Raw genomic sequence first — 115,343 nt, 5'->3', positions numbered from 1 at the left:
CGGGACGTCGAGGAAGCGGGGCGCGGCGGACGGGACGGCGGCGAGGAAGGCCTCGGCGAGGTCGGCGTCGGCGGCCGGGGCGCCGGGCGGGGCATCGGCGGCCAGGGCATCGGCGGGCGTGAGGATGCGCTGCTCCGGGCCGTCCGGGCCGTACGGCAGGACGGTCCGCAGGGCCTCGTGCCGGGCCACCAGGTCGCCGAGGGCGGCCCGCAGCGCGGCGGGGTCGAGCCCGCCGGTGAGGTCGAGGGCCAGGGTGGTGAGGTAGTCCGGGCGGTGCTCGCCCAGGTAGTTGGCCGTCCACAGGCGTAGTTGGGCGGGGGCGAGCGGCAGCCGGTCGGGCCGGGTCGTCCGGTCGCCGAGCGCCGGGGCGGTGCCGCCGGTACCGTCGGTGTCATCGGTACGGGCGGCGGCGCGGTCGAGCCGGTGGTCCAGCCCGGCCACGGTGGGCGCGTCGAACAGCTCGCCGAGCGGCACGTCGACCCCCAGGGTGGACCGGATCCGCCCGGCCAGCCGCATCGCGGCGATCGAGTTGCCGCCGAGCGCGAAGAAGTCGTCCTCCGGCGCGACCGCCGGCACCCGCAGCACCTCCGCGAACAGCGCCGCCAGGACCTCCCGGCGGGGCGAGCGGGTCGGCCCCGGGGCCGACCGCTGCGGCGGGGCCAGGGCGGTCGTGTCGACTTTGCCGTTGGCGTCCAGCGGCAGGGCGTCGACCGGGACGAGCACGGCGGGCACCAGGTGGCGCGGCAGCCGCCCGGCGAGCCGGCGGCGCAGTTCGCCGGCGGCCACCGGCCGGTCGGCGACCACGTACCCGACCAGCGAGCGGCCCGCCGGGCCCGCCCCGTGCGGCACCACCCGGGCGGCGGTGACCTCCGGTTCGGCGCACAGCGCGGCCTCGATCTCGCCCGGCTCGATCCGGAACCCGTTGATCTTCACCTGCCGGTCCGCGCGCCCCAGGAAGTGCAGCCGGCCCTCGGTGTCCCACCGGCCCAGGTCGCCGGTGCGGTACAGCCGGCCGCCCGGCGGGCCGTACGGGTCGGCGACGAAGCGTTCGGCCGTCCGGGCCGGGGCGCCGTGGTAGCCCGCGGCCAGGCCCTCGCCGCCCAGGTGGATCTCGCCGGGGACGCCCGGCGGCACCGGGCGCAGCGCGGCGTCCAGCAGCAGCACCCTCGTCCCCGCGAGCGGGCGGCCGATCGGGACGGCCTCGCCCTCGCGGACCGGGCCCGCCGGGACTTCGTGGCCCAGGGCGAAGGTCGTGCTCTCCACCGGCCCGTACAGGTCCAGCAGCCGCTGGCCGGGCGCGGCCCGCCGGGCCCGGGCGAGCGCCGCCGGGGGGACGACGTCGCCGCCGGTGCAGATCAGGCGCAGCCGGGCCAGGGCCGCCGGGATCTGCTCGGTCAGCAGGTCGAACAGGCCCGCCGTCAGCCAGGCCGCGGTGGCGCCGCCGTGCTCGACGGCCCGGGCGTAGTCCGCCGGGGTCAGCTCTCCCGGCGGGGCCACCACCACCTGGCGGCCGGTCAGCAGCGGCATCAGCAGCTCGTACACCATGGCGTCCCAGGCGTGCGGCGAGTGGAACAGCACCCGGTCGTGGTCGGGGCCGTGCCACAGCGGGTCGTCGGCCAGGGCGAGGATGTTGCGGTGGGTCACCGCCACGCCCTTGGGGCGGCCGGTCGAGCCCGAGGTGTACAGCAACTGGGCGACCTGCCCGGGCGGCACCTCCGCGCCGGGGTCGTCCGTGCTCCCGCCCGCCCGCCGGGCCGCCGCCAACAGGTCGGCGTCCACCAGTAGTTCGGTGCCCGCCTCGGCGGCGAGCGCACGCAGCCGCTCGGCCGGGAACCCCGGGTGCAGCGGGACGCAGACGGCGCCGAGCTTGGCCAGCGCCAGCATCGCCACCGGCACCTCCGGGCAGCGCGGCAGCCGTACGGCGACCCGGGTGCCGGGGCTCACCCCGAGGCCGGCCAGGTGGTGGGCCAGCCGGTTGGCGTCGGCGTTGAGCGCGCCGTACGTGGTGGTGCCGGCGGTACCGGCGCCGTCGACGTGGTGCAGCGCGATCCGGTCCGGGTGGTCGGCCGCCAGCCGCTCGAACCGCGCGCCCACCGACACCGGTTCGGCGTCGGCCGCCGGGCCGGTGCCCCAGGCCCGCAGCCCCGCCCGCTGGACGGGCGGCAGCAGGTCGATCCGGCCGGTGGTCAGCGCGTCCGCGCCCGGACCGGCCAGGGTGGCGCAGGCGGCCGTCAGCAGGGTGCGCAGCCGGTCCGCGTCGAGGTACCGGTCCAGTTCGGCGGGGCGCAGCTGGAGCCGTACGTCCAGGCCGCCCTGACGCGGCAGCACCACCAGCGAGAGCGGGTAGTGGGTGCCGTCGAACGGTTCGACGGCGCCGATCCGCAGGCCCGGCGCGGGCTCGACGAACCCGGCCTCGTCCAGCGGGTAGTTCTCGAACACCAGTGAGCTGTCGAAGAGCCGCCCGGCGCCGGCGGCCTCCTCCACCGCGGTGAGGCCCAGGTGCTCGTGGTCCAGCAACGCGGTGCGCTCCCGCTGGAGCCGGGCGGCGAGCTCGCGCAGCGGCTCGCCCGGGTGCAGCCGGGCCCGGACCGGAACGGTGTTGATCAGCAGGCCCACGAGCCGGTCCGCCTCCGGCAGTTCGGCCGGGCGCTGGGCGACGGTGGTGCCGAACAGGACGTCGTCGCGGCCGGTGAGGTGGGAGAGCACCAGCGCCCATGCCGTCGCCACCAGGGAGCCGAGGGTCACCTCCCACTGCGCGGCGCGCGCCCGCAGCCCGGCGGTGAGCCCGGCGGGCAGGGTGAAGACGCTCGTCGACGGGCCGTCGTCGGCGCCCTCGCCGCCCTCGCCGCCGGCCGGCGCGGGCCGGCCGACCCGGGTGGGCTCGGCCCCGGCGAGGGCGGTGCGCCAGGCGCCGCGCGCGGCCGCGTCGTCGCGCCCGGCCAGCCAGTCGAGGTAGCGGCGGTAGGACGGCGCCGGGGGCAGCTCGACGCCCTGGTGCAGTGCGAGCAGCTCGCGCAGCACGATCGGCACGGACCAGCCGTCCAGCAGCAGGTGGTGGTGGGTGAAGACGAGCCGCCACCGGTCGGCGGCCAGCCGCAGCAGGGTGAAGCGGATCAGCGGCGGGGTGTCGACGGCGAACGGCCGGCGGTCCTCCGCCACGAGCCGCCGGGCGTCGGCGGACTGCTCCCGCTCCGCCCGTCCGGTGAGGTCCACGGTGCGCCAGGGCAGCGTCACCTCGACCGGCACGACCTGCCGCGGCGGGCCGGACTCGCCGCTGGTGAAGGCCCCGGCGAGCTGCGGATGGCGCGCGAGCAGCCGCCGGGCGGCGTCCTCGAGCCGCTCCGGGTCGATCGCGCCGGTGAGGTCCAGGACGAGCTGCACGAGGTACGGGTCGCGGCGGCCGTCGTGGGCGGCGTAGCGGGAGTGGAACAGCAGGCCGGCCTGGAGCGGCGTGGCGGGCAGCAGGACGGCGGCCTCGGCGGGCGCTTCGGCGCAGGCTTCGGCGGGCGCCTCGGGCCGGGCGTCGGCTGCGGTCCCCTCGGCCCGGGGCGGGCCGGCGGACGCCAGGGTGGTGAGGGCCTGCTCCCAGCTGGCGGCGAGGTCGGCCACCGCGTCGGCGGCCAGCACGCCGGCCGGCCAGGCCCATTCGACCCGCAGCCGCGGGCCGTCCGGGCCGGTCTCCACGAAGGCGTCGACCGAGAGGGTGTGGGCGAGCGGCAGGGTGGGGTCGGCCTCGCCCCGCAGGGTGCCGGGGACGGGCTGCCAGGGGCCGCGGCGGGTGGTGTCGAAGCGGCCCAGGTAGTTGAAGGCGATCGGGGCCGGGCGGTCGGGCAGCGTGCCGGACCGCTGGAGCAGCCCGTACGTCAGGCCCCGGTGGGGGGTGGCGCGCAGGCACTGCCGGGCGGCCGCGACGGCGCGCGCCAGGTCGTCGGCGCGGGCCGGGTCGTCGGCGCGGGCCGGGTCGTCGGCGGGGGCCGCTCCCCCGGTGTCGGGTCCGGCCGGGCCGGTGTCCAGCAGGACGGGGTGGATGACCGTGAACCAGCCCAGCGTCCGGGAGAGGTCGAGGCCGTCGAGGGAGGCGAGTTCCGGGTCGCGGCCGTGGCCCTCGACGTCCACCAGGAGCGGGCCGTCGGCGCTGCGGCCGCGCCAGCCGTGCAGGGCGGCGGCGAGCGCGCCGAGGAGGATCTCCGGTACGGCGGCGCCGAGTCGGTCGGGCAGGTCGGTCAGCAGGGCGGCGGTCGGGCCGCCGCCCAGAGTGGTGCGCAGGGTCGCGGCCCCGGCCACGGTGTCCCGGGTGCGGTCCAGCGGCCGGGTGCCGATGGTCCCCGTACCGGCCGTCAGCAGGCCGTGCCAGTGGTCCCGGTCGGCGGCGACCGCCGGGTCGGCCTCGGCGGCCCGCAGCGCGCGGGCCCAGTCGGCGGCCGTGACGGGGACGGCGGCGAGCTCGGCCGGGTGGCCGTCGGCGGCGGCCCGGTGGGCCCGGGCGAGGTCGTCGAGCAGGATCCGCCAGGAGACGCCGTCGACGGCGAGGTGGTGGATCACCATCAGCAGCAGGCCGCCCTGGCCGCCGTCGAACCAGACCGCCCGCAGCAGGTCGCCCCGGTAGGGGTCGAGGCGGCGGCGGGCGTCGTGCCGCTGTTCCGCGACGAGTTCCAGCAGGGCGGGCGCCGGGTCGCGGCCGGGGGCGGTGGCCAGGCCCTCGCGGGCGAGGTCGATCCGGTGCAGCAGCGGGGCCACCGGGACCGTCCCGGCGGGCCGGATCTCGAAGGCGAGCGGCTCGCCCGGGGCCCCGGTCAGCCGGGTCCGCAGCGCGTCGTGGTGGTCGACGAGCTGCTGGAGGGCGGCGCTCAGGGTGTGTTCGGTGGCGCCGGGCGGCACCTCGCACAGCAGGGACTGGGCGTAGCCGTGGACCGGTCCGCCGCGGGCCGCCAGCCAGTCCGCGATCGGGGTGGGCGGCAGCACCCCGCCCGGAGGCGCGGGCACCGCCGGGCGGGCGGCCGGGGCGCGGCCACCGTCCGGGACGGCGGCCGCGGCGGCCGCGAGGGCGCGCGGGGTCTGGTGGGTGAACACGTCCTTCGGCGTGATCAGCACGCCCGCCGACCGGGCCCGGGTGGCGAGTTGGATCGCCAGGATGCTGTCCCCGCCGAGCCGGAAGAACCCCTCCGACGGCCCGGGCCGCGCCCGGCCGAGGACGCTGCCGAACAGGGTCCGCAGCTGCTCCTCGGCGGGCGAGCCGCCCTCCGGGCCTGCGGCGGGCTGCGGGCGGGCGGCGGCGGGCGCCGGGAGCGGGCGGGCGGCCGGGCCGGGGGTGTCGGACAGGTCGAGGGTGTCGAGAGTGCCGAGGGCTTCGAGGGTGTCGACGGGTGCCGCCGGGTCGGCCAGGGCGGCCGCCAGCAGGCGGCCGAGGCCCTGCGCCAGTCGGTCGGCGGTCTCGGGGCGGAAGTGGCCGGTGCTGTACTCCAGGACGCCGCGCACCGTGCCGTCCGGCTGTTCGGCGAACTCGAAGAGCAGCGGGAACTTGGCCATCACCCGCTCGAACCGGTGCGGTGCGCCGGACAGTCCGGGCAGGGTGAGCGCGGGCCCGCGTCCGCCGTGCAGGGTGATCATCACCTGGAACAGCGGGTGGCGGCCGAGTTCCCGGTCGGGTGCGAGGGCGTCCACCACCCGGTCGAAGGGCGCCCGGTCGTGGGCGAAGGCGGTGAGGTCGGCGTGCCGGACGCGGTCGACGAGCTCCGCGAAGCCCGGGCGGCCCGAGAGGTCGGTGCGCAGGGCGAGCGGCTGGGCGAAGTAGCCGACCAGGTCGTCCAGGGCGGGGTCGGCGCGGCCGGCGGTGACCGTGCCGAGGACGAGGTCGGTGCCCGCTCCGGAGCGGGCCAGCAGGCAGGCGACGGCCGCGTGCAGCACCATGAACAGGGTGGCTCCCCGGCCGGCCGCCAGTTCGGCTGCCGCGGCGACCAGTTCGGCGTCCCAGTGGAACTCGGCGGCGGCCCCGCGCAGGGCCGCGCCGGGCGGCGGCTCGTGGTCCACCGGCAGCGCGGTGCGCTCCGGCGCGCCGTGCAAGGCCTCGCGCCAGTGCTTCAGTTCGATGGCCAGCGGGCTGTCCGGATCGCCGGCCGGGCCGAGCTCCCGGCCCTGCCAGAGCGTGAAGTCGGCGTACTGGAGCGGCAGTCGGGGCCACTCGGGGGCCCGGCCGCGGGCCCGGGCGGCGTATCCGGCGGCGAGGTCGCGGGTCAGCGGGCCCAGCGACTGCTCGTCGGCGGTGATGTGGTGCAGGACGATCAGCAGCAGGTGGGTGCCGGGCCCGGCGGTGAACACCACCAGCCGCCAGGGCAGGCCCTGTTCGAGGTCGAAGGGCCGGTGGACCTCCTCGTGCACCGCCGCGTCCAGGTCGGCGGGGCCGGGGTGCCGGACGGTCAGCGGGAGGGGCGGGTCGTCGAGGATCCGCTGGTACGGCTGCCCGTCGGTGGCCGGGAACACGGTGCGCAGGCTCTCGTGCCGCTGCTGGACGTCGCCGGCGGCGGCCCGTAGCGCGGCCAGGTCGAGCGGCCCGGTCAGCCGGGCGGCGAGCGGGATGTGGTAGGTCGACGCCTGTTCGCCGAGCCGGTGCAGGAACCACAGGCCGCGCTGGGCGTGGGAGAGCGGGACGCGCTCCGGGCGGGGGCCGGCCTGCGGGCGCTGCGGGAGTGCCCGGCCGGCCGCCGCCGCTCCCCGGCGGGCGGCACCACGGGCACCGGTCCGGGCGGCCAGGCCGGCCACGGTGGGGGCCGCGAAGACGTCCCGGATGGTCAGTCCGGCGGTCAGCTCGGCGGGCAGTTCGGCGCGGGCGCGGACCACCAGCCGGTTCGCCGAGAGGGAGTCGCCGCCGAGGGCGAAGAAGCTCTCGTCCGCGCCGAAGCCCTCGGCCCCGAGGATTTCGCCGAACAGCCGGTGCAGCCGGGTCTCGTGCTCGCCGCTGGGCGCCCGGCCCCGGCCGTCCGCCGCCCCGGCCTCCAGGGACCGCAGCCGGTGCTCGTCGAGCTTGCCGTTGGCGGTCAGCGGGAAGGCCTCGACGGCGACGAAGGCCGCGGGCACCAGGTGGCCCGGGAGCGACGCGTGGGCGTGGTCGGCGGCCGCGCGGACGGCCTCCCCGGTGCCGAGCAGGTAGGCGGTCAGCGCCTTGTGCCCGGGCTCCCGTTCGGTGGCGAGGACGGCGGCGCCGGAGATGCCGGGCAGCGCGGCGAGCGCGGCCTCGATCTCCCCCGGCTCGATGCGGTAGCCGCGGATCTTCACCTGCCGGTCGGTGCGGCCGAGGTGTTCGAGTTCGCCGTCGGGGCGGCGGCGGGCGCGGTCCCCGCTGCGGTACATCCGGCTGCCGGGCGGGCCGTACGGGTCGGCGGTGAAGCGGGCGGCGGTCAGCGCGGGGCGGCCGAGGTAGCCGCGGGCGAGACCGGGGCCGGCCACGTACAGCTCGCCGGGCAGGCCGTCGGGCACCGGCCGCAGGGCGGCGTCCAGCAGGTACGCCCGCAGGTCGGGCAGCGGGCGGCCGATGGTGGCGGTGCCCGAGGCCACGGCGGCGGCGTCGAGGTCGCCGGCCGTGACGTGCACGGTGGTCTCGGTGATGCCGTACATGTTGACCAGGCGCGGCGTGTCCTGCGGGTGCCGCAGGTACCAGTCCGCGAGCCGCCAGGGTTCGAGCTGCTCACCGCCGAAGATGACGTACCGCAGGGCGAGCCGGGCGCTCGGGCCGGGGTGGGCGGCGTCGGCGGCGGCCAGCTGGGTGAACGCCGAGGGCGTCTGGTTGAGCACCGTGACGCGCTCGTCGGCGAGCAGGCGCAGGAACTCCTCGGGCGAGCGGGCGGTGTCCCGGGGGACGACGACCAGGCGGCCGCCGTGCAGCAGGGCTCCCCACAGCTCCCAGACCGAGAAGTCGAAGGCGTAGGAGTGGAACAGGGTCCAGGTGTCGTCCGGTCCGAAGCCGAACCGCTCGGCGGTGGTGGCGAGCAGCCGGGTGACGTTGCGGTGGGTGACCAGGACGCCCTTGGGGCGGCCGGTGGAGCCGGAGGTGTGGATGACGTAGGCGACGCCGTCCGGGCCGGGGCGCTGGGGCTGCGCCCGGTCGGCGGGCTCGTCCGCGCCGTCGACGGGCAGGGTCTCGACGCCGTCGGGCAGCGCCGCCCGGGCGGAGTCGTCCGTCACCACGAGCCGGGGCGCGGCGTCCTCGATGGTCGCGCGCAGCCGCTCGACCGGGTAGTCCGGATCCAGCGGCAGGTAGCCGGCGCCGGCCTTCTGGACGCCGAGCAGCGCGACCACCAGGTCCGGCGAGCGGGGCAGGGCGACGCCCACCAGGTCGCCGCGGCGCACGCCCCGGGCGGCGAGCCGGCGGGCCAACCGGTCGGCGGCCAGGTCGAGTTCGCGGTAGGTGAGGACGGTTTCCCCCAGCACCACGGCCGGTGCCTGCGGGCGGGCGGCGGCCTGCCGTTCGAACAGCGAGACCAGGGTGTCGCCGTCCTGGCCGGTCCGGTCCGGCGCCGACGCGGGGGCCGAACCGGGCGCGGGCGCGGGCAGGGCGACGGCGCTGCCGGTGCGCAGCCGGCCGACCGGGAGCCCCTCGGGGGCCTCGGCCAGCGCCGTCACGAGGTCGAGCACCCGGTCCAGGTGGGCCCGGACGGTGTCCTCGGGGTAGTCGCCGACCGCGTCGGCGAACACCGGCAGGGCGGCGCGGCCGTTGTCGTAGACGCCGAGCGCGAAGTCCTCGGGCAGGCCCGGCGAGACCTCGTGCACGGTGGCCGGGATCCCGCCGAACCGCAGGTCCAGGTCGAGCGGCAGCAGGTTCAGGGTGGGGCCGATCAGCGGCCGGTCGCCCCGGGCGGCGGCGGTGTCGCGGAGCAGGTCCTCGAAGCGGTACCGCTGGCGGCGCAGCGCGGCCCGGACCCGGTCCGCCGTGGCCGCCACCAGGCCGCCGACGGTGGCCGCCGGGTCGACGGCGAGCCGCAGCGGGACGACGTTCGCCGTCATGCCGAGGGCCCGCCGGGCCAGTGCGGCGTCCCGGCCGCGGACGCCGAGGCCGATCACGGCCGTGCGCTCGCCGGTGTCGGCGTGCAGCGCGACGGCGAGCGCGGCCGGGAACAGCGCCGTCCAGCCCGCGCCGACGCGCTCGCGGACGGCGGCCCAGCGTTCGGCGGACAGCTCCGTCCGGACGGCGACCGGCGGGCGCGGGCCCGAGCCGGTCGGGGCGCTGCGCCCGCCCGCGAGGCGGGGCGGGTCGCCGAGGCCGGCCAACTCCTCGGCCCAGAAGGCGGCGTCGGTGCGGAACCGGGCGGAGGCGCGGTAGGCGGCGTCGTCGTCCAGCAGGGCCTGGAGCGGGTCGTGCACGCCGGTGGAGGGCGGCTCGCCCGCGTGCAGCGCCGTGTACTCGGCCGCCACCCGGCGCATCAGCCCGGCCCCGCCCACGCCGTCGCACAGGATGTGGTGGATCCGGAGGTACCAGAGGTACTCCGCCTCGCCGGTCCGCAGCAGGAAGTGGTCGAAGGGCGGGCGGGCGGTCAGGTCGTAGGGGTGGGCGAGTTCGGCGGCGAGGAACGCGCGGGCGGCGGCGGCCGGGTCCTCGTGGTGGCGCAGGTCCTGCCGGTGCAGCGGCCAGTCGGCGGCGTCCTCGACGATCTGGACGGCGCCGTCGGCGGTCGGCTCGAAGCGCACCCGCAGGCTCTCGCTGCCGGCCACCACGCCCCGCAGCGCGCGTTCGAACAGCTCCTCGTCGATCGCGCCGTGGAACCGGACGTACTGGCCGGCGGTGAACCGCCGCCGGGTGGGGTCGGCCTCGTGGCCGAACCAGATTCCCGCCTGCGGGGCCGTGAGCGGCCGTCGTCGGTCGGGCGTGGCGGGCGTGGCGGACATCCGGTCAGCTCCTCTCCGGCTCGTGCGGCTGGTGCGGACCCTGCGGACCCTGTGACCCGGACGGGTCGCCGAGCCGGTCGAGCAGCGCCGGGGCGAGGTCGACGAGGGCGGCCGGGCCGCCGAGGTCCTGGTGGCCGTGGTCGGTCCGGTGCCGCAGCACCCGGCCGCCGGCCAGGTGGGGCAGCCAGCTCTCCGGGTCCTGGACGGGCCCGCTGGTCTCGGGGACGGCCTCGATGAGGAGCAGGTCGCCGCGGTACCCGGTGGGGCGGAAGGCCCGGCCGAGCCGGACGTTGTTGTCGTAGACCTCGGCCAGCGCGGTCAGGTGGTGTTCGGAGAAGACGGAGAACGGCGAGTCGGAGTCCTTGGCGAGGGCGAGGAACTCCTCGGCGGTCGGCGCGGGCGCGTCGGCGGGGCGGTCGACCCCGGTCAGCCGCAGCAGCGCGTTGCGGACGTGGCCCTGCTCGGCGAGCACCTCGGCCTCCGTGCGGGCGGGCAGGTCGGCGAGCACGAAGCTGTCGAGCATCGCGAGCAGGCCGACCTCGGCGCCCTGCTCCTGCAACCGGGCGGCCACGGCGTAGGCGACCAGGCCGCCGAACGACCAGCCGAGCAGGTGGTAGGGCCCGTCGGGCTGGACGGCGCGGATCTCCCGCACGCAGTCCTCGGCCACCTCCTCCAGGCTGGTCGGCAGCGGCCCCCGGCCGTCGAGGCCGCGGGACTGCAGGACGTAGAGCGGCCGGTCGCCGAGCGGCCCCAGCAGCGCCGCGTACGTCCAGCCGATCCCGGCGGCCGGGTGCACGCAGAACAGCGGCGCGCCGGTGCCGGTCGAGCGCAGCGGCAGCAGGGTGGCCAGCATGGGCTCCAGGCCGTCGGCGGGCGGGGCGGGCTCGGCGTCGGCGGAGGTGTCGGCGGAGGTGTCGGCGGTGGTGTCGGCGGTGGTGTCGGCGGGGAGCGGGGTGCGGGCGGGCCCGGCCGTCGCGGGCCAGGAGGCGAGCAGGCCGAGGGCGCCGACGGTGGTGTCCGGCTCGGCGACGAGGGTGTCGAGCAGCCCCAGCAGCCGGGCGAGCAGGGCGTCGGCGGCCTCGGCGTCGACGGCGTCCTCCCGGTGCAGGATGTCGAGTTCCAGTCCGTCGCCCCTCGGGATGGCCATCAGCGACAGCGGGTAGTGCGCGGCCGTCTCGCTGCCCGAACCGGTGATCCGCACCCCCGGGAGCGCGTCGCCCTGGTCGCCGGACTGCGGGAAGTTCTCGTACACCATGACGGTGTCGAAGAGTTCGCCGAGGCCGGTCGCCCGCTGGATCGCGGGGATTCCCAGGTGCTGGTGGGCGATCATCCGGACCTGCTCGCGCTGGACCCGGGTCAGCAGCCCGGCCAGCGACTCCTCCGGCCGCAGGGTGATCCGCAGCGGCAGGGTGTTGATCAGGAAGCCCATGACGGACTCGGAGCCCGGCAGCTCCGGCGAGCGGCCGTTGACGATGATCCCGAACACGGTGTCGGGGCGGCCGGTCCGCTCGGCCAGCAGCAGCGCCCAGGTGGCCTGGAGCACGGTGTTGAGCGTGATGCCCAGCCCGGCGGCGAGGGCGCCGAGCCGTTCGGTGCGCTCCTCCCCCAGCGGCCGGTAGCGGCGGCCCGGCCACCCGGCGGCGGGCGGCAGCCCGGGCGGCGTCACCAGGGTGGGTTCGATCGGCGCGGCCAGGGCCTCGCGCCACGCCCGGCGGGCGGCCTCGTGGTCGCGGCCGGCCAGCCACTCCAGGTGGGCGCGCAGCGGCACCGGCTCGGGCAGCCCGGCCGGGTCGCGGTACAGGGCGAACAGTTCCGGTAGGAGGAGCTGGTTGGACCAGCCGTCGATCAGGGTGTGGTGGGCGACCACCTCCAGCCGGTACCGCTGCGCTCCCACGCCCTCTCCGGGGCCCAGCCGCAGCAGGGTGAAGCGGATCAGCGGCGGGTCGGCCGGGTCGAACCGGGTGGTCCTGGCCTCGGCGGCCAACCGCTCGGTCTCCGCCTCCTGTTCGGCCGCCGTGAGGCCGCTGAGGTCCAGCTCCGTGAACGGCGGCAGGCGGTCCGGGACGACCTGGACGGGCCGGCCGTCGGGGAGGCGGACGAACCCGGCCGCCAGGTTCGGGTGGCGGCGGCAGAGCGCCTCGACGGCGCGGCGCAGCGCCACCGGGTCGAGCCGCCCGTCGAAGAGCATCCACAGGCGCATCACGTAGGCCCCGCCGCCGCCCTGGCTGTGCTGGGTGGGGAAGAGCAGCCGCTCCTGGAGCGGTGTCAGCGGCAGCACGTCCCGGTGGCCCGGGAACCGGTCCTGCAACCAGGCACGTGCGGCGGCGTCCAGTGGGAGCAGTTCGCCGCCGGCGGGCCGGCCGGCGCCCTGGTCGGCGGGGTCGAGCGCGGTGGCGACGGCCGCGAGTCCGGCCGGGGTCGGGTGCGCGAACACGTCCTCCGGGGCGAGCGCCAGCCCGGCCCGGCGGGCCCGGCGGAGCAGCTTGATGGAGCGGATGCTGTCGCCGCCGAGGGCGAAGAAGCTGTCGTCCGGGCCGACTTCGGGCAGGCAGAGGACGCCGGCGAAGAGCTCGCGCAGCACCTCGACGGGGCCGACGGCCGGGGCGGCGGCGGGCTCGGGCGTGGTCCCCGGCGCGGTTCCGGCGGCCAGGGCGGCGAGCGCGCCGCGGTCGGTCTTGCCGTTGGCGTTGGTCGGGAGGTCGTCGAGGAAGACCAGGGCGGCCGGGACGACGGGCGCGGGCAGCACCTCGCGCAGCGCCGCCCGGACGGCCTCCGGGTCGGCCGGGCGGCCCTCGGCGGCGACCAGGAAGGCCGTCGTGCGGCGGTCGCCCTCGCCGTCGTCGGTGGCGACCACCACGGCCCGCCGGACGCCGTCCAGCTCCGTCAACCGGGCCTCGATCTCGCCGAGTTCGATCCGGTGGCCGCGGATCTTCACCTGGTGGTCGGTGCGGCCGGCGTACTCCAGCTCCCCGGCGGCGGTCCAGCGGGCGAGGTCCCCGGTGCGGTACATCCGGGCGCCGGGCGGGCCGAACGGGTCGGGCAGGAAGCGCTCGGCGGTGGCCCCCGGCCGGTGGGCGTAGCCCCGGGCCAGGTAGTCGCCGGCCAGGTAGAGCTCGCCGGTGACGCCGACCGGCGCGGGCCGCAGGGCCGGGTCGAGGACGTGGGCGCGCACGTTGCCGATCGGCACGCCGATCGACGGCTCGCCGTCCGCGCCGGGCGGGCACGCCCCGGCCGTGGCGTACACGATGGCCTCGGTGGGGCCGTAGAGGTTGAGCACCCGGGCGTCCGGGTTGCGGGCGTGCACCTGGCGGACCAGGGCGGCGGGCAGCGGCTCGCCGCAGAACACGTAGGTCGTCGCCCGCTCGCGCACCCACTCGGCCCGGGCGACCTGCTGGTACACCGACGGGACGGTGTTGACCAGGCTGCCGGACCAGTCCGGACGTTCCAGCAGCGTGAGCAGGTTGTCCACCAGGTCGACGCTGCCGCCGACGAACAGCGGCACCAGGAGCTCGAAGACCGACAGGTCGAAGGAGAGCGAGGTGGATCCGAGCACCCGGGAGAGGGCTTCGGGGCCGAGCTCGGCCGCCGCCCAGGCGGCCAGGTTGGCCACGGCCCGGTGGGTGACCACCACGCCCTTCGGCGCCCCGGTGGAGCCGGAGGTGTGGATGACGTACGCCGCGTTGCCGGGCAGCGGGCCGGTGGGCTCCGCCTCGGCGGGCGCGGGGCCGGCGGGCTCGACGGGAGCGGGCTCGACGGCGGCGGGCTCGTCCAGCAGGACGACGGACGGTCCGTCGGCGGCCGGCTCCGGCAGCACGGCGGCGGCCAGCTGCGCCGTGGTCAGGACCACCCGGGGGCGGGCGTCCGCGAGCACGAACTCCACCCGGCCGCGCGGGTGGCCCGGGTCGACCGGGAGGTAGGCGGCGCCGGCCTTCAGCACGCCCAGCACGGCCGCGACCAGGGCGGGGGTGCGGGGCAGCAGCACCGCGACGACGTCCTCGCGGCCGACGCCGAGGCCGGCGAGCAGCCGGGCGATCCGCTCGGAGCGCCCGTCCAGTTCGGCGTAGTCCAGCACCTCGCCCGCGCCGCGCACCGCGACGGCGGACGGGGTCCGCGCCAGTTGGGCGGCGAACGCGGCGGGCACGGTGGTCTCGGGCACCGCGTGTTCGGTGGCATTGGCCTTCCCCAGCAGGGCCAACTCGTCCTCGCCGGCGAGGTCGAAGGAGTGGATCGGCTCGTCGGGCCGGGCCGCCAGCCGCGCCAGCAGCCGGACCAGCCGGCGGTGGGCCGCCGGATCGGCGCCGTGGCCGCCCGCGGCGACCCGCCACGCCCCGTCCGGGTCCGCCGGGCCGGGGGTGGGGTCGGCGCGCAGGAACAGGCCGGGCAGCGGCTCGCCCCAGGCGCGGGCCAGGACGGCGACCGTCCCGGGGCCGTACGCCACCCGCTCGGCGCTGTCGGCGATCCCGGTGACCAGGCCGTACCCGGAGGACGGGCCCCAGGGCAGGTCGAGGTCCGGCCGGTGGCCGTGGCGGCGGGCCGCGCGCAGGGCGCGGCCCGCCTGCCGGAGGACGGCGGTGAAGCTGAGCCCGGGGGCCGGGGCGAGGCGCACCGGGACGACCAGGCCGCGGCCGCCCGGGCCGGGCGCCGGGCTCCAATGTCCGAGCAGCAGCTCCCGGGCGCCGGTCAGCCGGTGCGCGTGGACGGCGGCGGCGGCGAGCAGCACCGCGGCGGGGCCCGCGCCGCCGGCCCGGGCGACCCGGGCCAGTGCGGCCGGGTCGGCCACCGGCAGCCAGGGCAGTTCGGCCGGCGGCGCGACGGCCCCGGCCGGGCGGGCGGCGGCGGGCTCGGGGCCGGCGGCCCCCAGGACCTCCCGCCAGTACGCCCGATCGGCGGGCCGGTCGGCGTCCGGGTCCGGGGCGAGGGCGGGGGTGCCGAGGGAGGCGGGGGCCGTCTCGCCGTCCTCGGCGTACAGCTCGCCGGCCCGGCGGACGAGCGCGGCCAGCCCGGCGTCGTCGTCGACCAGCCGGTGGTGGCGCAGGAACCAGCTGAGCCCGCCGTCGGATCGGCGGATCAGCACATGGCGCAGCAGCGGCCCGCCGAGCAGGTCGAGCGGGCGGACGAGCTCGGCGGCGAGCCAGCCGTCCAATTCCTCCGGGTCGAGGTCGATCACCGCGACGGCGGGCGGCTGGGCCGGATCGGCCGGGCGGAGCAGGCCGGGGCCGCCACCGGCGGCGGCGCGGTAGCCGGCGTGCAGGTCCGGGCGCTCGGCCAGGGCCCGGGCCACGGCGCGGCGCAGCCGGTCCAGCCCGACCGGGCCCTCGAAGCGGACCAGGCGCGCCACGCAGTCGGCGGGCAGCGACGGGGTGTCCCGCAGGACGGCACGCCGGGCGGCGTCGAGCGGGGTGGCGGTGGAACTGCTCACAGGGCCCTCACGGTGTCGTCGTCGGAGTGCGGGGTCACGGTCTCGGGCGCGTCGGTGTGGTCGGCGTGGTCGGCGTGCTCCGCACCCTCGGCCCGGTCCGCGTAGTCGGCGTAGTCGGCCGCCACGTCGTGGACCGGGCGGTCGGGCTCGGCGAGCAGGCCGCGCAGCAGCTCGCGCAGGCCGGTGGCGAAGCCGGTGGCGGTCGGCGGGTCGAAGAGTTCGGGGGCGTAGTGGACGGTCAGCGCCGTGGGGGCGGCGCCGCTCTCCGCCCGCCACCCCAGGTCGAGTTCGGCCCCACGCGGGCCGACTCCGTGGCCGCCGCCGTCGCCCCCGTCGCCCCGGGAGCGGACCGGGGGCTCGGCTCCGGGGCCGGCCGTCCCGTCGGGGCTGGTGCGCCCGAGCAGGTCGGTGAAGGCGGGTTCGTCGGCGAGGTCGGCCCGCAGCAGGGCGCCGCCGGGCAGGCCGACCGCCACCTCGTCCTGGCCGGAGATCCACGAGAGCAGCACCAGCCAGCCGGCCCGCAGCACCCGGTCGGGGTGCGGGCCGGACCGGGCGATGGCGCCGCGCAGCGACTCGTCGACCGGGACGGTGACGCTGCGCTCGGTGTAGTCGGGGCGGCCCGGGCGGGGGCGGTCGGTGGGGATGTCGAGCCGGACGGGCCCGGGCGGGCCGGCCGTCGGCACCTCGGCGGGGGCGGCCGGGACCACGTCGGCGGAGACGGCCGCCGACGCCCCGGCCCACAGCCGGGAGATCGGCAACTCACCATCGGCAGCCGCGAGTTCACGGAGCAGTTCGGTGTACTCCGCGACGAACGCGGCCGCCGTCTCGCTCGTGAACAACTGGGTGCTGAACTCCAGGCAGGCGGTCATGGCGTCGTCGCCGACCCGGTCGGAGGTGATCAGGGTGAGGTCGAACTTGGCGGTGCCCGCCGGCAGGCCGCCGAACAGGTTGCCGGCGCTGTGGCCGATGTCGAAGTACCCGGTCGAGGTGCCCTCGATCTGCTGGATCGGCGGCAGCTCCTGGTGCACGTAGAACACGTCGAACAGCGGGCTCCGGCCCGGATCGCGCTCGTCCGTCAGCGCCTGGACGACCCGGTCGAAGGGGATCTCCTGGTGCTCCAGGGCCTCCAGCACCACGGCGCGCACCCGGTGCAGGAAGGCGGTCACCGACGGGGCGCCGGACAGGTCGGCGCGCAGCGCCACGGTGCTGTTGAAGAAGCCGATCAGGCCTTCGAGTTCGGGCCGGTTGCGCCCGGTGGTCGGGATGCCGACGACCAGGTCGTCCTGCTCGCTGCGGCGGGCCAGCAGCAGGTAGAGGCCGGCGAGCAGGACCACGAAGAGGGTGACGGAGCGGTCGGCCGCGAGCCGCCGCAGCTCCCGCATCAGGGCGGCGTCCACGGTGAACACCGTGAGGTCGCCGGCGTGGTCCTTGCGGGCCGGGCGCGGGTGGTCGGTGGGCAGCCGCAGCACCGGCGCGTCCCGCAGGGTCTCGCACCAGTAGGCGAGTTCGCCGTCCAGGGCCGAGCCGGCCACCAGTTCGCGCTGCCAGGCCGCGTAGTCGGCGAACTGGACCGGCAGCGGTGCGAGCCGGTGCGGGCGGCCCTCGCGGCGGGCGGCGAACAGCTCGGGCAGCTCGCGTTCGAAGATCCGCGGTGAGGCGCCGTCGTTGACGGCGTGGTGCATGGTCACCTGGAGCACGTGCTGCTCGGGCGCCGTGCGGACCACGAGCACCCGCACCAGGGGGTCGTGGGCGAGGTCGAAGCGGTGCTCGGCGGCCTGCCGGACGAGTTCGCGGGCGGCGGCGAGCGGGTCCGGATCCGCGGAGACGTCGTGGAAGGTGAAGAAGTCGCCGGGCTCCGGGCGGATGCGCAGCACCGGCTCGTCGTCCTCCTCGGCGAAGTTGGAGCGCAGCACCTCGTGGCGCAGCATCAGGTCGTGCCACATGCCGCGGACGGCGTCGACATCGAGCGGGCCGCTGATCAGGCTGACCATCGGGAGGTTGTAGAGCGTGGTGTCGGGGTCGAGCTGGTGGTGGAACCAGATCCGGTCCTGGCCGAAGGAGGTGACCGGGGGTGTGTCGCGCGGGGTGATCGGCGGCAGGGCGGGGGCCGCGGGGGCGCCGGCCCGGCGGCGGATGAGGTCGGCGAACGCGCCGACGGCGGGGTGTTCGTAGACGTCGAGCAGCCGGGGGCGGAAACCGAAGCGGGTCTGGATCCGGTCGGCGAGCTGGAGGGCGATGATCGAGTTGCCGCCGAGTTCGAAGTAGTCGGCCTCCGGGCCGGGCGGCTGCTCGCTGTGCAGGAGCTCTCCCAGGACTTCGGCGAGCCAGCGTTCGGGGTCCTCGTCGGGGCCGGTCCCCGTGCTCTCGACGGTGGGCGGCGCGGACGCGACGGGCGCAGCAGGCACGACGGGCAGGGCGGTGGCCGCCGGTGCGGGCCGGATCCAGCAGGGGGTGGCGGCCAGCGGGTGTCCGGGCAGGCGCAGCCGGCGGGCGGTGCCGGGCTCGGGGCCGAGCGCCGTCCAGTCCAGGTCCAGGCCGCATTCGTACAGCCGGCCGAGCAGCGCGGCGAACCCGTCGTCGGCGGCCGTGACCAGCCGGGCGCCGTCCTGCCCCTCCGGGCCGAACCGCTCGGCGAGCAGCCGGCCGAGGACGCCACCGGGGCCGGGGTCGAGGAACACCACCGGTCCGGCGGCGGCGAGCCGTTCGGCCGCCGCGACGAGCCGGTCCCGGTCGGGCGGCGCGGCCTCGGTACCGGTGGCGGTGGCGAGTTCGCGGGTGTCCTCGGCGGTGAGGGTGCCGAGCAGATATCGGGCGGCGTACCGGGAGACGCCGCTGCTCAGCACGGTCTCCACGGGCACGCCGCAGCGCGACAGCTCGCGGTGGAGGGCGAGTTGGCCCGCGAGCAGCCGGGCCGCCGGGCCGGTGGCGGGCAGCGCGTCGGGCAGTTCCGCCGGGCCGGGGGCGTCGGGCGCGGCGTCCGGGGAGAGCAGCAGGCAGACGGCGGGAGGCCTGGTCCGGGCGCCGCGCGGGGCGCCGCCGACCGGCGGCGAGGCGTCGAGCCGGGCCGCCCGTTCGAGCAGGGCCCGGCCGAGCCCGGCGGTGTCGCGGGCCCACACCGCCACCCGGTGTCCGTAGTGGGTGCGCCCGGAGTTGAGGGTGAGGGCGACGTCGTCGAGGTCGGTGTCGCGGGCGGCCGGACCGGTCAGCGCGGTGCCGAGGTCGGCGCAGAGCCGGGCGAGCGCGGTGCGGCTGCGCGCGGAGACGGCGACGAGCCGGGGGGTGCCCGGCCGGTCGGCGCGCGGGGGCACGGGCGGCCGCTGGACCACGCAGTGGGCGTTGATGCCGCCGAGGCTGTACGAGCTGACGCCGGCGATCCGCTCCTCGCCCTCCCAGGGGCGCAGCGCGGTGACCACCTCGACGGGTTCGAGGGCGGCCTCGTCGACGGGCCGGCGGAAGTGCAGGGACGGGTACAGCTCGCCGTGGCCGACCGCGAGGACGGCCTTGACCAGGCCGGCGATCCCGGCCGCGTGGTCGAGGTGGCCGACGTTGGTCTTCACCGAGCCGATCGGCAGCCGGCGGCCCCGCGCCCCGAACCCGCGCGGCCCGAACACCTGGGCCAGGCCCTCCAGTTCGACGGCGTCGCCGAGCCGGGTACCGGAGCCGTGCGCCTCCAGGTAGCCGGCCAGGGCGGGGTCGAGCCCGGCGGCGCGCCAGGCCGCGCCGATCACCGCCGCGTGCGCGGGTGCGCTCGGGGTGCTGATGGTGGCGGCCGCGCGGCCGTTGTGCCGGACGGCGCTGCCGCGGATCACGGCGTGGACGGGCGTGCCGTCGGCGCGGGCCCGGCCGAGGGTGGTGAGCAGCAGGACGGCGCCGCCCTCGCCGCTGGCGGTGCCGTCGGCGTCGGCGTCGAAGGCCCGGCAGCGGCCGCTCGGGGAGACGAGTTCGGTCATGCCTTCGGTCTGCCGGGCGGGCAGGCCGCCGGGGCGCAGGCTGAAGCCGCCGGCGAGCGCGTACTCGGCCTCGCCGTCGCGCAGTTCGCGGCAGGCCTGGTGGACGGCGACGAGCGAGCCGTTGCAGCCGGTGTCGACGGCGTAGCAGGGGCCTTCGAAGCCGAGCACGTGGGCGATCCGGGCGGGCAGCGCGAAGGGCACGTTGCCGAGGGCGCTGAGCGGGCCGGGCTCGGTGGCGGCGCCGAGGTAGCCGGAGGCGGCGGCGCTGAGCACCACGGCGACCTGGCGTCCGCGCAGGGCGCTCGCGGCGTGGCCGGCGTCCTCGACGGCCTGGTGGGCGAGGACCAGCGCGATCCGCTGCTGGGGGTCCATCAGGGCGGCCTCGCGCCGGGAGAGGCCGAAGAAGGCGTGGTCGAAGGTGTGGACGTCGGCGAGGTGGCCCATCGGCAGGTAGCCCGCGTCCGGGTCGAGTCCGGTGGCAGCGGCCCGGGCGGCGGGCATGTCCCCGACGGAGTCCCGGCCGGCGGCGAGGTTGGCCCGGAAGGCCGCCAGGTCGTCGGCGTCGGGGAAGCGGGCGCCGATGCCGATGACGGCGATGTCGGTGTCGGCGGGGGCCGTCGCTGAGGTCCTGGTCACTGCTGCTCTCTCCCGTTCGTCAGACTTCGTACGCGGCGTCGGGCCGGGCGCCGCCCGTGGGCGCTCCGGCCGCCCGGGCGACGGGCTCCGGGGTGCCGGACTCCGGGGTGCCGGGCTCCCCGGCGACGGCCGCGGCCTGCTCGGCGACGGTGCGCAGGTCGAAGAGCCGGCCGACGCGGACGGCGCCGGGCCAGCGGCCTTCGAGGCGCAGGTGGAGTTCGACGATCCGGTGCGAGTTGCCGCCGACGGCGAAGAAGTCGTCGTCCGGTCCGAAGTCGCCGTGCCCGAGGACCTCGGTCCAGTAGCGCGTCACGAGCCGCGGGGCGCCGTCCGCCTCGGCGGGCTCGTCGCGTCCGCCGAAGCCGTCCGGCCCACCGGTCCCGCCGGGGTCGCCGGGCTCGTCGGGCTCGCCGGCGAGCAGGGCGTGCAGCGCCTGGAGGTCGGTCTTGCCGGACGGCGCGAGCGGGAAGCCGGCCACCCGGACGAAGCGCTCCGGCCGGGCCTGGCCGCCGAGCAGGGCGGTGCAGTGCGCCAGCAGTTCGGCGGTGTCCGGCGCGGGGGCGGCGGGGTCGGCGGGGAGCCAGCACGCGGCCAGCGCGGTGGCGCCGTCGGGGCCGGTCACGGTGAGGACGGCGGCCTGCCGGACGGCGGGGTGGCGTTCCAGCGCCGCTTCGACGGCCTCGCGTTCGACCCGGACGCCGCGCACCTTGAGCTGCCCGTCGGCCCGGCCGCGGAACACCAGCGCCCCGGTGGGGTCGGCGGAGGCGAGGTCCCCGGTGCGGTACATCCGGGCGCCGGGGGTGGTGGCGAAGGGGTCGGGGAGGAAGCGCAGCGCGGTCTCGGCCGGGCGCCCGGCGTAGCCCTCGGCGACCTGCGGCCCGGCCACGTACAGCTCGCCGGTCCGCCCGGGCCCGACCGGGGCGAGCCGCTCGTCCAGCAGGTGGATCCGGTTGCCGGAGGTGGAGCGCCCGATCGGGACGGGGTCGGACGGCGCGGACGCGACCGGCTGGGCGAGCACGGTGACGGTGGTCTCGGTGGCGCCGTACTCGTTGACCAGCCGGGTGCCGGGCAGGACGGCCCGGTGCCGCTCGGCCTGCGCGGCCGACAGCGCCTCCCCGCCGACGATCCACTGCCGCAGGTGGGCGTCGGCGCCGGCCAGGTGGGGCAGCACCAGCACGTGGAACGAGGGCGGGCCGACCGCCACCTCGACCCGGTGGCGGCGGATCAGCGCGGCGGCGGCCTCCGGGTCGGGCAGGGCCCGTTCGTCGGGCAGCACCGCCGTGCCGCCGCCGCAGAGCGTGTGGAACAGCATCAGCAGCGGCGCGTCCCAGGAGAGCCGGGAGGCGGTGAAGGTGGTCGCGGCGGGGTCCTCGGCGCGGGAGGCGACCAGGTGGGCGAGCGCGCCGCGGGAGACCAGGACGGCCTTGGGCTCCCCGGTGGTCCCGGAGGTGGTGACGGCGTAGGCCGGTGCGGTCGGGGGCACCACGGCGTCCGACCGGCCGACGGCCGGAGACACGGCCGGAGCCGGTCCGCTCTCGGCCACCGCCGTGACGGGCTGTCCGCAGCCGGCCGCCAGCTCCCGCACGGCGGCGGGCGGGGTGGCCGGGTCGCCGTCGTCGTACACCAGGACGGCGCAGCCGCTGTCGCGCAGCAGGGCGCGCACCATCGCGGCGGGGCGCTCGGGTTCCAGGACGCACCAGGCGGCGCCCAGCCGCAGCGCGGCCAGCATGCCGACGACGGTGCGCACGCCCTGGCGGCGGTGGATCAGGACGAGCCGGCCGGGGGCGGCCCCGGCGGCGGCCAGCCGGTCGGCCAACGCACTGGTCTCGATGTCGAGTTGACGATACGTCAGGCTCTGTTCGCCGACCGCCACGGCGGTCCGGTCGGGCACCGTGCGGAACCGTTCGCGGATCAGGTCGAGCACGTCGGGGGCCGGGCGGCCGGCGGTCACGGGCGGGTCCCGTAGGCGTAGAAGCCCAGCCCGGTCTTGCGGCCGAAGTGTCCGCGCCGCACCAGGTCGAGCAGCAGGTCGCAGGGCCGGAACCGCTCGTCGCCGGTGGTCTCCAGCAGGACGTCGAGGGTGTCGACGATGGTGTCGAGCCCGATCAGGTCCGCCGTGCGCAGCGGGCCCATGGCGTGGCCGAAGCACTCCTGGAAGATCAGGTCGACGGTCTCCGCGTCGGCCACGCCCTCCTGCACCCGGGCGGCCGCGTCGTTGACCATCGGCATCAGCACCCGGTTGGAGACGAAACCCGGCGAGTCGCGGACGACGTGGGCGCGGCGGCCGACCCCGGCGAGCAGGGCGAGGGTGATCTCCAGCGTCCGGGCGGTGGTGGCCGGGCCGCGCACCACCTCGACGGTCTCCTTGAGGTACGCGGGGTTCATGAAGTGCGTGGCGAGCACCCGGTCGGCCCGGTCGGTGTAGGAGGCGAGCCGCTCGACCGGGATCGCCGAGGTGCAGGAGGCGAACACCGCGGCGGGGGCGCAGACCCGGTCGAGCTCCCGGAGCACCTGCTCCTTGACGGCCAGCCGCTCGGAGGCGCACTCCACCACGAAGCCGGCCACCGCGAGCCGCCCGAACTCGTCCGTCCAGTCGACCAGTTCGACGGTCTCCGCCGCCGAGGGGCGGGCCTCGCCGGGGGCCCCGGCACGAGCCTCCCCGGGGGCCGGGCGGCGGCCGAGCAGCCGCGCGGCGCGCAGGCCGTCCCGCAGCCGGCCGGGGCCGGCGTCGAGGGCGGCCCGCTGCCGGTCGACCACCACCACGGGGTGCCCGGCCGCGGCGAAGACCTGGGCGACGGCGGTGCCCATCGTGCCGGCGCCGACGATCCCGACCGGGATCCGGTCGGTGCGGGCCGCCCGGGCCTCGTCTGCCTCGCGGTTCTGGGTGTCTTGCGGGTGCACGGTGTCCTTCCTGGTCACGACGGATTCCGGCCCGGTCACGGCCGGTTCCGGGCGTCGGGGGCCTCGGGGGCTGCGGGGGTGTTGGGCGTCTCGGGGGCCTCGGGGGTGATCAGCCGCAGGTGGCCCGGCAGCGGGGGCGGCGGGGCGGCGGGCGGGTAGCCGAGCAGCAGCCGCCCCTCCCCCTCCTGGCCCACCACGGTGAACCCGGCGAACCGGAGGTTCACCAGCATCACCCGGTTGACGTCGGTGGGCACGAACTCGGCCAGCGGGCGGCGCCCTTCGGCGAGCGCCGCGCGCACGACGTGCCCGATCAGCGCCGGCCCGATGCCCCGGGACATCACCCGGCAGGACAGCAGCAGCAGCCGCAGCACCTCGGCCGGCCCGGCCGGGCCGTCGCCCTCCCGGTGCCCGGTCCGCTCGCTCAGCGCGAGGCCGATGGTGCCGTAGTCGCCGAACCGGTCGGTCAGTTCGGCGACCAGCACCCGGTGGTCGGGCGAGTCGCACAGCGCGCGCAGCTCCGGCAGGCCGTAGGTCCGGCCGGTGGTGTTGAGCTGGTGGGTGCGGACGGTGAGTTCGTGGGCGCGGGCGAGGTCGTCCGGACCGGCCTGACGGATCGTCAGTTCCAGCCCCAGTGAGGCGAGGAACTCCTCGGGGGTGCCCTGGTGATCCTCCCGGGCCTGGGTGCGGAGCGCCTCGCCGCGGTAGCGCAGCCGGCGTTCGCGGGCGTCGGCGGTGACGAACTCGGGCCGGAACTCCGGCAGTTCGGCCAGTTCGGCGACCTGCTCGGCCGGGTAGCAGCGCACCACGGGGTAGGCGGCGGCCACCTCGGCGCGCTCGACCGGGTCGTTGTCGACGAAGGCCACGGTGTCCAGCCCGATGCCGATGGTCTCGGCGATCCGGCGCACCGCGCCCGACTTGGGGCCCCAGCCGATCTCCAGCACGGTGAACAGCTCGTGCAGTCCGAGCCGTTCCAGGTGCGCGGTGGCGACGGCCCGGTCGCTCCGGCTGGCGACGGCGTGCAGGACGCCGCGCTCGTCCAGCGCCCGCAGGGCGGCGGTCGCGGCGGGGAACGGCGCCGGGTCGTCGCCCTCCAGCACGGTGCCGTCCCAGAGGGTGTCGTCGAGGTCCCAGACCAGGACCTTGACGGTCGGCCCCGCCCCGCCCTGCTCCGCCCCGCCCTGCCCCGCCCCGCTCTCCTGCGGCCCGGTCATCGGCGCACCCCCTGACGCAACAGGCGGTCGGCGATGTGCAGTTCGGCGACCTGCGGGCTGCCCTCGATGATCTCCATCACCTTGGCGTCCCGGTAGAACCGGCCGGCCCGGACGCCGGGCTCGCAGCCCGCCGAGCCGAGGATCTGGACGGCCCGGTCGGCGACCGCCTTCGCCGCCCCGGCCGCCGCGTACTTGGCGACCACGGTCTCGGTGGCGGCGCCCAGCGGCGAGCCGGCCCGGGCCTCGGCGGCCCGCTCGGCCAGCGCCCGGGCGGCCGCCGTGTCGACGGCGGAGCGGGCGAGCAGCGAGCGCACCAGCTGGTGCCCGGCCAGCGGCACGCCGCCCTGGACCCGGCCCGCGGCGTGCTCGGCGGCGTCGGCCAGGCAGGCCTCCGCCATGCCGACGCAGCCCCAGGCCACCGTGAACCGGCCGTGGTCCAGCGCCACGGCGGCGGTGTGGGTCAGGCCCAGCCCGGGCGGCGCCACCAGGTTCTCCCGGGGCACCCGCACCCGGTCGAAGGTGAGGTGGGCGATCCGCGCGGCGCGCAAACCGAGTTGGCCGCTGACGGGCTCGCGGACGATCCCGGGCCGGTCGGCCTCCACCAGGACGGCCGTCGGGCCGGCGTCGGTGCGCCCCAGCACCAGGAACACGTCGGCGCTCTGCCCGAAGGTCACCCAGCGCTTGGCGCCGGTGACGACCAGCCGTTCGCCGTCGTCCTCGATCCGCGTCCCGACCTCGGCGAGCGCGCTGCCGGCCTCCCGTTCGGTGGCGGCGAAGCCGGCCAGGCGTTCGCCGGAGGCCAGTGCGGGCAGCCACCGCGCGCGCTGCTCCTGGCCGCCCCAACGCAGCAGCGCCGCGGCCGTCATGCCCTGGACGGTGAGCAGCGCGCGCAGGGCGCCGCAGACGCCGCCCAGGTGCGCGACGGCCTCGCCCAGCTGGGCCGGGGTGGCGCCGGCGCCGCCGTGGCGGGCGGGCAGGTCGAGGCCGAGCAGTCCGGCGGCGGCCACCGCGCGGACGGCCTCGTCGGGCAGCGCGCCCTGCTCGTCCCAGCGGGCGGCATCGTCGCGGACGGCCGCGGCCAGCTCGGCGGCGGCCTCGACCGCCGAAGCCCCCGAAGCCCCCGAAGCGGACGGGCCGGACGGAGCGGACGGGTCGGACGGACGGGTCTCGCTAGCCGTGGGCGGCACTGCCGGCCCCCGTCTCCTCGCCCGTGCCCAGCCCGGCCCGCTTGCGCTCGACCAGCGCGGCGATCCGCTCGGCGGTGCGGAAGGAGTCCAGGTCGAGGTCGTCCACCTCGATCCGGATGTCGAACCGCTCCTCGACGAAGACCACCAGCTCCAGCGCGAACAGCGAGTCCGCGAGCCCCAGCGCGAAGTAGTCCTCGTCCGGCGCCACCGGCCGGCGCAGTGCGACGGCCAGGAACTCCCGTATCTCGATTGCCGTGTCGGTCACGCGGTGCTCTCCCAGGGTCCGATTTCCACCAGCAGCAGGTTCCAGGCCGCCACCGGGCTGACGTTGACCAGGACGACCCGATCGCCCTCGGCCAGCCGCCCGTTCGCCAGCGCCGTCCAGAGGTTGAGGAAGACGTCGTTCGGCCCCAGGTGGCCGTACCGGGCCAGGTTCTCCCGGCACTCCGGCAGGAGTTCGACGCCCAGCGACTCCGCCAGGAAGCGCAGTCCGCCCGCCGAGAGGTTCTGGCTGGCGTAGCCGGCGACGTCGGCGCGGTCGAGGCCGTGCCGCTTGAGCAGCCGCTCCAGGAGCGCGGTGAGCCGGTTCCTGGTCTCCACCGCGAGCCGGAAGGAGTAGCCGGGCAGGTCCCGGCACTCCTCCTGCCAGCTCTCCCAGGGGCGGTCCCGGTAGTCCACCCGGAAGAGGTCCCAGTAGGCGCCGTTGGTCTCCTGGACCAGGTCGAGCACCCGCACCGGGCCGGTGCGGGCGAGCAGCAGGGCCTGCCCGGCGTCCCCGTTGACGGTGACGGGGTGCCGGTAGCGGCCGGGGGTGGCCGGGGTGGAGGCGTGCGCGACCAGGACGTGCCGGACGTCCGGGTCGGCGGCGAGCAGTCCGCGGGCGGCGAGCAGGGCCGGGCCGAGCGAGACGCAGCCGAGGCCGCCGACGCCGAAGGTGACGGCCCGGTCGGCGCCGAGCCGGGCCTGGAGCCTGGTCGCCTCGGAGCTGAGCAGGGTCTCGGGGGCCCGGGAGTCGACGACGATCAGGGCGTCCAGGTCCTGGGCGGCGAGCCCGGCGCCGGCCAGCGCGCTGCGGGCCGCCCGTTCGGCCAGCCCGGTCGGGCCGAGCTCGCGGTCGACAGCCACGGTGTCGATCCCCAGGCCGGCCAGCGTGGTTCTGCGCTCGCCGTCCAGGCCCGCCAGTTCGGGCAGTTCGCCGACCGGCACCCGCTGCTCGGGCAGCTGCCAGGCCGCCTCGCGCACCGCGAGCGGCGCGGGGGCGCCGCCCGTCCTCGTCGTCACCATGCCGTGTCCTCGACTCTCCGCTGTCTGTCCGGGCGTCTCCCGGTCTCGTACGGCCGCGTGCCGGGGCGCGGCTCAGGCACTGCGCAGGCAGCCGTCCGCCGCCGACTCGGCGTAGGCCTCGCCCAGTTCCCGCACCGCCTCGGCGACGCCGCTGCGGGGCACCCCGGCGTACCCCACCACCAGGGCCGGCCCGGACTGCCAGGACCGGTGGTGGTACGAGCGGCCGCCGCGCACCAGCACCGAGCGGCGCAGCGCCCGGGCGACCAGCGCGGCCTCGTCCACCCGGTGCGGGAGTTGGACGTAGGCGTGCAGCCCGGCGAAGGCGCCCACGATCCGGGCCCCCGGCAGCCGGCGCCGCACGGCCTCGTGGAAGACCTCGCGGCGGGCCCGCAGCCGTTCGCGCTGGCGCCGCAGGTGGCGGTCGAGTTCGCCGCCGTCCAGCAGTTCGGCGAACGCGTGCTGGGTGAACACGTCGCAGCCGAGGTCCCGTTGGGAGCGGACCTCCTCCAGGCGGCGGCGCAGCCGGGGCGGGGCGACCAGCCAGCCCAGCCGCATCCCGGAGGCCAGCGACTTGCTCGCGGTGCCCGCGTAGAGCACCCGGGAGGGGGACAGCCGTTGTAGCGCGGTGGGCCGGCGGCCGTGGTCCAGCCAGAGGTCGCCGTCGTAGTCGTCCTCGATGATCCAGCCGTCCACGTCCTCCGCCCAGCGGACCAGGGCGGCCCGGCGCTCGGCGCTGAGCACGGCGCCGGTGGGGAACTGGTGGGCGGGGGTGACCAGCACCGCGCGGGCGCCGGTACGGGCCAGCGCGGCCACGTCGATGCCGTGCTCGTCGACCGGGACGGACGGGCAGTCCAGGCCCGACTCGACGATGAACTGGCGCTGCTGCGGGTGGCACGGGTCCTCGACGGCGAGCGCGCCCAGGCCGGTACGGGGCAGCGTGGCGCAGACCAGGCCGAGCGTCTGGGCGAACCCGGAGACCACCATGACGTGCTCGGGGGTGGTGTGCACGCCGCGCGCCCGCCCGAGGTAGCGGGCGAGTTCGGCGCGCAGCGCCGGGACGCCGGACACCGGCGGGTACCCGAGGTCGCGCGGGCCGAGCCGGCGCGCGGCGCGCTGGTAGGCGGCCAGCCACTCGCGCTGGGGGAAGGCCGAGGCGTCGGCGCCGCCGGCCCGCAGGTCCCAGCGGATCACCGGGGCGGGGCGGGCGTCGCCGAGGAGGGTCGGCATCCGGGTGCCCCGGTCCAGGTGGGTGGCGACCCGGGTGCCCGAGCCCCGGGTCGCCTCCAGGTAGCCGCCGGCGACGAGTTGCCCGTAGGCCTCGACGACGACGCTGCGGGACACCCGCAGATCCTCGGCGAGCTGACGGCTCGACGGCAGCCGGGTGCCGGGGTGCAGCGCCCCCTCGGCGATCTCCCGCTTGATGCCGTCCCGGATCTGGGCGGTCAGCGGGAGCACGTCCTCCCGTGCCACGTCGATCAAGGTGTTCCAGGGCATGCTTGGCTCCTCCCTCCCCCGCCCACGGCGGCCCTGCCCGGCCCGTCGGCCCTGTTGAGCCCGTCGGCCCTGTTCGGCCCGCCGGCCCGGCCCGTCGGCCCTGTGAAGCCCGTCGGCCCGGCCCGTCGGCCCTGTGAAGCCCGGTGGCCCTAGCGGGCCTCGGACAGACCGGACCGCTCGGTGTCCAGCAGCGCCCGCAGGGACGCGGCCCGGACGGCCCGGCCGACGGCCTCGCCCTCCTCCCCGGCGATGCCGACCCCCCAGTAGGAGTGGGAGTCCACGACGATCTCGAAGGCGGCGGTGACCGCGTTCAGCGGTGCGCCGGCCCGCTCCACGACGAGGCCCTGGACGACGGCGTCGAGCCCGTAGCCGGCCACCGCCTCGGCGGTGGCCCCGCTCCAGCGGGTGTCGCCGGGCTCCGCCGTCAGCGGCTCCGGCTCCGGCAGGCCGGGCACGGTCTCGGTGCCCAACGCCACGTACCGCTCGACGAAGTGCTCCCACAGCTGGTCGCCGGTGATCTCGCCGCCGATCTCCTCGCAGACCGCCTGCATCTCGGCGGCGAAGTCGATCTGGAGGCGGCGCGGCAGCTCGATGCCGTACTCGGTGCGCAGCAGGTGGGCGATGCCGCCCTTGCCGGACTGGGTGTTGATCCGGATCAGCGCCTGGTAGCCGCGGCCGATGTCGCGCGGGTCGATCGGCAGGTACGGCACGTCCCAGACCTCCTGCCCGGACTCCTCGCGGGCGCGCAGGCCCTTGGCGATGGCGTCCTGGTGGGAGCCGGCGAAGGAGGTGTAGACGAAGTCGCCGGCCCACGGGTGGCGGGCGTGGACGGGCATCTGGTTGCAGCTCTCGACGATGCGGCGGATGCCGTCGATGTCGCTCAGGTCCAGCATCGGGTCGACGCCCTGGGAGAACAGGTTCATGGCCAGGGTGACCAGGCAGACGTTGCCGGAGCGCTCGCCGTTGCCGAACAGGGTGCCCTCGACCCGGTCCGCCCCGGCGAGGACGGCGAGTTCGGCGGCGGCGACGCCGCTGCCGCGGTCGTTGTGCGGGTGCACGCCGAGGATGGTGCGCTCGCGGTGGAGCAGGTTGCGGTGGGTGTACTCGATCCGGTCGGCGAACTCCTGCGGCGGGAACACCTCGACGGTGGAGGGCAGGTTGATCCGCAGCGTGTGCGCGGCCCGCGGGGCCCAGAAGTCGAGGACGGCGTTGCAGAGTTCGAGCGCGTAGTCCGGCTCGGTCTGGGTGTAGGACTCCGGCGCGTACTGGAGGTAGATCTCCGTGCCGGGGATCGAGTCCTGGAGTTTGAGGGCCTGTTCGGCCCCGTCGAGCGCCATGGCGGTGGTCTGCCGGCGGTCCTTGCGGAAGACCAGGCGGCGCTGGACCTCCGAGGTCGGGTTGAAGATCTGGAGGACGGCGCGCGGCACGCCCTCCAGGGCCTTGACGGTGCGTTCGATGAAGTCGCCGCGGATCGGCGTCATGACCTGGACGACGACGTCGTCCGGGATCGCGCCGGTGTCGACGAGGTGGCGGAGGAAGGCGTGGTCGTCCTGCGAGGAGGTGGGGAAGCCGACCTCGATCTCCTTGAACCCCATGGCGACCAGCAGGTCGAACATCCGCCGCTTGCGGGTGATGTCCATGGGATCGGTCAGGGCCTGGTTGCCGTCTCTCAGGTCGACGCTGCACCACAGCGGGGCCTGCTCCGCGCGGCGGCCCGGCCAGCCGCGGTCGGGCAGCCCGACCGCCTGGTACGGCTGGTACTTCCGGACCGGCATCGCGCTGTGGCGCTGGATGCCCTGGTCGCGGGCGGGTGTGCCCTGCGGCGTGTCCGCGTCGGTGGGTTGAGCGGTCATCTCTCCTCCACAACGGTGGTCTGGGCGTCTTGTGGGGACGCTCTGCTAGCTCTGCTAGGCGGGCCAGGTGCTGAACTGTCTCCTCCCGTAGAGCAGCGGCGACGCGTCGCTGAGCTCGGTGATCCGGATGACCTCGCCGAAGACCATCCGCTGGCCTCCGACGGGGACCAGCTGGCTGACCCGGCAGTCGGCCACCGCGTGGGCGTCGTGGACGAGGTGGGGTCCGCCGGCGCCGGGGGGCAGCCGCCAGGTGGTGGCGTCGAACCGGTCCGGGTCACCGGAGGCGAACAGCTCGGCGGTGCCGCGGCCCTCGGCGTGCAGCAGGTTCACCGCGAACTGGCCGCTGCGCAGCACGGCCTTCAGCGTCGGGCTCTCCGCCCGCATGCCGACCAGCAGGGTGGGCGGTTCGACGGTGACGCTGCACAGGGCGGAGCAGGTCATGCCCCAGGGCCGGCCGGCGTCGTCCAGCGAGGTGACGATGGCGACGCCGCTCGGGAAGCCGGACATGAAGGTCCGGAAATCGGAGGGGGTTGAGGTGACGAGTTCCACGTGATTCACCGCTCGACTGGGTAGGGGACCGGCTCCGCGGTCCGGGGCGCGTCCACGCTCGCCGTGCGCCGGTCGATGACCCACAGCAGCGGACCGCTGAGCACCGTCGTGAACAGGGCCATCACGACGAGGGCGAGGAACAGCGCCGGGGTGAGGATCCCGGCCTGGTAGCCCGTCTGGAGGACGGCGAGCTCGGTCAGGCCGCGGGCGTTGAGGAACACCGCGATCCGCATGCACTCGACCGGGGGCCGGCCGGCCGCCCGCGCGCCGTAGTAGCTGCCGACCAGCTTGCCGAAGATCGCGAGCACCACGGACAGGACGACGGCCTGCCAGGAGAACACGCTGAGCGGCGCCGAGGCGAGGCCCATGCCGGTCACCGTGAACAGCAGCGGCAGCACGATCCGGCCCCAGCCGCCGACGGTGTGGGCGGCCCTGGTCCAGGGGCCGACGCCGTCTTCGCCCGGCAGCGCCAGGGCGACCAGGACGGCGCCGAGCACGTCGGTGAGGCCGAGCCGCGAGGTGGTCAGGGCGGCGGCCACGGCCGCGGCGGCGGTCAGCCCGATCGGCACCGCGACCGGGATCCGCTCGGCCCAGGCCCGGGGCCCGGGCAGGGCCCCGGCCCGGCGGATCAGCCAGGCGCCCAGCAGGCCGACGACGAACACCAGGTACGGGGTGATCTTCCCGCCGCCGTGCGCCAGGCCGACCGCGATCGCCAGCAGCGACCAGGTGACAGCGTCGATGGAGACCGCGACCGCCATGCAGAGCCGGCCGATCGCGGTGTTGAGCATGCCGCGGTCGTCCAGGATGCCGGCCAGCACCGGGACGGCGGTGACCGCCAGCGCGATCGCCAGCATCAGGACCAGCACCCCGGCCGGGGCGCCGCCGCGCAGCGCCGGGGAGCCGTCGGCCAGCACCCACGCGGCGAACGCGACGCCGCAGCCGAGCGGCAGCAGCAGCGAGCCCACGGCGGTCATCGCGATGCTGCGCCCGCCCAGCCGGCTGCCGCCGGCCCGGATCTCGTGGACGGCGCCCACCAGGAAGAGCGCGAGGCCGAGGTGGCCCGCCTTCTCCAGGACGGCCCCGCCGTCCATGGTGGCCGGCTTCCAGTGCCACTGGCTCGCCAGCAGCGCCCCGAGCAGGAGGCAGGCCATGATCTCGCCGACGATCTCCGGCTGCCGCAGCAGCTTCGCCAGCCGGCGTCCGAGCAGTGCCACGGGGACGAGCAGAGCGAGCGTCACCGCGGCCGGTACGTACGGAAGACTGTCCATGGTGCCTCCTTTCTCGGGGCGCCGAAGGGTCAGTGCATCTGGGCGAGGTACTCGTACTGGCTGGGCAGGCGCTTCAGGAGCTCGGCGGACTGGTCGCTCAGCAGCTGGAACTCCTTCTCCGCGCGGCTGCCGTCCTGCAGGGCGAGCGCGGGCGGGGCCTTGAGCTCGATGCCGCCGAGGCCGAGCAGCATGGCCAGGTAGGAGTAGGACTCGAACCCGTGGAAGTGCGGGAAGATGGTGGCCTCCGTCGGAGGCTTGGCCTTCCACAGCTCGATCCGCTCGGCCAGGCCGTCGGGCATCACCCGGGTCTTGGCGTCCCGCCAGTAGGCGTTGTCCTCGCGGGCCGCGGCCTTGTAGTGCAGGACGAGGAACTCCCGTACGCCGTCGATGGTGTTGCCGACGATGCGGTTGTAGGAGCGGCGCAGCCCCGGGTCCCAGTTGGCGTCCGGGAAGTGCTTGACCAGTTCCTCGATGCCCTGCTGGATGAAGAAGATGCCGGTCGACTCCAGGGGCTCGACGAAGCCGCTGGACAGGCCGATGGCGACGCAGTTGTTGACCCAGGCGTTGCGGGTGCGGCCGATCCGCATCCTGATGTGGTTGGCCTCCAGGCCCTCCGCGTCCGGGCCGACCTTGGCCCGCAGCGTGGCCTCGGCCTCCTCGGGCGTCGCGTACTCGTCGGAGTAGACGTAGCCGGTGCCGATGCGGCCGAACAGCGGGATGGTCCAGATCCAGCCGGCGTCCGAGGCGGTGGCGGTGGTGCAGGGGCGCAGGCCGCGCTTCTCCATGTCGACCGGGACGCGCAGCGCCACCGCGCGGTTGTTGGGCAGGGTGTCCTGGAAGGAGTTGAACGGCTCCTCCAGGGTCTGGTTGATCAGCAGGCCGCGGAAGCCGGTGCAGTCGATGAAGAGGTCGCCCTCGATCAGACCGTGCTCCTTGGTGCGCACGCCGCTGATCCAGCCGCGCTCGTCCTGGACGACCTCGACGACGTCGTCCTCGATGTGCTTGGCGCCGCGCTCGGTGGCGTACCCGGAGAGGAAGTCGGCCAGCAGCGAGGCGTCGAACTGGTAGGCGTACGGGAACTGGGTGTCCTGCTCCGTGAGGGTGTCGCGCTCGGCCGTGTTGCCGCCCTCCTTGAAGTCCTGCTCGAAGAGGGTGCCGTCGAGGTAGCGCGGGGACTTCTCGGCGTCGCAGATCGCGGCCATCAGGAACACGTCCTGGTCGAAGCGGTCGCCGGAGCGGCTGTTCAGCCACCAGTCGGTGAGCGGCAGGCCGTCGACGACCCGGAGGCGCTCGAAGGGGTGGTAGAAGTAGTGGCCCTTGCGCCGCCAGTTCTCGAATCGGATGCCGAGCTTGTAGGTGGCATTGCACTTGGGCATCCAGACGTGCTCCGGCAGGCCCAGGTAGTTGAAGAAATGCCGAACGGTGCTGAAGGTCGCCTCGCCGACCCCGATGGACTTGATTCGCTTGGATTCCACCAGCGTGACGGAAATGCGATCGCCGAATGCGGCGCGCAGGTACGAGGCGGCCATCCAACCGGATGTCCCACCACCGACGATGACGACGTTGCCCAGCATTCCTGACCCTCTCAGCCGGTCGTTCAACCCGGAGCCCCGGGCTGTCCCATGGCTCGAAATCCTGCGGCAGCGGAGCCTCCGGAAAACAGGCTTTTAAGCCTCAGCGGAAACACGCACTCCAGCGCGTCCCGGCGTTCGCCGGGGGTTTTCCGACATGCCGAACAGATGACACCCGATGGTTGGGGGTGCCATCTGTTCGGCGGAACTCGCCGGAACTCGCCGGAATTCGACGGGGGTCAGGCGGGGGTCGGACGGGGGGTTCGCGGCCCGGCCGGGCCGGCTCAGCCACCGTCCAACAGGTAGTCGTGCAGCAGTGAGATGACCCGGGCCCGCTGCGCGGTCAGGTAGAAGTGCCCGCCGGGCAGCACGTGGAACGCGAACTCCTTGCCGGCCAGTGCCTCCCAGCCGCGGGCCCGCTCGACGCTCACCGTGACGTCGGAGTCCCCGGTGAGCACCACGACCCCGCAGTCCACCGGGCGCAGCGCGGTGGGCCGGTAGGAGTCGATCAGCAGGTAGTCGTTGCGCAGGATCGGCAGCACCATCTCCCGGATGTCCGGGTCGTCGAAGATCGACATCTGGGTCCCGCCGTGGCCCGCGACCGTGGCGAGGAGCTCGTCGTCGCCGCGGGGCAGGGCCGGCGCCCGCCCGGCCGGTCCGTCGCCGGAGCCGGCCGGCGCCTGCGGCGGCGGGTAGCCGGAGAGCACCAGCCGGGCCACCGGCAGTCCCTGCGCGTGCAGCGACTGCACGGTCTCGTACGCGAGCAGCGCGCCCATGCTGTGGCCGAAGACCACCGTCTCGACGCCGGGGCGGTCGGTCTCCAGCAGCGCCTGCGTCAGCTGGGCCACCAGGGTCGCGGCGTCCTGGACGAAGGGGTCCTCGATCCGCTCCTCCCGCCCCGGGTACTGGACGAGCTGGAGTTCGACGGCCGCCGAGAGGTGGTTGGCCCAGGGCCGGTAGAAGCCCGCGCTGCCGCCGGCGTGCGGCAGGCAGACCAGCCGCCGGGTCGCCTCCGGGCGCGGCCTGGGGATCACCAGCCAGGGTTGGTCGTCGTTCAAACGGTCACTTCCTTCCGTCGGCCCCGCGGGGCCGTGTCCGTACCGGCCCGGCCGGTCATCCGCAGGCCCGGACGATCTCGCGCAGGGCCTCGTGCATGCGCCGGAGCAGGGCGGTGGCCGCCGCCTCGTCGAACCGGCCGCCCGCGTACACGCAGGACAGCTCCATCCGGCCGCCCTCGACCGCGGCGGCGACGTCCAGCTCGTAGGTGCGGGTCTCGGCCGGCTCGTGGTCGCCGCCGCCGTGGTCCAGGTGGCGCAGGATCAGCCGGTCCCCCTCGGGCAGCTGGTTGTCCCACTGGCCGAGGTAGTTGAAGCCGATCCGGGCCCTGGGCGCGGGGACCAGCAGCTCCTCCCGGGCCTCGGCGGCCGCCGCCAGGCGCAGGACGCCGTGGCCGATGCCGCGGCGCGGGACGGCCCGCAGCCGGCGCTTGGCCACCCGGACGGCGGCGGTCGGCGCCAGGTCCGCGGGCACGTCGAGCAGCACCGGGTAGATCGTGGTGAACCAGCCGACGGTGCGGGACAGGTCGACGCCGTCCAGGATCTCCTCGCGGCCGTGCCCCTCCAGGTCGATCACGGTGCCGCCGTCGCCCGCGTGGCCCTGGGCGGCGAGCGCCTGGGCGAGGGCGGTCAGCAGCACCTCGTGGACCTGCGCGCGCAGCACGCCGGGCACCCGGCGCAGCAGCGCCTCCGTGTCGTCCTCGGTCAGGGTGTGCCGCGCGGTGCGGCGGTCGCCGAACCGGCCGGTGTCCAGGGGCTCCCCGGCGGGCTCGGGCAGCGACCGCCAGTGCGCCAGCTCGTCGTCGAAGCCGCCGGTCAGGGCGTGCTCGCGCAGTCGGCGGGACCACTGGCCGAAGGAGGTGGAGCGCGGGGCGAGCCGCACGGGCCGGCCGGCCGCCAGGTCGGCGTAGGCGGAGCGCAGGTCGTCGAGCAGGATGCGCCAGGAGACGCCGTCGACCACCAGGTGGTGCGCGGTGAGGAACAGCCGGGCCGGGCGGTCCGGCCCGAGGTCGGCCAACACGGCGCACAGCAGCGGCCCCTCGGCCAGCCGCAGGCCGCTCTGGGCCTGCCGGAACGCCGCGGTGGCGCGCTCCTCGGCGTCCGGCGCCCCGGCGAGGTCGAGCCGCTGGAAGTCCCAGCAGCCGTCGGCCTCGACCGCCACCTCCTGGGACCAGGTGCCCCCGGCGTCGCGGGTGTAGCGGGCGCGCAGCATGTCGTGCTGCCCGACCAGCGCGGCCAGCGCGGCGCGCAGGGCCTCGGTGTCGGTGCCCGGGACGAGTTCGAACAGCAGCGACTGGTTGAAGTGGCCCGGGTTGACGGTGTGGTGCTCGAAGAACCACTGCTGCACGGCGGTCAGCGGCACGGGCCCGGTGGCGTACGGGTCCTCCTCGGCCGGCCCGCTCTCCCCCGTCCCGGCGGCCTTGGCGAGCGCCGCGACGGTCTTGTGCTGGAAAAGGTCCCGGGCGGTGAAGTGCAGGCCCTCCTGGCGGGCCCGGGCGACCACCTGGGTGGAGAGGATGGAGTCGCCGCCGAGCAGGAAGAAGTCGTCCTCGGCGCCGACGTCCTCGATGCCCAGCACCGAGCGGAACACCTCGGCCAGCGCGGTCTCCACCGGGCCGTTCGGCGGGGTGGAGACCCTGGTCAGGGCCTCCCGGGCGTCCGGCAGGGCGTCCCGGTCGACCTTGCCGTTGGTGGTGAGCGGCATCGCGTCCAGCGGGATCAGCGCGGCCGGCACCATGAAGGCGGGCAGTTCCTCGGTCAGGGCCTCGCGGACCTCGCGGACCGCCTCGCCCCGGTCGCGGCCGGGCGCGGCGACCAGGTAGCCGACGAGCTGCTTGCCGCGGTCGCTCTCGCGGACCACCACGGCGGCCTGGTCGACCGCGGGGTGGCGCTGCATGGCCGACTCGATCTCGCCGGGCTCGACCCGGAAGCCGCGGATCTTGACCTGGTCGTCGGCGCGGCCGCGGAAGTCGATCCGCCCGTCGGGCAGCCAGGCGCCGAGGTCGCCGGTGCGGTAGAGCCGGGCCCCGGGGTCGTCCGCGAAGGGGTGCGGGACGAACCGCTGCTCGGTCAGCTCCGGGCGGCCCAGGTAGCCCTGGGCGACGCCGCGGCCGCCGAGGTGGATCTCGCCGGTGACGGCGGGCGGCACCGGGTTGCCGTGCGGGTCCAGCAGGTAGACCTCGGTGTTGGGCAGCGGCCGGCCGATCGACAGCCGGCTGCCGGCCTCCTCGTCCTGGACCTCGAACATGGTGGCGCCGACGGTGTTCTCGGTCGGGCCGTAGCCGTTGATGAAGCGGTGGACCCGAGACCACTTGCGGGCCAGGCCGACCGGGCAGCGGTCGCCGACGGCGAGCACCACCGAGCCCGCGGGCAGCGCCTCGGGCTCGACCGCCGCGAGGGCCGCGGGCGGCAGCGCGAGGACGGTGGGCCGGCCTCCCGCCATGGCGCGCAGCTGCTCGCTGCCCAGCGCCTCGGACTCGTTCGCCGGGAGGGCGAGCGCCGCGCCGGAGACGAGGGCGAGGAAGGTCTCCCAGACCGCGCCGTCGAAGCTGGGCGAGGAGAGCTGGGTCACCGTGTTCTCGGGGCCGGTGCCGACGATCAGCCGGGAGGCGTTGACCACGTTGGTCAGGCCCCCGTGGCCCAGCAGCACGCCCTTGGGCGTCCCGGTGGAGCCGGAGGTGTAGACGATGTAGGCGAGCGCGTCCGGCCCCACCCGGTCGCCCTCGGGCACCGGGCCGGTGTGCGCGTCGAGCTGCGGGCGCAGGTCCTCCAGGATCAGCGGCTCGGCGGCGGACTCGCCCGCGTCGGCGGCCAGCGCGCGCTCGGTGAAGACGAACCCGGCGCCGGTCTCGGCCAGCATCAGCTCCCGGCGGGCGGCCGGGAAGCGCGGGTTCAGCGGCAGGAAGGCGGCGCCGGCCTTGAGCACCGCGAGGGTGGCGGCCACCTGGTCGGGGCCGCGCTCGCAGCAGACGCCGACGACGTCGCCCGGGCGGGTGCCGCGGGAGCGCAGCACCTCGGCCAACAGCCCGGCCCGGCGGTCGAGTTCGGCGTAGCTGAGCCGCTCGTCGCCGCGCACCACCGCGAGGCCGTCGGGGCGTTCGGCGGCCCGCTTGGCCACCAGCAGGTGCACCGGGTCCTGTTCGGGGAAGGCCACCGGGTTGCGGGCCCAGTCCACGGTGAGCCGGTTGTGCTGTTTCGGGTCGAGCAGGTCGAGCCGGCCCAGCTCCTGGTCGGGGTCGGCGGCGATCGAGCCGAGCAGGGTGGTCAGGTGGCCGGCGAAGCGGCGCACCGTGGCCTCGTCGTACAGGTCGGTGCTGTACTCCAGGGCGGACCAGAGGCTGCCGTCGGGGCGCTCCTCGAAGGCCACCACGAGGTCGAAGCCGGTGCTCGCCTGCGGCAGGGCCAGCTGCTCCATGGTCAGCCCGGGCAGGTCGAGGAGCGCCTCGGGGGCGTTCTGCAGGACGATGAGCACCTGGGCGAGCGGCATCCGGCTGGGGTCGCGCTCGGGCTGGACGGCGTCCACCACCCGCTCGAACGGGACCTCCGCGTGGTCGAAGCCGGCCAGCACGGTGTCGCGGACCTGACCCAGGAAGTCCCGGAAGCCCAGGCCCGGCTCGATCCGGGCGCGCAGCACCAGGGTGTTGAGGAACAGGCCGACCAGGTCGGCGAGTTCGGGCTCGTCGCGGCCGGCCACCGGGGTGCCGATCGCGACGTCCTCCTGCCGGGAGAGCCGGGCCAGCAGCAGCTGGGTGGCCGCGGTGAGCGTCATGAACAGCGTCGCCGCGGCGGACTCGGTGAGCTCGCGCAGCCCGGCGACGGTCTCCGCCGGGACGCTGAACTCGTGGAAGGCGCCCGCCCCGGTGGGCACGGCGGGGCGCTGCCGGTCGGTCGGCAGCTCCAGCACGGGGACGCCGTCGAGCTGCTCGCGCCAGTAGTCGAGCTGCTCGTCGAGCCGCCCGCCGGAGGCCCGCTCGCGCTGCCACACCGAGTAGTCCGCGTACTGCGGCCCCGGCGCGGGCAGGTCGGGTTCGCGGCCCTGGAGCGCGGCCGCGTAGTGCTGGCCCAGCTCGCGGGTGATGATCGACAGCGACCAGCCGTCGTGCGCGATGTGGTGGATGCTCAGGACGAGCACGTGCTCGCGGTCGGAGAGCCGCACGAGGAGGGTCCGCAGCACCGGGCCGGTGCGCAGGTCGAAGGGCCGGCCGGCCTCCTCGCGGACCAGTCGCAGCAGTTCCTCCTCCCGCTCCTCGGGCGTCCCGCCGCCGGCCTCCACGACCGGCAGCGGGATGTCCACGCTCGGGTGCGGGACCTGCACCGGGACGCCGTCCACCTGGTCGTAGGTGGTGCGCAGCGCCTCGTGCCGGTCGACGACGGCGGCCAGCGCGCCCTGCAGCGCCGCGCGGTCGAGGTCGCCGCGCAGCCGCAGTGCGAAGGAGGAGTTGTAGCCGACCGACTCCGGGTCGAACTCGTACAGGAACCACATCCGCTGCTGGGCGAAGGACATCGGCAGCGGGCGGTCGCGGTCGGCGGGGCGCAGCGCGGTGCTCGCCGCGGCCTCGGCGGCGGGCGCCTCGGCGCCCGCCAGGCGGTCCCGCAGCAGGGCCCGCAGGTGCTCGGGCAGGGCCGCTATGCGGTCCTCGCGGGACGTGGACGTCTGGGTCTCACTCATGTCGGTTGCCCCTACTCCGCCGCCGGCGCCGACTGGCGCGCGGCCTCTCGCTCCAGTTCCTCCAGCAGCGCGTCCTCGACGAGTCGCGCCACCCCCGCCACGGTGGGGTTCTCCAGGAGGCTGCGGAAGGCGATCCGGATGCCGAAGGTCTGCTTGATCCTGGTGATCGCCTGCACGCTGGTCAGGGACTGCCCGCCGAGGGCGAAGAAGCTGTCGTGCGCGCCGACCCGCTCCACGTGCAGGGTCTCGGACCAGATCGCGGCGATCAGCTTCTCGGTCTCGTCGCGCGGCTCCACCCACTCCTCGGCGGCCTCGACGACCGTCTCGGCGGGGTCGGGCAGCGCGGCCCGGTCGATCTTGCCGTGCCGGGTGAGCGGGAAGGCCTCCACCTCGACGAAGGCGGCCGGCACCAGGTGGGCCGGGAGCCGCTCGGCGAGGTAGCCGGCGAGCTCGGCGGCGCCGGGGACGCCGCCCGCGGCCGGCCGCAGGTAGGCGACCAGGCGGGCGTGCTCGGCCTCGCCGCGGACCAGGACGACGGACTCGGCGACGCCCGGGTGGGCGTCCAGGGCCGCGGTGATCTCGCCCGGCTCGATCCGGTAGCCGCGCAGCTTGACCTGGTCGTCGAGCCGGCCGAGGAACTCCAGCCGGCCGTCGGACAGCCGGCGGACCCGGTCGCCGGTGCGGTACAGCCGCTCCTTGGGGTCGAACGGCGCGGCCAGGAAGGCCTGTTCGGTCAGGTCGGGGCGGCCCAGGTAGCCGCGGGCGAGGCCGTCGCCGGCCAGGTACAGCTCGCCGGGCGCGCCGACCGGGGCGAGGTTGCGCTCCGGGTCCAGGACGTAGGCCCGGACGTTCTGGACGGGCAGGCCGAGGACGGGCCGGGGGCTGTCGGCGACCCGGCAGACCAGCGCGTCCACGGTGGCCTCGGTGGGCCCGTAGAAGTTGTAGGCGATCAGGTCGGACTGGGCGCGCAGCCGGTCCCACTGGGCCTGGCCGATCGCCTCGCCGCCGAGCGCCGCGCCGCGCAGCGGGTGGCTGCCGGGGGCGAGCAGTCCGGCGTCGTCGAGCTGGCGGAACCAGGACGGGGTGGTCTGCAGGAAGTCGATCCGCTGCTCGGCGCGGTAGGCGACCAGGGCGTGCGCGTCGCGCCGCACCTCGTCGTCGACCAGGTGCAGTTCGTGGCCGGCGACCATCCACAGCACCGGGTTCCAGGAGGCGTCGAAGGACGCGGGCGCCAGGTGGGCGACCCGGACCTGCCGGTCGCCGCAGGCCTCGCGCAGCGGCTCGAAGACGGTCCGCAGGTGGCTGTCGAGCAGGTTCGCCAGGCTGCCGTGCTCGACCAGCACGCCCTTGGGCTTGCCGGTGGAGCCGGAGGTGTGGATGACGTAGGCGGCGTGCTCCGGGGCGAGGTCCGGGTCGGGGGCGGTGGCGGGCCGGGCCGCGATCGCGTCCCGCTCGCGCTCCGGGACGACCAGGGAGACGTCGGCGGGCAGCGCCAGCGTGGTGCTCGCGGCCTCGTCGGCGATCACCACCCGGGGCTTGACGTCCTCGACCAGCAGCCGCAGGCGCTCGGCCGGGGCGGCCGGGTCCAGCGGGGTGTAGACGCCGCCCGCCTTGAGCACCGCGAGCAGCGCGGTGATCAGGCCGGGGCCGCGCCGCAGGCAGACCGCGACCGGCACCTCGGGGCCGACGCCCCGGTCGGCGAGGTGGTGGGCGAGCCGGTTGGCCCGCTCGTCCAGCTCGGCGAAGGTGATCCGCTCGCCGCCGTGGACCAGGGCGACGGCCTGCGGGGTGGCGGCGGCCTGGCGGGCGAACCGCTCGGGCACCAGGGCGTCGGTGGTGAGCGGGGTGGCGGTCTCGTTGTGGCCGGTGAGCAGCCGCTCCCGGTGGGCGGGGGCCAGCGCGCGCAGCTCGGCGAGGGTGCGCTCGGGCTCGGCCGCGATCTCCTCCAGCAGGGCGCGCAGGTCGCCGGTGACCCGGTCGGCGGTGTCGGCGTCGAAGAGCCCGGGGTCGTAGGCGAGCCGGAAGGAGAGCTGCTCGCCGGCGAAGACCGCGAGCACCATGGCGTAGCTGGTGGGCTCCTGGGAGCGCACGTCGCAGATCCGGATGCCCTGGTCGGAGCCCAGTTCGCCGTCGAAGGGGTAGTTCTCGACGACCACGTAGCTGTCGAACAGGTCGACCCCGGCGGGCAGCCCGGTCCAGCCGCGGATCTGGGCCAGCGAGACGTACTCGTAGCTGCGGGCCTGGACCTGGTCGCGCTGGAGGTCGCCCAGCCAGTCGAGGACGGGCTGCTCGGGGCGGACCTCGACCCGCACCGGCAGGTTGTTGATGAACAGGCCGATCATCGACTCGACGTCGGGCAGGTCGGCGGGGCGGCCGGAGACGGCCGAGCCGAAGCAGACCTCCCGCTCCCCCGCGTAGCGCGAGAGCGTCAGCGCCCAGGCGCCCTGGGCGAGCGTGTTGGTGGTGAGCCGGTGGCGCCGGGCGACCTCGGCGAGCCGCTCGGAGACCTCGGGCTCCAGCTGGAAGACGCTGGTCGCCTCGCTGCCCTGGCGGGCCGCCTCCTCGCCGGCCCGGTCGGCCGGCAGCGCGGTCGGGGCGGTGAAGCCGTCCAGCAGCCCGCGCCAGTAGCGCTCGGCGTCGGCCAGGTCCTGCTCGCCGAGCCAGGCGACGTAGTCGCGGAACGGGCGGCGGGCGGCCGGGCCGGGCCGGTCGTGGCCGGTGAGCCGGAGGTAGTCGTCGACCACCTCGGAGACCAGTTCGGCGCTGCTCCAGCCGTCCAGCAGCAGGTGGTGCGAGGTCCAGACGACCCGCAGGGCGCCGTCCGGCTCGTCGATCAGGGCCAGGCGCATCAGCGGCGCCACGGCCAGGTCGATGCCGCGGGTGCGGTCCTCGGCGAGGTACGCGGCGAACCGCTGCTCGCGCTCGGCCGCCGGCAGGGCGCTCCAGTCCAGCCGCTCGACGGGCACGGTGACGTGCTCGCGGACCACCTGGAGCGGCTGGTCGGTGTCGACCCGGGCGAAGGCGGTGCGCAGCATCGGGGTCCGGTCGGCGAGGCGCTGCCAGGCCTCGGCGAAGGCGTCCGCGTCCACGCCGCCCTCCAGCAGGAAGGACAGCTGGCCGAGGTAGACGCCCTCGCCCTCCTCGGTGAGGCTGTGGAACAGCAGGCCGTGCTGCATCGGCGTGGCCGGGTAGAGGTCGGCGATCCGGCCCAGGGCGGTCAGCTCGTCCAGCAGCGGCTGGTCCACCCGGGCGAGCGGGAAGTCCGAGGGGGTGGCCCCGGAGGCGGCGGCGCCGGCCTCGCGGCAGTGCGCGACGATCCCGCGCAGGGCCTCGACCAGCTGGTCGCCGACCCGCTGGACGGTCTCGGTGGTGTGGGTCGCGGTGGAGTGGAACAGCTCGAAGCCGAGCTTGCCGTCGCGCACGTACGCCACGATGTCGAGCGGGTACTCCAGCAGTTCCCCGGGCGCCTGCTCGGTGCCGTAGCCGAGCCGCACGTCGTGCAGCAGGCCGCCGTCGTGGCCGTCGACGACCCGGCCGAGGTAGTTGAAGCCGACCTGGGCGCGGGGGCCTTCGGCGAGCAGCTCGCCGGGCGCCCCGGCCGGGCTGAGGTGGCGCAGCGCGCCGTAGCCGATGCCGCGCTGGGGGACGGCCCGCAGCTGCTCCTTGACGGAGCGGAGCCGGGCGCCCCAGTCGGCGCCGTCGGCGGTGTCCAGGGCGACCGGGAAGGAGGTGGTGAACCAGCCGGTGGTGCGGCTCAGGTCGACGTCGTCGAAGATCTCCTCGCGGCCGTGGCCCTCCAGGTCCACCAGGACGGCGGAGCGGCCGGTCCAGTCGGCGAGCACCCGGGCGAGCGCGGTCAGCAGGACGTCGTTGACCTGGGTGCGGTAGACCGCGGGGACCTCGCGCAGCAGCGCGTCGGTGCTCTCCGCGTCCAGGCCGACCCGGACGGCGGCGGCGGTGGCGACGGTCGGGGTGCCGGTGAGGTCGGCGGGCAGCGGCTCGCCGCCGGCGCGGCCGGCCGCGAACCAGTGGTCCAGCTCCTCGTCGAAGCCGCCGACCGCGGTGTGCTCGGAGAGCCGGCGGGACCAGTCGAGGAAGGAGGTGCCGCGCGGGCCGAGGTCGACCGGACGGCCCTCGGCGGCCTGCCGGTAGACCGTCTCCAGGTCGCCGAGCAGGGTCTGCCAGGAGACCGCGTCGACCACCAGGTGGTGGGCGGTGAGGAAGAGCCGGGCGCCGGCGGTGCCGCCGAGGTCGGCCAGCACGGCCCGCACCAGCGGGCCCTCGGCCAGGTCGAAGCCGGACTGGGCGGCGGTGGCGGCGGCCAGCAGCGCGCCCTCCGGGTCGGCCTCCAGGGTGAGGTCCAGCCGCTCCAGCGGCCAGCCGTCGCCGGGGGCGGCGATCTCCTGCTGCCAGCGGCCGTAGACGGTGCGGAAGCGGGTGCGCAGGGCGTCGTGGTGGGTGAGGAGCGCGTCGAGCGCGGTGCGCAGGTGCGCCTCGTCGGGGAGTTCGCGCAGCTCGGCCAGCACGGACATGGTGCTGTGCTGGGGGGCCTCGGTGTGGTGGTGGAAGAAGGCGCGCTGGATCGGGGTCAGCGGCGCCCTTCCGGTGACGGGTTCGGTGTTCACGCCGGCCGGCTCCTCGGGTTCGTGGGTCGAGATCGCGGCGGCGATCCCGGCGATGGTCTGGTGGCTGAAGATGTCCTGCGAGCTGAGGCGCAGTCCCAACTGCCGCGCCCGGGAGACGACCTGGATGCTCAGGATCGAGTCACCGCCCAGGTCGAAGAAGTTGTCGTCGACGCCGACCTCGGGCACCCGGAAGACCTCCGCCCAGAGCCCGGCGAGCGCCTGCTCGGCGGGGTTGCGGGGGGCCGTCCTGGTGGTGACCGGGCGGTCGTCGGCGGCCGCGGCCGGCAGCGCCCGCCGGTCCACCTTGCCGTTGGCGTTCAGCGGCAGCCGGTCGAGCCGGACGAAGGCCTGCGGCACCATGTGGCGGGGCAGCGAGCCCTCCAGGTAGCGGCGCAGTTCGGCGCTCTCCGGTGCGGTGCCGGGCCGGGGCACGACGTACCCGGTCAGGACGGCGCCCGGCTCGGAGCGCAGCGCCGCGACGGCCTCCAGGACGTCGGGGTGGCGGCGCAGGACGGCCTCGATCTCGGCGAGTTCCACCCGGAACCCGCGGATCTTGACCTGGTCGTCGCCGCGGCCGAGGAACTCGACGTCGCCGGTGGGCAGGAAGCGGGCCTGGTCGCCGGTGCGGTAGAGCCGGCCGTCGGGGTGGGGCGTGAACGGGTCGGCGGAGAAGCGCTCCTCGGTGAGGTCGGGGCGGCCCAGGTAGCCCCGGGTGACGCCGGTGCCGCCGAGGAAGAGCTCGCCGACGACGCCGACCGGCAGCGGTTCCAGGTCCGCGTCCAGGACGTACATCCGGGTGCCCGGGATGGGCCGGCCGATCGGCACGGACGCGACGTCCGGCAGGCTCTGCGGGGTGACGGTGAAGTACGAGGACTCGACGGTCGCCTCGGTGACGCCGTAGGAGTTGAGCACGACGGTGCCGGGGGCGACGCTCTTCAGCAGCCGCCGGCAGTCGTCGGTGCGCCAGTTGTCCGAGCCGACGGCCAGGTAGCGCAGCGGCGGGAAGGCCCGGCCGCTGCGGGCGGCCTCGTCGGCCAGCGCGTTGGCCAGCGAGGGCACCGTCTCGACGTGGGTGACGCGCTGACGCTCCATCAGGTCGAGCAGGCGCACCGGGTCGGTGGTGGCGTCCTTCGGGCAGAGCACCAGGGCGCCGCCGGCGGTCAGCGCGTGCGTCAGGTCGGAGACGAAGACGTCGAAGGCCATGCTGGCGAGGTTGAGCTGGCGGACGGGGCCGCGGTCGAGCCGGTAGGCCTCGCGCCAGGCCGCGGCGGCCCGGGCGACGCTGCGGTGCTCGACCGTGACGCCCTTGGGCTTGCCGGTGGAGCCGGAGGTGTAGATGACGTAGGCGAGGTTGTCCGGGGTCACCTCGGTGCTGGGCGCCTCGGCGGGCCAGCTGTCGATCTCCTCGCGGTCGGCGTCCAGGCAGAGCACGGTCGCGTCGCACAGCGGGAGCCGCTCGGCGAGGTCCCGCTGGGTGACGAGCATCGCGGCGGCGCTGTCGTCCAGCACCAGGCGCAGCCGCTCGGCGGGGTGGGTGGGGTCCAGCGGCAGGTAGGCGGCGCCGGCCTTGAGGACGCCGAGGGCGGCGACGACGGTGTCCGGGCCGCGGTCCAGGCAGATGGCGACGACGGTCTCCGGGCCGATGCCCTGGCCGACGAGGTGCTGGGCCAGCCGGTTGGCGCGGGCCTCCAGTTCCGCGTAGGTCAGCACGGTCTCCTCGAAGACCACCGCCTCGGCGTCCGGGGTCTGCTGCGCCTGCTCGGCGATCAGCTCGTGCAGGCAGGCGTCGGCGCCCGGGGTGCCGGTGTCGTTCCACTCGTACAGGACGCGGTCGCGGGCGCGCAGCGACAGCATCGGGACGTCGCCGACCCGCTGGCCGGGGGCGGTGGGCATGCTGCCGAGCAGGACGGCGAGCTGGTCGGCCAGCACCTCGGCCTGGGCGCGGTCGTAGAGCGCCGGGTCGTAGGAGAGCAGCAGGGTCAGCGAGCCGTCGTCGTCGTAGGCGGTGAGGTCCAGCGTGAAGCTGGTGGTGTCGACGGCGCGGACGTCGCTGAGCCGCAGTCCGTGGCGTTCGGCGGCGGCCCCGTTGCCCGGGTAGTTCTCGAACACCACCAGGGTCTGGAACAGCGCGCTGCCGCGCGGGACCTTGCTGCTGCGCTGGATCTCGGCGATCGAGGAGTACTCGAAGCGCCGGGATTCGGCCTGCTCGGCCTGGAGGGCCGCCAGCCACTCCACCAGCGGGGCGTCCTGGTCGACCTCGGTGCGCAGCGGCAGGGTGTTGAGCAGGTTGCCGACCATGGTGTCGGCGCCGGGCAGCTCGGTCGGGCGGCCGGCCACGGTGGTGCCGAAGCAGACGTCGCGCTGCCCGGAGTGGCGGGCCAGCAGGATCGCCCAGGCGCCCTGGACGGCGGTGTTGAGGGTGAGCCGGTGGCGGCGGACCATCGCGACCAGCGCGTCGGTCTCGGCGCCGGACAGGCCCACCCGGACCTGCCCGGCGGACTGGGACTCGTGGCCCTGGGGCACCGAGCGGCCGAAGGGCAGCTGGGTCGGCGCGTCCAGGTCGCCGAGCAGGGCGCTCCAGTGGGCGGCGGCCGCGTCCTTGTCCTGCCGGGCCAGCCAGGCGACGTAGTCGCGGAACGGCCGGCGCTCGGGCAGCGCCGGGGCCTTGCCCCTGCCGTCGGTGAGCGCCTGGTAGGCGGCGAAGAGGTCGGCGAACAGGTGCGAGGTGCTCCAGCCGTCCAGGACGGCGTGGTGGAAGGTCCACACGACGCGGACGGTCCGCTCGTCCTCGCGGGCGAGGGCGAGGCGCATCAGCGGCGCCCGGGACAGCTCGATGCCGGTGGCGCGCTCCTCGTCGATCAGCGCCTTGAGCCGGCGGTCCAGTTCGGCGGCGGGCAGGCCGGTCCAGTCGAGGCGGCGGACGGTCAGCCGGGCGGAGCGCTCGACCACCTGGACGGGCTCGGGGACGCCGTCCCAGACCAGCCGGGTGCGCAGCGCGGGGGTGCGGTCGACCACGTGCTGCCAGGCGGCGGCCAGCGCGTCGACGTCGCGGACGCCCTCCAGCCGGAAGGCGACGTGGTCGGAGTAGGCACCGACGCCGTCCTGGTTGAGGGTGTGGAAGAGCATCCCGCTCTGCATCGGGGTCAGCGGGTGGATGTCCTCGACGGTGGAGCCGGCCGGCACCAGCCGGTCGACGGTCTCCTGGTCGAGGGTGAGCAGCGGGAAGTCGCCGGGGGTGGCGCCGCCGGCGCCGGGGGTCAGGCAGTGCTCGACGAGTTCGGTCAGGGCCGCCGCGAAGTCGTCGGCGAGCCGCTGCACGGTGGCCTGGTCGTGGCGCTGCGGCGCGTAGTGGAAGTCGAAGGTCAGCACGCCGTGCCGGACCTCGCCGACGATGTCCAGCAGGTGCGGCCGCTCCTCGTCCGGGTGGTGGTCCAGGCCGTAGTCGGGTTCGACGGCGCGGAACAGCTCGCTCCCGGCCGCGGCGTCGCTCCACTGGCCGAGGTAGTTGAAGCTGACCTGGGGCTGCGGCGCCGCGGCCAGGGCGGCGGCCTGCGGCTGGTCGCCGCGCAGGTAGCGCAGCGGGCCGTAGCCGGCGCCGCGGCCGGGCACGGCGCGCAGCAGTTCCTTGGTGTCGCGGATGAGCCGGCCGAGCGGGCGGTCGGCCGGGGACTCCAGCAGCACCGGGAAGATCGAGGTGAACCAGCCGACCGTCCGGGAGACGTCGGTGCCCTCCAGGATCTCCTCGCGGCCGTGGCCCTCCAGGGTGATCAGGGTGCGGGCCCGGCCGGTGAAGCGGGCGAGCGCGCGGCCGAGCGCGGTCAGCAGGACGTCGTTGACCTGGGTGCGGTAGACGGCGGGCACGTCCTGGAGCAGTTGCCGGGTGCGCTCGGCGTCGAGGCCGGCCGAGACGGCGCGGGTGTCGCCGACGCTGTTGCGGCCCTCCCGGTCGGTGGGCAGGTCGGCGGAGCCGGCCGGCACCGGGCGGGCCCAGTGCGCCAGTTCGCCGTCCAGGCCGCCGTCCCGGGTGAAGGCGGCGAGGCGGCGCGCCCAGCCGCGGTACGAGGTGCCGGCCGGGCCGAGGTCGACGTCCTCGCCGCGGACGGCCTGCCGGTAGGCGCTCTCCAGGTCCTCCAGGAGGATCCGCCAGGAGACGCCGTCCACGGCGAGGTGGTGCACGGTGACCAGCAGCCGCGCGGGCTCGCCGGCGCCGTGGTCGAACAGCAGGGTGCGCACCAGCGGCCCTTCGGCCGGGTCCAGCGAGGCCTGCGCGGCCTCGGCGAGGGTGCGCATGGCGGCGGCGCGCTCCCCGGGGGCGGCCTGGTCGAGGGTGATCCGCTCGATCCGGGCCTCGGCCGGCACGGCGTCGGCGTCCGGCGCGGTGACGGTCTGGACCCGCCGGCCGTCGGGGCCGGTGGCGAAGCGGGTGCGCAGGGCCTCGTGCCGGCGGACGAGGCCGGCCAGGGCGCGGGCCAGCGCGGGCTCGTCGACCGCGCCGTCCAGGGTGATCAGCACGGACTGGTTGAAGTGGTGGGCGCCGCGGGTGTGGTGGGCGAAGAACCACTCCTGGACGGGGCCGAGCGGGGCCGGCTCGTGGTCGTCGGCGTCGGCCTGGACGACCGGGGCCTCCTCCACCGGGCGGGCGGCGCGGGCGAGGTCGGCGAGCGACTGCCGGGAGAAGATGTCCTTCGAGGTGATGACGAGTCCGGCCCGGCGGGCGCGGGCGACCACCTGGATGCTCAGGATGGAGTCGCCGCCGAGTTCGAAGAAGTTGTCGTCGACGCCGACCTTGCCGATGCCGAGCACCTCCGACCAGACCTCGGCGAGCGCCTGCTCGGCCGGGTCCTCGGGGGCCCGGTAGTCCTCCCGCTCCAGCGGGGCGTCCGGCGCCGGCAGGGCCCGGACGTCGACCTTGCCGTTGGAGGTGAGCGGGAAGGCGTCGAGGGTGGCGAAGGCGGTCGGGACGCTGTAGGAGGGCAGCCGCTGCTCGGCGAAGGCGCGCAGGTCCTGCGGCGAGATGACGGCGCCGGGCTCGGCCCGCAGGTAGCCGACCAGCCGCTTGTGGTCGCCGTCCGCGAGCGCGACCACCAGGGCCTCGGCCACCGCGGGGTGGGCCTCCAGGACGGCCTCGACCTCGCCGGGCTCGATCCGGTAGCCGCGGACCTTGACCTGGGTGTCGGCGCGGCCGAGGTACTCGACCAGGCCGTCGGCCCAGCGCACCACGTCCCCGGTGCGGTACATCCGCTCGCCGGGCTCCGCCGCGAACGGCGAGGGCTGGAAGCGCTCCTCGGTCAGCTCCGGGCGGCCCAGGTAGCCGCGGGCGACGCCGGGGCCGGCGATCCACAGCTCGCCGGGCGTGCCGGGCGGGACGGGGCGGCGGCGCTCGTCGAGGACGTACACCGCCGTGTTGGAGATCGGGCGTCCGATCGGGATGGCGCGCACGCCGTCGGTCTCGCGGATCAGGTGGGAGACGGCGAAGGTGGTGGTCTCGGTCGGGCCGTAGCCGTTGACCAGCCGCTGCGGCGGGGCGCCGCCGGCCAGCAGTTCGGCGATCCGGCGCGGGTTGAGCGCCTCGCCGCCGACCACCAGGTGGCGCATGCCGCCGAAGGCGGTGGGCTCCAGGCCGACGACCTGGTTGAAGACGCCGGCGGTGAGGAACATCGCGGTGGCGCCGGTCGAGCGCAGCGCGGCGGCGAAGGCCGGCGGGTCGAGCAGGACGTCCTTGGTGATGACGGCGATCCGCGCCCCGGCCACCAGCGGGCCCCAGAACTCGAAGGTCGCCGCGTCGAAGGTGGCGTCGGCGACCTGCGCCACCACGTCGTCGGCCGCCAGCGGGGCGTAGTCGGCGCCGTGGACCAGCCGGACGATGGAGCGGTGCTCGACCACGACGCCCTTGGGCCGGCCGGTGGAGCCGGAGGTGTAGATGACGTAGGCGGCGCTCTGCGGCCCCGCGTCGGCGGCCGGCGGCCCGGCCGGGAGGGCGGCCAGCTCGGCGGTGCGCTCGGCGGGCAGCAGGGCCGGGACGGCCAGGTCGGGCAGCCGTTCGAGCAGCTCCCGGTCGGTGACGCAGAGCGCGGCCCCGGTGTCCGCGAGCATGAACTCCAGCCGGTCGGCCGGGTAGTCCGGGTCCAGCGGGACGTAGGCGCAACCGGCCTTGAGCACGGCCAGCAGGGCGACGACCAGGCCGGTGCCGCGGGGCAGGCAGACCGCGACGTGCTGGCCGGGGCGGGCGCCGTGGTCGAGCAGCAGCCGGGCCAACCGGTCGGCCCGCTCGTCGAGCTGACGGTAGGTCAGCTCGCCTTCGGCGGCGGTGACGGCGACGGCGTCGGGGGTGGCCGCGGCCTGCTCGGCGACCAGCGCGTGGACGGTCCGGTCGGCCGGGTAGGGCACCCGGTTCTCGGCCCAGTCGCGGGTGACGGTGTCGAGTTCGGCGGCGCCGAGCAGCGGCAGGTCGCCGACCGGGCGGTCGGCGTCGGCGGCGACGCCCGCGAGCAGGAGCAGCAGCCGGGTGCAGAGCGCGTCGATGGTCGAGGCGTCGAACAGGTCGGTGTTGTACTCGACCGTCCCGCCCAGCGTGCCGTCGGCGGCCGGGGTGAACTCCAGCGTCAGGTCGAAGATGGAGGACACCGAGGGCGCGCGGAACTCCTCGACGGCCGGGCCGCCGAAGTCGGGCAGGGCGCCGGGGTCGTTCTGGAGCACGAGGGCGGCCTGCACCAGCGGGGTGCGGCTCGGGTCGCGCTCGGGCTGGATCTCGTCCACCAGGCGGTGGAAGGGGACGTCCTGGTTGCTGAGGGCGTCCCAGAGCTGGTCGGTGGTGCGCTCCAGCAGGTCGCCGAAGTCCTCGTCCAGGTCGATCCGGCCGTGCAGGACCAGGGTGTTGACGAAGAAGCCGACCAGCGACTCCAGTTCGGTGCGGTCGCGGCCGACCGACACGGTGCCCAGGCCGACGGTGCGCTGGCCGGTGTGCCGGGCCAGCAGGACCTGGGTGGCGGCGGCGAGCACGGCGAAGAGCGTGGTGCCGCGTTCGGCGCCGAGCGTGTCGAGGCCGGTGGCGACCTCGGCGTCGACCTGGAAGGTGTGCAGGGCGCCGACGGTGGTGCGCACCGCCGGGCGGGGCCGGTCGGTGGGCAGCTCCAGCGGCTGGATGTCCGCCAACTCGTCGCGCCAGTAGTCCAGTTGCCCGGCCAGACGGTCTTCGGTGCAACGCTCGCGCTGCCAGCGGGAGTAGTCGCGGTAGCTGACCGGCAGCGGGGCGAGGGTGTGCGGGCGGCCCTCGACGGCGGCCCGGTAGAGCTCGCCGAGCTCGCCGGTCAGCAGGCCCTTGGACCAGCCGTCGGCGGCGATGTGGTGCAGGTTGAGGAAGAGCGCGTGGTCGTCCGGGCCGTGCCGCACGACCGTGGAGCGCAGCAGCGGGCCGCTGGCGAGGTCGAAGGGGGTGGCGAGTTCGCGGCGCAGCAGCGCGGCGAACTCGGCCTCGCGCTCCTCGGCGCCCAGCGCGCTCAGGTCCACCGGCTCGGTGTCCGGGGCGTAGGCGGGCCGGACCTCCTGGCGGGCCACGCCGTCCTCGGTGGTGAAGACGGTGCGCAGCGGCTCGTGCCGCTCGACCAGGCCGGTCAGCGCGGTGCGCAGCGCGGCCAGGTCGAGGCCGCCGCGCAGCCGGAGGCCGAAGGAGGTGGTGTACTCGACCGCGTCGGTCTCGAACTCCTGGAGGAACCAGAGGCGTTCCTGGCCGAAGGAGAGCGGGGCCGGGCCGTCGCCGCCGGGCCGGATCGCGTCGCGGTCGCCGCCGCCGGCGGCCGCCAGCCGCTGCCGCAGGATCTCGTCGGCGTCCTGGCCCTCGCTGTGTCGCTGGTCTGTCATCGGTTGCTCCCCCGCGCGCCACCGCGCGTCGTCGTCCGGTCCGCCGGTGTCCGGCGCACGTCTTCGAGTACTTGCTTGCGGACCTGGTCCGCGAGGGCCGCCACGGTGCGGGCGGCGAACACGTGCCGGGCCGAGACCCCGACGCCGAACACCTCCCGGATCCGGGCGGTGACCTGGAGGGTGAGCACCGAGTTGGCGCCGTGGTCGAAGACGTTGTCCTCGGCCCCCACGACGGGCACGCCCAGCACCTCGGCCCAGATCCCGGCCAGCGCCGCCTCGGTCTCGTCCCGGGGCGCGGTGGGCTCGGCGGCCGGCCGCTGCTCCTCCGGCTCCGGCAGGGCCCGCCGGTCGATCTTGCCGCTCGTGGTCATCGGGAACGCGTCCAGGACGATGACGACCGGCGGGACCATGTAGCCGGGCAGCCGCTCGGCGAGCCGGGCCCGGATCTTCTCCGGGTCGGCGGTGCCGTCCGCGGGCACCACGTAGCCGGTCAGCGCGGTCTGCCCGGACGGTCCGGTCCGGGCGACCACCGCGGTCTGCTCGACGCTCTCGTCGTCGAGCAGCGCGGTCTCGATCTCGCCCAGCTCGATCCGGTAGCCGCGCACCTTGACCTGGTTGTCGATCCGCCCGAGGAATTCGAGCGTGCCGTCGGGCAGCCAGCGGACCAGGTCGCCGGTGCGGTAGAGCCGCGCGCCGGCGGTGGCGGCGAGGTGGTCCGGGACGAACCGCTCCTCGGTGAGCTCCGGGCGGCCCAGGTAGCCGCGGGCCACCCCGGCGCCGCCGACGTACAGTTCGCCGGGCACGCCCACCGGGACGGGCTCGCGGTGCTCGTCGAGCACGTAGCCGGTGGTGTTGGCGACGGGCCGGCCGATCGAGGGCAGCCGCCCGTCCGGGGCGTCCTCCTCCGCCTCCAGCACCGTGCCGGTGGTGAGCACGGTGGTCTCGGTCGGGCCGTACAGGTTGGACAGCGCCATCGTCGAGCCGCGCGGCAGCCGGCGGCGCACCACGTCGGCGCCGGTGAGGATGTGGCGCACCCGGCCCTGGTGCAGCGCGGGCTGGTCGAGCAGGGCCTCCAGGCGCGGGGCCGGGATGAGGATGAGGGTGATCCCCTCCTCGACGATCCAGGCGGCGAGCAGGTGCGGGTCCTCCAGGACGCGGTCGGAGGCGAACCGGATCTCCACGCCGCAGGCGAGGGCGCCCCACTGCTCCAGCACCGTCGGGTCGAAGCCGGGCGGCACCATCTGGGTGGCCCGGTCGCCGGGCCCGGCGTCGAAGAAGTCCCGGTACCAGTCGCACAGGTTGACCACGCCGCGGTGCTCGATCAGCACGCCCTTGGCCTTGCCGGTGGAGCCCGAGGTGTAGATCACGTACGCGAGGTCGGACGGGCCGACGGCGACCTCGGGCGGCCCGTCGTGCGTGCCGGGCCCGGTGTCCTCGACGTACAGCACCTCGACGCCGTCCGGCGCCTCGGGGCCGGGCAGGTCCCGCTGGGTGAGGAGCACCGGCACGCCGGCGTCCTGGAGCACGTAGACCGTCCGGTCGTCGGGCAGTTCCGGGTCGAGCGGCAGGTAGGCGGCGCCGGCCTTGAGCACGGCGAGCTGGGCGATCGTCATCTCGGCGGCGCGCCGGGTGCGGACGCCGACGACGGTGCCCGGGCCGACGCCGCGGTCGGCCAGCCGGTGGGCCAGCGCGTCCGTCAGCGCGTCGAGTTCGGCGAAGGTCAGGCTGCGGTCCTCGGTGGTGACGGCCGCGGCGTCCGGGGTGCGCCGGGCCTGGTCGGCGACCAGCCCGTGGATGGTCGCGGTGTGGAACCGGGCGCCGGTCGCGGTGGCGTTCCAGCCGGTGGTGACCAGCCGGCGTTCCTCCTCGTCCATCAGCGGCAGCTCGTCGACGAGCCGGTCCGGGTCGGCCGCCGCCATGCCCTCCAGCAGCACCGTGAGGTGGCGGGCGATCCGGGCGACGGTCACCGGGTCGAAGAGCGCCGTGCTGTACTCGACCAGGCCGCCGAGCCGGCCGTCGCGCTCCTCGAACTCGAAGCCGATGTCGAACAGCGCGTGCATCCGCGGCAGGGCGCTCTCCTCGACCCGCAGGCCGTCCGGGCCGGGCAGCGTGTCCTGGGCCCGCTTGAGCATCAGCGCGGCCTGGATCAGCGGGGTGCGGCTGGGGTCGCGGTCCGGCTTGAGCTCGTCGATCAGCCGGTCGTACGGCAGGTGCTGGTGGGTGAAGGCCTCCAGCACGCCCTGCCGGACGTCGGCCAGGAAGGCCCCGACGGTCGTGTCGGGGGTGGTCCGGGCGCGCAGCACCAGCGTGTTGACGAAGAAGCCGAGCACGTCCTCCAGTTCGCTGTGCTCGCGGCCGGAGACGATGGTGCCCACCGCGACGTCGCGCTGGCGCGCGTACCGGGACAGCAGCAGCTGGACGCCCGCCGTGAGGACGGTGAACAGGGTGACGCCCTCCCGGCGGCAGAGCCGGGTGAGGGCGGCCACCAGCTCGGGGCTCAGCTCGAAGGAGTGGCCGGCGCCCCGGGTGGCGCGGGTGGCGGGCCGGGGCCGGTCGGTCGGCAGCTCCAGCGGCACCACGCCGTCCAGCCGGCGCTTCCAGTAGTCGAGGTCGGCGGCCTCCCGGGCGCCCCGCTCGCCGTGCTGGTGCACGGCGAAGTCGGCGTACTGCAGGGGCAGTTCGCTCAGCGCGGCGGGCCGGCCGGTGGCCTCCTGGCCGAGCAGGGCGACGAGCTCGCGGGCCATCACCTCCTTGGACCAGCCGTCGGTGACGACGTGGTGCATGTCGAGGACGAGCAGGTGCTCGGCGTCGGCCAGCCGGATCAGCCAGGGGCGCAGCAGCGGGCCGCCGCGCAGGTCGAAGGAGCGGCTCAGCTCGGTGCGCAGCAGCTGGTCCAGGTCGTCGACGCGCCCCTCGGCCGCGAGGTCGGTGAAGCGCACCGGCCGGTGGGCCGGGGCGTGGACGACCTGCACGCCCTGGCCGCCCTCGGTGGCGAAGGTGGTGCGCAGCGCCTCGTGCCGGGCCACCAGGGCGTCGACGGCGCGCCCGAGGGCGTCCCGGTCGAGCGGTCCGGTCAGCCGCAGGCCGAGCGGCGAGTTGTACTCGGTGCCCTGGGACTCGTAGTCGTACAGGAACCAGAGCCGCTGCTGGCCGTAGGAGAGCGGCAGCGGCCGGTCCCGGTCGACCGGCACCAGCCCGGCCCGGCGGGCGGGCTCGCTGCCCAGCCGGCCGGCCAGCCCGGCGACGGTGGGCGACTCGAACAGGGTGCGGATCGGCACCTCGACGTCCAGCACCGAGCGGATGCGCCCGATCAGCCGGGTGGCGAGCAGGGAGTGGCCGCCGAGGTCGAAGAAGCTGTCGTCGACGCCGATCGAGGCGACGCCGAGCACCTCGCAGAACAGGTCGCAGAGCTGCTCCTCGCGGGCGCTGCGCGGCCCGTGCCCGCTGCCGGTCGCGGCGGTGCCCGGGTCCGGGAGCGCGGCCCGGTCGGTCTTGCCGTTGGGGGTCAGCGGGATCTCGGGGATCGGCACCACCACGGCCGGGACCATGTAGCCGGGCAGCGTGGCGGCGGCGTGCGCGCGCAGTCCGGCCGGGTCGGCGACGCCCTCGCCGGCCGGCACCACGTAGGAGACCAGCCGGGTGTCGCCGGCCGCGTACTCGCGGGCGACGGTGACGGCGCGGGCCACCGCGGGGTGCTGCTCCAGGACGGCGTCGATCTCGCCGGGCTCGATCCGGAAGCCGCGGACCTTCAGCTGGAAGTCGGCGCGGCCGACGTACTCCAGGTTGCCGTCGGCGGCCCAGCGGACGATGTCGCCGGTGCGGTACATGCGCTCGCCCTCGGCGCCGTACGGGTCGGGCAGGAAGCGGTCCCGGGTGAGGTCCTCGCGGTGCAGGTAGCCGGTGCCGACGCCGTCCCCGGCGATGTACAGCTCGCCGGCGGCGCCGATCGGCACCAGGCGCAGCGCCTCGTCGAGGACCCGGACCCGGGTGTTGCCGATCGGCCGGCCGATGGTCGGCGCGCCGGGGCGGTCGTCCAGGCGGGCGGCGGTGGACCAGATGGTGGTCTCGGTGGGCCCGTACAGGTTGGTGACCTCGCTGCCGAGCGCGCGCATCCGCTCGGCGAGGGCGGCCGGCAGGGCCTCCCCGCCGACCAGCATCCGCAGGCCGCTCAGCGCCTGCGGGACCTCGTCGCACAGGGCCTGCCAGAGGCTGGGGGTGGCCTGCATGATCGTGGTGCCGGTGCGGCCGACCAGGGCGCCCAGCCCGGCGGGGTCGGTGACGGTCGCGCGGTCGGCGAGGACCACGGTGGCGCCGCCGACCAGCGGCAGGTAGATCTCCAGGGCGGCGATGTCGAAGGCGATCGTGGTGACGGAGGTCCAGACGTCCTCGGCCGCGAGCGGGAAGAGGTCGGCCATCGAGACCAGGAAGTTGGTCAGCGCGTGGCGGCTGATGACGACGCCCTTGGGGCGGCCGGTGGAGCCGGAGGTGTAGATGACGTAGGCCGGGTCGGCGGCGGTCGCGGCGGGGCCCTGCGGGCCGGCGGGCTCCGTGGCCAGCCTGGCGCGCACCTCCTCGTCGTCCAGCAGCACCCGGTGTGCGGCGGTGGCGGGCAGCCGCCCGGCCGTCGCGCTGTCGGTGACCAGCGCCGAGGGGGCGGCGTGGTCGAGGATGTAGCCGATCCGGTCGGCCGGGTAGTCGGGGTCGAGCGGCACGTAGGCGGCGCCGGTGCGGGCCACCGCGAGCAGGGCGACGACGAGGTCGGCGGAGCGCGGCAGCGCCAGGGCGACGAGCCGGCCCGGGGCGGCGCCGTGGCGGCGCAGCTCGCCGGCCAGCCGCTCGGCCCGGTCGTCGAGTTCGGCGTAGCTGAGCACGGTGTCGCCGGCGATCAGGGCGGTCCGCGCGGGCTGGGCGGCGGCCCGGGCCCGGAACAGCGCGGAGACGTCGGCGTCGGGCACCGGCCGGTCGGTGGCGTTCCACGCGGTCAGCAGGGCGTGCCGCTCGGCCGGGTCCAGCACCTCGTAGCCGTCCGGGTCGGCGTCCGGCGCGGCGACGGCGGCGGCCAGCAGGCGCGGCAGCGCGTCGGTGAGCCGCCGGACGGTCGCCGGGTCGAACAGCTCGGTGCTGAAGGTCGCGGCCAGCCGCAGCCCGGAACCGTCGGGCGCGCTGCGGAAGCGCAGCTGGAGGTCGAACGGGGACTGCTGGCGCGGCAGTTGGGCGACCTGGGCGTCGAGCGGGCCGAAGCCGAGCCGGGCCGGCAGGTCCTCGGCGAGATCGAAGGCCACCTGGGCCAGCGGGTGGCGGTTGAGCGCGCGCTCGGGCCGCAGCTCGCCGACCACGGTCTCGAACGGGACGCCGCCGTGGCGCCGGGCCGTGTCGGCGACCGCCGCGCAGTCGCCGACCAGCTCGCGGAAGGAGGCGCCGGGGCGGCGGACGACCCGCAGCACCACCGGGTTGGCCAGCGGGCCGACCACGGCGGCGCGCCGGGCGTCGTCGCGGCCGGGCAGGCTGCCGATCAGCGGGACGTCGGCGCCGGCGCCGAAGCGGCCGAGCAGCGCCACGACGGCGGCGTGCAGCACCGCCTCGACGCCTGTGCCGCAGTCGGCGGCCAGGTCGGCGAGGGCCGCGGCCAGCGGCCCGTCCAGCTCGCTGCGGTACTCGTCGGCGGCGTAGCGGGTGACGGCCGGGCGCGGCCGGTCGACGGGCAGATCGAGCTGCGCCGGCGCGCCGTCCAGGGTGGCGCGCCAGTGGGCGAGTTCGGCCGCGGCGTGCTCGGTGGGCCGCTCGGGGGCGCCGTTCAGCTCCCGGTCGGCGGCGGCGGCCGCGGCGTACTGCGGGGCGGGCTCGGGCGCGCCGGGGGCGGCCGGGTCGGTGGCCGCCGCGTACGCCCGGGCCAGGTCGTCGACGATCACGGCGAGCGAGCGCTCGTCGGCCGCGATCTCGTGCACCGTCAGGACCAGCACGTGGGCGTCCGGGCCGGTGGCCAGCAGCCGGGCCCGCAGCGGGGGCTCCCGGGTGAGGTCCAGGCCCTGGCCGGCCGCCCGGGTCAGCGCCTCGTCGAGCTCCTCGGGGGCGACCGGCTCGGGCCGCAGCCCGGCGAACGCCCCGCCGTCGGGGGCGGGTTCGGGGCGGCAGCGGCCCTCGGCCTCGCGGTGCACGGTGCCCAGCAGCGGATGCCGCCGGACCAGGGCGTCCAGCGCGGCGCGCAGCTGCTCCGGACCCAGGCCGCCGGCCAGCCGCAGCGCCACCGTGTGGGTGTGGCCGGCGGCGCCCTCCTGGAAGCGGTTCAGGAACCACAGGCGCTGCTGCGCCGGCGACAGGACACTGTCGTTGGTGATCGTCACGTTCGCTCTCCAGCCTGTTCAGGCGACGCGTCGCAGGACGCGGCCGCCGAACTGCATGTGGTCCGCGCGCCCGGTCTCCGGGTCGAGCAGGAAGCGGCCGAGGTGTTCCACCTCGGGCAGCCGCGGGTGCCGGGCGGCGAAGAAGCGCTCGCCTCGGCCGGTCAGGTCGTACTCCATCCCGTCGTCGTCGACCAGGACGGTGGCGCCGGGGTGCGCGCCGCCCGCCGCGCCGGCGCCGGGGCGGATCCGGTACACGGTCTCGCCGTTGGCCCACTGCCCGACGCGGTCCGACAGGTCCTGCGCGGCGCCGGCGGCGGGGCCCGGCGCGTAGCCGGCGACGTCCACGCCCTCGGCCCGGAGCTCGGCCAGCAGGTCCTGCCAGGCGCCGAGGCCGGCCGCGGAGTCGGCCTGGAGGGCGATCACGGTGCCGCGTTCCGGCTGGATCCGCAGGTGGCAGGTGGAGCCCGCGCCCACGCCGTCGAGACCGAGCCAGCGGTCGGCGCCGTTGCCGTACCGGGCCCAGCCGTGGCCCCAGCCGTCGGCCAGGCCGAACGGCAGGGTGTCGAAGGGCGGTTCGGCCAGCTCCCGGACGGCCTCCTGGTCGAGCAGGGCGGCGTGCGAGGCGTCGCGGTCGTCCAGGTGGAGCCGGGCGAACGCGACCAGGTCGGTGACGGTGCCCGCGATCGCGGCGGCGGGGGCGAGGTCGCGGGGGATCTCGTCGGCCGCCAGGAAGGCCGGCTCGATGTCCAGCGGCCGGAGCAGGAAGTCCGTCACGGCGTTGCGCCAACTCACCCCGGCGGCGGCCTCGATGACCTTTCCGGCCAGGGCGAACCCGGCGTTGGAGTACGAGAACGCGGTGCCGGGGGCGAACAGCGGGCCGGCCGCGACGGCGGCCCGCAGCCCGCCGTCGCCGGGGCCGTCGCAGACCATCCCGGAGGAGTGACTGAGCAGGTGACGGGTCGTCAGTGTCAGCTCGGCGAAGTGCGGTTCGGTCAGGTACTCGCCGACCGGAAGGTCCAGGTCGAGGTCGCCGTCGAAGGCCAGCTGCATGGCCAGCGTCGCGGTGAAGAGCTTGGTGAGCGAGGCGAACGGCGCGGCGGGCGCCGGCCCGGGCTCCGCACCCGCCTCGGCGACGTGGAGTTCGCCGGCGTCGTAGAAGGCGCACCGGAGGGAGCGCACACCGTGTTCGCGCGCGAGCCGTCCGGCCTTTTCACGCCATGACTGTGAATTCACTAAAACCCACCCACCGCATTCACCGGAATCCGAAAAAGGCGCAGCACAACAGCCCCGTTCGGCCGTGTTCCGTCCACGGCTCGTCGGTACGGGGATTACGCAAAAGGGGAATTCGCTCTGGTGAATGCAGGCTAACACCGGGCGGCGGGGCCGGTCAGGGTCGTTAAGCGGCAGCCGAATGACCCTGGTTGCCGCACTGCGAAACGCCGTTCGACCTGCCCGGAAACCCGAAAACGCCGATGGGGTCCGCGGTCGCGGACCCCATCGGCGGGTCGGTGTGGCAATGGTGCGGGCGGAGCTACTCGCGCAGTCCGATGGCCTCCACCGGGCGGGCGCGCAGGGCGAGCTTGGTCGGCACCAGAACGGCCGCCGCGGCCAGGGCCGAGGTCGCCGCCACGATCGCCAGGTAGAGCAGCGGAGGAATGTGCGGAACCAGGGACCCGGTCAGGCCCATGCTCACCGTCATCAACGGCACGATGGGCACCAGACTGCCGACCACCACCGCGATCAGGATCAGCATCAGCGTCTCGGTGCGCATCATCCGCATGACCTGCTCGGGCGTCGCGCCCACCAGCCTCAGCAGCGCGAACTCCCGTGCTCTGGACAGCGTGGTCATCACCAGGGTGTTGGCGACGGCCACCGCGATGTACCCGAAGACCAGGACCAGCGGCAGCGCGCTGCCGAACAGGTTGGCCGTGCCGGCCTTCTCCTGGGCGGCGGACAGGCCGCCCTTGTCCTGGACGTGCACCCCGGGGTAGCGGTCGTTGAGCCCGGTGAGCTCGCCGATCACCTTCTTCTTGTCGGCGCCGTCCTTGGCCCGCACCAGCACCGAGTCGTACATCCGGCGCGAACTGTGCTGGAGCACGGTGTCGTAGGACAGGGTGATGTCGCCGAAGCCCAGGCCGCGCTTGTACACGGCGATCACCTTCGGCTCCAGCGTCTGCCCGTCGGGCATGTGCACCTTGATCTGGCCGCCGACGCCCGCGCCGAGCGTGGCCGAGGCCCCGCTGCTGATCGCCACCGTGTCCGTGGACAGGTTGTCCAGGGAGCCCTCGGAGACGTCCAGGTCGACGACCCGGCTCAGGTTGCCCGGGGTCAGCCCCTGCGCCTTGTAGTCGAAGATCTCCGGCGAACCGAGCATCTTCGTCGAGGCGAACAGGTCGACCCGCACCGTCCCGGCCGCGGCGTCCACCCCGTCCAGGCCGGCGATGAACTTCGGCGCGGTGACCGGCAGGCCGCCGGACTCGCTGGTCACCGTGTAGTCGGCGACCACGCCCGCCTGCGCCTGCGCCTCGGCCGCACCCGACGTGGTGGTCGGGATGAACAGCTGCACCGAGGCGAAGCCGATCGCGAGGATCAGCGGGCCGATGCCGGCCGCCAGCCGCCGGGCGTTGGCCCGGGTGTTGGCCACGGCCAGGAACCCGAGGGTCCCGAACCGCCGTTGGAACGGCGCGGCCATCAGCCTGGTCGCCTTCGCCACCACCGGCGGGGCCAGCATGAGGATCGCGATCACCATGATCAGGCCGCCGCTGCCGGCCGCGGCCACCGCGAAGATGCTGCCGAAGAACAGCGGCAGCAGCGACGCGCAGAAGCCGAGGACGAACAGCAGGATGCCGATGGCCACCCGGGCGCCGCCGATGCCCGGCTGCTCGGTCTGGGCCTCGCTGAGCGCCTCCACCGGCCGGATCGACACCACCCGGCGGGCCACCGCGAACGCCGCCACCTGCGCGGCGATCACACCGATGCCGACCGCGGCGATCGCCGGGATCGGGCCGTAGGAGAACTCGAAGTCGTCCGGCAGGATGCCGATCGCACCGAGCGCCCCGCGCAGCACCCCGGCGGCCAACATGCCGGGGAAGCAGCCCAGGATCGAGGCCACCAGCGAGATCACCAGGGCCTCGCCCGAGATCATCTTGTGGATCTGCTTGGGCGTCGCGCCGACCGCGCGCAGCAGCGCCAGCTCGCGCCGCCGCTGGTGCACGCTGAGCGCCAGGGTGCTGCCCACCACCATCATGGTGATCAGCACGACGGTGCCGCCGAGCGAGCCCGCCAGCTCCTTCAGGCTGCCCCGGGCCGAGGCCACGTCCGGGTTCTCGACGCTGCTGCGCCCGTCACCGGTGTAGACGTCGATCGCGGAGCCCTTGAGCGCCTTGTCGATCCGGTCGCCGAGCTTGCCGGCGTTGGTGTCCTTGGGCGCCAGCACGCCGATGGCGCTGACCTGGTCGGTGCGGCCGAACAGGGTGCGCGCCTCGTCGTCGGAGAAGAACACCGGCGGGGTGCGCAGCGCCCCGCCGCCGCCCTTGTAGGTGACGATGCCGACGATCTTGTACGAGCTGGCGTCCCGGGTGGAGGCGATCTTGACGCTGTCGCCCACCTTCACCTTGCGGTGGTCGGCGACGGACTTCTCCAGCACCACCTCGCCCGCCCGCTTCGGCTCGTCGCCGTTGCGGTCGTACGGGCCGAGCGCTGCCGCGCCCCAGTTGGTGCCGTTGGACGTCCGGTCGTCGGCGCCCTTGACCAGCTCCTCGCCGTCGTTGGAGACGACCTGCGCGGGGAAGGTGAGCACCGGGACGGCCTTGTCGACGCCCTCGGTCCTGGCGACCTTGTCGACCAGGTCGATCGGGACGCCGACGGCGTCCTTGAGGTCCTTGGACTTGCTCTTCTTGGCCTCGTGGACCGTGAAGTGCTTCTGACCGCCGACCACGACCGCAGCGCCGGAGTAGCGCTGGACCGGCACCCCGTTGCCGATGCCGGACTGCAGGATGATTCCGAAGGCCGTGACGAGCACGGACGCGCCGAACAGGGCGACGAACGCCCCGACGAACCCGGCCTTACGCTCCTTGACGGTCTGTACGACGAGCCTGAACACGTCTCACCACTCCCCCAGCCGGGTCATGCGCTCGGCCACCCGGTCCGGAGTGGGGTGCGTCATCTCCTCCGCGTAGCTCCCGTCCGCGAGGAACACCACGCGGTGCGCGTAGGAGGCGGCGATCGGGTCGTGGGTCACCATGATGACCGTCTGCCCGAGGGTGTCCACGACCTCGCGCAGCAGCGTCAGCACCTGCTTGGCGGTGCGGGTGTCCAGCGCGCCGGTCGGCTCGTCCGCGAACACCACCTCGGGCCGCGCCGCCAGCGCCCGGGCGATGGCCACCCGCTGCTGCTGGCCGCCGGACAGCTCCGAGGGCCGGTGGCTCATCCGGTCGGCGAGACCCACCTGCGTCACGACCTGCTGCAACCACTGGTTGTCCGGCTGGCGGCCGGCCAGCATCAGCGGCAGGGTGATGTTGTCCGCGACGGTCAACGCCGCCATCAGGTTGTACGCCTGGAAGATGAAGCCGACCCGCTCCCGGCGCATGATGGTCAGATCGACCTCGCTGAGCTGCGCCAGCTCGGTACCGCCGAGCACCACCGAGCCGGCGTCCGGGCGGTCCAGCCCGGCGGCGCAGTGCAGGAAGGTGCTCTTGCCCGCCCCGGACGGACCCATCACCGCGGTGAAGGTGCCCCGGGCGAAGGCGAGGGACAGATCGCGCAGCGCGTGCACGGCCCCGGCACCCTTGCCGTACGTCTTCCGGACCCCGTCGAGGCGGACGACCCAGTGAGCGTCCAGCGCGGCACTGCCGTCCGGTCGCGGCGGCGCCGCGTACTCCTCCTCCGCGGCCGCGCCCTGGAACTCCTCCGTCCGCGCTCCGCGTCCCTTTCTGCTCACTTCCGGCCTCCACCACTCGCACGCACTACTTGACGTTCACGAAGGTAAGTCCTGGAGCAGGTGCGGAACCAGGGCACGAACTGGAGAGTCGATGGTGCAGAAAAGTGCCACCCACCGCCGCATTTGGGACGGTGGTAGGGTGATCGGGATGACGACTCGGAGGATCTTAGGAGCCGTGCGCGCCCCCAGCATTGCCGAGTTGCGACGCTTACAACCCGAGCAGTGGGTCCGCCAGACGGTGATCCGTTTCCCTCCGGCCGCCGGCTACGTCCTGCTCTGCCTGATGACCGGACTCGCCGGGCTGCTGCTGTTCTACCTGATCGCCATCATCTTCGCGCTCTGCCTGGTCGGAACGGGCTTCCTGCTGCTGCCCAGGACACTGCGGGTGCTGCGCAGGTACGCCGAGGTCCACCGCCGGTGGGTCGGCCGGCTGCTGGAGACCGAGGTCCGCACGCCCTACCGCGACCTGGAGCCCGGCCGCACCGGCCCCCGCAAGCCCTCCCTGCGCGACCCGGCCGTCCGCAAGGACCTGCTCTGGTTGATCACCCACGGCGTCGTCGGCTCGGCCCTGTCCATCTTCGCCCTGAGCATCTGCGGCAACGCCTTCAACTGGCTGTCCGCACCGGTGTGGTGGAAGCTCGCGTCGGGCGAGCGCAATTCCATCATCCTGATGAACGTCGACTCCTGGCTGAAGTCCTTCGTCGCGGTGTTCATCGGCATCGGCTACGCCGTGGTGGCGATGGCCGCGATGCGTGGGCTCGCCCTCGTGCACGCCCGGATGTCCCGCCGGCTGCTGACCGCCCGCCCCCGGGTCGCGCTCGCGCAGCGGGTCCGCGAACTCTCGGTGACCCGCGCCGAGGCGCTCGACGCGCACGACGCCGAACTGCGCCGGATCGAACGCGACCTGCACGACGGGGCGCAGGCCGGCATCGTCGCCGTCTCGCTGCGCCTCGGCATGATCAAGCGCGCGCTCGGCCAACGGCCCGAGCAGGTCCCGGAGATGGTGGACGCCGCCCAGAACCTCGCCGAGCAGGCGTTGGAGTCGCTGCGCCACCTCGTCCGCGGCATCTACCCGCCGGTGCTCGCCGACCGCGGGCTGACCGACGCCGTCCGGGCGCTCACCGCGCTGTGCGGGGTCCCGACCCGGATAGACATCGACGAGTCGGCCGGCGCGGCGCCCCGCGCGCCCGCCGCCGCCGAGGCCGCCGCCTACTTCGTGATCTCCGAGGCGCTCACCAACATCACGAAGCACAGCGGGGCGCGCAGCGCGCTGGTGTGGCTGCGGATCGCGTCGGACGCCATCTCGATCAGGGTCGAGGACGACGGCAAGGGCGGCGCCACCGAGGGCACGGGGAGCGGGATCCTGGGACTCCGGCGCCGGGTCGCCGCCTTCGACGGCACCACCGACCTGTTCAGCCCGCCCGGGGGCCCGACCGTACTGAAGGTGGAGATTCCATGCGGATCCTGATCGCCGAGGACAACGCCCTGCTCCGTGAGGGGCTGGTCCTGCTGCTCAACAGCGAGGGGCACGAGGTGTGCGCCACGGTGGACAACGGGGACGACCTGCTGCCCGCGCTGCTCGCGCACCGCCCGGACGTCGCCGTGGTGGACGTCCGGCTGCCGCCGACGTTCCGGGACGAGGGCCTGCGGGCCGTCGTCGAGGCGCGCAAGCAACTGCCCAACCTGCCCGTCCTGGTGCTATCGCAGTACGTCGAACGGGCGTACGCGACGGAGCTGCTGGCGCAGAGCGCCTCCGGGGTCGGCTACCTGCTGAAGGACCGGGTGGGGCGCGCCGAGGAGTTCCTGCTCGCGCTGGAGCGGGTCGCCGACGGCGGCACCGCGATGGACCCGGAGGTCATCTCGCAGCTGATGGTCCGCCGGGCCGGCGACGACCCGCTGTCCTCGCTGACCCAGCGCGAGCGCGAGGTCCTGGCGCTGATGGCGGAGGGGCGCAACAACGGCACCATCGCCGAGATGCTGTTCATCGCGGAGAGTTCGGTGAACAAGCACATCGGCAACATCTTCGCCAAGCTGAACATGCCCACGCCGGACAGCGGCCACCGCCGGGTGCTCGCCGTGCTCACCTACCTGCGGGCCTGAACGCCCGGAGGAAAGCACACGAAAGAGGGGCGGCGCCGGTCGGGCGCCGCCCCTCTTTCGTGTCCCCCTCCTCAACTCCCGGACGGGTGCTACCGGTTGTCGGGCAGGGCGGGGAAGGCGCGGACCGCGGGGGTGACGGCCACGCCGAGTGCGATCAGCAGGAACGCCGCCGCACAGCTCAGGACGGTGGGCACGGCGTGCACGGTCTCCAGCAGCAGCCCGCACAGCAGCGGGCCGAGCGCCGCGCCCGCGCCCATCGAGACCCCGATCAGGCCGGCCAGCCGGCCGCGCATCTCATCGGGGGTGACCATCATCTGATGACCCGCCACCAGGGCGGTGGCGGTGGGTGCGAGGAACGCGGCGGCCCCCAGCACCAGCCCGGCCGGCCAGCCGGTCGGCACCACCGCGAGCAGCGGCACCAGCACGGCGGTGGCCCAGGTCAGCACCATGAGCGCCGTGAACGGCGAGAGCGAGCGGCGCAGCCGCCCGGCCGCCAGCGCACCCGACACGCCGCCCGCGCCGACCAGGGCGCCGATGGCGCCGACCTCGGCACCGGACCGCCCGTCCTGCTGGGCCATCACCACCACGGCGATCAGCAGGCCGCTGAACACCAGGTTGAAGGCGGTGCCGAACAGCACGGTGGCGCGCACCGCCGGGTTGCCGCGCAGCCAGCGCAGCCCCGACGCCATCGCCTGCAACGCCCCCTCGGTCCGGTCCGCGTCCCCGCCCTCGCCCTCGCCCTTGCCCTTGTCCTCGGGCGACGACGCCGGTGCGGGCGCCGGCGCCGGCAGCCGCAGGAACAGCAGCGTGACGAAGGCGATCGCCGAGGTCACCGCCTGGGCGACGAACGGCAGCAACCGCTGGACGCCGTACAGGAATCCGCCGATCCCCGGACCGACGATGGTCGCGAGGTAGTAGCGGGCGGTGTTGCGGGTGACGGCGTCGGCGAGCTGCGAGGACGGCACGACGCTCGGCAACAGCGCCTGGTCGGCGGTGCCGAACAGCGAGGTGCACACCCCTTCGACCACCGCCACCACCACGATGGCCGCCAGCGGCGCGTGCCCGACCGCCACCAGCAGCGCGAGCAGGCCCAGTGCCACGGCCCGCCCGAACTCCGAGACCAGCATCAGCGTCTTGCGGCTGACCCGGTCCGCCAGCGCCCCCGAGGGAAGCGCCGAGAGCGCCCGGGACCCGGCGATCGCGAACTCGGCCAGCGAGGCCTCGAAGGCGGAGCCGCCGAGCCCGAGCACCAGCAGCGGGTACGCGATCAGCGTGCCCTGCGCCCCCAGCTGGGAGACCATGTTCGCGGTCCACAGCACGTTGTACTCGCGGTTGCGGGACAGCGGCGGCGGGCCCGGCTCGGCGGCCACGGCGGCATCGGCCGTCGTACTGCCCGAGGTCACTGCGGCGGGGTCGGCAGCGCCACCGCGGGCGCCGACGTCCGCTCCACCGGGCGGAGTTCGGACCACGCGTGCGCCCCGGCCATGCTCACGAACAGGTCGCGCGGCGGCACGAAGGGGGCCCGCCCGTGCGCCACGCTGATGTTGTCCACGATCAGGACCTCACCGGTGTGCACGTTGACGTCGATCTGCTGCGCCCGGTAGGCGGCCTGGAGCTGCCGGACGACCTCGTCCGGGATCTCGCTGCCGTCCGCGTAGAAGGTGTTGGTGGGCATCCCCCACGGGCCGTACTCCTCCAGCAGGAAGTCGGCGACGTCCTCGCGCAGGGTGCGGGCGTGGAAGAAGGTCAGGTGGTTGAACCAGGAGCGGACGCCGGTCTCCGGGTGGGTGGAGACGGCCCAGCGGAGCTGACGTGTCCTCAGATGGTTGCGTTCCAGCCACTCCAGCTCGATGCTGTTGGCGTCGCAGTAGGCCTTGACCTCGTCCGGGTCGCTGGTGCCGAACGCCTCCTGCCAGGAGAGGCCCAGGCCGGGGCGGAAGTTGCGGACGAGCAGGTAGCCCTCGCGCTCGAACCGCTCGGCGGTCTCCCGGGGCAGCCCGGCGTGCAGGGCGCGGCAGTCGGCCAGCAGGCTGGCGCCGCCGTCCGGCGACTCCTGGCGGCAGAAGAAGAACAGGTAGCGCGGGACGTTCAGGTTGTACGACTGCTCGGTGTGGAGGAAGATCTCCTCGGTCGCCGGGTGGTCGGTGGCCGTGAACACCCCGGGGTGCAGCTCGGTGCGCGGCGAGGAGCGCTCGGTGTAGTCGAGCGGCCGGCCGACGACGGCGTTGACGAAGGTGTCCAGCTCCGGCCACTCCTGCCAGTCGAAGCCGCTGAGCACGACGGCGCCGTGCTCGGTGATCCGCCGGCGGATGAACTCCCCCTGCTCCTTGCCGAGGTCGACCAGCCGGTTGCCCGCGGTCTCGGCGGTGATCCCGAGGACCAGTCCGTCGTGCCGCGCTTCGGTCGAGATGCTGATGGCGGTTGTCACGGAGTGACTCCCTTCTGCGGGCTGCGGGCGCGAAGCCGCTCGGCAGCGGTGTCGAGGGTCTGGAGTGGACGGTTGAAGGCGATCCGGACGTAGCGCTCGCCATCGGCCGGATCGACGAAGAACGAGGTGCCCGGCGCCACCAGCACACCGGTCTCGGCGAGCAGCGTGCGGACGAAGCGCGGGCTGGGCTCGTCGGTCAGCCCGTCGATCCGGGCCAGCACGTAGCAGCCGCCGGCCGGGGGCGTGAAGTCGAAGCCGGCGTCCCGCAGCAGCGCCACCGTCCGGTCGCGCCGCTCCCGCATCCCCGCCGCGTGGTCCCAGCGCTCCGGCAGCAGCAGGTCCGCGTCGGCCGCGGCGTGCTGGAGCGCGGCCGCCGCGCCGCCGGTGGTGGCCACGTGCACCTTGCGCAGCAGGGCGGTGAGCTCCGGCGCCGCGCGCAGGAAGCCGAGCCGCCAGCCGCTGATCGCATGGCTCTTGGAGAGGCTGCCGACCACCACGGACCGGTCGGCCAGGCCCTCGATCTCGGCGACCGAGCGGTAGCCGGCCGACTCGTAGACGTACCCGGCGTACACCTCGTCCGAGATCACCACGGCGCCCCAGCGCCGGCACAGCTCGGCGAGCAGGTCGAGGGTGCCGCGCTCCAGGACGACGCCGGTCGGGTTGGCCGGGCTGTTCACGATGACGGCGCGGGTGCGCGGTCCGAAGGCCGCGGCCAGCTCGTCCGGGTCGACGCTCCAGCCGGGCTCCCGCAGCCGGACCGGGCGCGGGCGGGCGCCGGTGAGGGCGATGGCGCTGAGGAAGTTCTCGTAGAAGGGCTCGAACACGATCACCTCGTCGCCGGGGTCGACGAACGAGAGCAGGGCGACGGCCAGCCCCTCGCTGCCGCCGACGGTGACGGTGATCTCGGAGCCCGGGTCCGGGGCGCCGGGCAGGGACGCGGCGATCCGCTCGCGCAGCAGTGCCAGCCCGGCCGGGTCCTGGTACTGGTGGACGCCGGCGCGCAGCGCGGTGACCGCCGCCTCGACCAGCCCGGGCGGCGTGTCGGGGTAGGCCGGGGTGCCCACCGCCAGGTCCACGGTGTTCGGGGGCAGCCCCTCCAGCAGCAGCGAGGCCAGCCCCCCGCCGGGCAGTTGGCCCACCCGCTCGGCGCCCAGGGCGCGGCGGGCCGGGGTGTCATGGTGCGTGGTGGCGCTCATCGGCTCACTCCCGCGGCGTCGGTCCGGAGCCGCTGTTCGGTCTGGAGCGGCGCTTCGCCCCGGAGCCGCTGTTCGGCCCGGTCGAACGCGCCGCGCGGGATCTCGGGCAGCCAGGACGGGCGGCCCGCCTCGTACGCCTCGATGTCCCCGCTCCTGAGCAGGGTCTCCGCGATCACGTCCTGCCCTTCGAGCAGCCGGGCCCGGGCCCGCGCGTCGACCGTGAACGGGTGCTCGCCGCCCGGCCGGCGCAGCAGGCCGGCCCGCAGGTCCACGGTGAGCCGCAGGCCCTCGGCGGACTCCGCGAGGTCCATCAGCTCCTCGACCACGGGGGTCGGCAGGTCGACCGGGACGAGGCCGTTGTTGAGGGCGTTGCGGCGGAAGATGTCGCCGAAGCCGGTGGCGACGACGGCGCGGAACCCCCAGTCGCGCAGCGCCCAGACGGCGTGCTCGCGGGAGCTGCCGATGCCGAAGTCCCGGCCGGCCAGCAGGACCGTCGCGCCCGCGTGGCGCGGCTGCTCCAGGACGAAGCCGTCCTCGGCGCGCCAGCGGGCGAACAGCGCGTCCTCGTAGCCGCTCTTGGTGACCCGCTTGCAGTACTCCGCGGGCAGGATCTGGTCGGTGTCGACGTCGTCGCGGCGCAGGGCGACCGCGCGACCGTGGTGCTCGACGAAGGGTTCCATACTCAGCTGTCCTCTCTCCGGCCGGGCCGGCGCTGTCAGGCCAGGTCGGCCGGGGCAGCGAGCCGCCCGGCCACCGCCGTCGCGGCGGCGACCGCGGGCGACACCAGGTGGGTGCGGGCCCGCGCCCCTTGGCGGCCTTCGAAGTTACGGTTCGAGGTGGAGGCGCAGCGCTCGACACCCTCAAGACGGTCGGTGTTCATCCCCAGGCACATCGAGCAACCGGGCAGCCGCCACTCGGCGCCGGCGGCCGCGAAGACCTCGTGCAGCCCCTCCGCCTCGGCCTCGGCCCGCACCTGCATCGAGCCGGGGACGACCAGCATCCGGGTGCCGTCGGCGACGGTGCGCCCGCGCAGCACCCCGGCCGCGGAGCGGAGGTCCTCGATCCGGCCGTTGGTGCAGGAGCCGACGAAGACGACGTCGATCGCGAGGTCCCGCATCGACGTCCCGGGCCGCAGGCCCATGTAGGCCAACGCCTTCTGCGCCGAGGCGCGTTCGAGCGGGTCGGTGAAGGTCTGCGGGTCGGGCACGGCGGCGGCGAGCGGCACGGTCTGGGCGGGGTTGGTGCCCCAGGTGACGAGCGGGGTGAGCCCGCCCACGTCGAGCACGACCGTGCGGTCGAACACGGCGCCGGGGTCGGTGGCCAGGGTGGCCCAGTCGGCGACGGCGGCGTCCCAGTCCGCCCCGGCGGGGGCGTGCGGGCGGCCGCGCAGGTACTCCAGGGTGGTCTCGTCGGGTGCGACGATCCCGGCCCGGGCGCCGGCCTCGATGCTCATGTTGCAGAGCGTCATCCGGGCCTCCATGGAGAGCCCGCGCACCGCGTCGCCCCGGTACTCGATGAGGTGGCCCTGCGCCCCGTTGGCCCCGATCCGGGCGATCAGCGCGAGGATCATCTCCTTCGCCCCGACCTCCGGGGGGAGTTGGCCGGTGAACTCGACGGCCAGGGTGCGCGGCCGGCCGATCTCCAGGCACTGGGTGGCCAGGACGTGCTCCACGTCGCTGGTGCCGATGCCGAAGGCGAGCGCGCCGAACGCGCCGTGCGTGGCGGTGTGGCTGTCCCCGCAGACGATCGTCATGCCGGGCTGCACCAGGCCGAGTTCGGGTCCGACGACGTGCACGATCCCCTGCCGCCGGTGACCGACCGAGTAGAGCTCGACGCCCTGTTCGGCGCAGTTGCGGCGCAGCGTGTCCAGCTGGACCAGGCTGACCGGGTCGGGCACCGCGGTCGCCGTGGTGGCGACGTTGTGGTCCTCCAGCGCCAGGGTCAGCCCCGGCCGCCGGACGCTGCGGCCGGCCAGCCGCAGCCCGTCGAAGGCCTGCGGGGAGGTGGCCTCGTGGGTGAGGTGGAGGTCGATGTAGAGGAGGTCCGGTCCGCCGGGCCGGGACGCCACGACGTGGCGCTCCCACAGCTTCTCCGCGAGTGTCCGTGCTGGGCCCATCGTCGTCCCTCTCTCCCCTGCGCTGTCCGTGCACCACGACCCTGGGGCGGAACCCCGGCCACCGCATGCCGTCCGGCCGTACGGACCTCAGCCTCCATGGCGCCACCCACCGCCCACCACGTCTTTAAGCCGGTGCGAAAACGCCCAGCACAGGCGATCACGTGCACGAAGAAAGGTGCAGAGAACTGCACCTCGGATCGGAAGTAAGCCCCCATGAAATCGGCGGCGCCCGGGTTCAGGATGGAGTCATCGAAGGCGGAACCAACGCCGGGACGACGGACAGAAGATCACCGGATCCCACGGGACCCAGGGAGGAAGCATGTACCCGATGCGCAGGAGCCACGGGGCCGAACCCGGACGCCGGCGGAGCAGGACGGTCGTGCTGACCCTGGCCGCCGTCCTCCTGGTCGGCGCCGGAACGTCCGCCTGCCAGGTCAGTACCAAGGCCGCCGACCGGATCGAGCTGTGTGCGAAGATCTTCGGCAAGACCTTCACGGATCCGTTCCCGGACAACGTGGAGGAGGCCCGCAAGAAGATGCGCGACCGGGCCGACGAGCTCGACGGGCTGGCCAAGCAGGCCGGGGACGACAAGCTCCGCAATGCGATCCAGTCGACCGCCGACAAGATGCGCAACGCCGACATCCGTGAGAAGGGTGCGGTGCGCACCGTGGTCGGTTACATCGGCGAGCAGAACGACCGCATCAAGGAACTGCGCCAGACCTGCCTCGACCACCACGACTACCCGTGATGACTGGGCTTCCGAACCAGCGTCACCGTTGAGCCTCCCAGAGCGCGCACGGTGACCACAGACCGGAATCGGTGAACAGGGAACTAACAGTTCCCCCACCGATTCCCTTGGCCGGGCCCCTCGTTGGGTCCCCCGTCTTCCGGGGGGCCCGGCCGTAAATCTCCCCGTACCAATACAAGCCAGGAGCAGTCATGCCCGATTCGAGTGGCTGGAAGCCCACTAAGGAACGTCCGATGTGGCCCTGGGTCGTCCTCGCGGTCGTCGCCGTTGGCGTTCTGATCAACGTGCTTATCACGATCTGACGAGCAGATCGAATCCGCGCCCGAGGAACTTCCGCGCTCTTGGCAGGTAGGCCGAGAGCGCGGACCCACGTCCGGCGCAACTTCGGCCCCACAGACCCCTCTCATCCCACCCGCCCCAAGGGTTACACGACCCGTCAGAGGGCGGTCGAACCGAGTCGAGTCCGCTATCCGGATCAGGTGCAGAGAACTGCACCTTCGAACTGGCGAAGACTCGACTGTCACCCCCCTAAAGCGCCACGTAGCGTAGTCGGTACGGGAACGGGCATGGCCATGTCGAAGATGCGGTCACGCGCGATCGACCATCCACCTCACCGTGGATCCCGGCTCCCGACCCGCCTACATCAACGGCATTCATGGGGGACTCGTGCCACGTCTGCACTTCACGTCGGCAAGCCTGTTGAGAACGCGTATCATGCCGACCCCGGACTGGGTCAGCGAATCACTCTTCGCCCTGGACCTGCTCTCTTCCCGGCACCGCCAGGCGAAACGCCGGCTCCGATGGCATAAGACCCGCCCCGTGGGGCCGGCCCGTCGGCTGGGTCCCACCCACCGGCTCGGGTCCACCCAGCGGCTCGTCGAACTCGCCCGGACCATCCGCCCGTTCCCCGACATGGACATCATGGTCCGGCGCGCCCGCCACTCCGGGAACAGCGCCGACCTGCGCCTGCTCCGGGACCTGGAGTCCTTCTACCGCATCATGGTCGCCCCGCACTGGGACGTGATCTCCCTCACCGTCCAGAGCGACCGGAAGAAGCGACTGGAAATCCTCCAGGACTGCGGCGCGCGCAGCCTGCTGAGCACCCTTCACCCGACCGTCCGGCTCTCCACCTGCTCGCTGGAGATACCCGGACAGAACGAGGACGTGCAACTGGAGGAGGTCGGGCTGACCATTGCGCCGTCCTACTTCCTGGCACCCGATTCCCCGGTCCTGGTGGACGACCACACCATTGCCGACGGGCCCACCCTCTTCTACCCCATTCTCCCCGACGGACCGAACTGTGCGACCGAGGGCGTGATCGAAGCGGCAGCGATGCCGGCCTGAGACCGATGACCTCCGATCGCGACAGCATCGGAACTTCAAGGGGGAAAACAGCAATGCGACGCATATTCTTCAGTCCGGCGAGTCTGGCCAAAGTGTCGTCGGCCGCTCATCTGGATCCGATGCGAGAGGCGCTGTGCGCCCTCGAAACCTTCGCGACGGGCGGCGGAGGCCCCGTCTTCCATTCCTGGCGACGACGGGTCGCGGGTGAGCGGGACGGCCGGGCACTGGCCGAACTCGCCCGCACCGTACGACCTTTTCCGGATCTCTACCGAATTCTCGAAAACTCCTCCGCGGCCGGATCCGGGAACGAATTCCGACCGCGGGTTCTGCGTGATCTGGAGACGTTCCACCGGATCGCCGTGGAGCCCTACTGGAGCCAGGTGTCGACCCTGCTCGAGGTCGACCGGAACGCCCGGGCCCAGATCATGATGAGCGGCGGCGTCGACCAGTTGCTCAGCACCCTGCACCCGGCGATCCGCTGGCGCCCCCCGGTGCTGGAGGTCCCCGGGACGGGGCACGACATCAAACTGGAGTCGACCGGCCTGGAGATAGCGCCGTCGTTGTTCCTGTTCTCCCGGTCTCCGATCCTGGTCGAACAGCAGGGCGACCGGCCCCTGCTGCTGCTCTACCCGATCCCCGTCCCCCGCGACCGGGAGAACCTGTGGGACCCGGCGCCCGACGGCGACCAGGCCCTGGGGGCCCTGCTGGGGCGCACCCGGGCGGCCGTCCTCCAGGTGTTGACGACCACCTGCACCACCACCGAGGTCGGCGAGCTGGTGGGCATCTCCACCGCCGCCGCGAGCCAGCACACCGCCGTCCTGCGGGCGGCCGGACTTATCACCACCCTGCGCTCGCTCAACAAAGTGCACCACACCCTGACCCCCCTGGGCGGGGCTCTTCTTCGTGGGGATCCACTGGTCTGACAATTCGCCCTATACCGACGATTCCCGAAGTAACGAACCCGCAACACGCTGCTAGGAGTGATCTCGATCTGACACGGATGGTCTAGGAAAGTGCACCATACATACGGATGCGGGCAGCATGGCCTAAACCCATTACGAGCGAGTAGGTTCTGGGCATGCAAGCACGATGCCTTGTCGCCGCACGCATCATTTACGGAAGCCTGGGAGCGGATTCATGATGGGAGGTGGACCAGCTGAGCGGGAAGCCGCCCCAGACTGTGCCGTCACGCTGGAAAACGTGTCGAAAATCCACCCGGGCACGAACGGTCCCACAGCGGTCCTGCGCGAGTTCTCGCTCGGCGTACGAAAAGGCCGCTTCTGTGCCGTCATGGGAGACGAACGCGCCAGCACCACGGCACTCCTGGAGTGCATGGCCGGCGTCACCACCCCGTCCACCGGAACGGTCCACTGGGCCGACGGCGAACGGGGCTCCGTCGGCGCACTCTGGGGCCAACACGAGCCCGTCCACCCGAATGTGACGGTTCGTGAATTCGTCGATCCGGGCGTTTCCGCACTCGGCCGCCGCCAGGCCTGGCAGATCAGTCGGGTCACCCGACTGTGGCTCTGGCGGCGGCCGCTGCGGAGGCTGGGCCGGGTCCAGCAGCACAACGCCATGCTGGCCCGGCTGCTGGCCGGCTCCCCGCGCCTGCTGCTGGTCGACACCCCCGGCCACGACGACTCGCCCGAACTCGCCCGCGCCATCGGCGCCTCACTCCGCCGCGCGGTCCGCGCCCTCGACCTCACGGCGGTCCTCGTCACCACCGACCCGGAAGCCGCCGCGTGCGCGGACAGCGTCGTCTTCCTCCACCACGGCCGCCTCGCCGACGCCCTCGGACCCTCCACCCCCGCCGAGATCGCCGACTGCCTCCACCACCTCCGAAGAGGCTCGACCACCTGATCCGCCCCGCCCTCCCCGGCGCCCCTCTCCCAGGGCGCCCCCGGCGCCCCCTTCCCCGGCGCCCCTCGCCCTCCCCGGCGCCCCCCGGTCAAGCGGTGCACAGCGCTTCCCCCAGCTGCGGCCCCCGCGCCCCGTGCGTCCTCCAGCGCACCGCGCCGGCGCATTCCGGACCGCCGCCCCGCACCCGACCGGCGACACCTCCCCCGGCAGGCCCCGGGCGGACACCCCCGCCATCGCCTGCCTCCGCCGGCTACCGCTACCGCTACCGCCGCCGCGAACCCGCCGGCCGTCAGCCGTCAGCCGCCGCCGTCAGCCGCTCAGTGCGGCGGGGTCGGGATCAGGCTCGCCAGGGGGTTGAAGTAGACCTTGGACGGCATGCAGGCCGGGCCCGGGCTCCGCATGAGGCCGGTGTGCATCTCGCGCGAGCTGTGGGCGGGGTCGGTCCCGGCGAAGGGCAGGTAGATGAAGAGCTTGAGGCCGGCCGGGACGGCGTGGGGGCGGACGGTGAGGACGATCGGACCGGCGCCCTCCGTCCGCATGTCCCAACTGCCCTGGCCCTCCTGGTTGTCCGGGGCCTCCGGCTCGGGGGCGCGGCAGCCGGGCTGGCCGGCGTAGACCCGGGCGGGGATCCCGAACCGGTCCAGGTCGCGCTGCAGTTGGTCCGGGTCGACCGGCTTGTACTGCTCCAGGATGGTGAGTTTGACGAGGTCGTCGCCGCCTTCGAGGGTGTACGCGGCGTTGTCGACCCGGCCCAGCTCGTGGCCGGTGCCGTCGGCCGGGTGCTGGACGTCCGGGTGTTGGGCGTCCTGGTGCCGGGCGTCCTGGCGCCCGGCGTCCGGGGTGTGGCGGCCGGGGCCCGTGGCGAGGAGGGCGCCGGTCAGGGCGACGGCCAGGCCCGCCGGGAGGGCCAGGCGCAGCGCCAGGCTGCGCCGCCGGGCCGTGCGCCGGGAGTTGTCGGTGACGGTGTCCATCAGGTGTTCCTTCAGCAGGAGGTGGCGGCCCGGGGGGAGCTCCGGGGCCGCCGGGGCCGGCAGCAGCCGGACCAGTTCCTCCCGCTCGGTCTGCTCGGACCGGTCCCGGGGGGTGGCGTTCATCGGGTCGTCTCCTCGTACGGCCGGACCGCGAGGTCGCGGTCACCTGCTACCTGTCCGCCGGCGCCCGGGCGTTGCGCACCACTTCCCGGCCGCGCGGACCGTGACGCGGCGAGCTCCTTCGCCGTCAACTCCCGCAGCCGGGCCCGGGCCCGCGACAACCGCGAGCGGATCGTCCCCACCGGCCGGCCCAGCGCCTCGGCGACGGCCGCGTGGTCCAGGCCCTCCCACACGCACAGCGCGAACACCTCGCGCTCCGCCGGCCGCAGCCGTTCCAGCGCCGCCTTCGCGGCGGCCAGCTCCTCGGCGTCGGCGATCCGACCCGCCAGCTCCCCGGCGAAGTCCGGCATCGCCTCGCGCGGCGGCAGCTTGGCCAGCGCCCGCTGGTGGCGCCGCGCGGCCCGGCGGGTGTTGCGGATGACGTTGCCCGCGATCCCCAGCAGCCACGGCCGCAGGCTCTCCCCCTCGGGATCGACCCGCGCGCGCAGCCGCCACGCCTCCAGGAACGTCAGCGAGACCACGTCCTCGGCGACGGCCCAGTCCCCGGTCATCCGCACGGCGTGCCGGTACACCGCCTGGGCGTGGTCCTCGAAGACCAGCCCGAACGCCGCCGCGTCCCCAGCGCGCACCCGGGCGCGTATCGAATTCTCCACACCAGCTCCTGTCCCGCCGCCGCCACCCGTTGCCGTGATCCACGCCACACCGGCCGGGCCGCCACGCCGCGCCGGGCCGCCGCGCCGTCGACGAAGGATCCCCGAGCCCCTTCCGGAAGAAGGGACTCGGGGATCCTCGGACCGGCCGGCCCGACGCCGCCGGTCGGTTCGGGGCGCCGCCTGCGCGGTCAGGCCGGCTCGACCGGCTCCGCGTTCCGGGAGGCGGCCAGGGTGCGGCCGAGCGCGGCGAGGGTGGCGGCGACGGCCAGCAGGCCGACCACGACCGCGAGGTTGCGCCCGAGGTCGGCGAGGTTGCGCGGCAGCGTCCAGTAGTAGGGCGCGGGGAGCATGACCGCCCAGGGGAGGGCGGCCAGCGCCACGCCGACGGCGCGCGGCCGGTCGGGCCGGCGGGCGGCGAAGTGGACGGAGAAGGCGATCGCCATCACCACGGCGGGCCAGGCCGACGACGCGTCGAGCAGCATCTGGGTGCTGCGCGGGAAGACGATCATGGAGTAGTCCTCCAACTCGCGCCAGGGCCAGGCGAGGACGAGCGCGCTCATCGGCAGCACGATGGCGCCCGCCGCGACGACCGTCCCGACCCGGGCGCGGACCCGCTGGTCGACGCCGTCGGGCGGGGCGACGAGCAGCGGCACCCCGAGCAGGAGCCAGAGGGGCAGCTGGTAGAGGGACAGGAAGAGCACCCCGGCCGGGTGAACGAAATAGCCGACCGCTGCGCCGATCCGGACGAGGACGCCGACCAGCACCAGGACACGGGCGGCGCCCCAGTGCCCGAGGCCGGCGCCGAGCAGCGCGAGGAGCCAGGGGACGGTCTGGACCACACCCACCGCGGTCGCGGCCGTGGTGTGCAGGCCCATCAGTTCGGAGTGCGGCTCCGTGATGAAGAGGCCCATCAGCAGCTGGACGAAGGCCAGCGCCGCCCCGCCGGCCAGCAGGAACGGCGCGGCGCCGGCGAGCGCCCGGCCCGCGGGGTCTCCGGAGCTGAGCCGGGTCCGCAGCCGGGCGGCGTGCGCGGCCAGGGTGACCCACTCGCGCAGCACCGTTCGCCGGTCGGCGCCCTCGACGGACTCGGCGAAGACGGCGGCGATCTCCTCGCCGTGCGAGGCCCGGTAGGCGGCGGGGTAGATGCCGATCAGCGGGAGCCTGCCGGGCAGCGCCCCGGCCTGCTGCGCGGTCATGCCGCACCGCCGCTCAGCCGGAGCGCCCCCAGGCGCGGCCCCCGCCCGAGCGCGAGCCTGCGCTCGGCCTCGACGACTCCGGCCCGCAGCCGTTCCGTCTCCGCGCCCAGGACGTCCCGGCCGTCCTCGGTGAGGGCGAAGGTGCGCCGCATCCGGCCACCGACGACCTCCTCGTGGTCGATCCGGATCAGCCCCTGCTGGAGGAGCCGGTCCAGTGCGGTGTAGAGGGTGCCGGTGAGCAGCTTGGTCCGGCCGTCGGAGATGGCCAGGACTTCCTGGACGATCGCGTAGCCGTGCCGCGGGGCATCGGCGAGCGCGGTGAGCACGAGCCGGGTCGGCTCCTGTAGTTGACGGTTAGCCATGGCCGTGAGCATAGATCAATGGCAAACATATGTCGATGATTTAGCTATCGGCCCGCTCCACCCCCGCACCCGGCGGCCGCCGGGGCGGGAAGGCGCACGGTGAACACCGAGCCCGCGCCGGGAGTGCTGGCCGCGTGGACGCCGCCGCCGTGGAGCTCGGCGAGCTTGCGGACGATGGCGAGGCCCAGACCGCTGCCCCCGCTCTGCCGGTTGCGGGACTTGTCGGCCCGCCAGAAGCGCTCGAACACCAACGGCAGGTCCGCCTCGGCGATGCCGCCGCCGGTGTCGGCGACCTCGATCAGCAGGGCGTCGGACTCCGTCCGGGTCCGCAGGGTGACCGTGCCGCCCGCCGGGGTGTGCCGGACGGCGTTGGCGACCAGGTTGCCCACCAGCTGACGCAGGCGCACCGGGTCGGCGGACACCTCGCACCCGGCCGACTTGCCCGAGGCCGTCTCGTCCGAGGCCGTCTCGTACCCGGCCGTCTCGACGACCAGGGCCACGCCCGACGCCTGCGCCCGGGCGCCGTGCGCGGTGGCGACCTGGGCCAGCAGGTCCTCGACGTCCACGGGCTCGCGGTGCAGGGCCAGTTCACCGGCGTCGGCATCGGCGAGGTCCCGCAGGTCGTCGATCAGGTGCTGGAGTTGCAGGGCCTCCTCCAGCAGCGAACTCGTCAGGGCACCGTCGGCGGTGACGACGCCGTCCTCGACGGCTTCCAGCCAGCCGCGGATGTTGCTGAGCGGGGTGCGCAGCTCGTGCGCGATGTCGCCGACCATCGCCCGGCGCAGCTCCTCCAACTGTTCGCGGCGCTGCGCCATGGCGTTGAAGGCGGCGGCGAGTCCGGCGATCTCGTCGCGGCCGGTCGCGGTCACCCGGGCGGAGAGGTCCCCGTCGGTCATCCGCCGGGCGGCACGGGTGAGCGCGTTCAGCGGCCGGGAGAGCCGCAGGCCGACCACCGTGGTGATCGCCACGGTGACCGCCAGCACCAGCGCGGCGACCTCGGCGACCCGCCCGCGGTGCGGGGTGGACAGCACGGGGGCCTGGTCCGCCGCGCCGGCGGGCGCGCCGACGAACAGCAGCACCGGCGGCGCCACGTACCGGACGAGCTGCTGCCGGCGGGAGTTGGCGAGGCAGGCGGAGATCACCTGCTCCTGCTCCCGGTCGCGGGCCGGGGCCCACTGCAGCCCCAGGGACAGCGTCACGGGCCGGATCTGCTGGCGCTCCAGGCAGGCGTTGACGAGCGCGGTGAGGTCGGCGAGGGCGGCGCTCTCGGTGCGGGTCGGGGCGTCCAGCACCAGCGGGGACGCGCAGCGCACGCCGAGCGGCCGACCGCCGGGGACGCTCACCACGGGGCGGCCGGCCGCGTCGTCGGTGACGGTCGCCTCGACGCCCAGTTCCGACCGCAGGCAGCCGGCCCGGTCCCGCGCGGCCTCCTCCATGGCCACGCGCTCGGCGGTCGTCAGCCGGAACGGGCCCACGGCGCGGGCGTCGATCCGGTCGGCCGGGGCGTCGGGCAGCATGGCGAGGTCGACGGAGAGCGGGTCGACGGTGGTGGTGGGCGTCCGGGGCAGCACCGTGCGGTCGGCGGCGCCCGGGGTCGGCGCCGACGGCGTGGCGGCCGGGGGCGGTGACCCGGGGGCGGTGGCGGGGGTCCCCGAGGTGGCGGCCGGACCGGATGCGGTGGCCGCGGAGTCGACGACCGGCTCGAAGCGCGGCGTGGTCAGCAGGATGCGCTGCCCGGTGTCGGCGGCGAGCCGCCGCACGGTGCTCTCCGCACCCGTCCAGTCGGGGTGGGTCGCGGCGTAGCCGAGCAGCTCGTGGTAGATCCGGGCCTGGTCCGCGAGGACCTGGCGCTGCTCCTGCCTGATCGCGCCCGTCGTGGTGCGGGCGGTCAGCCAGGCCGTCGCGGCGATCGAACAGAGCGAGACCAGGGCGGAGAGGGCGAGCAGCCGGACCAGCAGGCTGCGGCGCGGCGGGGCGTCACGACGCACCGCGCGGCCCCTCCGCGAGCTTGTAGCCGATGCCGTATACCGTCAACAGGCGTGTGGGGCTCCGCGGTTGGGGCTCGATCTTGCGGCGCAGGTTCATCACGTGGGTGTCGACGGTCCGGGTGGTGATGTACCGGTCGATGCCGTGCAGGTGCTCCAGCAGCTGGGCCCGGGTGAAGACCCGGCCGGGCTGGGCGGCCAGCACCTGGAGCAGCCGGAACTCGCCGGGCGTGCAGCTGACGGGCCGCCCGTCGGCGGTGATCTCGTGGCGCAGGGGGTCGATGGTGAGGCCCCCGGCGGTCAGTACCGCCGGAGGCGCGGCGGCGGGCGGCGCGGTCGGCGGCAGGGTGGGCGCGGCCGCCGGCGCGGGATCACCCGGGGTCAGCGGCCGGGACCCGCGGCGCAGCAGGGCCCGGACCCGGGCCACGAGCTCGCGCGGGCTGTACGGCTTGGTGAGGTAGTCGTCGGCGCCGAGGTCGAGGCCGAGCAGCAGGTCCTCCTCGGCGGTACGGGCCGTCAGCATCAGCACCGGCAGCGCGGATTCGGCACGCAGGGCACGGCAGACGTCGAGCCCGTCCATGACGGGCATCATCACATCGAGGACCAGGAGGTCCGCCGGGCCGCGCCGGGCCTGCTCCAGCGCGGCCCGGCCGTCGTGGACCACGACCACACGATGTCCTTCCCGCTCCAGGTACAGGCGGGCCAGGTCGGCCTGCTTGGGATCGTCCTCGGCGACCACGACATGTGCGCACATGAGGATGATCGTAAGTCGCCCTCCGGAAGCACCCCTACCGGTTCCTGACAGCCTCTCGACAAGTTCCTGACACCGACGGACCAGGGTGGGTGGAGTCCGCCGGGGGAAGCCCCCCGGCCCCGCCTCCGAAAGGCCCCCGCGTGATGCCCTCCCGCCGTCTGGTGTCCCTCGCCGCCCACGTCCTCGGGGCAGCCCTGCTGCTGTCCACCGTCCCCGCCGCCGCGGCGACGGCCGCCGAGCACCGGCCCGCCCCGGCCGCGCCCACCGTCGAGGCGGCCGAGGTGATGCCGCACCTCCAGGCCCTGCAGCGGATCGCGGACCGCAACGGCGGCAACCGCGCGCACGGCACCAAGGGGTACGCGGAGTCGGTGGCGTACGTGAAGCACGCGCTGGACCGGGCCGGCTTCCAGACGCAGCTGCGCCGCTTCACCCACGACGGCAAGGAGGGCTACAACCTGATCGCCGACTGGCAGGGCGGCGACCCCGACCACGTGCTGCTCACCGGCGCCCACCTGGACAGCGTCCCGATGGGCCCGGGGATCAACGACAACGGCTCCGGCTCGGCGGCCGTCCTGACCACCGCCCTCCAGGTGGCCAAGGCCAAGCTGAAGCCCGAGCGGCACCTGCGCTTCGCCTGGTGGGGCGCGGAGGAGCTGGGGATGGTCGGCTCGGCGGACTACGTCAAGAACCTGTCCGCCGGCGACCGCAAGGCCATCGACCTGTACCTCAACCTCGACCAGGCGGGCAGCAAGAACCTCCAGCAGTACCTGCTGGTGAAGGACGCGAAGAACAACGAGACCGCGGCCTTCCAGGCCTTCGACAAGTGGTTCACCGACCGGGGCCTGGCCACCTTCGACATCCCGCTGGACAGCTCCGACAGCCAGCCGTTCGGAGACGCGGGCATCCCGTCGTCCGGCTTCAGCAGCGGCGTCTCGGACTGCCTGCACAGCGCGTGCGACAACCTCGCCAACGTCGACCCCGCGACGCAGGCGACCAGCACCAACGCCATGATCGGCGTCGTCTGGCAGTTCGCCACCGCCAAGCCCGCGGCCACCAAGCCCGCCGCCCCCGCCGCCGACCGGTCCTGACCGCCCGTCCCCAGGAGCCACAGATGCGCACACCGCTGAGTCGCCACCGCCGCAAGGCCGTCACCCTGGTGGCCGCCGCCACCACCCTCGGCGTCGCCCTGACCGCCGCCCCCGCGGGAGCGGCCGGCATCGGGGACCCGTACTTCCCCGAGGACGGCAACGTCGGCTACGACGTGGCGAACTACGACGTCCGGATCGCCTACGACCCGGCGCACCCCGACCAGTTGAACGGCGACACCACCGTCACCGCCCGGGCCCTGCAGTCGCTGGACCGCCTCTCCCTGGACCTCAAGGGCTTCCAGGTCACCTCCGTCACCGTGAACGGCACCCCCGCCAAGTCGTTCTCCCGCTCGGGCGAGCACAAGCTGGACATCGTGCCCGCCCGCCGACTGGCCGGCGGTGCCACCTTCGCGGTACGGGTGGTGTACGCGGGCAAGCCCGACCCCCAGGGCTGGCACCAGCTGGTGTCCGGCGGCGTCAACGCGATGGGCGAGCCGCACTCGGCGACCTCCTGGTTCCCGTCCAACGACCACCCGTCCGACAAGGCCACCTTCTCGCTCGCCGCGACCGTCCCCGACGGCTGGACCGCCATCGGCAACGGCCGGCCCGGCCAGACCACCAGCAAGGACGGCTCGACGACCTTCCGCTGGCGCGAGGACAAGCCGATGGCGACCTACCTCAGCACCGTCGCCATCGACAAGTTCACCGTCCACCGCTCGGCGCTGCCCGACGGGACGCCCGTCATCACCGCCTACGGCCCGGACGTGCCGATCGACGACATGGCCAAGGCGACCGAGGCCCAGCAGCCGGAGATCATCGCCTTCCTGGCCTCCAAGTTCGGCCCGTACCCGTTCTCCTCCGCCGGCGCCATCGTCCGCAGCTGGACCAAGGAATCAGGCACCGGCGCGCCGGACCTGGAGACCCAGAGCCGGCCCACCTACACCAACTACTTCTGGGACTCCGCGGCGGTCCACGAGATCACCCACCAGTGGTTCGGCGACAGCGTCTCGTTCACCGACTGGCGCGACGGCTGCATCGCCGAATGCGTCGCCCAGTACGCCAACCAGCTGTGGGACGAGCACCAGGGCAGCAACCTCGACACCGGCTTCTACGCCCCCGGCGTCGAGGAGAACCGGAACAAGCCGGAGTACTGGTCCACCAAGCTCTACGACCCCGGACAGGGCCAGGAACTCGCCGCGGCCCTCTACTTCAAGGGCTCCCTGATGATGCACGCCCTGCGGCGCACCGTCGGAGACGACACGTTCTTCGCCACCCTCAAGCGCTGGACCGCCGACCACGCCTACGGCAACGCCTCCTTCCCCCAGTTCGAGGCCCTCGCCGCCAAGGTCTCCGGCAAGGACCTCAAGGGCTTCTTCGACGCCTGGGCCCACGGCACCACGATCCCGGCGAAGGAATACCTCTACCCCGGCCCCCTGGCCCCCCTCGCCCCGGCAGGCAGCCGGTAACACCCCCCCCGGTCCCCGCGCCGACGCCAGCCCTCCTGATGCCCCATCAGGATGGCTGGCGCACGCCCGGGCTGAGCTCCTCCAGGACGATGTCGGAGACGGTCCTCGGCTGCGGGCGCTGCGGAACCGAGGTGCCGCCGTGCGTCGGCCTGAAGTCGCCGACGGGGGCCGGGAAGTGGCCCATCTCGTGGAACAGGCCCGAGAGGTCCGTGTCCTGCGGCGGCAGCGGCGGCAGCTCATGGGGCAGGTCCCCGACCGGGACGAGCTCGATCTCCGACGGGCCGCCCCCTGGCGTACCGTCCCCCGTCGTACCGCCGCGCGGTGGGCGCGGGCCCTCCAACCGGCCGTTCAGCCAGCCCTCGATGTGGTCGCCCGGCGAGATGGAGAACTTGTTCCCGGGGTTCATCACCCCGTGCCGCCACCCCCACGCCCCGGCGAACGCGCCGTTGGCCGCGCCGGAGACGTAGTCGCCCGACAACCCGAACACCGCATCCTGCGCCGCGCCTTCGGCCATCCCGGTCAGCGCCCCGTAGCCGGTGTTCCAGACCAGCCCGGCCGCGCCCTTGGCGAACGCGCCGGCCTCCTTGCCGGTCAGCGAGGTGAAGCCCTTCCCGAGCCCCTTGCCCAGGCCCTTGCCCAGCCCCTTGCCGAGCCACCCGGCACCGACACCGACCGCGCCGCCCACCGCCCCGTTGACGGCGGCCGTGCCCAGCTCGCCGCCGTCGATCGACGTGCGGTGGCCCTGGCCCAGCTCGATCACCTGGGCCAGCAGGTCGAAGCCCACCTGGGCCAGCACAGACTCGGCGACCCGGGTCACCGCACTGATCAGCGCCTTGCGCAGGAAGGCCCACACCAGGGCCCTGGTGAAGGCGATCTCCACGGGCGCCGCCTCGGCCCCGCCGAAAAGGAACAACGCTGCGTCGATGGCCAGTTGAACGGCCAGGACCACCAGCGCACCGATGATCTCGATGCGCAGGGTCTCGATCTGGTTCGCCAGGTTGTGCAGCGCGTCGGCGGCGGCGTCGCAGCACTGGGCGATGAGCGGCAGCGCGGCGTCGTCGGCGACGGCGAGCCTGGCCAGATAGGCGTCGAACGCGTCCCTGGTGGCACCGCTCAGACCCTGGTCGAGCTGGGACTTGGCGTCCGCCAGGTCCAGGACACAGGCACGGATCGACTTCGCCGCCTCGGTCCAGGCATCCGCCTCGGCCCGCAGCGCACTCTCGTTCCCCGTGGGCCACTTGTTCCCCACCAGGATCATCAGCAGGTTCTGCAACCCGTCCGGCAGCGAGGCGTTGGGGGCGTCGACCGCCATCACGCGCCGCCGCTACCGGGCACCGGGAACGTCCAGGCGAGTTCCGTGGCGTGCTCGTCGGCCTTCTCGAACGTGCTACGAGTGGCACCGAGGGCATCGGCCAGCTTGCGCAAGGTGTCCGGCAGCGCCTGCACCGCCTTCAGCAGATCGTCCCGCGGCTGGGCGAAGACCTGGTCGAAGCCCTGCCCGAGCGCCGGATCATCCCCCCAGGGCGCCGCGCCGGACAGGGCCGCAGAACTCAGCGCCGTCCAGGCAGCAGCCATGCCGTCAGCCGCCCGCCCCGCATCCGCCCCGGCCTTGCCCACCAACGCGAAGTCGACCACCAGCGTCCCGTCCAGAGCCGGCAGCTGCGGCACCGCCGACCCGCCGTACGGCGGCACCCCGGTAGGCGCATTGCGGTAACCACCAGTGGGACCAGGCACATCAGGCAACGGAGGACTCGGCACCCACCCACCTCACCCGACCCCACCCCGGACCTCGACCACTCTTGACGACATCCCAACGATCACCACCCCACTCCTGACACCCCCCTGACGCCCCCGGACCCCGCGTCGCCCATGCTCCATTGCGAGAGCCGCCCCATCCGACACATCGGATGGGGCGGCTCTCGAAACGGACCTACTGCCGAAGGAACGCGGCGAACGGCACGCCGCCGTCGTCCGCATCGGTCAGTCCCAACCGCTCCTCACCTTGGCGCTTGACGTACTGAAAGAACCCCTCGCACCTCAGATCACCGTCGACGGAGACCAATTGGGCAACCGCGCCAGGTCCGGCGTCGGAAAGCGTCCCATACTTCCAGGTGCCGGTGAACTTCACCGCGGTCGGGGACTTCTTTCCACGACACATGGCGGGGAGCAGGCTCACCTCGCCGAGCTTGCCGCCCTCCAGAAACTGGATCGAAGCGACGGGCGCCTTCCAGGATCCGATGACAGCCGGGACAGGATCCTTCGCCACCGTACACGAAGCCGCCAGCGGCAAGATGCCAGTCAGGGAGACAGCAAGGACACGCAATACGCCCTGGGCTCGTTCCCAGCCTGACCCCAGAGTCTCGGTCACCCGATACCTCCGCTCTAAACGTCTCAACGCGCGCTACTCGAAGTCACTCGGGCGGGCGAAGTCGTCCGAGGCAACACACTTCCTCGCCTCGCCGAGAACCACTGCTTTGAGTTGCGCTTCCGAAACACCCAAATTCGCCGCCGCCTCAGACGATCCCCCCCCCCGCTCAATAAACGCTGGATTCTGCGAGGCGCTCGGCTAGGAAATCCAGCCGAGCACCCACATAAACTGATCGCGACCTAATTTAACCGGCCACATGCTTCAACGGTCCTAGAAGATTTCCCTTTTCCTGGCAACCGGCATGATGATCGCCGCAAAGAGAATCTGCACCACCACCTGGATGGCAACCATCACCCATGTGCCGACCAGGAAGAGCACCAGCGCAGGGATGACAAGGAGCGCCGCGGCAAATGACCTGAACTCATCAGGCGCAGAGGTTCCTCTTCTCCTGGAAATCAGCACCAGTAATATCAGGGATGGGACTCCGATCATCAGGAACATCCCTGGAGCCCCTTCCATGTATCCCAGGAAAGATCCCCACAAGGTCTTCCGGGCACCGTAACCTCCAGCCCGGTCCGAGATCCTGGGAGCCGTCAGCGATATCTCCATCCAGCCAACCATGAAGACCATGGCATAGCGAACGGCGCAGGTAGAAATCCATTGGAAGGTGGACCCGCTAACCGATCGACAACTTACCTCAGCCATAGCTAGCAACCTTCCGTGCACTTTCCGGAGACCCAAGTGCTATCCATGTTGGGCCAGAATGGAGCCGCTGGGAGACCCGTCTCCGATGACATCGGATCATAGGCGAGCATCGACGGATGCTGCCCGCGCCTGTACTGGACCACTTCCATGTCGGGGTAGGAATCGCCGCGCCGCCGCACGGAAACGTCACCGCTACCCCTGAATTCAATGTCCAATTCATCGTCAACGGCGAAAATTGGGATCCAGCGTCATGTGAGCAGCAAACCGCCGGCCGGCAGCCGCCCCTGTCCACCTCGTCCACCTAATCCGGTCCCAGATGGAGAACGTCGTCCCGCATGAGGACGATAGCCTTGTACCAAGGCCGTGGTGTGGCCGGAACAAAACCGGGCTCCTCGTTGAATGCGGTGCGTTCGAGGAGGGTCCCGGGCGGGTCGTCGCGGAATCAGCTGGTTCGCTCCTTCGGGTTCACCGTGCAGAAGTAGACGCGGTTGGTCTGCTTGTCGAAATAGAAGCTCCCCGTGTACTGGGTCCGCGTGACCGACTTATCGAAGGCCTCACTGTGGAGCCACGCCATCGTGTCCCCGACCTCGGCGGCGATCTCCTGTGGGACACCGCACCCGATGGCACCCTCCCGCCACGTCCCGCTGTCCGTGATCGCCGTCAGCGTCGCCGGATCGAGCTGCGCCACCCCGTCCAGGCCCACGTCGGTCGGACCGGGGATCTCCGGCACCGAGTTCTTCGTCAGCACCCGGCCGACCCACTTCGTCGCGGACAGCTCGCCCAGCTGCGGGAAATGGCGCTTCAACGGTTCGACGTCCGTCCGCACCTCCGCCGGGGTCGTCGCGGCGGCGGTCGGGCGGCGGTCCTCACCCTGCCCGGCGGCGCTGCTCTCCGGTGTCGACGCACAGCCCGAGGCGAGCAGTGCCGAGGCGGGAATCAACAGCAGAATCCGAGCGCCGCCTGCTCGCTGCATCACCGGTGTTTGTTTCACGGGTTCATCATCCTTGACCTTCTTGGTTTGTTGAAGAATTTATTTTATCGAACTGCGGGTGCCGGGGCCGTCCCAGACGTCGCGCCCTCGGAACGAGCCCCGGCCCGCAGGTCACCGGTGTTCCGCGCCGCTCCCTGGGCTAGCCAAGCTTCCGGATTCGCCGATCGTCCACGTGACGGTCTTCTCCAGGCCACCTCGCGTGATGAAGGGCTTGGCCCAGCCGAGCGTCGCAAACCTACCGTTCACGTTGTCGGACACGCCGCTGGCGATGTCCTTGCTTCTCTTATTGAAGTCATACCGATCCAGCACGTGAACAGTGAGCTTCATCGTCACCTTCTTCCCTTCCACCGTCACATCAGCACTTCCCCATTGCCGGTAGTCACCCAGAGCCTTCTGCCAGTTTTCTGTCTCCGGGTAGAGACCCCTGGCCCTTGCGGAGACGTCTGAACCAGTCATGCTGAAGGCTATACGACCCGTCTTCAGTGCAATCCGCTCCGCCCACCGCTGAGCCGATTCAACCTCTTCGTCTACCAACTGGTGGATTTTCTTATCCTCGTCGTACGCCTTCGCATAGTCGATCATGTAGTCGCTTCCGGACCCGTCCAAATAGTGCATGTAAGCGTCACTACCGTCCGACAGGTGGGAGGCGTTCTTCTTGAAATTGTCACAGAGCCCGATGCCGAACCGGCTGCACTGCTGGACCGCCACGCCGGCCTTCCGCCAGCTGTCGTAGCTCGCTTTGTCCTTGTCCGTCGCCTTGGCTGACGGGTCGTACGGGAAGTCATCCCCGAAGTCGACGTTGGGCTCGCTCGGAGAACCAATCTGGTACTTGTCGCCACCCGGATCGGGCTGGGGAGCGGGAGTGTACATAGCCTTGCAGTCGCGGCTCTCGGACATCTTCATGCAGCGGACATCAGGGTCGTACAAGCCCGTTCCGTCCGACCGGTTCACCGGGTTGTTGTGCGCGTACGCGTACGCATTCCACTGCTGGGGGTCCGGCTGGGCCAAAATCGGGTCCGGGCTGAGGAAGCGGCCGGTGCTGGGCTGGTATTGGCGTGCGCCGAGGTTGGTGAAGCCGGTGGCGTCGTCCTTGAGGCCTCCCACGTAGCCCTTGTCGCCGGCCCAGGCGGTGGTGCTGGAGGTGGTGCCGCGGGGGGCGCCGAAGGGGTCGGTGGGGCGACGGGTCTCGACGAGGCTGTCGCGGCCGATGGACAGGGTGTTGGTGCCGTGGTGGTCGGCGAACTGGTACGTGAGCTTGGTCGGGCTCTCGCGGACCAGGGTGATCCCGCCGGGGATGCTGTAGTAGCGGGTACCGGTGCTGGTCTTGGTACCGGTGTCGTAGGTGAGTTCGTCGCCGCCGCCGAGGTTGACGGTGACCTTGCCGGGGTTGCGGCGGATCAGCTGGTTACCGTCGGCGTCGTAGACGTACGTCGTGACGGCCGAACCCTGAGCGAGTGAGGCGAGCTTGCCCTCGACGTCCCAGGTCAGCGTGGAGGCGTTGGCCGAGTCGGCGGCGTTCCAGGTGGAGGTGCCCCACTTGGAATTCCAACCGGGCGCGTAGACGATGAACTTGCCGTCGTCCTGGACGGTCGCGAAGTAGCCGCTGGCGTTACCCGCCCAGGTCTGCGAGGACCAGAGCGGGACGCGCTGCGGGTCGTAGACGACGAAGTTGCCGTCGTCCTGCATGGTGGCCCAGGCTCCCGGGTGGTTCTGGGTGTTGGTGGACCAGAGGACCTGGCCGGTGCGCAGCGAGCTGAGCACCAGGTTGCCGTCGTCCTGCATGGCGAGTCGGACGCTGTTGGAGCGCACGCTCTCACCGGACTTGAGGACGGACCCGGCGTTGAGGATCTTGATGCCGTTGGGGTTGTTGATCTTCGTGGTGTTGCCGGCCGCGTCGTACTCGTCGGTGCCCTGGGGGGCGGTGGCCGAGCCGTAGGTGTACGTGCCGCCGGCGAGTGCGTGCGGGCCGCCGGTGCCGCCGCCCGTGCCGGCCGCGGTGGTCGGCGTGTTGCGGGTGCCGGCGGTCGGGAAGGTCTGGTCGACCTTCACGTCCTTGGACTGGTCCCCGGCCGGGTTGTGGTCGACGAGCTTGGTGCGGTTGCCGGTCAGATCGTAGGTGTAGTCCTGCCAGTAGGCGGCGTTGCCACCCACCGTCGTCTTCGAAGGCGCCGAAGCCCCGCTGGTGGGAGTGGAGTTGGCGCAGGCCCCCTGGCCTGCCAGGGACGGGGTGGGCTGGTCGAGCCGCCCGGTGTCGCTCCACGCGGTGGTGAGGCGGCCCAGGTAGTCGTAGGAGAAGCACTGCAGGTCGGTGGCGGCCGGGGTGTTGTTCGGGATGCTCCGGATCGCCGTGATCCGGCCGGCCTGGTTGTAGGCGTAGGTCGTGTTCTGGACCGTGCCGTCGGTGGAGGTCTGCTTGTCGACGTACTGCGTCAGCGGACGTCCGGTGGACACGTCGTAGGTGTTGGTGGTGACGATCTGCCAGCCGAACGGGTTGACGGTGGAACGGATGTTGCGTCCGTAGGCGTCCCAGTCGGACTGACGGAGATAGGTGTCGTCGGCCCCGCCCATGTCGTGCAGCAGGCCGTAGATCTCGTAGTTGTAGCCGATCGACTCGTAGGCGAGGTTGCCGACGGCGGCCCGGTACTCGGTGGTCACGGCGCCGGTGATCGGGTCGTAGACGGTCTCGTACTCGTAGGTCGCCTGCCCGGTCTTGCCGATCTCGCTGCCGGGGATCGACACGGTGGACTTGGTCGGCCGGTATGCCGGGTCCAGCTCCGTGACGGCCTTGGTGTAGGCCGCTCCGCCGGCGCCCCCGACGTACCGGGTGGAGCTGGCGGCCTGGCCCTTGGCGACGGTGTCGTAGGTGTAGCCGGTGAGCTGGTTGGCCGGGTTGACCGTGCCGTTGTAGGTGCCGGTCTTGCGGCCGAGCAGGTCGTAGGTGAGCGCCATCGACTGACCGCGCGCGTCCGTGGTGGTGGCCATGCGGCCCGCACTGTCGTAGGTGCGGGTCGAGACGCCGGTGTCCGGGTCGTCGGCCTTCACCTGACGGCCGCGCTGGTCGTAGCCGTAGCTCCAACTGTTCCCGGCGGCGTCGACTCGCGTCGCGGCCTGACCGCTCGGGGTGTAGGTGTACGTGGTGACGTCGGCGTCGGCCTGCTTGCCGGTAGCGGACGGCGTCTTGTACTGCCACAGCTGGCTGGTGCGGCCGCGGGCGTCCGAGAGGGTGCTGGTCGCGGTGGCACCGGCCGGCGGCGACACGTCGACCCGGTCGGCGCCCGGGTAGGCGGTGGTCGTGGTGTTCTGCAGCACGCCGAGGGCGATGAACTGCGTGCTCACCGGTCGGCCCATGCCGTCGAAGGCGGTGGCGGTCTGGCCGGGGACCTCGGCGGGGATCGCGTTGAATCGGACCGTGTTCGGACCGGCGGTGTCGTCGTAGTGGGTGTTGAAGGTCCGGTTGGTGCGGCCCTGCGAGTCGTAGAAGGTGTCCGTCAGCAGTCGGCCGTGGTAGGCGGAGATGGCCGGACCGGTCTGGGTCTGGATGGTCCGGGCCAGGCCGTCCATGATCTGGGTGGAGACCGCGTAGCTCGCGTTGGAGCGCAGCGTCCGGCTGGTGACGGTGGACGGCCGGGCTGTGCCGTCCACGGTGTAGTCGAAGGTGAGGTTGGCGCTCGCACTGGTCGCACGGCCCGGGGTCCAGACCGCCTTGAGTCGACCGAGGGAGTCGTACGACTGGGTGACGGTACGGGCGTTGGGGTCGGTGGTGGTGATCGACAGCGCACGGGCCGGGTTCAGCGTGGTGGTGGTGTTGCGCTTGGCTCCGGCGTCGGACGCTCCCGCCGGGGCCGGGGTGCCGGTCACGGTCCGGTTGGGCAGCTCGCCCGGGTTCGCCGAGCTGTAGGTCGTGGTCACGGTGGCGCCGTTCGGATTGGCGCTGTCGGTGGCCGTCACGTCGGTGGCGCTGGTGGCACGGCCGTAGACGTCGTAGGCGGAGGTTCCGGTGGTCACGAACTGAGCTGCGCCGGAACCGTCGTAGCGGTCCAGCACCTGCGCACCGGTCGGTTCCCCCTTGGCGCCCGCAGAGCCGAACGCCGCACCGTCGTACAGCGTACGGGCGCCGGAGACGGTGTTCGCCGCGGTCGGCGTCGCCGTACAGGCGTTCGCGCCGGAGACGGTCAGCGCCTCGGACACCAGCCCGGTCATGCTCGGATTCGCGCCGGTGGCGTAGGAGTTGCGGACACAGACGTCGGGCGTGCCGTCCGCGGTGCTGAGGCTGGTCTTGATCCGGTTGCCGTTCGCCGGGTCACTGGTGGTCACCGTCGAGGTGGCCCGGGTTCCGGTAGTGGTCCGGCTGGTCGAGGTGCTGGTCGAGGTGGTGGCCGCGTACCGGGCGACGAGGTCCGGCAGACCGGGCCGCTTGTGGGTCGCGGTGGTCACCGGGCCACTGCTGGTGTTCACGGTGGACGCCTCGGGTGCGGCCGCGTCGGCGTCGACGTAGACGTCGCTCTCCAGCACCCGGCCGGACAACCAGTCGTCGTCGCGGCGGCCGCCGCTCGTCGGCCCGGATACCGTCACCGACCGGGCCGATCCGTCCGCCTTCAGATCGCCGTCCATTCCCTGGTGGTAGCTGGTCGACGTCTTGGACTTCGCGCCGTCCTTGCCCGAGCCGGTCACGGCGGTCACCTTGGCGTAGCCGCGGAACTGGTCCCAGGTACGGGACTTGTCGTCCACCAGGGCGCCGTCGTTGCGGTGCCAGGCGGCCGGTCCGTACTCGTAGGCGGTGACCTTGGTGACCGAGCCGGCGACGAGGTTGGAGTTCGGGTCGACGGTCACCGAGGCGACCGGATAGCGCAGGAACCAGTCGTCCACCATCGCGGCCACACCCGTGTCGTACCACTTCACGTTGTAGCAGCTCATGGTGTTGCCGTCCGCCGAGGACGGCATCTTGCCCGTGGTGCGCATGCACGATTCGCGGTTGTAGTCCACCGCGATCGTGCCACCGGTCTCGACGGTGATCACCTCGATCCGCGGCCGGTAGTAGCGCGGGCGGGCCGGAACGAGGCCGTCCACCCGGTTGGGCAGCATCAGGTCCGCGAAGGTGACCTCCGGCAAGGCCTGGTCGGTCTGCCCGTTGAAGGTGTCCTTGCCGATCCGCTTGACCGCCTGGAGCCACGGGATCTGCGTGTTCTCATCGGAATTGGCCGGCTTCTTGAACGTGTGCGTGAGCTCGTAGCGGTCCACCGGGCGGTACGAGCCGCCGGAGCGGATCGAGGTGGTGACGGCGTTCAGCCACCTGGTCGACCAGTAGGTCGGTCCGTAGCTGGAGCAGGTGCCCTGCTCGGCGCACTGCTTGTCGAGCGGCACGTCGGGCCAGTTGGCCGCGTTGGCGGAGGTCCGCTGCGCGGGGTCACAGGCCACCGCGCCCGAGACACAGCGCTCGCCCGTCTCGAAGTCGATCTTCGCGGCGGGCTGGTGGGCACCGTTCGTACCGAGCTGGTCGGAGAGCAGCTGCCCGTAGCCGATCGAGGCGAGCGTGCCGCCGCGGGTGTACGAGGAGTTCACACCACTGCCACGGTTCTGGCCGCCACCGCGGGCGTACCAGTTGGCCTCCGGCGCGTAGGTGTAGGTGGTCAGGTTGTTGTGGGCGTCGACGACGTAGTCGAGGTTCCAGCGCCACGCGGTCTGGCACCAGGAGCCCTTGCCCTTGGCCGCGTCGTAGCACGGGTCACCCGCGTTCGGCGAGTAGACCGGCACCGTCCAGGCCGACTTGCTCTCCGGGCCGGTGCTGGTCGGCGTACCGGACGCGGAGGGCAGGTGGTTGAGGCCGAAGTAGTAGACCGTGCCGGAGCTGTCGGTGACCTTGAGGTACGACCCGTTCCAGGTGCCGTTGTCGGCGCCGGTGAGGAACTCGACCTTGGTCCCGTCGTCGTTCCTCAACCGCCAGGTGCACGTGGACTGCTCGGACTTGGCGTCACCGGGCACACAGGGGTCGTTGGGCACGAGCTCGCCCGAGTGGCCGCCCAACGACAGGGACAGGTTCGCCCCGCCCCAGCACTGGTCGCCGGATCCGGCGATCCCGGCCTTGTCGCACGCCTTGTAGGAGCGCTCGACGAAGCCCGAGCTGAAGTCCCAGCCGTCACCGATCCAGGACGCCTGGGAGTTGGTCGACGAGGTCCTCCCGTCGACCGCCGCCGAGTCGTAGCCCAGCGCCACCTGGGGCGCCGTGCCGCCGAGCGACGGCGGGGACTGGACCGGGTAGCTGTACGTGAACGCGCCCGACGAGCTGCCGGCCGTCCACGCCTGGCTGGGGGAGAGCGAGGTCGCGCTGTAGGTGCCGAGGCCGCTGGACGGGGTGCCCTCGGCCGCCAGCACCATCGCCACCGGGGCTGCGAGCGCTGAGCCGCCGGACGGTGCCTGGTCCCCGGACTTCGAGTCGGCTCGCGACCCCTTCGCCGGAGCGGTGTCGACGGCGGGCAGATCGATGTCGGCGACGAGCTTCTTCGCCTCCGCGTCGTAGTGCGAGGGCACCGGCGTGCGGGCCAGGCAGCCGGCCACCTCGGGCGTGGTCAGCGAACACGCGGGCAGCGACACCAGCTGTGCCCGCTCGGCGAAGCCACCGCCGAACCCGGCACCCGACAGGTCCAGGCCCAGCCGCACCTTCGTCGCGCCCGCCTGCTCGGCGCGCTCCAGCGTGACCAGGGTCCCCTGCACACCGGCGGCGCCGGCGGCCTTCGCGTCGGCGACACTCACCTTGACCGGCGGATTGGCCGGACCGGTGTCCGTGCCCGGGGCAGCACCCGAGGCCTTCGGCGCGGTATCCGGCGCGACAGGCGCCAGCCACACCGGCAGGTCGCCGGCCCGCTTCGAGGCGCCGGCCGCCGACTCCCGCACCTCGGCACCGTCCGGGCCCTTGCGCACGGCCTTCGCGCCGGGCGCCGGCGCGGGATCCAACAGGGCGACAGCCGAGCCCGAGGCACTCTTCGGAGTGCTCTTCGGCGGCACCCAGTCCGATGAACCCTTCTTCGCCGGTACCGACTTCGGCTCCTCCGGCGAGCCCGGCACGGAAGCCGTCTTCGGCAGCGGAGTACCCGGCGGCGACCAGATCTTGTCCTTGTCCGCCACCGGCGCGGCCAGCGCCGGGACGACAGGTGACACAAGAGCACTCAGCACGGTCAAAGCGCTCACAAAAGCGACACGAGAGCTTCGACGCCGCCCTGGTGGCGGCGCTCCCCTCCCTGCCGACCACGGCAAACGGACGCGACGAACAGACACCGTTACCCCCCATAGGTAGCCACGCCCTCAGCTGGGGCGTGGACAGACGACTGTGGCGGACAGTAGGGGGTAATGCGACCCCGGGTCGAGGAATTGACCGATCACGACGTGGAGTGATTCATGTCACAGGGAGTCAAAGTGGTTCGCCCACCCCCAAACCAGACAGTTGACCACCTAAATGATTTGACCATCAGTTTGCCATTGCGGGAGCTTGCTGGCGCCCCCTGTGCCTGTCCTTTACCGATCGGCCAGAGGGGCAGATCCGATTGTCATAGCGAGGGGGGAACCTCACCACATGCCTGCTGCTCCGCCCGGCGCCCGCTCCGGCACGCGTCTTCGTCCACGGACCCCGTCCGCGCGCGCATCCGTCGCGGCCGTTGGCCTCGTCCTGGCCCTGACCTCGGTGGCACCCGTCGCGTTCGCCGCCCCGGCGCCCACCACGCCCACCACCACACCCGGAACGCTTTCCCCGGACCTGCTGGCGGCCATGGCCGCCGCAGACGCCAGGCAGACCAAGGAGAAGCCTGCGGCTGCGGCCGCCGACCGGGCGATTGCCCAGGCCAAGGCCACCGGCAAGCCCGTCCCCGTACCAGAACTGACGGACGAGTACAGCGAAACGGTCGCCACTCCGGAGGGCCACCTCTCCCGTTCCCAGCACGCCGACCAGCAACGCGTCAGGCAGCAGGACGGCGCCTGGGCCGCTCTGGATCCCAAGCTCATCGCCGACCCGACGGGCGGCTACCGCCCCCGGGCCGCCTCCTCCGGAGTCCACCTGTCCGGTGGCGGCAGCGGCCCCCTCGGCACGCTGACCAGCCCGGACGGCGAGAAGCTCGTCATCGACTCGCCGTTCCCGCTGACCAAACCGTCCCTCGACGACGACGGTGACGGCCTGGTCTACCCCGACGTCGCCCCGGGCATCGACCTGAAGGCCACCGCCGACAAGTTCGGCGGCCTCAGCACCGTCCTGATCGTCAAGACCGCCGAAGCCGCCAACAGCCCGCTGCTGAAGAAGATCCGCTTCGGTACCACCGGTCAGGGCGTCACCGTCAAGGACGACGGGTCCAACAACCTCACCGCCACCGGCAAGGACGGCAAGGTCCGCTGGCACGCCCCGGCCCCTCGGATGTGGGACAGCTCGGGCAGCACGGCCGGCACCGTCCCCGCAGCCCCTGCCGGCAAGTCCGCCGCGGCCGCGCAGGCCGCCCCGGCCGACGGCGACGGCGCGGCCCAGGCCGGTGTTCCCGCCAAGTCGGACAAGCCCAGCAGCGCGGACGGGCCCGGCACGGGTGCCAGGGTCGCGACCATGCCCACCACGGCCTCCGGCGACGCCGTCGAGCTGACCACGGATGCCTCGGTGCTCGGCAAGGGCCAGGGCCCCTGGTTCATCGACCCCGGGTGGATCTACGACTCCCGTAGCGGCAACGCCTGGACCTGGACCCAGCAGGCGTACCCGAAGACGCCCCGCTACGGGCAGACCACCGCCTCCGACGGCCAGTACGCCCGCCCCGGCATCGGGTACCAGGGGTACCAGGTCGACAAGGGAATCGAGCGGTCCTACTTCCAGATCGACACCCGCGGATTCGGCGGCACGGTCATCAACAAGGCCACCATGTCGGTCTGGGAGTACGAGTCCTCGGACTTCTCCTGCACCACCACCTATCCGGTGGACCTCTACTTCACCGGGCCGATCAACAACCAGACCACCTGGAACAACCCGCCCACCGTGGTGGGCGGCCGACTCGGCCGCGCCGACGTCGCCGGCTCCGGCGGCAATGGCTGCTACGACAATCGCGAGTTCCAGTACGACGTCACCTCCGTCTACCGGGACCGCGCCGCCACCCACGACAACCTGACCTTCGGTGTGTTCGCCGGCGACGAGTCCAACAAGATGGCCTTCAAACGCCTGACCTACAACCCGGTGGTGGTCGTCGAGTACGACCGCGCACCGGACACCCCGACCAACACCTACGTCTGGCCGCCGCCGGGCACGGCGTCGCCGTGGGCCGAGAACCAGGGCTGCGACGGTTCCTCGGTCGGCTGGCTCGGCGCGGGCAGCAACTTCAACGGCGCGGTGTCCCTGAACGCCACCGTGCACAGCCCGGTCCAGAACTCGCTCTACTCGTGGTCGAAGATCTGGGACTACAACCTCCCGGGCGTGCCCGAGGTCGACTCCGGGAAGTCGGGTCTGGTGGGCAACGGAGGCAACGCCGCCTTCCAGGTGCGCTCCGACGTGATCAAGGACGGGCACGTCTACGGCTGGGGCTCCTTCGCCACCGACGACTTGACCTCGTCGGGATACGCCCCCGCGTGCCGCTTCGGGGTCGACCTGACTCCCCCGAGCCTGTCCGTCCCCGACGTCTACACCGCTCTTCCCGAGAGCTCGCTCGCCGACCACTTCCCGCCGTCCGGTAACGGACAGGTGACCAGGAAGAAGGCCTGGGAGTGGGGCATCGTCCCCTTCACCGCCGCCGACACCGCCCCCAACGGCGGCACGCCGTCGGGTGTCACGTGCGCCCGGTGGTCCTGGGACCCGCAGCTCTCGGGCGCCGAGTGGCAGTGCGGATCCTCCCTCCCGCAGGGCGGCGTCAGCGTCCTGCCGGGCCGTTGGGGCACCAACATCGTGTACCTCCAGGTGATGGACAACGCCCGCAACGTCTCGCCGATCGCCCAGTACGCCTTCTACGTCCCGTGGAACCCGGACGGCCCGCCGCCGGTCTTCGGCGACGTCACCGGTGACGGCGCGCCCGACATCGTCACCCCCGACCAGTCGGGCGACCTGCGCGCCTACGCCGTGGCCGGCAACCCGCTCGCCAAGAGCCCTGCCGTCTCCCTCGTCGCCAAGCGCGACGACTCGCCCACCGGACAGGGCTGGGCCAACATCCAGTTCGCCCACCGCGGCACACTGACCGGCGGCAACAACATCGACGACATCGTCGCCCACGCCCCCGGCGACAAGGACCTCTACCTCTACGGGAATCCGGGCAACACCGGCTACTACGGCCGGGTCGACACGAGGTCGGTCCTCCCGAAGCCGAAGTGCGTCACGACGGCCAGCGAGGACTGCTCCTGGCTCACCGCCACCGGATACAACGCCACCGACTGGTCCAACACCCTCCGCGTGGCCGCACTCGGCGACCCGGCGAACACGGACCTCGACTACAAGCTGCAGTTCAAGAACAAGAGCGGCCTGCTCACCGTCGAGAGCACCGAGAACGGCACCGACGCCGCCCTCTGGTACTACCCCACGACCAAGCTCCAGACCCTCGGCAAGCCCGTCCGGCTCGCCGCCTCCGGGTGGAAGGACAAGGAGCTCATCGCCCCCGGCGACTGGGCCAAGCAGGGCCACCCAGGCCTGTGGGCCCGGAACCTGGAGGCAGCCGCGGACGGCGGCAAGGGCACTCTGCTCGCCTACACCTTCACCACCGGGACAGTGGTGTCCACCGACCGCAACGGCAGGCCCGTACTGGACACCAGCGGGAACACCGCCACCGTCCCGACGCTGGCCCAGATCTCCAACCCGGTCACGATCGGCTCCGTCTCCCCGGACACCTGGCCGACGCTCGGCTCGGACGGGGACCTCACCGGCAACGGCGCGGCCGGTCTCTGGGGCAAGCGCGGCAACGGTCAGATCGACATCTGGTGGGGCGCGCCCACCAACCCCGGAAGCCCCAACGCCGCCTTCACCTGGCAGGCCGGACCGACCCGGGCCGCGGACACTTCCGTGAACCCGCTCTGGTGGGCACTCGACGGCACCTCCGCCGTCGACAGCAACGCCGCCAACGCGCTCTACCCGAGCACGTTCACCCGCACCACCGACCACAACGGCGCCGCGGGCAAGGCGACCGTCCTCGACGGCAACACCCTCTACCGCAGCACCAACCAGGCCAACATCGACACCGGCCAGAGCTACACCGTCGCCGCCTGGGTCAAGGTCAACAACGCCAACGGCTACCAGACCGCCGTCTCCCTGACCGGCAACGAGCGCAGCCCGTTCTACCTGCAGTACTCCGCGACGTACGGCAAGTGGGCCTTCAACCTGCCCTCGTCGGACCAGCTCCGCCCCAGCACGTACTACGCGGCCGTCGACTCCGAGCAGCCACAGATCGGCGCCTGGACCCACCTGGCCGGTACGTTCAACGCGGACACCCAGACCGCGACGCTGTACGTCAACGGCCGAGCGGCCGGAAGCACGAAGGTCCCTGCGGGCTGGAAGGCCAACGGCAGTCTGAACATCGGCGGGGAGACCACCACCCGCTACCCCGGGCCTGACAGCCGTGTGAACGGCGCGGTCAGCGACGTCCGGATCTACCCGTACGCGTTCACCGACCAGCAGGCCAACACGCTCGCCACGGCCGGCTCCGACGTCCAGATCCGGAGCGCCTACAACCCCGGTAGGTGCATCGACAGTTGGGGCGGTTCCATCGGTACGGCGGTCGCCTTCTACAACTGCTACAACGGCAACGCCCAGCACTTCACCCTGACCACCGACAACAAGATCAAGGTCTCCGGCGCCGACCGGTGCATCACCACCAACGACAAGCCGGCCGGCAACGGCACCAAGGTGTCCTTCCAGACCTGCACCGCCGACGACGCCCAGACCTGGGTCCGCCGCTACGACGGCACGCTCTACAACCCGATCTCCGACAAGTGCCTCGAACTGCCCGGCTGGGCGGACGCGAACGGCACCACGCTCGGGGTCTGGTCCTGCACCGCCAGTGCCAACCAGCGTTGGCTGGTGCGCGCCCAGGCGGGCTGACCACCGGGTGCCCACGGAAGTCTGAACGACCAGGGCACCTAACCACTGCGGCCTCCCCGAGTCCTGCTCGGGGAGGCCGCGGCCGTGTCGGCGGCGCCGGTCGGGCTCCCAGGGGGCCCGCTATACACCTGTGTGTATACATGGCCTGTATAGTCCCGGAGCATGTCACTCGGACAGCTGTTCCTCGGCCTGCTGGAGACCCAGCCCCGCCACGGATACGACATCAAACGCCTCCATGACGAGCACTTCGGGCGCGACCGCGGCCTGCACTACGGGCAGGTGTACGCGACGCTCTCCCGGCTGTTGAAGAACGGGCTGGTGGTGGTCGACGGCGTCGAGGCCGGCGACGGCCCGGAGCGGAAGCGGTACGCGATCACCGATGCCGGGGTCACCGACCTCGCCAACTGGCTCGCGCACCCGGAGAGTCCGCAGCCGTACCTGCAGAGCACGCTCTACCAGAAGGTCGTGCTCGCCCTCCTGACCGGCCGCTCCGGCGCCGACGTCCTGGACGCGCAGCGGGCCGAACACCTCAAGGAGATGCGGGAGCTGACCCGCCGCAAGCTCACCGGTGACCTCACCGACCAGCTGATCTGCGACCACGCCCTGTTCCACCTGGAAGCCGACCTGCGCTGGCTGGAGCTCACCGCCGCCCGCCTGGACGAACTCGCCGCCCGCATCACGGAGTCCCAGCGTTGACCATGTCCGAACCCCTGCTCGCCGCCCACGACCTGCACAAGAACTTCGGGCTCACCCCGGCGCTCGCCGGGGCCTCGCTCACCGTCGCGGCCGGCGAACTCGTCGCCGTGATGGGCCCGTCGGGCTCCGGCAAGTCCACCCTGCTGCACTGCCTCGCCGGGATCACCCGACCCGACAGCGGCCGCCTCCGCTACCGGGAGCGCGACCTCACCGCCTGTTCCGACGCCGAGCTGAGCGCCCTGCGGCGTACCGAGTTCGGCTTCCTGTTCCAGTTCGGCCAGCTCGTCCCGGAACTCTCCTGCCTGGAGAACGTCGCGCTCCCGCTGCGCCTCAACGGACTGCGCCGCCGGGCCGCCGAGGCCCGGGCCCGCGAATGGCTGGAGCGCCTGGAGGTGGACGACGTGGCCGCCAAGCGCCCCGGCGAGGTCTCCGGCGGCCAGGGGCAGCGGGTCGGCGCCGCCCGGGCCCTGATCACCGGGCCGAGGGCGGTCTTCGCCGACGAGCCGACCGGCGCGCTCGACTCCCTCAACGGCGAGCGGGTGATGAAGCTGCTCACCCAGGCCGCCCGGGAGAGCGGCGCCGCCGTCGTCCTGGTCACCCACGAGGTCAGGGTCGCCGCCTACGCCGACCGCGAGATCGTCGTCCGCGACGGCCGCACCCGCGACCTGGCGGGCGCGATATGAGCAGTTCCACCACGAGCGGCCCCGGCCCGAACGCGACCGCCACGAGCGCCCCCGCCACGAACATCCCCGCCGCCGACCGGGTCCGTTCGCCGTTCCTGGACCAGCTCGGCCTCGGTGTGCGGCTGGCCCTCACCAGCGGGCGGGACGGCTGGGGGCGGCTGCTGCTCACCGCCTGCGGCGTCGGCCTGGGGGTGGCACTGCTGCTGTTCACCGCCTCCTTCCCCGGCATCGTCCAGCACCGCAACGAGCGCCTGTACATACAGAACGACACCTTCCGCGACGAGGACCTGCCCACGCCCGGCAACCGGACGGTCCTCATCGCCACCGCCGACACCACGTTCCGGGGCACCGCGATCCGTGGACGGGTCGTCCAGCCCGAGGGCCCGGACGCGGCGCTCCCGCCCGGCGTGGCCGCGTACCCGCCGCCGGGGCGGATGGTCGTCTCGCCCGCCCTGGCCGAGCTCCTGAAGGACCCGGCCAACCAGCTGCTGCGCGACCGCCTCCCCTACCCGGTGGTCGGCGGCATCGGCCCGGACGGCCTGCTCGGCCCCGGCCAGGCCGGCTACCTGCTCGGCAGTGACCGGCTCTCGCTGGACGCCGGAGCCGCCCGCGTCACCTCGTACGGCCACTTCTCGCCGCCCAAGCCGATGGACTCCCGGCTGATCCTGCTCAACGCCGTCGGCCTGACCGTGATGCTGGCCCCGGTCGGCGTCTTCCTCGCCGCCGCCGCCCGTTTCGGCGGCGAACGGCGCGACCGCAGGCTCGCCGCGCTGCGCCTGGTCGGCGCGGATCGCCGGATGACCGCCCGGCTCGCCGCCGGGGAGTCCCTGGTCGGCGCGGTGCTGGGCCTGGTCGTGGGCGCGGCGCTGTTCCTGCTCGGCCGGCGGCTGACCGGCCACCTGCGGCTCGCGGGCTTCAGCTTCTACCCCGAGGACATCGCGCCGCACCCCGCCATCGCCGCCGCGATCGCCGTGGTCGTGCCGCTCCTCGGCGTCGGCGTGACCCTGCTGGCGATGCGCCGGGTCACCGTCGACCCGCTCGGTGTGGTCCGCCGGTCCGGCCCCGGCCGGCGCCGGATCGGGTGGCGGCTGGCGCTGCCGCTGGCCGGCCTCGCCCTGACGGCGCTCGCGCTGGCGCTGCCCGCGCAGTACGACCCGTCCGGGATAGGGAGCACCGCCGTATTCAACTCTGTTCAGAACAGTCGCGGTTCACTGCTGGTCGCGTCCGGCGTGCTGCTGATGCTGGTGGGCGTCTGCACCCTGCTGCCCTGGCTGGTGGAGGCCGCCACCCGGCGCTCCGGTGGTGGCGTGTCCTGGCAACTCGCCATCCGAAGGCTCCAGTTGAGCTCGGGCCCCGCCTCGACCGCGGTCAGCGGCGTGGTCGTCGCCGTCGCCGGGGCGATCGCCCTGCAGACGCTCTTCCTCGGTGTCAGCGCGAGCTACGAGGACCGCCCCGGCCCCCGCGCCGCGGTCGGGCCGTACCAGCACTCGGTGTCCTTCCCCGGCGGCGGCCCGCAGGCCGACCGGCTCGCCGACTCGCTGGCGCGCTCCCCCGGGGTCCAGGCCATCGCCGCCTACACCGAGTTCGCCCTGGAGACCCCCACCGCCAAGCTCTGGGAGCTGCCCTCCGTCCGGATCGCCGACTGCGCCGTGCTGCGCGGCTTCGCGACCCTGCCCGACTGCAAGGACGGTGACGCCTTCGCCGTCCGGGGCCGGACCACCCGACCGGACGCCGGCAGCGACGCCCCCGCCGCCGCGGCCAAGCCCGGCACGACCGTCCACGCCGCCTTCTTCCGCGGCGACGGCGAGCCGCCGTCCTGGCCGCTGCCCGCGGTGACGGCCACCGTCGAGCCCGTCGAAGGCGCCGACCCCCACGGGCGGCTCGGCTTCGGCCTGCTGCTCCTCACCCCGGGCGCCGCCCCGGCCGCCGCACTGCGCGGCCAGCCCGCGACCGTCCTGGTCGCGATGGCCCCCGGGCTGCCGGACCCGAAGGAGCAACTCGCGACCGACGTCATGGCGATCGACCCGCAGGGCCTCGCCGGGTCCCCGCTCGACCGCGCCGTCGACCCGACCTACCTCGCCGTCAAACGCCTGCTCACCGCCGGCTCCGCCGTCACCCTGCTTCTGGTCGCCCTCAGCCTGCTGGTCGGCCAGCTGGAGCGCTTCCGGGAGCAGCGCCGCATCCTCGGCGTGCTGAGCGCCGTCGGTACCCGCCGCCGGGTCCTGGGCCTGTCGGTGCTGTGGCAGACCCTCGTCCCGATGGCCCTGGGCATGCTGCTGGCCGTCGTCGGCGGCCTGCTGATGGGAGCCGTCCTCCAGTACACGGCGGGCCTGCCCTTCGCCCTCGACTGGGGCTCCATGCTGGCCATGTCCGCGATCGCCGCCGGCGCTGTCCTCCTCACGACCGCGCTCGGCCTGCCGCAGCTCCTGCGCCTGATGCGGCCCGGCGAACTGCGCTACGAGTAGCACCGGCCACCGGGGGCCGTCCCGCCAGGCGGCGGCGACGGCCCCCGGTGCCGGTCACAGGTCGTCGAGGGGTTCGTCCAGGACGCCCTCGCGGGCGATGATGTAGCCGAGGTGGCCGCGGCTGCGGCTGCCGAGGAGTTCGCTGGCCTTCTGGATGTGGCTGGAGACCGTACGGGTGCTCATGCCGAGGCGGGAGGCGATGGCCTCGTCGGTGTAGCCGTTGACCATCAGGCGCAGGACGTTCTGGCGGGTGCGGTCGGTGAGCAGCTGGGGGCGGTGGCGGCCCTCCAGGTAGGTGACCGGCTCGGCGCGTTCCCACATCAACTCGTAGATCTTGAGCAGGTACTCGACCAGCGGTGGGAACTGGATGAGCATCGCGGCGGCCTCGCGGTCGGCCGCGGCCGGGACGAAGGCCGTGGAGCGGTCGCAGATGATCACCCGGTCGAACACCTCGTTCAGGGTGCGTATCCGGGCGCCCCGGGCCGTGACCTGCTCGATGTAGGCCAGCGTCGGGCCGTGCGCGCGCACGGTGTGCTGGTAGAGGGTGCGCTGGCGCACGCCGCGCCCGGCGAGGGCGAGGTCGCGCGGGAGGGCGTCCGCGAGGTGCTCGGGGCTGCGGCCGCCGCCGGGCTGGGCGGTGCGCAGTTCCTCGGTGCAGGCGGCGACGGCCTTCTCCAGCGCGGGGTTGATCTCCTCGCCCGTCAGGAGGCGGACCGGCAACTGGGCCCGGCGCATGACGTCCTGGTAGGCACGGTCGGCGGCGGTGAAGGCGGTGCGCAGCTCGGCGAGCCGCTCCTGGTGGCCCAGCACGGCGAGTTCGAGCGGCCGGGTCAGGCCGGTGGCCGCGATGTCGGGCGGGACGGGGGTCAGCCGCTCGCCGGAGCCGGGCACGGAGCGCAGCAGGCCCATCGAGAGCAGGCACTCGGGGGCGTCCCCGGCGGCGCAGCCCTCGGCCAGCGCCACCCGGTAGAACTCGATCCCCCGGTCACAGAGCTGCGGTGTCCCCATTCCCGCGCTGTTGTCCTGGGATAGGCACATCTGGGCATCCTTCCGGCTTCGGCATTGCGGTTTCACGAATGCCCGTACCGGCCACCGCCAGGCGTCTGAAATGGCAGGATGGAAATCACCTGTCGTTCGGAAGCCGTCCCCCCGGGCTCTGACTGCCGTGAGTGTACGCCCAAGTGGCGCGGAAATCAGCGGCCGACGGCGAAGCCGAGCGCGCCCGGAGGCGGGGGAGCCGACCGCGGCAGTGTCGGACCCGAGCGCACCCGGCCGCGGTGACAGGCGGATGGCCGCCGTTGCACGCCTGTCGCCCCGTCAGGGCGGCCGGAGCGGACGGCCGGCGGACGAACGGCCGACAGACGGAGGGCACCCCTTGTTGCGAGCTGATCCCGGCCCGGCGGTCCCGCCCGTGGACCTGGCCGAGCTGGTGGACCAGCGGCTGGTACGGCAGTTGGCGGAGGCCGCCGCCGAGCAGGTCGGCTCCGGCGCGATCAGGCTGCTGGGCGACGGCGGGCTGTTCCAGACGCTCGCCAAGCAGCTGATCGAGCACGCTCTGGAGCTCGAACTCCAGGAGCACCTGCGCGGGGCCGAACCCGGCGCCAACGTCCGCAACGGCGCCCGGGCCAGACGGCTGCTCACCGAGGTCGGCCCGGTCGAGGTGCGGGTGCCCCGGGACCGCCAGGGCAGCTTCACCCCCCGGGCCGTCCGCCCCCGGGCCCGTCGGCTGCCCGGCCTCGACCGGCTGGTCATCTCGCTCACCGCGCGCGGCCTCAGCTCGGGCGAGCTGGTGGCGCACCTGGCCGAGGTGTACGGCGTGGAGCTCAGCCGGGAGACCGTCTCCGCCATCACCGACCAGGTGCTCGACGAGCTCGACGAGCGGCGCCGGTGCCCGCTCGACCCCGTCTACCCGGCGGTCTTCCTCGACGCGGTGCGCAGCGGCCGCTCGGGCGGCCCGCTGGTGCACCTGGCGCTCGGGATCTCCGCCGACGGCCGGCGCGAGGTCCTGGGCCTGTGGCCGGCCGCGGACGGGGAGCACTGGCCGCAGGTGCTGGCCGAGCTCACCGAGCGCGGGGTGCGCGAGGTCTGGGTGCTGGTCGGCGACACCGGCGGGGGCCTGGCCGAGGCGGTGGCGGCGCGGTGGCCGCGCACCGTGGTGCACGGCTCGATGGCCCACCTGCTGCCCGCGGCGCTGCGGCACGCGCCCGGCGAGGACTGGGGTGCGCTCGCGCGGACGCTGCGCGAGATCTGTGCCGCGCCCACCGAGCGGGCGGCGATGGCGCGGCTGTCCCGGGCCGAGCGGGAGTGGGGTCCGGGCCACCGCGAGGTGTTCCGGGTGTGGCGGTCGGCCTGGCCGCTGCTCGCCGCCGGCTTCCGTTTCGGCCCCGAGGCGCGGCGCCTGCTCGCGGGCGGGGGCGCGCTGGAGCGGCTGCACGCCCGGCTGCGCCGGATCGAGCAGGCCTCGGGCCGGGTGCAGGACGAGCGCGCCGCGCTCAAGCGCGCCTACCTGGCGACGATCGCCCTGGAGTCACCCGCCTCGGCGGGGCGGACGTGGTCCGACGACTGGCCCACCGTCCGCGATGAACTGCGCCAGGGCTCCCGCTTCTGACGCTCCGTTGACCGAAACCCTCGCCGGTGACCGGTTCCCACCACTGATCTGACAGTGCCAGGCACTCTTTGGATCAGATCTGTCTGTTTTTGACATGGTCTGTTCGGGCTTCCGGTTCCCGCAATGCGTGTTCCCGATCATGGCCAGAGCTTCCACCCCCGTTTGAGCCTCGGCAGGATGAATTTCCGAGCGAAGAGGGCCGACCGCCCCCTCGGAAAAAGGAATTAACGATGAAGAATCTTGCCGTTCGCATTCACCATATGCTCGGGATTCTCGCCGTTCTGCTGGTCGCCGGACTGGGCGTCCAGAGCAGCGCCGACCCGTACGCGCCCCTGGCCGCCGCCACCCCCGTCTCGGCGCCCAACGCCGACTCCGGCTGGGGTCCGTGAGCCGCGCTCCGGCGTAATTCCCCCCTCCCGAAATTTCTCCGAACAAAGAGGAAACCGACGATGGCGAACCCGTTCGAGGACCCCGACGCCAGCTACCTCGTCCTGGTGAACGACGAGGGCCAGCACTCGCTGTGGCCGGTCTTCAGCCCGGTGCCCGACGGCTGGCAGCAGGTCTTCGGCGCCGCCGGCCGTCAGGACTGCCTCGACTACGTCGAACAGCACTGGCAGGACCTGCGGCCGAAGAGCCTGCTCGCCCAGCAGTCCGGCCACTGACCGCGACAGCCCGGCGCTGAAGCCGCACCACCAGAACAGCCAGACCCACCAGAACAGCAAGACCCGCCAGAACCGGCCAGAACCGCCGAACCGCGCCACCACGCCACCGCACCGCCGCTCCACCGACCACCCGGGCCGACCGCCCCGAAGGTCGCCGAGCAAGCCGTTCCCGCCACCGCGGGGGCCAGCCGTACGAGGGAGAGAGTCACATGTCCGGGGTCCAGCAGACGCACAGAGCCGACCGGCGGCCGACCCTGACCGCGCTGGTGGACGCCCAGACGTCCCGCACCCCGCAGGCCCCCGCCCTGTACGCCGAGGGCACCACCCTCACGTACGCCGAGCTGGACGCCCGCGCCAACCGGCTGGCCCGGGTGCTCGCGGCCCGCGGCCTGGGCACCGAGGACATCGTCGCGCTCGCCCTGCCGAAGTCCCCCGAGGCCGTCGCCGCGATCCTCGCCGTGGCCAAGACCGGCGCCGCCTGGCTGCCCGCCGACCCGGCCTACCCCGCCGAGCGGCTGCGCCACATGCTGACCGACTCCCGCGCCGCCCTGGTGCTCACCACCGCCGAGGCCGCCGCCCACCTGCCCGGGACCGGCGCCCCCCGGCTGCTGCTCGACTCCCCCGAGCACCTCGCCGAGCTGGCCGCCCGGCCCGGCACCCCCTTCACCGCCGCCGAGCGGGTGCGGCCGCTGAGCGCCGGGAACACCGCGTACGTGATCTACACCTCCGGCTCCACCGGAGTGCCCAAGGGCGTGGCCGTCACCCACACCGGGCTGCCCAGCATGATCGACACCCAGGTCGCCGCCACCGGGGTCTGCCCCGGCAGCCGGGTGCTCCAGGCCGCCTCGCTCAGCTTCGACGTCTCCGTCTCCGACCTGGCCGTGGCACTCTCCACCGGCGCCGCCCTGGTGCTCCCCCGCGAGCAGAGCCAGCTGGTCGGCGAGCCGCTGGCCGCGCTGATCGAGCAGTACGGCGTCACCCACGCCGACATCGCCACCGCGATGGCGGCCACCCTGCCGGACGTGCCGCTGCCCTCCCTGCGCACCCTGATCGGCGGCGGCGAGGCCATCCCGCGCGAACTGGCCGCCCGCTGCGGCCGCGACCGCCTGATGCTCAACAGCTACGGCCCGACCGAGACCACCGTCATCGTCACCATGAGCGAGCCGCTCACCGGCGAGGAGCAGCCCCCGATCGGCCACCCCTGCCAGGACGTGCGCATCCACGTGCTGGACGAGCGGCTGCGCCCGGTCGAGCCGGGCACCGTGGGCGAGCTGTACGTCTCCGGCCCGCACCTGGCCCGGGGCTACCTCGGGCGCCCGGGCCTGACCGCCGAGCGCTTCGTCGCCTGCCCCTTCGGCGAGCCCGGCGAGCGGATGTACCGCACCGGCGACCTCGGCAGCCGACGGCCGGACGGGCAGCTGGACTTCGTCGGCCGGGCCGACGACCAGGTGAAGATCCGCGGCTTCCGGGTGGAGCTCGGCGAGGTCGAGCAGGCCCTCTCCGCCCACCCCGAGGTGCGCCAGGCCGTGGTGCTGGTCCGCGAGGACCGCCCGGGCGAGCGCCGCCTGGTCGGCTACACCGTCGGCGCCGCCGACCCGGCCGAGCTGCGCGCGTACTGCGCCGAGCGGCTGCCCGACCACATGGTGCCCACCGTCGTGGTGCTCGACCGGCTGCCGCTCACGCCCAACGGCAAGGTGGACAAGCGCGCCCTGCCCGCGCCGGTCTTCGCCGCCGCCGAGGAGGGCGGCCGGGCCCCCGCCGGGGAGCTGGAGCACACCCTCGCCCGCCTCTTCGCCGAGGTGCTGGGCCTGCCCGCGGTGGGCGTCACGGACTCCTTCTTCGAGCTCGGCGGCGACTCCATCGTGGCCATCCGGCTCGTCTCCCGGGCCCGGCACGCCGGGCTGCAGCTCACCCCCCGCGAGGTGTTCCTCTCGCCGACCGTCGAGGCACTGGCCCGGATCGCCCGACCGCTGGAGGGGCCGGTCGTCGCCGAACCCGCCGGCGCCGGCCTCGGCGAGGTGCCGCCGACGCCCATCGTGCACTGGCTGGCCGCGCAGCACGGCGCCGTCGAGAGCTTCTACCAGTCGACCCTGCTCACCCTCCCCGCCGGGAGCGGGCCCGAGCACGTGACCACGGCCCTCCAGGCGCTGCTCGACCACCACGACGTCTTCCGCGCCCGCACCTCCCCGCTCGCCGAGCGCCCCTGGACGCTGCACGTCCCCGCCCCCGGTACCGTCCCCGCCGAGGCCGCGCTGCGGCACGTCGCGGGCCCGGCCACCGAGGAGGCGCTGCGCGCCGAGACCGAGGCCGCCCGCGAGCGCCTCTCGCCCGAGGACGGCCGGATGCTCCAGGCCGTCCGGTTCGACGCCGGGCCGGGCCTGCCCCCGCAGCTCCTGCTCGTGATCCACCACCTGGCGGTGGACGGCGTCACCTGGCGCATCGTCGAGGAGGACCTGCTCGCCGCGCTCGCCGCCCTCCGCGAGGGCCGGGCCGTGGCGCCGGCGCCGGTGCCCACCTCCTTCCGCCGCTGGGCCCAGCGGCTCACCGCCGAGGCCGGGACCGACCGCCGGGCCGCCGAACTCCCGCTCTGGGAGGCCGCCCTGGCCACCCCGGACCCGCTGCTCGGCGAGCGCCCGCTCGACCCGGCCCGGGACACCTACGCCACCGAGGGCGTCCTGCGGCTCGTGCTGCCCGCCGCGACCACCCAGGCCCTGCTGACCCGGGTCACGGCGGCCTACCACGCGCAGGTCAACGACGTGCTGCTGACCGCGCTGGCGCTCGCCCTCGGCCACTGGCGCGGCGCGGCGACCACCGGTCCGGACGGCGCCGTGCTGGTGACCGCGGAGGGCCACGGCCGCGAGGAGATCGTCGACGGCGTCGACCTCCACCGCACCGCCGGCTGGTTCACCTCCCTCTACCCCGTCCGGCTCGCCCCCGGGGCGCTGCCCTGGTCCGAGGTCACCGCGGCCGGCCCCGGGCTCGGCCGGGCCCTCGGCCGGGTCAAGGAGCAGCTGCGCGCCGTCCCGGACAACGGCATCGGCTACGGCCTGCTGCGCCACCTCAACCCGGCCACCGCCGCCGTGCTGGCGGGGTACGCCGATCCGCAGGTCGAGTTCAACTACCTGGGCCGCTTCGCGCCGGAGGGCGTCACCGCCGAGGACGTGCTCGCCGGCACCGAGGCGATGAGCGAGGGCGCCGCGACCGGGCTCGCGCTCGGCCGGGTGCTCGGCCTGGACGCCACCACCGTCGACACCCCGCAGGGCCCGCTGCTGGTCGCCCAGTGGTCCTACGCCACCGGGCTGCTCACCGAGGAGCGCGTGGCCGCGCTCGCCGAGGCGTGGTTCACGGCGCTGCGCGCGCTCGCCGAGCACGCCGACCGGCCGGACGCGGGCGGACACACCCCCTCCGACTTCCCGCTCGTCACGCTCGACCAGTCCGAACTGGACCGGCTCGCCGAACACCACGCCCCCGCCCGCCTGGTGGACGTCTGGCCCACCTCGCCGCTCCAGCAGGGCATGGCCTTCCACGCGGCGTACGACACCGACGGCGCCGACGTCTACACCTCCGTCTGCACCTTCGACCTCACCGGCCCGGTGGACGCCGACCGGCTGCGCGCCGCCGCCGAGGCACTGCTGCTGCGCCACCCCAACCTCAAGGCGGGCTTCCACCAGCGCCCCGACGGCCCGCCCGTGCAGGCCGTGCCGGACGGCGTCGAACTGCCCTTCACCGTCCTCGACCTGACGGCGCACGCCGACCCGCAGGCCGAGGCCGAGCGGATCGCCGCCGCCGAGTACGGCCGCCGCTTCGACCTCGCCCGGCCGCCGCTGCTGCGCTACACCCTGCTCACCCTCGCCCCCGGGCGCCACCAGCTGATCGCCGCCGCGCACCACATCCTGCTGGACGGCTGGTCCACCCCGCTGTTCGCCGAGGAGCTGTGGGGCCTGTACTTCCAGCAGCCGATGCCCCCGGCCGCCCCCTACCGCGAGTACCTGCGCTGGCTCACCCGGCGCGACGGCGCCGCCGCCCGCGCCGCCTGGGCCCGGGCCCTGGCGGGCGCCGACGAGCCCACCCTGCTGGCCCCCGGCCGCTCCGCCGCCGCCCCGCAGCTGCCGCTGCGCCTGCACACCGGCCTCACCCCGGCGGCCACCGAGGCGCTGGCCCGCACCGCCCGCCGCTACGGCGTCACCCTCAACACCCTCGTCCAGGCCGCCTGGGGCGTGCTGCTGGCCCGGCTCACCGGGCGCGAGGACGTGCTCTTCGGCACCACCGTCTCCGGCCGGCCGCACGACCTGCCGGGCGTGGAGCGGATGGTGGGCCTGCTCATCAACACCGTGCCGGTGCGCGTCACCCTCGACCCGGCCGAGAGCTGGGGGCAGCTGCTGCTGCGCCTCCAGCACGAGCAGTCCGCGCTGCTGGACCACCAGCACCTCAGCCTCACCGAGATCCAGCAACTCGCCGGAGTGGGCAGCCTGTTCGACACCGTCACGGTGTACGGCAACTACCCGGACCCGTCCGCCCTGGACGAGGCCGACCCGAGCGGCGCCACCCACGTCACCCTGGTCGAGGACGTCGACAGCGCGCACTACCCGCTGCTGCTGGCCCTCACCCCGGGCGACGGCCTCCAACTGCGCCTGGACCACCGGCCCGACGCCTTCACCCCCGCCGAGGCGCGCACCCTGCTGGACCGCTTCCTCGCCCTGCTCGACCGGATCGTCGCCGACCCGGCCGAACCCGTCGGTGCCGTCGAGGTGTTGACCGAGGAGGAGCGCGAACGGCTGCTGACCTGCGGGACCGGCGCCACCGCGCCGCTGCCGGCGGCCGCGCTGCCCGAGCTGTTCGAGGCGCGGGCCGCCGCGGCGCCCCACGCGGTCGCGCTCACGGCCGACGACGTCGAGCTGACCTACGCCGAACTCAACACGCGGGCCAACGGATTGGCGGTGCGACTGGTCGAGGCCGGGGTCCGCCCCGAGACCCCCGTCGCGCTGTTGATGGAGCGCTCGGCCGCCCTGGTGGTGGCGATCCTGGCCGTGCTCAAGGCCGGCGGCGCCTTCGTGCCGCTGGACGACGCGCAGCCGGCCGAACGCCTGCGAGCCGTCCTCGCGGACTCCGGGGCCCGGCTGGTGCTGGCCGACACCGCCCACCGGGCGCACCCCGCGCTGACCGGGCTGGACGTGCTGGACCCCGAGGGTCACGGGACCGCCGGGAACCTCGGACTCCCCCTGAGTGCCGACCAGTTGGCGTACGTGATGCACACCTCCGGCTCGACCGGCGTGCCCAAGGGGATCGGCGTCACCCACCGGTCCGTGGTCGACCTCGCGCTCGGCGGGACGTTCACGGGCAGCGGCCACGAACGCGTCCTGCTGCACTCCCCCGTCGCCTTCGACGCCTCCACCTACGAGCTCTGGGTCCCGCTGCTCTCGGGCGGCCGCGTGGTGGTCGCCCCGGCCGGGCGGCTCGGCGTCGCCGAGCTGGCGACCGCGATCAGCCGGGGGCGGGTCGGCGCCGCCTGGATGACGGTCGGGCTCTTCAACGTGCTGGCCGCCGAGGCCCCGGAGACCTTCGCCGGGCTGCGCGAGGTGTGGACGGGCGGGGACATCGTCTCGCCGGCCGCCATCCGGCGGGTGCTGGAGCGCTGCCCCGGCCTGCGGGTGGTGAACGGCTACGGGCCGACGGAGACGACCACCTTCGCGACCCGCCACCCGATGGCCACCGCCGCCGAGGTGCCGGCCGCTGTACCGATCGGGCGTCCGCTGCCCAACACCCGGGTGTACGCGCTGGACGCCGGGCTGCGCCCGGTCCCCGTCGGCGTCGCCGGTGAGCTGTACGTCGCGGGCGCCGGGCTGGCCCGGGGCTACGTCGGCCGCGCCGGCCTGACCGCCGAGCGCTTCGTGGCCTGCCCCTTCGGCGAGCCCGGCGGCCGGATGTACCGCACCGGCGACGTGGTGCGCTGGACCACCACGGGCGAACTGGAGTTCGTCGGCCGCGCCGACGACCAGGTCAAGCTGCGCGGCTTCCGGATCGAACTCGGCGAGGTGGAGGCCGCGTTCACCGCCCACCCGGCCGTCGGCCAGGCCGTCGCCGTGGTCCGCCAGGACCAGCCGGGCGACAAGCGCCTGGTCGCGTACGTCACGGGCCCCGTCCGGCCCGACGACCTGCGCGCCTTCGTCACCGACCGCCTGCCCGGCTACATGGTGCCCGCCGCGATCGTCACCCTCGACGCGCTGCCCGTCACCCCCAACGGCAAGGTCGACCGCCGCGCCCTGCCCGCCCCCGACTACAGCGGCGCCGCCGCCGGCCGGGCCCCGCGCACCGGCACCGAGCAGGCGCTCTGCGAACTCTTCGCCGAGGTCCTCGGATTGGCCTCGGTCGGCATCGACGACAGCTTCTTCGACCTGGGTGGCCACTCGCTGCTCGCCACCAAGCTGGTCAGCCGCGCCCGCACCGCCCTCGGCACGGAGCTGCCGATCCGCGCGCTCTTCGACCACCCGACGGTGGCCGCCCTGGCCGCCGCCCTGCCCGCCTCCGGCGCGGCCCGCCCGGCCCTGCGGCCCGTCAACCGACCGGAGCGCGTGCCGCTGTCCTCCGCGCAGCAACGCCTTTGGTTCATCGAGCAGTTCGAGGGCCCGAGCGCGCTCTACAACACGCCCGTCGCCCTCCGGCTGACCGGCGCCCTCGACCGCCCCGCGCTGGAAGGCGCGCTGCGGGACGTGGTGGCCCGGCACGAGGTGCTGCGCACCGTCTTCCCGACCACCGACGGCCAGCCGCACCAACTGGTCGCCGAGGCGCCCGAGTCGATCCTGCGGACCATACCCGTGGCCACCGAGGAGGCGCTCCGGGCCGCCCTGGCCGAGGCCGGCGGGCAGGTCTTCGACCTCGCCCACGACCTGCCCGTCCGCGCCACGCTGCTCTCCCTCCCGCACGACGAACACGTCCTGCTCGTCCTGATGCACCACATCGCCACCGACGGCTGGTCCGTCGCCCCCCTCCTGCACGACCTCGCCACCGCCTACCAGGCCCGACTGGCCGGCACCGCACCGCAGTGGAAGCCGCTCCCCGTGCAGTACGCCGACTACGCCCTCTGGCAGCACGAACTCCTCGGCACCCCGCAGCAGCCCACCGCCCTGCTCACCGAACAACTCGACTACTGGCAGCAGGCGTTGTCCGGCCTCCCGGAGGAACTGGCGCTCCCCTACGACCGGCCACGACCGGCCACGCCCAGCCACCGGGGCGGCGCCGCCGAGTTCGAGGTCGGCGCCGAACTGCACACCGCCCTGGCCGAGTTGGCGGGCCGGCAGAACGCCAGCCTCTTCATGGCCCTGCAAGCCGCCGTCGCCACCCTCTACACCCGCCTCGGCGCGGGCACCGACCTCCCGCTCGGCACCCCCGTCGCCGGACGCACCGACGAAGCCCTCGACGACCTGGTCGGCTTCTTCGTCAACACCCTGCTGCTGCGCACCGACACCAGCGGCAACCCCACCTTCCGGGAACTGCTGGACCGCGTCCGCCGCACCGACCTCGACGCCTACGACCACCAGGACATCCCCTTCGAGCGCCTGGTCGAACACCTCAACCCCCCGCGCACCACCCGCCACCCCCTCTTCCAGTCGCTCGTCGCCCTGGAGAGCGGCCCGGCGGTGCCCGCCGCCTTCGGCGACCTGGCCTGCGCGGACCACCCCTTCGAGCTGGACGTGGCCAAGTTCGACCTGTCCTTCCGCTTCACCGAACAGGGCCCCCAGGCGGGCCTGTCGGTGGCGGTCGAGTACGCGGCCGACCTCTTCGACCACACCACCGCGACCGCCCTCGCCGAACGGCTGCTGCGCGTCCTGCGCGCCGTCGCCGCCGACCCGGACGCCCCGATCGGCAGCATCGACATCCTCGACCCCGCCGAACGCGAGCACCTGCTCACCGGCTGGAACGGACCGGCGGCCCCGGTGCCCGACGCCACCCTGCCGCAGCTGTTCGAGGCCCAGGCCGCCGCCACCCCCGACGCCCCCGCCCTGGTCACCGGCACCGCGCAGCTCAGCTACGCCGAACTCGACTCCCGGGCCGAGCACTTGGCGGCCCACCTCGCCGAGTCGGGCGTCGGCGCCGACACCCCGGTGGTCCTCCTGATGGACCGCTCCGCCGACCTGATGACGGCGATCCTGGCGGTGGCCAAGGCCGGCGGCACCTACGTCCCGCTGGACGACCGGCACCCGGCCGAGCGGCTGCGGCAGATCACCGCCGAGACGCGGGCGGCGCTCGTCCTGGTCGATCCCGCGCACCAGGGCCACCCGCTGGCCGCCGACGCCCCCTGCCCCGTCCTGCCGCTCACCGAGGGCTGGTTCGACGGCCCGCGCAGGCGGCGCGCCCAGCCCGCCGGGCTCCACCCGGAGCAGCTCGCGTACGTGATGTTCACCTCCGGATCCACCGGGGTGCCCAAGGGCATCGCCATCACCCACCGGGACGTGGTGCAGCTCGCGACGGACCCGTGCTGGCACCACCCCGACGGGCTGCGGGTGCTCTTCCACGCGCCGCACGCCTTCGACGCCTCGACCTACGAACTGTGGGCGCCGCTGCTCTCCGGCGGCCAGGTGGTCGTCGCGCCGCAGGGCGACCTGGACGCCTCCGCCATCCGCGAGCTGGTCCGGGCGCACGGGCTCACCCACGTGCACGTCACCGCCGGGCTGTTCCGCGTCATCGCGGAGGAGGACCCGGGCATCTTCACCGGCGTGCGCGAGGTGCTGACCGGTGGGGACGTCGTCTCCGCCCCGGCCGTCCGCCGGGTGCTGGAGGCCGTCTCGGGCATCGCGGTGCGGGCACTCTACGGGCCGACCGAGACGACGCTGTGCGCGACCCAGTTCCCGATGCCGACCGCCTCGGCGGTCCCGAACGTGGTGCCGATCGGTCGCCCGCTGGCCAACACCCGCACCTACGTGCTCGACAACGCGCTACAGCCCGTACCCGCCGGTGTGGCAGGCGAGCTGTACATCGCCGGCGCCGGACTCGCCCGCGGCTACACCGGCCGACCCTCCCTCACCGCCGAACGCTTCGTCGCCTGCCCGTTCCTCACCGGCGAGCGCATGTACCGC

The 115,343-nt window shown here is 74.2% G+C and carries 55 protein-coding genes (2 of these 55 cut by a window edge); 16 read left to right on the top strand and 39 right to left on the bottom strand.

Annotated features, from left to right (window positions below):
- From OG556_RS25880 to OG556_RS25780, 21 genes are all read right to left on the bottom strand, one after another.
- Window positions 1–9,873, bottom strand: partial view of an amino acid adenylation domain-containing protein gene (locus OG556_RS25880; RefSeq protein WP_371519855.1) — the 5' portion only. The gene continues 1,173 nt to the left of window position 1, outside the view; the window shows 9,873 of its 11,046 coding nt (coding positions 1–9,873); its start codon is at window positions 9,871–9,873; its stop codon lies off the left edge, out of view.
- A 4-nt stretch (window positions 9,874–9,877) separates the two neighbouring features.
- Complete coding sequence (locus OG556_RS25875; protein WP_371519852.1) at window positions 9,878–15,292, bottom strand: amino acid adenylation domain-containing protein; 5,415 nt, start codon at window positions 15,290–15,292, stop codon at window positions 9,878–9,880.
- Window positions 15,289–19,878, bottom strand: a complete 4,590-nt coding sequence (locus OG556_RS25870; RefSeq protein ID WP_371519849.1) for a condensation domain-containing protein — start codon at window positions 19,876–19,878, stop codon at window positions 15,289–15,291. The genes OG556_RS25875 and OG556_RS25870 overlap by 4 nt, the downstream gene beginning before the upstream one ends.
- Window positions 19,879–19,897: 19 nt before the next feature.
- Window positions 19,898–21,829: a non-ribosomal peptide synthetase gene (locus OG556_RS25865; RefSeq protein ID WP_371519847.1), complete on the bottom strand. Its 1,932-nt coding sequence runs from the start codon at window positions 21,827–21,829 to the stop codon at window positions 19,898–19,900.
- Entirely contained in the window at window positions 21,826–22,797 is a 972-nt protein-coding gene (locus OG556_RS25860) for a 3-hydroxyacyl-CoA dehydrogenase family protein (protein ID WP_371519844.1), read from the bottom strand. Before OG556_RS25860 ends, OG556_RS25865 begins: the two co-directional genes overlap by 4 nt.
- 17 nt (window positions 22,798–22,814) lie before the next feature.
- Entirely contained in the window at window positions 22,815–23,990 is a 1,176-nt protein-coding gene (locus tag OG556_RS25855; RefSeq protein WP_371519843.1) for an HAD-IIIC family phosphatase, read from the bottom strand.
- Window positions 23,987–25,177, bottom strand: a complete 1,191-nt coding sequence (locus tag OG556_RS25850) for an acyl-CoA dehydrogenase family protein (RefSeq protein WP_371519842.1) — start codon at window positions 25,175–25,177, stop codon at window positions 23,987–23,989. Before OG556_RS25850 ends, OG556_RS25855 begins: the two co-directional genes overlap by 4 nt.
- Window positions 25,161–25,442 carry an acyl carrier protein gene (locus OG556_RS25845; protein WP_371519840.1) on the bottom strand — a complete coding sequence of 94 codons (282 nt, stop codon included), beginning with the start codon at window positions 25,440–25,442 and terminating at the stop codon, window positions 25,161–25,163. Before OG556_RS25845 ends, OG556_RS25850 begins: the two co-directional genes overlap by 17 nt.
- Window positions 25,439–26,461: a 3-oxoacyl-ACP synthase gene (locus OG556_RS25840; RefSeq protein WP_371519837.1), complete on the bottom strand. Its 1,023-nt coding sequence runs from the start codon at window positions 26,459–26,461 to the stop codon at window positions 25,439–25,441. Before OG556_RS25840 ends, OG556_RS25845 begins: the two co-directional genes overlap by 4 nt.
- A gap of 72 nt (window positions 26,462–26,533) precedes the next feature.
- Entirely contained in the window at window positions 26,534–27,955 is a 1,422-nt protein-coding gene (locus tag OG556_RS25835; RefSeq protein WP_350880968.1) for a PLP-dependent aminotransferase family protein, read from the bottom strand.
- 149 nt (window positions 27,956–28,104) lie between these two features.
- The gene (locus OG556_RS25830) at window positions 28,105–29,808 is read right to left on the bottom strand and encodes a 2-isopropylmalate synthase (protein ID WP_371519833.1); all 1,704 of its coding nucleotides are present in this window, start codon (window positions 29,806–29,808) and stop codon (window positions 28,105–28,107) included.
- A 54-nt stretch (window positions 29,809–29,862) separates the two neighbouring features.
- Entirely contained in the window at window positions 29,863–30,315 is a 453-nt protein-coding gene (locus tag OG556_RS25825; protein ID WP_363585116.1) for a flavin reductase family protein, read from the bottom strand.
- Between the two features lie 47 nt (window positions 30,316–30,362).
- Window positions 30,363–31,625, bottom strand: coding sequence for a cation:proton antiporter (locus tag OG556_RS25820; protein WP_371519830.1), 1,263 nt, complete (start codon window positions 31,623–31,625; stop codon window positions 30,363–30,365).
- Window positions 31,626–31,654: 29 nt separating this feature from the next.
- Entirely contained in the window at window positions 31,655–33,199 is a 1,545-nt protein-coding gene (locus OG556_RS25815) for a tryptophan halogenase family protein (RefSeq protein ID WP_371519827.1), read from the bottom strand.
- Window positions 33,200–33,480: 281 nt separating this feature from the next.
- Entirely contained in the window at window positions 33,481–34,254 is a 774-nt protein-coding gene (locus tag OG556_RS25810) for an alpha/beta fold hydrolase (protein ID WP_363375474.1), read from the bottom strand.
- 55 nt (window positions 34,255–34,309) lie between these two features.
- A complete protein-coding gene (locus OG556_RS25805; protein ID WP_371519824.1) occupies window positions 34,310–38,920 on the bottom strand; it encodes an amino acid adenylation domain-containing protein in 4,611 nt (1,536 codons plus the stop codon).
- An 11-nt stretch (window positions 38,921–38,931) separates the two neighbouring features.
- Window positions 38,932–51,402 (bottom strand): amino acid adenylation domain-containing protein, encoded by a 12,471-nt coding sequence (locus OG556_RS25800; protein ID WP_371519821.1) that lies wholly within the window; start codon window positions 51,400–51,402, stop codon window positions 38,932–38,934.
- The gene (locus tag OG556_RS25795) at window positions 51,399–57,743 is read right to left on the bottom strand and encodes an amino acid adenylation domain-containing protein (protein WP_371519820.1); all 6,345 of its coding nucleotides are present in this window, start codon (window positions 57,741–57,743) and stop codon (window positions 51,399–51,401) included. Before OG556_RS25795 ends, OG556_RS25800 begins: the two co-directional genes overlap by 4 nt.
- 18 nt (window positions 57,744–57,761) lie before the next feature.
- Window positions 57,762–58,976: a serine hydrolase domain-containing protein gene (locus OG556_RS25790; RefSeq protein WP_371519817.1), complete on the bottom strand. Its 1,215-nt coding sequence runs from the start codon at window positions 58,974–58,976 to the stop codon at window positions 57,762–57,764.
- 298 nt (window positions 58,977–59,274) lie between these two features.
- A complete protein-coding gene (locus OG556_RS25785; protein ID WP_371519815.1) occupies window positions 59,275–61,845 on the bottom strand; it encodes an ABC transporter permease in 2,571 nt (856 codons plus the stop codon).
- A 3-nt stretch (window positions 61,846–61,848) separates the two neighbouring features.
- Window positions 61,849–62,583 (bottom strand): ABC transporter ATP-binding protein, encoded by a 735-nt coding sequence (locus tag OG556_RS25780; protein WP_371522893.1) that lies wholly within the window; start codon window positions 62,581–62,583, stop codon window positions 61,849–61,851.
- A gap of 298 nt (window positions 62,584–62,881) precedes the next feature.
- Between OG556_RS25780 and OG556_RS25775 the strand changes: the two genes are divergently transcribed.
- A complete protein-coding gene (locus tag OG556_RS25775; protein WP_371519812.1) occupies window positions 62,882–64,150 on the top strand; it encodes a sensor histidine kinase in 1,269 nt (422 codons plus the stop codon).
- Window positions 64,138–64,782: a response regulator transcription factor gene (locus OG556_RS25770; RefSeq protein ID WP_350880992.1), complete on the top strand. Its 645-nt coding sequence runs from the start codon at window positions 64,138–64,140 to the stop codon at window positions 64,780–64,782. The genes OG556_RS25775 and OG556_RS25770 overlap by 13 nt, the downstream gene beginning before the upstream one ends.
- Before the next feature lie 89 nt (window positions 64,783–64,871).
- Here the strand turns inward: OG556_RS25770 and OG556_RS25765 are convergent, their stop codons facing one another.
- Genes OG556_RS25765 through leuC form a run of 5 tightly spaced genes read right to left on the bottom strand, consistent with a single transcriptional unit; the run spans window position 64,872 to window position 70,522 of the window.
- Window positions 64,872–66,185 carry an MFS transporter gene (locus OG556_RS25765; protein WP_371519809.1) on the bottom strand — a complete coding sequence of 438 codons (1,314 nt, stop codon included), beginning with the start codon at window positions 66,183–66,185 and terminating at the stop codon, window positions 64,872–64,874.
- Window positions 66,182–67,210 carry a TauD/TfdA family dioxygenase gene (locus OG556_RS25760; protein WP_371519806.1) on the bottom strand — a complete coding sequence of 343 codons (1,029 nt, stop codon included), beginning with the start codon at window positions 67,208–67,210 and terminating at the stop codon, window positions 66,182–66,184. Before OG556_RS25760 ends, OG556_RS25765 begins: the two co-directional genes overlap by 4 nt.
- Window positions 67,207–68,406, bottom strand: a complete 1,200-nt coding sequence (locus OG556_RS25755) for a pyridoxal phosphate-dependent aminotransferase (protein WP_371519803.1) — start codon at window positions 68,404–68,406, stop codon at window positions 67,207–67,209. The genes OG556_RS25760 and OG556_RS25755 overlap by 4 nt, the downstream gene beginning before the upstream one ends.
- Window positions 68,403–69,086, bottom strand: a complete 684-nt coding sequence (leuD, locus tag OG556_RS25750; RefSeq protein ID WP_363585142.1) for a 3-isopropylmalate dehydratase small subunit — start codon at window positions 69,084–69,086, stop codon at window positions 68,403–68,405. Before leuD ends, OG556_RS25755 begins: the two co-directional genes overlap by 4 nt.
- 35 nt (window positions 69,087–69,121) lie before the next feature.
- Window positions 69,122–70,522 carry a 3-isopropylmalate dehydratase large subunit gene (gene leuC, locus OG556_RS25745; protein ID WP_371519800.1) on the bottom strand — a complete coding sequence of 467 codons (1,401 nt, stop codon included), beginning with the start codon at window positions 70,520–70,522 and terminating at the stop codon, window positions 69,122–69,124.
- A 328-nt stretch (window positions 70,523–70,850) separates the two neighbouring features.
- Between leuC and OG556_RS25740 the strand changes: the two genes are divergently transcribed.
- From OG556_RS25740 to OG556_RS25725, 4 genes are all read left to right on the top strand, one after another.
- On the top strand, window positions 70,851–71,270 hold the full coding sequence (locus OG556_RS25740; protein WP_363585146.1) for a hypothetical protein: 420 nt from the start codon (window positions 70,851–70,853) through the stop codon (window positions 71,268–71,270).
- 714 nt (window positions 71,271–71,984) lie between these two features.
- The gene (locus OG556_RS25735) at window positions 71,985–72,614 is read left to right on the top strand and encodes a hypothetical protein (protein WP_371519797.1); all 630 of its coding nucleotides are present in this window, start codon (window positions 71,985–71,987) and stop codon (window positions 72,612–72,614) included.
- A 380-nt stretch (window positions 72,615–72,994) separates the two neighbouring features.
- On the top strand, window positions 72,995–73,537 hold the full coding sequence (locus tag OG556_RS25730) for an ArsR/SmtB family transcription factor (RefSeq protein ID WP_371519795.1): 543 nt from the start codon (window positions 72,995–72,997) through the stop codon (window positions 73,535–73,537).
- A 166-nt stretch (window positions 73,538–73,703) separates the two neighbouring features.
- The gene (locus OG556_RS25725; RefSeq protein ID WP_371519792.1) at window positions 73,704–74,474 is read left to right on the top strand and encodes an ATP-binding cassette domain-containing protein; all 771 of its coding nucleotides are present in this window, start codon (window positions 73,704–73,706) and stop codon (window positions 74,472–74,474) included.
- Between the two features lie 317 nt (window positions 74,475–74,791).
- Here the strand turns inward: OG556_RS25725 and OG556_RS25720 are convergent, their stop codons facing one another.
- The 6 genes from OG556_RS25720 to OG556_RS25695 all read right to left on the bottom strand — a co-directional run bounded on the left by OG556_RS25720 (window position 74,792) and on the right by OG556_RS25695 (window position 80,515).
- A complete protein-coding gene (locus tag OG556_RS25720; RefSeq protein ID WP_371519790.1) occupies window positions 74,792–75,568 on the bottom strand; it encodes a hypothetical protein in 777 nt (258 codons plus the stop codon).
- Complete coding sequence (locus OG556_RS25715) at window positions 75,565–76,218, bottom strand: RNA polymerase sigma factor (protein ID WP_371519787.1); 654 nt, start codon at window positions 76,216–76,218, stop codon at window positions 75,565–75,567. Before OG556_RS25715 ends, OG556_RS25720 begins: the two co-directional genes overlap by 4 nt.
- Before the next feature lie 188 nt (window positions 76,219–76,406).
- Window positions 76,407–77,414 carry a hypothetical protein gene (locus tag OG556_RS25710; protein WP_371519784.1) on the bottom strand — a complete coding sequence of 336 codons (1,008 nt, stop codon included), beginning with the start codon at window positions 77,412–77,414 and terminating at the stop codon, window positions 76,407–76,409.
- The gene (locus tag OG556_RS25705) at window positions 77,411–77,776 is read right to left on the bottom strand and encodes a PadR family transcriptional regulator (protein WP_363585158.1); all 366 of its coding nucleotides are present in this window, start codon (window positions 77,774–77,776) and stop codon (window positions 77,411–77,413) included. Before OG556_RS25705 ends, OG556_RS25710 begins: the two co-directional genes overlap by 4 nt.
- A 44-nt stretch (window positions 77,777–77,820) precedes the next feature.
- The gene (locus OG556_RS25700) at window positions 77,821–79,764 is read right to left on the bottom strand and encodes a sensor histidine kinase (RefSeq protein WP_371519781.1); all 1,944 of its coding nucleotides are present in this window, start codon (window positions 79,762–79,764) and stop codon (window positions 77,821–77,823) included.
- Window positions 79,754–80,515: a response regulator transcription factor gene (locus OG556_RS25695; RefSeq protein ID WP_371519779.1), complete on the bottom strand. Its 762-nt coding sequence runs from the start codon at window positions 80,513–80,515 to the stop codon at window positions 79,754–79,756. Before OG556_RS25695 ends, OG556_RS25700 begins: the two co-directional genes overlap by 11 nt.
- Window positions 80,516–80,658: 143 nt before the next feature.
- Here OG556_RS25695 and OG556_RS25690 point away from each other — a divergent pair, with 143 nt between their 5' ends.
- Window positions 80,659–81,603, top strand: a complete 945-nt coding sequence (locus tag OG556_RS25690) for a M20/M25/M40 family metallo-hydrolase (protein WP_371519777.1) — start codon at window positions 80,659–80,661, stop codon at window positions 81,601–81,603.
- A 23-nt stretch (window positions 81,604–81,626) separates the two neighbouring features.
- Window positions 81,627–83,069, top strand: coding sequence for a M1 family metallopeptidase (locus OG556_RS25685; RefSeq protein ID WP_371519774.1), 1,443 nt, complete (start codon window positions 81,627–81,629; stop codon window positions 83,067–83,069).
- Window positions 83,070–83,115: 46 nt separating this feature from the next.
- Here OG556_RS25685 and OG556_RS25680 read toward each other — a convergent pair whose 3' ends face one another.
- The 6 genes from OG556_RS25680 to OG556_RS25655 form a co-directional block, all read right to left on the bottom strand.
- The gene (locus tag OG556_RS25680; protein WP_371519772.1) at window positions 83,116–84,384 is read right to left on the bottom strand and encodes a hypothetical protein; all 1,269 of its coding nucleotides are present in this window, start codon (window positions 84,382–84,384) and stop codon (window positions 83,116–83,118) included.
- Window positions 84,381–84,737, bottom strand: a complete 357-nt coding sequence (locus tag OG556_RS25675; RefSeq protein ID WP_159398533.1) for a type VII secretion target — start codon at window positions 84,735–84,737, stop codon at window positions 84,381–84,383. Before OG556_RS25675 ends, OG556_RS25680 begins: the two co-directional genes overlap by 4 nt.
- 262 nt (window positions 84,738–84,999) lie before the next feature.
- Window positions 85,000–85,437, bottom strand: a complete 438-nt coding sequence (locus tag OG556_RS25670) for a hypothetical protein (RefSeq protein ID WP_371519769.1) — start codon at window positions 85,435–85,437, stop codon at window positions 85,000–85,002.
- 270 nt (window positions 85,438–85,707) lie between these two features.
- Window positions 85,708–86,046, bottom strand: coding sequence for a hypothetical protein (locus OG556_RS25665; protein ID WP_371519766.1), 339 nt, complete (start codon window positions 86,044–86,046; stop codon window positions 85,708–85,710).
- A gap of 538 nt (window positions 86,047–86,584) precedes the next feature.
- On the bottom strand, window positions 86,585–87,133 hold the full coding sequence (locus tag OG556_RS25660; protein WP_371519764.1) for a hypothetical protein: 549 nt from the start codon (window positions 87,131–87,133) through the stop codon (window positions 86,585–86,587).
- Between the two features lie 111 nt (window positions 87,134–87,244).
- The gene (locus OG556_RS25655) at window positions 87,245–94,285 is read right to left on the bottom strand and encodes an RHS repeat-associated core domain-containing protein (RefSeq protein WP_371519762.1); all 7,041 of its coding nucleotides are present in this window, start codon (window positions 94,283–94,285) and stop codon (window positions 87,245–87,247) included.
- Window positions 94,286–94,805: 520 nt separating this feature from the next.
- On the opposite strand from OG556_RS25655, the gene OG556_RS25650 reads away from it, so the two are divergent.
- From OG556_RS25650 to OG556_RS25635, 4 genes are all read left to right on the top strand, one after another.
- Window positions 94,806–99,158, top strand: a complete 4,353-nt coding sequence (locus tag OG556_RS25650; protein WP_371519760.1) for a LamG-like jellyroll fold domain-containing protein — start codon at window positions 94,806–94,808, stop codon at window positions 99,156–99,158.
- 162 nt (window positions 99,159–99,320) lie between these two features.
- Window positions 99,321–99,854 (top strand): PadR family transcriptional regulator, encoded by a 534-nt coding sequence (locus tag OG556_RS25645; RefSeq protein WP_363374032.1) that lies wholly within the window; start codon window positions 99,321–99,323, stop codon window positions 99,852–99,854.
- A 2-nt stretch (window positions 99,855–99,856) separates the two neighbouring features.
- Window positions 99,857–100,537: an ABC transporter ATP-binding protein gene (locus OG556_RS25640; RefSeq protein WP_371519756.1), complete on the top strand. Its 681-nt coding sequence runs from the start codon at window positions 99,857–99,859 to the stop codon at window positions 100,535–100,537.
- A complete protein-coding gene (locus OG556_RS25635; RefSeq protein WP_371519755.1) occupies window positions 100,534–103,002 on the top strand; it encodes an ABC transporter permease in 2,469 nt (822 codons plus the stop codon). Before OG556_RS25640 ends, OG556_RS25635 begins: the two co-directional genes overlap by 4 nt.
- Before the next feature lie 54 nt (window positions 103,003–103,056).
- Here the strand turns inward: OG556_RS25635 and OG556_RS25630 are convergent, their stop codons facing one another.
- Complete coding sequence (locus OG556_RS25630) at window positions 103,057–104,040, bottom strand: LuxR C-terminal-related transcriptional regulator (protein ID WP_371519752.1); 984 nt, start codon at window positions 104,038–104,040, stop codon at window positions 103,057–103,059.
- Window positions 104,041–104,377: 337 nt separating this feature from the next.
- On the opposite strand from OG556_RS25630, the gene OG556_RS25625 reads away from it, so the two are divergent.
- The 4 genes from OG556_RS25625 to OG556_RS25610 all read left to right on the top strand — a co-directional run.
- Window positions 104,378–105,610, top strand: coding sequence for an IS256 family transposase (locus OG556_RS25625; protein WP_371519750.1), 1,233 nt, complete (start codon window positions 104,378–104,380; stop codon window positions 105,608–105,610).
- 260 nt (window positions 105,611–105,870) lie between these two features.
- Window positions 105,871–105,999: a hypothetical protein gene (locus OG556_RS25620; RefSeq protein WP_371519747.1), complete on the top strand. Its 129-nt coding sequence runs from the start codon at window positions 105,871–105,873 to the stop codon at window positions 105,997–105,999.
- A 60-nt stretch (window positions 106,000–106,059) separates the two neighbouring features.
- Window positions 106,060–106,272: an MbtH family protein gene (locus tag OG556_RS25615; RefSeq protein ID WP_363585184.1), complete on the top strand. Its 213-nt coding sequence runs from the start codon at window positions 106,060–106,062 to the stop codon at window positions 106,270–106,272.
- Window positions 106,273–106,481: 209 nt separating this feature from the next.
- A protein-coding gene (locus OG556_RS25610; protein ID WP_371519745.1) for an amino acid adenylation domain-containing protein crosses the window boundary here: on the top strand, window positions 106,482–115,343 show its 5' portion. The gene runs 696 nt beyond the window's last position; 8,862 of the gene's 9,558 nt are visible here — the first part of the coding sequence; the start codon lies at window positions 106,482–106,484; its stop codon lies beyond the right edge, outside the window.

The sequence above is a fragment of the Kitasatospora sp. NBC_01300 genome, from assembly GCF_041435235.1.
Taxonomy (GTDB): Bacteria; Actinomycetota; Actinomycetes; order Streptomycetales; family Streptomycetaceae; genus Kitasatospora.
This window is presented reverse-complemented; position numbering and strand designations above follow the sequence as displayed.

Excerpts from the sequence above, each read along its gene's own strand:
- OG556_RS25855 (WP_371519843.1), bottom strand. The coding sequence starts at position 23,990 with ATGACCGGGCCGCAGGAGAGCGGGGCGGGGCAGGGCGGGGCGGAGCAG.
- OG556_RS25840 (WP_371519837.1), bottom strand. The coding sequence starts at position 26,461 with ATGGTGACGACGAGGACGGGCGGCGCCCCCGCGCCGCTCGCGGTGCGC.
- OG556_RS25835 (WP_350880968.1), bottom strand. The coding sequence starts at position 27,955 with ATGCCCTGGAACACCTTGATCGACGTGGCACGGGAGGACGTGCTCCCG.
- OG556_RS25830 (WP_371519833.1), bottom strand. The coding sequence starts at position 29,808 with ATGACCGCTCAACCCACCGACGCGGACACGCCGCAGGGCACACCCGCC.
- OG556_RS25825 (WP_363585116.1), bottom strand. The coding sequence starts at position 30,315 with ATGTCCGGCTTCCCGAGCGGCGTCGCCATCGTCACCTCGCTGGACGAC.
- OG556_RS25820 (WP_371519830.1), bottom strand. The coding sequence starts at position 31,625 with ATGGACAGTCTTCCGTACGTACCGGCCGCGGTGACGCTCGCTCTGCTC.
- OG556_RS25815 (WP_371519827.1), bottom strand. The coding sequence starts at position 33,199 with ATGCTGGGCAACGTCGTCATCGTCGGTGGTGGGACATCCGGTTGGATG.
- OG556_RS25805 (WP_371519824.1), bottom strand. The coding sequence starts at position 38,920 with ATGAGTGAGACCCAGACGTCCACGTCCCGCGAGGACCGCATAGCGGCC.
- OG556_RS25800 (WP_371519821.1), bottom strand. The coding sequence starts at position 51,402 with ATGACAGACCAGCGACACAGCGAGGGCCAGGACGCCGACGAGATCCTG.
- OG556_RS25770 (WP_350880992.1), top strand. The coding sequence starts at position 64,138 with ATGCGGATCCTGATCGCCGAGGACAACGCCCTGCTCCGTGAGGGGCTG.
- OG556_RS25755 (WP_371519803.1), bottom strand. The coding sequence starts at position 68,406 with ATGAGCGCCACCACGCACCATGACACCCCGGCCCGCCGCGCCCTGGGC.
- leuD (WP_363585142.1), bottom strand. The coding sequence starts at position 69,086 with ATGGAACCCTTCGTCGAGCACCACGGTCGCGCGGTCGCCCTGCGCCGC.
- leuC (WP_371519800.1), bottom strand. The coding sequence starts at position 70,522 with ATGGGCCCAGCACGGACACTCGCGGAGAAGCTGTGGGAGCGCCACGTC.
- OG556_RS25740 (WP_363585146.1), top strand. The coding sequence starts at position 70,851 with ATGCGCAGGAGCCACGGGGCCGAACCCGGACGCCGGCGGAGCAGGACG.
- OG556_RS25735 (WP_371519797.1), top strand. The coding sequence starts at position 71,985 with ATGCCGACCCCGGACTGGGTCAGCGAATCACTCTTCGCCCTGGACCTG.
- OG556_RS25725 (WP_371519792.1), top strand. The coding sequence starts at position 73,704 with ATGCCTTGTCGCCGCACGCATCATTTACGGAAGCCTGGGAGCGGATTC.
- OG556_RS25720 (WP_371519790.1), bottom strand. The coding sequence starts at position 75,568 with ATGAACGCCACCCCCCGGGACCGGTCCGAGCAGACCGAGCGGGAGGAA.
- OG556_RS25710 (WP_371519784.1), bottom strand. The coding sequence starts at position 77,414 with ATGACCGCGCAGCAGGCCGGGGCGCTGCCCGGCAGGCTCCCGCTGATC.
- OG556_RS25705 (WP_363585158.1), bottom strand. The coding sequence starts at position 77,776 with ATGGCTAACCGTCAACTACAGGAGCCGACCCGGCTCGTGCTCACCGCG.
- OG556_RS25695 (WP_371519779.1), bottom strand. The coding sequence starts at position 80,515 with ATGTGCGCACATGTCGTGGTCGCCGAGGACGATCCCAAGCAGGCCGAC.
- OG556_RS25690 (WP_371519777.1), top strand. The coding sequence starts at position 80,659 with ATGCCCTCCCGCCGTCTGGTGTCCCTCGCCGCCCACGTCCTCGGGGCA.
- OG556_RS25685 (WP_371519774.1), top strand. The coding sequence starts at position 81,627 with ATGCGCACACCGCTGAGTCGCCACCGCCGCAAGGCCGTCACCCTGGTG.
- OG556_RS25665 (WP_371519766.1), bottom strand. The coding sequence starts at position 86,046 with ATGGAGATATCGCTGACGGCTCCCAGGATCTCGGACCGGGCTGGAGGT.
- OG556_RS25645 (WP_363374032.1), top strand. The coding sequence starts at position 99,321 with ATGTCACTCGGACAGCTGTTCCTCGGCCTGCTGGAGACCCAGCCCCGC.
- OG556_RS25640 (WP_371519756.1), top strand. The coding sequence starts at position 99,857 with ATGTCCGAACCCCTGCTCGCCGCCCACGACCTGCACAAGAACTTCGGG.
- OG556_RS25635 (WP_371519755.1), top strand. The coding sequence starts at position 100,534 with ATGAGCAGTTCCACCACGAGCGGCCCCGGCCCGAACGCGACCGCCACG.
- OG556_RS25630 (WP_371519752.1), bottom strand. The coding sequence starts at position 104,040 with ATGTGCCTATCCCAGGACAACAGCGCGGGAATGGGGACACCGCAGCTC.
- OG556_RS25620 (WP_371519747.1), top strand. The coding sequence starts at position 105,871 with ATGCTCGGGATTCTCGCCGTTCTGCTGGTCGCCGGACTGGGCGTCCAG.
- OG556_RS25615 (WP_363585184.1), top strand. The coding sequence starts at position 106,060 with ATGGCGAACCCGTTCGAGGACCCCGACGCCAGCTACCTCGTCCTGGTG.